This window comes from Cupriavidus sp. H18C1, assembly GCF_049311595.1.
GTDB lineage: Bacteria > Pseudomonadota > Gammaproteobacteria > Burkholderiales > Burkholderiaceae > Cupriavidus > Cupriavidus cauae.
Map to the genome: position 1 here is coordinate 57,672 of NZ_CP186009.1, position 115,343 is coordinate 173,014.

78 protein-coding genes and 14 pseudogenes (2 of these 92 cut by a window edge) are annotated in these 115,343 nt (G+C 68.1%); 38 read left to right on the top strand and 54 right to left on the bottom strand.

The genetic code is table 11. The annotated features are described in order from the left end of the window. The 7 genes from OJJOAM_RS16135 to OJJOAM_RS16165 form a co-directional block, all read right to left on the bottom strand. Nucleotides 1–22 carry the start of an AAA family ATPase gene (locus tag OJJOAM_RS16135; RefSeq protein ID WP_422650376.1) on the bottom strand. 1,214 nt of this gene lie to the left of the window's left edge, so 22 of the gene's 1,236 nt are visible here — the first part of the coding sequence; its start codon is at nt 20–22; its stop codon lies off the left edge, out of view. A gap of 45 nt (nt 23–67) precedes the next feature. Beyond that, nucleotides 68–1,531 carry a type II and III secretion system protein family protein gene (locus OJJOAM_RS16140; protein WP_422650377.1) on the bottom strand — a complete coding sequence of 488 codons (1,464 nt, stop codon included), beginning with the start codon at nt 1,529–1,531 and terminating at the stop codon, nt 68–70. Nucleotides 1,532–1,607: 76 nt separating this feature from the next. Next, on the bottom strand, nt 1,608–2,552 hold the full coding sequence (cpaB, locus tag OJJOAM_RS16145; protein ID WP_422650378.1) for a Flp pilus assembly protein CpaB: 945 nt from the start codon (nt 2,550–2,552) through the stop codon (nt 1,608–1,610). A gap of 109 nt (nt 2,553–2,661) precedes the next feature. Further along, nucleotides 2,662–3,135 carry a TadE/TadG family type IV pilus assembly protein gene (locus OJJOAM_RS16150; protein WP_422651066.1) on the bottom strand — a complete coding sequence of 158 codons (474 nt, stop codon included), beginning with the start codon at nt 3,133–3,135 and terminating at the stop codon, nt 2,662–2,664. A gap of 53 nt (nt 3,136–3,188) precedes the next feature. Beyond that, a complete protein-coding gene (locus OJJOAM_RS16155; protein WP_422650379.1) occupies nt 3,189–3,689 on the bottom strand; it encodes an A24 family peptidase in 501 nt (166 codons plus the stop codon). 21 nt (nt 3,690–3,710) lie between these two features. Then, nucleotides 3,711–3,908, bottom strand: a complete 198-nt coding sequence (locus OJJOAM_RS16160) for a Flp family type IVb pilin (RefSeq protein WP_023264562.1) — start codon at nt 3,906–3,908, stop codon at nt 3,711–3,713. Between the two features lie 361 nt (nt 3,909–4,269). Then, nucleotides 4,270–5,367, bottom strand: a complete 1,098-nt coding sequence (locus tag OJJOAM_RS16165; RefSeq protein WP_422650380.1) for a collagen-like triple helix repeat-containing protein — start codon at nt 5,365–5,367, stop codon at nt 4,270–4,272. Nucleotides 5,368–5,996: 629 nt separating this feature from the next. Here OJJOAM_RS16165 and OJJOAM_RS16170 point away from each other — a divergent pair. Further along, nucleotides 5,997–7,628 carry a collagen-like triple helix repeat-containing protein gene (locus tag OJJOAM_RS16170; protein ID WP_422650381.1) on the top strand — a complete coding sequence of 544 codons (1,632 nt, stop codon included), beginning with the start codon at nt 5,997–5,999 and terminating at the stop codon, nt 7,626–7,628. A gap of 209 nt (nt 7,629–7,837) precedes the next feature. Further along, nucleotides 7,838–9,519, top strand: a pseudogene (locus OJJOAM_RS16175) (ShlB/FhaC/HecB family hemolysin secretion/activation protein). Nucleotides 9,520–9,622: 103 nt separating this feature from the next. Here the strand turns inward: OJJOAM_RS16175 and OJJOAM_RS16180 are convergent. The 7 genes from OJJOAM_RS16180 to OJJOAM_RS16210 all read right to left on the bottom strand — a co-directional run bounded on the left by OJJOAM_RS16180 (nt 9,623) and on the right by OJJOAM_RS16210 (nt 14,511). After that, entirely contained in the window at nt 9,623–10,057 is a 435-nt protein-coding gene (locus OJJOAM_RS16180; RefSeq protein WP_422650382.1) for a hypothetical protein, read from the bottom strand. Between the two features lie 14 nt (nt 10,058–10,071). Next, the gene (locus tag OJJOAM_RS16185; protein ID WP_422650383.1) at nt 10,072–10,416 is read right to left on the bottom strand and encodes a BON domain-containing protein; all 345 of its coding nucleotides are present in this window, start codon (nt 10,414–10,416) and stop codon (nt 10,072–10,074) included. A 13-nt stretch (nt 10,417–10,429) separates the two neighbouring features. After that, nucleotides 10,430–11,290 carry a hypothetical protein gene (locus OJJOAM_RS16190; protein WP_422650384.1) on the bottom strand — a complete coding sequence of 287 codons (861 nt, stop codon included), beginning with the start codon at nt 11,288–11,290 and terminating at the stop codon, nt 10,430–10,432. Between the two features lie 709 nt (nt 11,291–11,999). After that, nucleotides 12,000–12,629, bottom strand: coding sequence for a class I SAM-dependent methyltransferase (locus OJJOAM_RS16195; protein WP_422651067.1), 630 nt, complete (start codon nt 12,627–12,629; stop codon nt 12,000–12,002). Beyond that, nucleotides 12,511–13,008 carry a hypothetical protein gene (locus tag OJJOAM_RS16200; RefSeq protein WP_422650385.1) on the bottom strand — a complete coding sequence of 166 codons (498 nt, stop codon included), beginning with the start codon at nt 13,006–13,008 and terminating at the stop codon, nt 12,511–12,513. The genes OJJOAM_RS16195 and OJJOAM_RS16200 overlap by 119 nt, the downstream gene beginning before the upstream one ends. Before the next feature lie 577 nt (nt 13,009–13,585). Next, nucleotides 13,586–13,921, bottom strand: coding sequence for a hypothetical protein (locus OJJOAM_RS16205; protein ID WP_422650386.1), 336 nt, complete (start codon nt 13,919–13,921; stop codon nt 13,586–13,588). Between the two features lie 59 nt (nt 13,922–13,980). Then, nucleotides 13,981–14,511, bottom strand: coding sequence for a DUF4142 domain-containing protein (locus tag OJJOAM_RS16210; RefSeq protein ID WP_422651068.1), 531 nt, complete (start codon nt 14,509–14,511; stop codon nt 13,981–13,983). Between the two features lie 338 nt (nt 14,512–14,849). Here OJJOAM_RS16210 and OJJOAM_RS16215 point away from each other — a divergent pair, with 338 nt between their 5' ends. Further along, nucleotides 14,850–15,230, top strand: a complete 381-nt coding sequence (locus OJJOAM_RS16215) for a hypothetical protein (protein WP_422650387.1) — start codon at nt 14,850–14,852, stop codon at nt 15,228–15,230. A 220-nt stretch (nt 15,231–15,450) separates the two neighbouring features. On the opposite strand, the gene OJJOAM_RS16220 is transcribed toward OJJOAM_RS16215, so the two are convergent. The 6 genes from OJJOAM_RS16220 to OJJOAM_RS16245 form a co-directional block, all read right to left on the bottom strand. Then, nucleotides 15,451–16,599: a zinc-dependent alcohol dehydrogenase gene (locus tag OJJOAM_RS16220; RefSeq protein WP_422650388.1), complete on the bottom strand. Its 1,149-nt coding sequence runs from the start codon at nt 16,597–16,599 to the stop codon at nt 15,451–15,453. Between the two features lie 240 nt (nt 16,600–16,839). Continuing rightward, a complete protein-coding gene (locus OJJOAM_RS16225; RefSeq protein WP_149319882.1) occupies nt 16,840–17,400 on the bottom strand; it encodes an RNA polymerase factor sigma-70 in 561 nt (186 codons plus the stop codon). 52 nt (nt 17,401–17,452) lie between these two features. Next, entirely contained in the window at nt 17,453–17,809 is a 357-nt protein-coding gene (locus OJJOAM_RS16230) for a FecR/PupR family sigma factor regulator (RefSeq protein ID WP_422650389.1), read from the bottom strand. A 108-nt stretch (nt 17,810–17,917) separates the two neighbouring features. Continuing rightward, a complete protein-coding gene (locus OJJOAM_RS16235; protein ID WP_422650390.1) occupies nt 17,918–19,669 on the bottom strand; it encodes a cyclic peptide export ABC transporter in 1,752 nt (583 codons plus the stop codon). A 304-nt stretch (nt 19,670–19,973) separates the two neighbouring features. Continuing rightward, entirely contained in the window at nt 19,974–20,417 is a 444-nt protein-coding gene (locus tag OJJOAM_RS16240) for a TonB-dependent receptor domain-containing protein (RefSeq protein WP_422650391.1), read from the bottom strand. Between the two features lie 28 nt (nt 20,418–20,445). Then, nucleotides 20,446–22,185, bottom strand: a complete 1,740-nt coding sequence (locus tag OJJOAM_RS16245; RefSeq protein WP_422650392.1) for a TonB-dependent siderophore receptor — start codon at nt 22,183–22,185, stop codon at nt 20,446–20,448. 259 nt (nt 22,186–22,444) lie between these two features. Between OJJOAM_RS16245 and fhuF the strand changes: the two genes are divergently transcribed. From fhuF to OJJOAM_RS16300, 11 genes and pseudogenes are all read left to right on the top strand, one after another. Next, the gene (gene fhuF, locus OJJOAM_RS16250) at nt 22,445–23,185 is read left to right on the top strand and encodes a siderophore-iron reductase FhuF (protein WP_422650393.1); all 741 of its coding nucleotides are present in this window, start codon (nt 22,445–22,447) and stop codon (nt 23,183–23,185) included. Nucleotides 23,186–23,296: 111 nt separating this feature from the next. Next, nucleotides 23,297–31,753, top strand: a pseudogene (locus OJJOAM_RS16255) (amino acid adenylation domain-containing protein); the annotation flags it as partial. Nucleotides 31,754–31,865: 112 nt separating this feature from the next. Continuing rightward, nucleotides 31,866–32,828, top strand: a pseudogene (locus OJJOAM_RS16260) (AMP-binding protein); the annotation flags it as partial. A gap of 21 nt (nt 32,829–32,849) precedes the next feature. Beyond that, a complete protein-coding gene (locus OJJOAM_RS16265) occupies nt 32,850–32,978 on the top strand; it encodes a hypothetical protein (protein WP_422651092.1) in 129 nt (42 codons plus the stop codon). A 184-nt stretch (nt 32,979–33,162) separates the two neighbouring features. Continuing rightward, nucleotides 33,163–37,791 carry an amino acid adenylation domain-containing protein gene (locus OJJOAM_RS16270; protein ID WP_422651069.1) on the top strand — a complete coding sequence of 1,543 codons (4,629 nt, stop codon included), beginning with the start codon at nt 33,163–33,165 and terminating at the stop codon, nt 37,789–37,791. Continuing rightward, nucleotides 37,691–39,355: pseudogene (locus tag OJJOAM_RS16275) on the top strand (condensation domain-containing protein); the annotation flags it as partial. The gene OJJOAM_RS16270 and the pseudogene OJJOAM_RS16275, both read left to right, overlap by 101 nt. A gap of 112 nt (nt 39,356–39,467) precedes the next feature. Next, nucleotides 39,468–40,748 carry an AMP-binding protein gene (locus OJJOAM_RS16280; RefSeq protein ID WP_422650394.1) on the top strand — a complete coding sequence of 427 codons (1,281 nt, stop codon included), beginning with the start codon at nt 39,468–39,470 and terminating at the stop codon, nt 40,746–40,748. After that, entirely contained in the window at nt 40,745–45,379 is a 4,635-nt protein-coding gene (locus OJJOAM_RS16285) for an amino acid adenylation domain-containing protein (RefSeq protein WP_422650395.1), read from the top strand. The genes OJJOAM_RS16280 and OJJOAM_RS16285 overlap by 4 nt, the downstream gene beginning before the upstream one ends. 38 nt (nt 45,380–45,417) lie before the next feature. After that, the gene (locus tag OJJOAM_RS16290; protein ID WP_422650396.1) at nt 45,418–51,045 is read left to right on the top strand and encodes an amino acid adenylation domain-containing protein; all 5,628 of its coding nucleotides are present in this window, start codon (nt 45,418–45,420) and stop codon (nt 51,043–51,045) included. A gap of 22 nt (nt 51,046–51,067) precedes the next feature. Continuing rightward, nucleotides 51,068–51,589, top strand: a pseudogene (locus OJJOAM_RS16295) (AMP-binding enzyme); the annotation flags it as partial. 157 nt (nt 51,590–51,746) lie between these two features. Further along, nucleotides 51,747–52,481 carry a thioesterase domain-containing protein gene (locus OJJOAM_RS16300; RefSeq protein ID WP_422650397.1) on the top strand — a complete coding sequence of 245 codons (735 nt, stop codon included), beginning with the start codon at nt 51,747–51,749 and terminating at the stop codon, nt 52,479–52,481. On the opposite strand, the gene OJJOAM_RS16305 is transcribed toward OJJOAM_RS16300, so the two are convergent. Both OJJOAM_RS16305 and OJJOAM_RS16310 read right to left on the bottom strand, forming a co-directional pair. Next, the gene (locus OJJOAM_RS16305) at nt 52,432–52,677 is read right to left on the bottom strand and encodes a hypothetical protein (RefSeq protein ID WP_422650398.1); all 246 of its coding nucleotides are present in this window, start codon (nt 52,675–52,677) and stop codon (nt 52,432–52,434) included. The genes OJJOAM_RS16300 and OJJOAM_RS16305 overlap by 50 nt on opposite strands. A gap of 164 nt (nt 52,678–52,841) precedes the next feature. After that, nucleotides 52,842–53,883 (bottom strand): annotated as a pseudogene (locus OJJOAM_RS16310) (PepSY-associated TM helix domain-containing protein); the annotation flags it as partial. Nucleotides 53,884–54,076: 193 nt separating this feature from the next. On the opposite strand from OJJOAM_RS16310, the gene OJJOAM_RS16315 reads away from it, so the two are divergent. Next, on the top strand, nt 54,077–55,183 hold the full coding sequence (locus OJJOAM_RS16315) for a GNAT family N-acetyltransferase (RefSeq protein WP_422650399.1): 1,107 nt from the start codon (nt 54,077–54,079) through the stop codon (nt 55,181–55,183). A gap of 75 nt (nt 55,184–55,258) precedes the next feature. Here the strand turns inward: OJJOAM_RS16315 and OJJOAM_RS16320 are convergent, their stop codons facing one another. Beyond that, nucleotides 55,259–56,224: a SidA/IucD/PvdA family monooxygenase gene (locus tag OJJOAM_RS16320; protein WP_422650400.1), complete on the bottom strand. Its 966-nt coding sequence runs from the start codon at nt 56,222–56,224 to the stop codon at nt 55,259–55,261. Continuing rightward, complete coding sequence (locus tag OJJOAM_RS16325; RefSeq protein ID WP_422650401.1) at nt 56,139–56,606, bottom strand: SidA/IucD/PvdA family monooxygenase; 468 nt, start codon at nt 56,604–56,606, stop codon at nt 56,139–56,141. Before OJJOAM_RS16325 ends, OJJOAM_RS16320 begins: the two co-directional genes overlap by 86 nt. A gap of 262 nt (nt 56,607–56,868) precedes the next feature. Between OJJOAM_RS16325 and OJJOAM_RS16330 the strand changes: the two genes are divergently transcribed. The 4 genes and pseudogenes from OJJOAM_RS16330 to OJJOAM_RS16345 all read left to right on the top strand — a co-directional run bounded on the left by OJJOAM_RS16330 (nt 56,869) and on the right by OJJOAM_RS16345 (nt 59,738). After that, a complete protein-coding gene (locus OJJOAM_RS16330) occupies nt 56,869–57,093 on the top strand; it encodes an MbtH family protein (RefSeq protein WP_149319596.1) in 225 nt (74 codons plus the stop codon). Between the two features lie 36 nt (nt 57,094–57,129). After that, nucleotides 57,130–57,858 carry a thioesterase II family protein gene (locus OJJOAM_RS16335; protein ID WP_422650402.1) on the top strand — a complete coding sequence of 243 codons (729 nt, stop codon included), beginning with the start codon at nt 57,130–57,132 and terminating at the stop codon, nt 57,856–57,858. Continuing rightward, on the top strand, nt 57,852–58,748 hold the full coding sequence (locus OJJOAM_RS16340; protein WP_422650403.1) for a 4'-phosphopantetheinyl transferase family protein: 897 nt from the start codon (nt 57,852–57,854) through the stop codon (nt 58,746–58,748). The genes OJJOAM_RS16335 and OJJOAM_RS16340 overlap by 7 nt, the downstream gene beginning before the upstream one ends. Next, nucleotides 58,745–59,738 (top strand): annotated as a pseudogene (locus tag OJJOAM_RS16345) (TauD/TfdA family dioxygenase). Before OJJOAM_RS16340 ends, OJJOAM_RS16345 begins: the two are co-directional and overlap by 4 nt. Nucleotides 59,739–59,878: 140 nt before the next feature. Here OJJOAM_RS16345 and OJJOAM_RS16350 read toward each other — a convergent pair. The 5 genes from OJJOAM_RS16350 to OJJOAM_RS16370 all read right to left on the bottom strand — a co-directional run bounded on the left by OJJOAM_RS16350 (nt 59,879) and on the right by OJJOAM_RS16370 (nt 66,987). After that, the gene (locus OJJOAM_RS16350; protein WP_422650404.1) at nt 59,879–61,960 is read right to left on the bottom strand and encodes a 3-hydroxyacyl-CoA dehydrogenase NAD-binding domain-containing protein; all 2,082 of its coding nucleotides are present in this window, start codon (nt 61,958–61,960) and stop codon (nt 59,879–59,881) included. Between the two features lie 116 nt (nt 61,961–62,076). Then, a complete protein-coding gene (locus OJJOAM_RS16355) occupies nt 62,077–63,834 on the bottom strand; it encodes a long-chain-fatty-acid--CoA ligase (protein ID WP_422650405.1) in 1,758 nt (585 codons plus the stop codon). 146 nt (nt 63,835–63,980) lie between these two features. After that, complete coding sequence (locus OJJOAM_RS16360; RefSeq protein ID WP_422650406.1) at nt 63,981–65,315, bottom strand: MFS transporter; 1,335 nt, start codon at nt 65,313–65,315, stop codon at nt 63,981–63,983. After that, on the bottom strand, nt 65,312–66,049 hold the full coding sequence (locus OJJOAM_RS16365) for an alpha/beta fold hydrolase (RefSeq protein WP_422650407.1): 738 nt from the start codon (nt 66,047–66,049) through the stop codon (nt 65,312–65,314). Before OJJOAM_RS16365 ends, OJJOAM_RS16360 begins: the two co-directional genes overlap by 4 nt. 2 nt (nt 66,050–66,051) lie before the next feature. Next, nucleotides 66,052–66,987 (bottom strand): alpha/beta fold hydrolase, encoded by a 936-nt coding sequence (locus tag OJJOAM_RS16370; protein ID WP_422650408.1) that lies wholly within the window; start codon nt 66,985–66,987, stop codon nt 66,052–66,054. 333 nt (nt 66,988–67,320) lie between these two features. On the opposite strand from OJJOAM_RS16370, the gene OJJOAM_RS16375 reads away from it, so the two are divergent. The 9 genes and pseudogenes from OJJOAM_RS16375 (at nt 67,321) to OJJOAM_RS16415 (ending at nt 76,074) form a co-directional block, all read left to right on the top strand. Next, a complete protein-coding gene (locus OJJOAM_RS16375; protein ID WP_422650409.1) occupies nt 67,321–68,502 on the top strand; it encodes an acyl-CoA dehydrogenase family protein in 1,182 nt (393 codons plus the stop codon). A gap of 105 nt (nt 68,503–68,607) precedes the next feature. After that, nucleotides 68,608–68,874: pseudogene (locus OJJOAM_RS16380) on the top strand (acyl-CoA dehydrogenase family protein); the annotation flags it as partial. A 226-nt stretch (nt 68,875–69,100) separates the two neighbouring features. Continuing rightward, a complete protein-coding gene (locus OJJOAM_RS16385; RefSeq protein ID WP_422650410.1) occupies nt 69,101–69,787 on the top strand; it encodes an acyl-CoA dehydrogenase family protein in 687 nt (228 codons plus the stop codon). A gap of 312 nt (nt 69,788–70,099) precedes the next feature. After that, the gene (locus OJJOAM_RS16390) at nt 70,100–71,056 is read left to right on the top strand and encodes an ABC transporter permease (RefSeq protein WP_422650411.1); all 957 of its coding nucleotides are present in this window, start codon (nt 70,100–70,102) and stop codon (nt 71,054–71,056) included. A gap of 38 nt (nt 71,057–71,094) precedes the next feature. Then, the gene (locus OJJOAM_RS16395; protein ID WP_422650412.1) at nt 71,095–72,033 is read left to right on the top strand and encodes an ABC transporter permease; all 939 of its coding nucleotides are present in this window, start codon (nt 71,095–71,097) and stop codon (nt 72,031–72,033) included. 215 nt (nt 72,034–72,248) lie between these two features. Further along, nucleotides 72,249–73,238 (top strand): annotated as a pseudogene (locus OJJOAM_RS16400) (ABC transporter substrate-binding protein); the annotation flags it as partial. A gap of 34 nt (nt 73,239–73,272) precedes the next feature. Further along, entirely contained in the window at nt 73,273–73,899 is a 627-nt protein-coding gene (locus OJJOAM_RS16405; RefSeq protein WP_422651070.1) for an ABC transporter substrate-binding protein, read from the top strand. A gap of 103 nt (nt 73,900–74,002) precedes the next feature. Next, nucleotides 74,003–74,992 carry an ABC transporter ATP-binding protein gene (locus OJJOAM_RS16410; RefSeq protein ID WP_422650413.1) on the top strand — a complete coding sequence of 330 codons (990 nt, stop codon included), beginning with the start codon at nt 74,003–74,005 and terminating at the stop codon, nt 74,990–74,992. Further along, nucleotides 74,989–76,074 (top strand): ABC transporter ATP-binding protein, encoded by a 1,086-nt coding sequence (locus tag OJJOAM_RS16415; RefSeq protein WP_422650414.1) that lies wholly within the window; start codon nt 74,989–74,991, stop codon nt 76,072–76,074. The genes OJJOAM_RS16410 and OJJOAM_RS16415 overlap by 4 nt, the downstream gene beginning before the upstream one ends. 113 nt (nt 76,075–76,187) lie before the next feature. Here the strand turns inward: OJJOAM_RS16415 and OJJOAM_RS16420 are convergent, their stop codons facing one another. The 10 genes and pseudogenes from OJJOAM_RS16420 to cyoA form a co-directional block, all read right to left on the bottom strand. Then, the gene (locus OJJOAM_RS16420) at nt 76,188–77,426 is read right to left on the bottom strand and encodes a TetR/AcrR family transcriptional regulator (protein WP_422650415.1); all 1,239 of its coding nucleotides are present in this window, start codon (nt 77,424–77,426) and stop codon (nt 76,188–76,190) included. Nucleotides 77,427–77,492: 66 nt separating this feature from the next. Then, on the bottom strand, nt 77,493–79,055 hold the full coding sequence (locus OJJOAM_RS16425) for a class I adenylate-forming enzyme family protein (RefSeq protein ID WP_422650416.1): 1,563 nt from the start codon (nt 79,053–79,055) through the stop codon (nt 77,493–77,495). A gap of 246 nt (nt 79,056–79,301) precedes the next feature. Continuing rightward, nucleotides 79,302–79,809 (bottom strand): annotated as a pseudogene (locus tag OJJOAM_RS16430) (VOC family protein). A 227-nt stretch (nt 79,810–80,036) separates the two neighbouring features. Further along, nucleotides 80,037–80,552, bottom strand: a complete 516-nt coding sequence (locus tag OJJOAM_RS16435; protein WP_043440636.1) for a response regulator transcription factor — start codon at nt 80,550–80,552, stop codon at nt 80,037–80,039. A gap of 76 nt (nt 80,553–80,628) precedes the next feature. After that, a complete protein-coding gene (locus OJJOAM_RS16440; RefSeq protein ID WP_265634700.1) occupies nt 80,629–82,005 on the bottom strand; it encodes an ATP-binding protein in 1,377 nt (458 codons plus the stop codon). 143 nt (nt 82,006–82,148) lie between these two features. Further along, nucleotides 82,149–82,914, bottom strand: a pseudogene (locus OJJOAM_RS16445) (SURF1 family protein). A gap of 30 nt (nt 82,915–82,944) precedes the next feature. Further along, nucleotides 82,945–83,391: a cytochrome o ubiquinol oxidase subunit IV gene (gene cyoD, locus OJJOAM_RS16450; RefSeq protein ID WP_422650417.1), complete on the bottom strand. Its 447-nt coding sequence runs from the start codon at nt 83,389–83,391 to the stop codon at nt 82,945–82,947. After that, a complete protein-coding gene (gene cyoC / locus OJJOAM_RS16455; RefSeq protein WP_422650418.1) occupies nt 83,388–84,044 on the bottom strand; it encodes a cytochrome o ubiquinol oxidase subunit III in 657 nt (218 codons plus the stop codon). Before cyoC ends, cyoD begins: the two co-directional genes overlap by 4 nt. Then, the gene (gene cyoB / locus OJJOAM_RS16460; protein ID WP_422650419.1) at nt 84,037–86,040 is read right to left on the bottom strand and encodes a cytochrome o ubiquinol oxidase subunit I; all 2,004 of its coding nucleotides are present in this window, start codon (nt 86,038–86,040) and stop codon (nt 84,037–84,039) included. The genes cyoC and cyoB overlap by 8 nt, the downstream gene beginning before the upstream one ends. Then, nucleotides 86,033–87,190, bottom strand: a complete 1,158-nt coding sequence (cyoA, locus tag OJJOAM_RS16465; RefSeq protein ID WP_422650420.1) for a ubiquinol oxidase subunit II — start codon at nt 87,188–87,190, stop codon at nt 86,033–86,035. The genes cyoB and cyoA overlap by 8 nt, the downstream gene beginning before the upstream one ends. Nucleotides 87,191–87,391: 201 nt before the next feature. Between cyoA and OJJOAM_RS16470 the strand changes: the two genes are divergently transcribed. Both OJJOAM_RS16470 and OJJOAM_RS16475 read left to right on the top strand, forming a co-directional pair. After that, a complete protein-coding gene (locus OJJOAM_RS16470; protein WP_422650421.1) occupies nt 87,392–88,717 on the top strand; it encodes an MFS transporter in 1,326 nt (441 codons plus the stop codon). A gap of 217 nt (nt 88,718–88,934) precedes the next feature. Then, entirely contained in the window at nt 88,935–91,496 is a 2,562-nt protein-coding gene (locus tag OJJOAM_RS16475; RefSeq protein WP_422650422.1) for a response regulator, read from the top strand. 92 nt (nt 91,497–91,588) lie between these two features. On the opposite strand, the gene OJJOAM_RS16480 is transcribed toward OJJOAM_RS16475, so the two are convergent. Continuing rightward, nucleotides 91,589–91,840 (bottom strand): hypothetical protein, encoded by a 252-nt coding sequence (locus OJJOAM_RS16480; protein WP_422650423.1) that lies wholly within the window; start codon nt 91,838–91,840, stop codon nt 91,589–91,591. Between the two features lie 286 nt (nt 91,841–92,126). On the opposite strand from OJJOAM_RS16480, the pseudogene aqpZ reads away from it, so the two are divergent. Next, a pseudogene (gene aqpZ / locus OJJOAM_RS16485) lies at nt 92,127–92,804 on the top strand (aquaporin Z); the annotation flags it as partial. 140 nt (nt 92,805–92,944) lie between these two features. On the opposite strand, the gene OJJOAM_RS16490 reads toward aqpZ, so the two are convergent. Further along, a complete protein-coding gene (locus tag OJJOAM_RS16490; protein ID WP_422650424.1) occupies nt 92,945–93,670 on the bottom strand; it encodes a glutathione S-transferase family protein in 726 nt (241 codons plus the stop codon). Between the two features lie 136 nt (nt 93,671–93,806). Between OJJOAM_RS16490 and OJJOAM_RS16495 the strand changes: the two genes are divergently transcribed. After that, a complete protein-coding gene (locus OJJOAM_RS16495) occupies nt 93,807–94,694 on the top strand; it encodes a LysR substrate-binding domain-containing protein (RefSeq protein ID WP_422651071.1) in 888 nt (295 codons plus the stop codon). Nucleotides 94,695–94,715: 21 nt separating this feature from the next. Here OJJOAM_RS16495 and OJJOAM_RS16500 read toward each other — a convergent pair. Continuing rightward, a pseudogene (locus tag OJJOAM_RS16500) lies at nt 94,716–95,673 on the bottom strand (LysR family transcriptional regulator). A gap of 121 nt (nt 95,674–95,794) precedes the next feature. Between OJJOAM_RS16500 and OJJOAM_RS16505 the strand changes: the two are divergent. The 4 genes from OJJOAM_RS16505 to OJJOAM_RS16520 all read left to right on the top strand — a co-directional run bounded on the left by OJJOAM_RS16505 (nt 95,795) and on the right by OJJOAM_RS16520 (nt 100,576). Next, the gene (locus tag OJJOAM_RS16505) at nt 95,795–96,919 is read left to right on the top strand and encodes a muconate/chloromuconate family cycloisomerase (RefSeq protein WP_422650425.1); all 1,125 of its coding nucleotides are present in this window, start codon (nt 95,795–95,797) and stop codon (nt 96,917–96,919) included. 154 nt (nt 96,920–97,073) lie between these two features. Then, nucleotides 97,074–98,045, top strand: a complete 972-nt coding sequence (locus OJJOAM_RS16510) for a Bug family tripartite tricarboxylate transporter substrate binding protein (RefSeq protein WP_422650426.1) — start codon at nt 97,074–97,076, stop codon at nt 98,043–98,045. A 194-nt stretch (nt 98,046–98,239) separates the two neighbouring features. Continuing rightward, nucleotides 98,240–99,799, top strand: a complete 1,560-nt coding sequence (locus tag OJJOAM_RS16515; RefSeq protein ID WP_422650427.1) for a methyl-accepting chemotaxis protein — start codon at nt 98,240–98,242, stop codon at nt 99,797–99,799. A gap of 435 nt (nt 99,800–100,234) precedes the next feature. Next, nucleotides 100,235–100,576, top strand: coding sequence for a DUF3597 domain-containing protein (locus OJJOAM_RS16520; protein ID WP_422650428.1), 342 nt, complete (start codon nt 100,235–100,237; stop codon nt 100,574–100,576). A gap of 69 nt (nt 100,577–100,645) precedes the next feature. Here OJJOAM_RS16520 and OJJOAM_RS16525 read toward each other — a convergent pair whose 3' ends face one another. From OJJOAM_RS16525 to OJJOAM_RS16555, 7 genes are all read right to left on the bottom strand, one after another. Continuing rightward, complete coding sequence (locus tag OJJOAM_RS16525; protein WP_422651072.1) at nt 100,646–102,124, bottom strand: M81 family metallopeptidase; 1,479 nt, start codon at nt 102,122–102,124, stop codon at nt 100,646–100,648. 107 nt (nt 102,125–102,231) lie between these two features. Further along, the gene (locus tag OJJOAM_RS16530; protein ID WP_422650429.1) at nt 102,232–103,557 is read right to left on the bottom strand and encodes a Zn-dependent hydrolase; all 1,326 of its coding nucleotides are present in this window, start codon (nt 103,555–103,557) and stop codon (nt 102,232–102,234) included. 33 nt (nt 103,558–103,590) lie between these two features. Beyond that, entirely contained in the window at nt 103,591–104,292 is a 702-nt protein-coding gene (locus tag OJJOAM_RS16535; RefSeq protein ID WP_150082280.1) for an ABC transporter ATP-binding protein, read from the bottom strand. A 2-nt stretch (nt 104,293–104,294) separates the two neighbouring features. Next, nucleotides 104,295–105,062: an ABC transporter ATP-binding protein gene (locus OJJOAM_RS16540; RefSeq protein ID WP_422650430.1), complete on the bottom strand. Its 768-nt coding sequence runs from the start codon at nt 105,060–105,062 to the stop codon at nt 104,295–104,297. After that, a complete protein-coding gene (locus OJJOAM_RS16545) occupies nt 105,059–106,072 on the bottom strand; it encodes a branched-chain amino acid ABC transporter permease (RefSeq protein WP_422650431.1) in 1,014 nt (337 codons plus the stop codon). The genes OJJOAM_RS16540 and OJJOAM_RS16545 overlap by 4 nt, the downstream gene beginning before the upstream one ends. Further along, on the bottom strand, nt 106,072–106,929 hold the full coding sequence (locus OJJOAM_RS16550; RefSeq protein WP_006579287.1) for a branched-chain amino acid ABC transporter permease: 858 nt from the start codon (nt 106,927–106,929) through the stop codon (nt 106,072–106,074). The genes OJJOAM_RS16545 and OJJOAM_RS16550 overlap by 1 nt, the downstream gene beginning before the upstream one ends. A gap of 106 nt (nt 106,930–107,035) precedes the next feature. Beyond that, the gene (locus tag OJJOAM_RS16555; RefSeq protein WP_422650432.1) at nt 107,036–108,238 is read right to left on the bottom strand and encodes an ABC transporter substrate-binding protein; all 1,203 of its coding nucleotides are present in this window, start codon (nt 108,236–108,238) and stop codon (nt 107,036–107,038) included. Nucleotides 108,239–108,559: 321 nt separating this feature from the next. On the opposite strand from OJJOAM_RS16555, the gene OJJOAM_RS16560 reads away from it, so the two are divergent. Next, nucleotides 108,560–109,399, top strand: a complete 840-nt coding sequence (locus OJJOAM_RS16560; protein WP_422650433.1) for a FadR/GntR family transcriptional regulator — start codon at nt 108,560–108,562, stop codon at nt 109,397–109,399. 25 nt (nt 109,400–109,424) lie between these two features. Here the strand turns inward: OJJOAM_RS16560 and OJJOAM_RS16565 are convergent. After that, nucleotides 109,425–110,400, bottom strand: a pseudogene (locus OJJOAM_RS16565) (tripartite tricarboxylate transporter substrate binding protein). 61 nt (nt 110,401–110,461) lie between these two features. After that, entirely contained in the window at nt 110,462–111,292 is an 831-nt protein-coding gene (locus tag OJJOAM_RS16570) for an IclR family transcriptional regulator (protein ID WP_422650434.1), read from the bottom strand. 221 nt (nt 111,293–111,513) lie between these two features. On the opposite strand from OJJOAM_RS16570, the gene OJJOAM_RS16575 reads away from it, so the two are divergent. Beyond that, the gene (locus OJJOAM_RS16575; protein WP_422650435.1) at nt 111,514–112,077 is read left to right on the top strand and encodes a MarR family winged helix-turn-helix transcriptional regulator; all 564 of its coding nucleotides are present in this window, start codon (nt 111,514–111,516) and stop codon (nt 112,075–112,077) included. Between the two features lie 98 nt (nt 112,078–112,175). Here OJJOAM_RS16575 and OJJOAM_RS16580 read toward each other — a convergent pair whose 3' ends face one another. The 3 genes from OJJOAM_RS16580 to OJJOAM_RS16590 all read right to left on the bottom strand — a co-directional run. Further along, nucleotides 112,176–113,624: an MFS transporter gene (locus tag OJJOAM_RS16580; protein WP_422650436.1), complete on the bottom strand. Its 1,449-nt coding sequence runs from the start codon at nt 113,622–113,624 to the stop codon at nt 112,176–112,178. Between the two features lie 195 nt (nt 113,625–113,819). Then, the gene (locus OJJOAM_RS16585) at nt 113,820–114,776 is read right to left on the bottom strand and encodes a PDR/VanB family oxidoreductase (RefSeq protein WP_422650437.1); all 957 of its coding nucleotides are present in this window, start codon (nt 114,774–114,776) and stop codon (nt 113,820–113,822) included. Nucleotides 114,777–114,884: 108 nt separating this feature from the next. Next, nucleotides 114,885–115,343: the 3' end of a VOC family protein gene (locus tag OJJOAM_RS16590; RefSeq protein WP_422650438.1), read on the bottom strand. The gene runs 516 nt beyond the window's last position; only the last 459 of its 975 coding nucleotides appear in the window; its start codon lies off the right edge, out of view — the gene reads right to left on this strand; its stop codon occupies nt 114,885–114,887.

A 115,343-nucleotide genomic window follows, 5' to 3' on the forward strand; every position in this document is an offset into this window, starting at 1 on the left:
GGAAGGTCGCATTGCTGGCCACGGGGGCCGCATCGATGGGGGGGCAGCGTCATGTCCATGCCTTCCTCTACCTCGAAAAGCCCGGCAACGCCGGATCGACCAGTTCGCCGCCGAGGAACTTGCCCCAGACCGGTGGATTGGCGGAGGTGCGGCCGTCGGCCCCGACCCTCGCCGCCGCGCTCGAACTCTTCGCCAGCGGACGCACCAGGTGCGGCGTGACGATGATCACCAGTTCGCGGTCTTCCTGGTGGAAGTTCAGGTTCTTGAAGAAGGCGCCGATCAGCGGCAGGTCGCCGAGCACCGGCACCTTGTCGATATTGCTGACCGTATTGCGGCTGACCAGGCCGCCGATCACGAAGCTCTCGCCATCGCCGAGTTCCACCGTCGTATCGGCGCGGCGCGTGACGATGGCCGGAATCGTCGCGCCATTCATCACGATGCCGCGCGAGGGATCGAGATCGCTCGCCTCGGGCGCGACCTTCAGCGCGATGCGGTCCGGCGACAGCACCGTCGGCGTGACGGTCAGCCCGATGCCGAACTGCTTGTAGTGGATCGTGGTGGTGCCGAGCGCCTGCGCCACCGGGATCGGGATCTCGCCGCCGGCCAGGAAGCTGGCGCTCTGGCCGGACAGCGCCACCAGGCTCGGCTCGGCGAGGATGCGCGCCATGCCGTTGCCTTCGAGCAGGCTCAGGTTGGCGAAGATGCCGTGGCTCATCGACGCCGCAACCAGGTTGAAGGCGCTGCTGATGGGCGCGGTGGCTTCGGTTACCAGGCCGCCGCCGGTGCTGCTGCCATCGGGACGCGGCGTGAAGCTGGCCCTGGTCAGCGTGGACGGCGAGAAGCTGCCGAACGCGAAGCCGGAGCGGTTGCGATAGAAATTGAAGCCGGCCTGCTTCAGCACGTTCTTGCTGATCTCCACCACGCGCACGTCGACCTGCACGGTGCCGCTGACCGGCAGGGTCGAGCGGTCGATCACCGGACCGTTGCCCACCGTCGCGCGCGCCGCCTGTTGCGCGCCTGCGGCGACGGCGGCATCGGCGGACTGGCCGCGGATGATGGCGCCCTGCCCCGCGACGTCGATCTGCGCGCCCTGGCCATCGGAGGCCATCGCGTCGACCTGCACCGCGTACCGGATCGGCGCCTCGCCGGACGGCCACACCATCAGATCGGTATTGCCGGGCTTGCGCGCGACCAGCAGCACGGCGGTGCTGGCGCCGCGCGATTTGAGCAGCAGCGCGTCGGCGACGTCGGGGTTGCCGATGGCGATGCGTTCGAGCTGCCGGCCGATACGGATTTCGCGCTGGGCGCCGACGGCGAGGGTCACACGCTGCGACGGCCGTTGCGCGGTGGACTCGGCGCGATCGCTGACTTGATCGCCGGCCTGAGCGCTGCCCTGCGCGCTGCCCGGAGCGCTTGCCTGCGCGCGGGATGGCGCAGGCTGCGCGCCCAGCGGCGCGGTGCCAAGAAAGCTTGCCGCCAGCAGCAGCGCGGTCAGCGCGCGCGGCCGGTGCAGCCGGTGGAATGACTTCATGGGGAAAGACAGAGCGGGAATGGCGTGGAAGCGGGATCGGCGCGCCGTCGGCAGCAGGGAGGTCATCGTCGTGTCCCTATTCGATGGCGCGCTTGCCGGCGCGGATCACTTCGACGCCGGCGGGCGAAGCCGCGGCAGCGGGCCTGGCCTGCGCAATCTGCGGCGGCTCGGGGCGGGCGACGGGCGCACGCGGCTTCGCGGCGCCGCCGGCGAGGCCCGCCAGCGCGACACCGGCGGCGGCGCGGTCGGCCGGCTCGAGCGCATCGGCGCTGGCCAGCCCGCCGCCGCGCGTGGCGACGGCCGGCGCGGGCTCCGCGAACAGCGTCTCGCTCGGCATGCCGTCATCGTGCGGATTGCGCAGCGCCAGCACCAGGCGGCCCGCCTGCTGCGCCATCGTCAGCTTGCTGACCTGCGCCAGCGGCACCGTCAGCACCGCGGTCTTGGCGCCCTCGCGGCGGTTCATCATCTGATCGGGCGCCGCGCCGCGCGTGTCGTTGACCGCCTGCACGCCATAGGCCAGTACGCGCAGCCGGGACAGCAGCAGACGCGCCTGACTGCCTTCGATTTCCTGGCTGTCGCGCCGAAGCACGAGGAACACATCCACCAGATCGCCGGGCCGCACGCGATGCCCCACGCCGATGACCTCGTCGACGGCAATCGCCACCGCGCGCTCGCCTTCGGGCACCTGCGAGGCAAGGCCGCCCGCCAGCTGGCTTTCGAGCACCGGCACATTGGCGCCCAGCGCCACCACGGGAATCTGGCCGACCACCGCATCCAGCGACTCGTAGCCGCCGGTCGGATCGATCGGCAGCATTTCGATCTTCAACGCATCGGCGCTCAGGGGCTTGCCGGCCTCGACCGCCTTGGTGGTGATCACGACCGCATGCATCGCCGATGGCGACGAGGACGGCGGCGCCGGCGGCCTGGCGGTCCTGCGGCCGACCTGCCAGGCCAGCAGCGCCAGCAGCGCGGCCAGGGCCAGCAGCACGATGGCGACGATTCGGATCTGTTTGCTGGTCATGATGATGTCCTGGTGCGCGGCGCGTCGGTGGCGGTGAAAAATCGGCGCGATAAAGGCAGCGATGAGGGGCCCGATGAGGGGCGCGACAGGAGGCGTGGCATGGCGCGGCTCAGATGTCCGGCGCCAGCTGCGCGACGGCGCTGCCCATCAGCGTGTCGGGCATCGGCACGAAGGGCACGCGCGGCAGGATGTTGGTAGCGGGAAGGCGCAGCGTCACGCTGACGCAGACGGTGTCCGCGGGCGCGGCGCAGTCGCTGGCGGACGCGATGTCGTCACGGGAGGCCAGCTTCGATTGGAGGGTCGCTGGCAGCGTGGCCAGGGCGGTATTGGCGGCCGCGGCCACGCGGAGGTCCCGCGTGGCGTCGAGGCTGCCGTCGGGCGCGCCGCTCGGATAGCGCAGGGCCGCGCGCGCACCTTCCGCCGCCGCGAGCGTCAGCATCTGCTCGAGCGCGAGGATCATGCCGTAATAGACGATCCCCAGCAGCAGCGCGAGCAGCACCGGCAACACCACCGCAAATTCGAGCGCAGCAATCCCCCGCTCGCGGCCATGCCGGTGAACGATTCCCCTTCGCCCCTGTTTCATAGACAAACCCGGTTGCTTTTATCTTTGCGCCAACCGGTGGCGCATTCCGCCCTTCAGGAATGGCCCTGACCGACCGATATCCATAGGAGCACACCCACGGCGAGATAAGCGGCATAAGGAATGCCGCGCGACTGGTCGGTCATGGCGGCAAACCAGCGCATACGCCTGGGCCATTGGCCGACCGCGGCCATGACACCACCACGTGCATCGGCATGGCGAAAGGCAAGAACGAGACAGGCATGGACGAATGCCAGCAACGTCCCGGTCAGCCAGACCGGCAGCAGGCCCGACGGCCCGACAAACAGCCCTACCACCGCGAAGAATTTCACGTCGCCCGCCGCCATGCGGCCGAACAGATAAGCGGGCAGCATGACGACGAAACCCAACGCGAAGCCGAGCAGGCGCGCCGCCAGCGGCAACGACGAGTCGTAGCCGAGCGCCGACACGAGAGCTCCCGCAATCAGCGCAAGCGCCAATGCGAGGTTCGGTACTTTGCGGTAGTGAAGATCAGTCCAAAGGGCCGTCGCGCTGAGCAGCGCAACGATGAATGCCATGGAAGGCGGTCGGTATTTCCGTCAGCTGCCAGAGGCCTGAGTCGGTGCAATGATGGTTTGCACCTTCGTTGCGAGTCTGTCGAACGCGTCGTCGAGATTGTCGCCGAGCATCTTGGCTCCCCCGGCAACCGCCAACGCGATAAGACCAGCGATCAGACCATATTCAATGGCCGTCGCACCCCGTTCGTCCCGAATGAAACGCAAGAACCCCTGTTTCATGATGACCGCTCCTTCTTGTATTGCTAGTTATCCCAACACTTTGGATACCGCGTCGATCCGCGCGATCGCCCGGCTCTAATGGCTTGGCTGATCTCGTGCAGCAAGTATCCGTGTTGTTTTTATAAAGGAATTTTTTAATTTCAGCTACATCCGTTTGCGGTCTTGACAAAAGTTTTCAGTTGCCCCGATTGACAGTGCTCCTACTGTCGGCTCATGCATTAGGACTACTACGGATGGCGGACGGTCTTTCCGCTCCCCCTGGATAAAAAAGATGCGCAGCCGCGGGGATCGTCCGGCTGCGCACCGTCAAGCTGCCTGGCATGGCCCCCGGACTGGTGCCATGGCAGCAGTCGACACCGCCTTAGCGCCCAAGCGCTCCGAGCGTGCCGACCAGGCCGGTCACAGGTGCCAATAGCCCGCCGACCGGTGCCAACACACCGCCGGTCTTGCCGCTGCCGGCACCCTTGTCAGAACCACTGCCCGCCTGACCACCCGTTTGGGTGAGAGGCAGACCGCCAAGCAGGCCACCGAGCGGATTGCCCGCACCGCTGCCTGCATTGCCATCACCGTGGACCAGTCCACCCGCTGCGGCCACGGTCCTGCCGACTTCCGTCACGACACCGCCCACCGGGCCGACCACCGGCGCCTTCGTCGCGCTCAGGTGCGTGCCGGTATGCGCGACCACGCCGCCGACCTTGGTCAACAGGTTGTCGACCGGCGCGCCGAGACGCGTGGTGGCACCCAGCGCCTGCGTGGTATCCGTCAGCTTGCTGGTCAGGGGCACGATCACCTTGCTGGCCTGGCCCGTCAGCTGCGCGACCGGGCCGGTCGACAGCTTGTCGCCCAGCTTCTCGCCCAGCTGCTGCACGCCGCCGGCGACGTGATTGACCACCGCGCCCACCGGCGTGGTCACCGGCGACAGCACCTTCAGTTGGTCCTTGCCCAGCGAGGTCACCAGATCGCCCGTGCTCGACAAGGTATGGCCGGCCTGCGTGACGACGTTGCCGGTGCTGGCCACGGTCACGCCGACGGGGTTGTCCACCGCGCCCATCTTGCCCAGGCCATCGCGCACGCCCGCGCCCAGCGCGGCCACCGTGTTGCCGGCATCGACGACCACCTGGCCGGTCGCGTTGCCCGTTGCGTCGCTGACGATCGGCAGATTGGCGCCCTGGATCTGCTTGCCGATTTCGGAGATCGCATTGCCGGTCGCCGTCACCGTATTGCCGGCACCTTCCGCGACCTGGCCCGTCGGCGTGGTCGGCTTGGACGTGGTCGGCGGCGGCGAGCCGCCACCATCGCCACCACCGTCGCCGCCACCGCTCGGAGGCGGCGTCGTCGCAGGCGGCCGTGTGCCGCTACCCGAACCGCTCGACGAACAGCCCGCCATCATCCCCAGTACGCATGCGCACGCCAGCGCCATCATCGCCGGCGCACGTCGTGTCGAATTCGTCCGCTTCATTGTGTTTCTCCTTGTGGATCGGACCGGCGCGGAACCCTGACCTGTCCCGTGGTGCCGGCGGTCCCCGTGCAGCGGGGACTCGACGCCTTGGTCCGCAAGGCGTGTGCCATGGAGAGAAACGATGCGGATCATGCCGGCTGCGCAGCCACGCGCATTACCCGCAAAGCCTTGTGCGGCGCGCCTTTGCGGGTGAGAGCTCTGCTTGGAAATGAGGCGATGCGAGGCCGCTTTGCCTCGCTTCTCGACGTTACGTGCTACGTAACGTGTTACGGCGCCCATCGCCACACGCCGACACTCGCGAACACGGCGCCGGCCCGCGGCGCGCGCCATCGCCAATCCCCTTCGATGTTCCGTTCAGGCCGTAGCGCGTTACGTAACGCGTAACGCCGCCACACGCTGCGCGCATGGCCTTGCCCGCGCTTCGTCCGGCAACCCCTATTTCCCGCAAACCGTTGCTGCACAAGGCTTTCGAGCAAGGCAACGCGCTTCGCCATGCGCCTGGCGCACGAGTGGTCCTTCAGTGGCACACCGCTTGCGCTTGTGACAGCAGCACGGCGGCGCCACGCGCCCCATGCCTTTCAACTCGGGAACGTCAAACACGAGAACACTTGTTGACCAGGGGATCAATGATGAAAAAAACCAAGACAACCTTGACCGCCACGGCGCTGCTCAGCGCATTGCTGCTGCTTGGCGGTTGCGCGAGCGGCAGCGGCTCGACCTCGATGGGGACGGGCAGCAAGGGAGGCGGCACGGTCGGTGACACCAATGGCGGCACCGGCAGCCCGAACGGAGGTGGGACCGGTGGTGGAAGCGGTGGCGGTGGTACTGATGGTGGCGGTAGCGGCGGTGGTGGCACCGGGGGTGGCGGTACCGGTGGCGGCGGTACTGGTGGTGGTGGCAGCGGCGGCGGTGGTACCGGCGGCGGCGATGGTGGCACTGGTGGTGGTGGTGGTGGCGATGGTGGCGGCGGCGGTGGCGGCACGCCGGTACGCAGCCCGACCGGAGAGATCGTCAACCAGACCGGCGGCCTCGTCAGCAAGGTCGGCGACGTCGTCGGCGGCGTCGGCGAGCAACTGCAGAACGCCAACCTGCCCGTGGTCCCCGACCAGACGCAGAACGGTGTCGGCGGCGCGCTCGTGTCGGTCGGCAACGCGGTCGACTCGCTGGGCACCGGACTGAAGGACGGCCTGGGCAACATCCCGAACTCCGCCAATCCGATCGGCACCACCGTGGCCAGCACCGGCAACGTCGTCACCCATGTCGGTACCGCGGTCACGCAGGTCGGCAGCGCGGTCACCGGCCTGGGCACCGGTCCGCTGTCGCCGCTCGGCGCGGTGACGTCGCCGGTCGGCGCGCTGGTCGACAAGGTCGGCACCGGCGTCCAGACGCTGGGCGGCACGGTGGGCACGGTGCTGTCGACCGGCCCGGTCGAGCAGCTGACCAGCGGCGTCAGCCGCGCGATCGTGCCGCTGACCTCGCAGCTGACCAGCACCACGCAATCGCTGGGCGCGACGACCGGACTCGGCCAGCCCGTGAACAACCTGCTGACCGTGGTCGGCGGCACGGTGGCGCAACTGGGCGGCAAGCTGCAGCAGACCAACACGCCGGTCGTCAGCGGCGTGGGCGGCGTGGTGACCGGTGCGGGCAACACGGTTGCCGCGCTGGGCGGCGCGGTGCATGCGCCGGGCACGACCCCGAGCGGTCCGCTGGCACCGGTCGGCAATCTGGTCAGCGGCCTGACCGGTGGACTCGCCGGTGGCGGCAACGGCGGCACGGGTCCGCTGGCGCCGGTGACCAACCTGGTCAGCGGGCTGACCGGCGGCTTGACCGGCGGCAACAACGGCGGCAGCGGCAGCGGCCCGCTGGCTCCGGTCACCAATCTCGTCAGCGGGCTGACCGGTGGTCTCACCGGCGGCCTCACCGGTGGCAACAACGGAGGCAATACCGGCGGCGCCGGCAGCGGTCCGCTGGCTCCGGTCACCAACCTCGTCGGCGGGCTGACCGGTGGCCTCACCGGCGGCAATAGCGGCGGTGCCGGCAGCGGTCCGCTCGCTCCGGTGACCAATCTGGTCGGCGGCGTGGTCGCCGGTGTGACCGGCGGCATCACGGGTGGCGGCACGGCGCCGGCTCCCGCGCCCGCTCCGGCTCCGGCGCCGGGCACTGGCGGCGGCGCGACCACCGGTCCGGTCACGGGCGCAGTCGGCGGCATTGTCGGCGGTGTGCTCGGCACCGTCGGCGGTCTGCTGGGGGGTCGCCGCTGAGGGGGGACTTGATGTCCGCTTGATGCGCAGGGGATACGCCGCAGATCGGCCGCCTCGGTCGATCACGGCAAATCCCGCGCATCGCCTCACTCAGCCTTGCAGTACAGCCGGACTCCACTTCGATAAGCGCGCAGGCAGCGGCAGCCTGCGCGCCGGTGGAGATCCGGCTTCCACAGCCGCATCGGTTTCATTGTGAAAGGGGATTGACCATGTCGCGCACGCACACTCGCGTCGCCATGCTGCTGCTCGGCCTCGGTGCCTGGCATGGCGGCATGCATCCAGTTCTGGCCGCCGATCCGCGCAGCCCGGTCCAGGGGGACCCGACTCAAACGCTGCCGAAGATCGCGCCGCCCAAGCCCACCGGGGGAAGTCAAGGTACAGGTCGAACGTCCCGACCCTGCCCTGCAGAATCTGCTGTCGGCAAGGCTGACGCCGACGCGCTTCCAGATCGAGGGCGCGAAGACGCTGCCCTTCGACCAGATCGCCGACAAGTTCAAGCCGCTGGCCGGCAAGGAAATCACGGTTGCCGAACTGCTGCAGGCCGCCAACGCGGTCACCGAGATGTACCAGCAGCAGGGCTATCCGCTGTCGTTCGCCTTCGTTCCCGCGCAGTCCTTCGAAAACGGCAATGTGCTGATCACCGTCGTCGAAGGCTATGTCGCCCGCGTGACCATTCGCGGCAATCCGGGGCCGCTGGAGAATCGGCTACGCGCGATCGCCGAACGGCTGAAGGAAGAACGGCCGCTGACGCGCGCGAGCTTCGACCGTTATTCCAGCGTGCTGGGCCTGCAGCCGGGCGTGCAGGTCGGCGCGACGGTGCAGCCGCCGACCACCACCGACGGCGCCAGCGAAATGGTGCTCGACGTCAAGCGCAAGCCGATCGCCTTCGGCACCGGCGTCGACTACATGTCGCCCGGCGTGCGGGCGATTGCCACGGCAACGGCCAGCGGCCTGACACCGCTCGGCGAGCAGCTGACGGTATCGGCGCTGTTCCCGAAGGGACGCGACGACGAGGAGTACTACGCGCTCGGCTACGCGCAACCGATCGGCACCGAGGGGCTGGTCGCGCGCGTCAACGCCTCGCACTATCGCGGCGTGCCGCAGAACGCCACGCTCGAGCAGATCGGCTTCAATCGGCGCTACGTCAACGACAACAAGCGGCTCGGCGCGAGCCTGAGCTATCCGCTTCTGCTCAGTGCGCGGCATTCGCTGACGCTGAGCGGCGGCCTCTACGGGACCGACCAGTTCGAGCGCTATACGCAGGCCGGCACCGATCGCTCGGTGGCGATCGGCACCAATGTGCGGGTCGTCAACGCGGAGCTGGCCTATGTCCAGCGCAAGGAAGCGCGTGTCGCGCAGCGCCACGCTCGGCTTGTACAAGGGCGTCGACGCGCTCGGCGCGCGCCGCGAGAACAATGCCAACGACCTGAGCTTCCTGCGCACGCGGCTGCTGCTGTCGCAGGCGACCGACCTGCCCTTCGGCTTCGGCATGGCGGTGTCGGCCGCCGGCCAGTACAGCGGCGATCGCCTGGCCTCGAGCGAGCAGATCAGCTTCGGCGGACGGTTCTTCGGGCTCGGCTATCCCGCCGGCGAAGTGGCGGGCGACAAGGGCTGGGGCGCGTCGGCGGAGATCAGCCGGCTGTTCGGCATGGACATGACCTACCTGAAGACGCTGCAACCGTATGTGCTGGCGGACGTCGCGCGGGTCTATTCGAACAGCTACTCGCTGACGCACCGCTCGCTGTCGTCGGTGGCGCTGGGCGTGCGATTCTCGGACCGGCGTTACTACACGCTGGACCTGTCGCTCGCGCAGCCCGTCGGCGACAAGCCGATCAATGCGGAGCGCCGCTCGCCGCGCATCAACGCGAGCTGGTCATATCAGTTCGATTGAGCCGGCCTCGCCCTCGCCATCGCCGTCGCCAACAAGCGGAGCGACCTCATGCCGAGGCGGCCCAATCGCAAATCATCGGACCGCCTCGGCCAGCGCTCCGGCCTTACTCGGGCTCGTGCCGGGGCGGACGTTCCTCGCGCTGGTCAGTGTGATCGGCGCGGTCCGCGGGCGTATCCGGGGGGATGCCTTCGGCTGCATCGGCGATGCGCTCGCCGATCTGCTCTTCCGGCAGCAACGCCTCGGTCCGATTGTCGTGCGGATAGTCCTGTTCCTGCTCGGGCAGGCCTTCCAGGTTCATGTCCGAATCGATGGGCTCGATGTCCGTATCGGGATCGAGCGAACTCGGAATCGCGCGCGCTTCCTCCCTTACCTCGCGTTCGCGCTGGGCCTCGGCGCTGGAGGTAGTGCTGTCGTTGCCGCTGTCGTTGGCGCTGTCGTTGTCGCTGTCGTTGCTGACATCGTCGCTGGACTCGCGCGCGCGCAGCTTGTCGCGGGCGTCGTCCTGATCCCCGCGCTTGTTGTCGGTGTTCCGGTTCATCGTTTCTCTCCCCATCACGTAGCGTGCTTGCCCGGCGTCGTCGTGCCGCCGTGCGGATCGGTGCCCTTTGGCACTTCGCCCGCGCCGACCTCCATGCCGCCGACATAGCTGCTGGCGGTGCTGCCGGTGGCGCTGCCCGACGCGCTCATGCCGCTGACATGCCGGACTTCCGACGCGGAAGCGGTGGCACGCTGTCCGACCTGCCCACCCTCGCGCTGCACGCGAATCCGGTTGTGGACCTCGCGCACGCCGAAGATGTCGTCGGCGATGTCCTCGACGCAGTATTTCTGGCGGCGGTCGCGCACGGCGCCGGTCAGCGTGACCACGCCCTCGCTGACCTGCACCTCGACGTCATGCACTTCGAGTCGGTCGTCATGCGCCAGGCGTTCGCACAGGTCCTCGCGAATCCGTTCGTCGCTGCGCTGGTAGCCCTTGGGCGAGACGCGGCGGCCGGGACCGCTGCCGCTGCCCGATCCCTGCCCCCCAGTTCACGCGCTGCGGCGCGCCGCTGAAGCGTTCGTAGGCCTCGTCGCGGCCATGCGATTGCCGCTGGCCGCCGGCGCTCCAGTCATCGCCCGGCCAGCCCGACGGACGACCGCCGCGTCCCGGGCGCTCGCTTTCGGGGAAGCGTCCGCCCTCGTCCATCCACCGCGCGCTGGCCTGGCGCCGGCCGGCATTGCCGCTGCCGCGCTCGTCGGGCCAGGACGGCGCATCGAGCCGCTCCGAATCCGAGATGCCATAGGCCTGGGCGAGATTGGCGCGGGTCTGCGGATCGTCGGGTTCATAGCGATCGCGCCAGGGCGTACGCGATTGATCGGGCCACGGGCCGCCGCGCTGTCCGCGCGAGAGCCGGCTGTCGGTCAGATCGCTGCCGCGCCGTTCGCCGCTCCCCGATAGTCCGCGGTTGCCGCGCATCACCTCGCCGGTCGACGGATAGGTGCCGTAGGGATTGTCGCCAACCGGTTCTTCGTAGCTGCGGCCGAAGCGGCCCTCACCGAAGTGGCCGGCGCCATAGCCGTGTTCGGCATGGCGCGGCTGCGCGAACGGATCGTCCCGCCCGCCGCCGTAGCGCGGCATGCCGGGCCGGCCGACACCGCGTCCCTGGCGGATTTCCTCCTCGGCATATTCGGCATAACGGCTGCCCTGGCGCGAGCCGCGCTGGTCGAGCCGATCTTCGGCGCTGTACGGCTGGCGGTAATCCCATACGCGGCGGCTGGTGCTGCGATCGTTCATCTCTGCCTCCGTTGGTAAGAGTTGCAAATGCTGTGGCGGGGGACCGGCGCGAACCGCGCGTCCGGTCCGGCGTGAATCGGGGGTGATGTCCGTGGGGACGCAATTTCCATTCCGTCGTCGAGGGCTGTGTGCGCTAGGCGACTTTCGCGCCGTGTGGCGGCGGATAGCCTGTCGCAACGCGGGATAGACTGACCGCTCGCCCGCGCTTGGCGCCTCTCCCGTCCCCCGGTGGAGAGGCGCCCTTTCTCGTTCGGACTGGCTGGTTGGAACCGGCTCGTTTGAACCTGACTGGTTCGAACCTGGCTCGCTGGAACTGCCTGGATTTGCAATGCGGGACGGCCACGCCCCAGCCACCCCTGCGGGCGGCGCGGAACCGCGGCGCTGACGGGCGCCACAGCCATGCCTGCCGCGCGGCTGCCGTGCAAGGGCAGGCCGGGGCTGACCGCAGCTGCCATCACGCAAATAGCGTTCCCGCGCGGACGTGGCGACGCGCCGCGATCCGGGCATGGCAATGCGCGCCGCGATCGGGCGATGCGCGCTGCGATCAGGACATCAGGAGATAAGGGGATCAGCGAATCACGCAATCAGCGGGATCGAACGCCGGCAGCGCGAACGCGGGACGGCAGGACGGCGGCACGCCGCCACCGAGACCGGCGGCGGCGCGAGGCGATCGGGCGATCGGCGCGGGATGACGACAGCGTCGTGGCGACTACAGCGTGCGCCGTCGCGCGACGACGAACAGGCTCAGCGCGGCGTCCGCCGACCGCGGATCGATGCCGGACAGCCGCTGCGCCAGCCGGATCTTCAACGGCGGGCGGCCCATCGCGCCATCGAGCACGTCCTTGCCGACATAGTGACTGTGCGGATAGATCGCGATATCGAAGCCCAGTGGCCGCAGCGTCGTGTGTACCAGCTCGCGCGTGAGCCCATCGCCCGGCCGGTGATGCAGCTCCGTCGCCAGCGCCCAGATCTGTTCGTCATCGGCCGCGGTATGGCCGCCGCGCCGAAGCCAACGATAGATCGGCAAGCGCATGCGCCAGAGCAGCAGGGCAATCCCGCGGAAATTCCAGGCCGAGCGCTGCGGATCGTGATCGAGGATCAGCAGCCCGCCGGGACGGACCAGCCGCGACGCCTCGACCAGCGCGCGCCGCATGTCGTCCAGATGATGGAGCGACCCGTTGATGGCCACGACGTCGGCGATGCCCGAGCGTAACGGCATGTCATGCGCGTCGGCCCGCAACGGCAGGTAGCCGACCCCTGCCGCTCTCTCCAGGCTGCCCGGCGCGATGTCGACGCCGATCGCGACTCGCGGCTTGCCCCCCCAATGCGGCCAGCAGATTGCCAGGGCCGCAGCCGACATCGACCAGCACCTTGCCATCGAGCGACCCCATTACCGACAGCCACCGCTCTCGCAACTCCGGATAGCGATGCACGCTGGCCAGCCAGTCGTCCATCCACTTGGGATGGCTGAAGTAATGCGCGTTGGCGCGCATGCCGGTGGTGAACGCATCGATGCGCGCCTCGGGGAAGGCCCCGCCGCGCACCACGGCGCCCGGCTTCAGGAAGGGCTGCAATCGCTCCAGATAGCTGTCCTCTCGGCTGGCCGTCTGCATGGCCAGGTTGGCATCGGATCGTTCGATATCGCGCCGCAGGACGGGTGGACCGAGTGGCTCGGGGCGCGTCGGAACGCATGGGTCGGAGAGCAGGGCGTCGTTCATGTTGGATCCCGGGGTAGAAGCGCCGGCGCGGCCGCGACCACGGCCTACACCAGACGAAAGACGCGAAGGGCCGGCCGGCCGCACGCCGTCTCCGGCGCGATGCCGTTCCTTTCCAATGCGCTGCGTATTGGCAGGCCGGACCCGCCCGGTGCATGCCGGTCGGTATCCCTGGCCTCCTGGGTATGACATCGACGTGACCGGCCGCCATCATGCTTCGGCGAGCCAGCCCCAGACCCCGTGGACTGGCGCTGCCTCGCGTCCGCCCTCCCCCACGGCTCGGACGCGATTGCCTTGGCATGCCGGTGTACCGCCACGGTGGGCTGCCGCGGCCGCGACATGCAAAGATCGCCAGCATGTCAGCGTTGACAAACCCACGAAGGCAATCTAGTTAGCGTTTGCTGCGCTCGCAAATAAAAAAATTGTTTGCCTATGTGCGCGAGCCAACAGTTCCGTCCATGCGGCTAATTGCGGTCGCGCGAAAGAAGCGGCGCCCGTATTGGGCGCCGCGCTCGGACAAGGAAAAGGGAAGGAAAAGCGGGAAGAAGCGCTACGGAAATGGCTGGCGCCAGCGGGATCGTCAGCGTGCCTTCGCCGGCGAAGCCGGATAGCCGTAGCTTTCCGCCGCCGAGGCACTGCGGCTGTTGCTCCGATTCGACTGGCTTGCCTCGCCGCGCTTGCTGGTGCCCGTGCCCTTGGTCGCATCGTGCTGGCGAGTGCCGCCATGCGCGCCATGGTCCGAAGTGGAGCCGCCGCTCGGCCCCTGCACCGGGCGGGTCGGCGCGACGTCCGACGCGGCCGTACCGGGCGCCTTGTCCCCGCCCGGGGGCGTGCCGGTGGCGGGCGTGGCCGTGGGTTGCGACATCACGGCGCCGGACATCAGCGCCAGCATGGCGAAGGTGGCGAAACGTTTCATCTCTGTCTCCTGCGTAGTGGTGGCGGCGGGCGGCGCCGGCGCATCGCGGTTCCCGGCGGCTAGCGTTTGGCCGACTTGGCCGGCGACTTTCCCACCTCGTTGGCCATCTTGTTGGCCATCTCGAGGTGGTGTTGCAGCGTCGGCAGCGTCTTGCCGGCAAAGGCCTTGATCTCCGGGTCGCGCGCCTTGGTCGAGGCCTCGCGGAACAGGGACACCGCCTTGTTGTGCGCCTTGACGCCGACCTCCTTCGCATACTCGCGATCGAAGGTGGCGCCTTCCAGCGCCCCCAGCGCCTCCAGCCGCTTCTTGTCCGCCGATGGCAGCTCGGTCGGCAGCTCGACGCCCTTGCTGGACGCCAGCGCCTTCAGCTCGCTGTCCGCGGCCTTGTGGTCCTTGAGCATCTGCGAGGCAAAGGACTTCACCGTCTCGCTTGATGCCTTGCCTTCGGCCAGCGTGCTGGCCTCGATTTCGAGCATGCCGCTCTCGGCCGCCTTCTTCATGAAGTTCGTGTCGGTCTTGCCGACCTCGGCAAACGCCAGGTTCATCGATGCCGCGGCGGCAACCAGCAGCGCGGGACGAATCCATTGCATCGTTTTCAAGATGGCCTCCATCAGCCGGATCAGTGACAACGGCCGCGGCGCAACTTCCGTGCCGAGCGGGCGGGACATGATCGTGTAAGGCCCGACGCATACCGGCGGCCTGCGCGGGTGGACGCCTGCCTTGCCGCCCCGGAATTTCTACATCGGCTCGTAAGGATTGCAGTACGGCGTGCCGAGGCGTCGTCCAATTCCTACAGTCAATTCAGGCATAGCCTTCCTGAGCGGGCATAACGCGGCACGTATCGTTAGGTAACGGGCATCGTGTGCCACCAGCCGGTGTCTGTCCGGACGGGCCCGCCCGTTCTCACGTTCAATCGATGGAGCCTACGATGAAGCGAATCGTTACCACTACCGCGCTTGCGCTGTGCGCGGCGCTGAGCCTGCCCGTGGTCGCCCAGCAGGCGCCCCCCAGCAACAACGCGCCGAATCCGAGCGCACCGCCGACCGAAGGCAACCCGCCCGCGAGCCGCAGCACGACGCCGTCGGCTACCGGCGGCAGCATGAGCGGCAGCAGCGACACCACGATGCAAAGCGGGTCGACCAGCTCGACCGGTTCGACCATGACCGGTACCGAGAAACGCGACAAGAAGAAGAGCGGCACCACGCATCGCAGCAAGAAGCCGCGCCAGCAGGGCATGCCCGACGCGGTAACGCCGGACTCGCCGTCTGCGCCGAAGGGCGATTCCCCCAGCCCCGCGCCGAAGCAGTAAGTCTGGCGCTCACCGGGCGCTGGCTGGCCCGGCAAGTCGGCACGTCCGGATACGGCGTGCCGGCTTTTTTCGTCCGGGCTTCGTCCTGGTTTCGACCGGATTTCGTCCTGGTTCGACCGGGGCGACCGCTCGCCCCTCGGTATCGCTGCGCTTGCCTGATGCCCTTGCTTGGCGCCGTTGCTTGGTGCCGTTGCTTGGTGTCCTTGCTCAGGGCGCTTGCTTACGGCTCCAACTTGACCTTCATCCAGCCGGGCTGGCGCTGGTCGAATGCCTCATACGCCTGCAGTGCACCGGTCAACGGCTCGGTCTGCGTCAACACCTCGGCGGGATCGATCACGCCGGCGCGCACCAGGTCCACCAGCTCGGGCAGGATCGCGCGGTGATTGCAGTTGCCCATCTTCAGCGTCAGGTTCTTGTTCATCGCCTTGCCGATCGGAAAGGTCTCGTGCGCCTCGGGATAGACGCCGATGATCGACAGCGTGCCGGCCTTGGCCAGCGCCTCGACGGACCACTTCAGCACCTCCGACGGACCATCGCCGGGTTGCCATAGCGACGGCTGGCCGGCGGAACCGTCTCCATCCGCATGGCGGCGCTGCGCATCGATCCCGACCGCATCGATGGCGCGGTCGGCGCCGATGCCGCCGGTCAGGCGCAGGATCGCCTGCACCGGATCTTCACGGTTGAAGTCGATCGCTTCGGCGCCCTGCGCCTGCGCCGCTTCGAGCCGCGAAGGCACATGGTCGACCGCGAGAATGCGCGACGCACCGAGCAGATGCGCCGACACGATCGCGAACTGGCCGACCGGTCCACAGCCGAACACGACCACCGTATCGCCGCGCCGGATCTCGGCGAGCTGGGCGCCGAAATAGCCGGTCGGAAAGATGTCCGACATCAGGATGGCCTGGTCGTCGCTGATCTCGTCCGGCAGCTTGATCGCGCCGATATTGGCAAAGGGAATCCGCGCGTACTCGGCCTGCAGGCCATGGAAGGGACCGGAGTTCTGCGGTCCGCCGAAGAAGGCCGTGCCCGCGCGCATGCCGTTGGGATTGGCGTTATCGCACTGCGCGTGATAGCCGCTGCGGCAGTAGCTGCAGTAGCCACAGGCGATCGTGGAAGGAATCACGACCCGATCGCCGGGCCGCAGATTGTTGACGTCCTGTCCGACCTCGGTCACCACGCCGACGCCCTCGTGGCCGAGGATGGTGCCCGGACGCATGCCGGGCATGGTGCCGCGGACCATATGCAGGTCGGTGCCGCATATGGCGCTGGCGGTCAATTCGATCAATGCGTCCGTCGGCGCCTGCAGCACCGGATCGGACACATCGTCCAAGCGTATATCGCCGACTCCGTGGAATACGACAGCTTTCATCGCGCAACTCCGCAAGACTGGGTTGACGCGGTCCGACCCACCGGACCGCAATGTCACGGCAGGACGCAAATTGCATTCCGGGGAAGGCGCGCGATGGCGGGATGAACTCGGTCGAAGCGGTGCTGCAGAACGCGATCCTGCCGATGACGCGGTACCGGAACAAGCGGCACCGGATTGCGCGGATTGCATGGTGCGGAATGACGCGGCGCCGGATTAGTGCGCCGGATTAGGTGCGCCGGATTATGCGGCCCCGAACAACGCGTCGCGGCAATGGGTCATCGCATCGCGGATCATGAAATTGACCAGGGTCGGAGACACGCCGAGGATCACCGCGATCTCCTTCTGCGTCATCCCCCGAATCCGATACATCTCAAAGGCTTTCTGGGTACGCTCTGGAAGTTCTGCCAGCGCGCCGGCCACGGTGCCGAGCGCTTCGCGGCCGAGCGTGATGGACTCGGGCGACAAGGCATCGCTGGCCACCAGCAGGCCATCTTCCTCGCAGGCCGCGTGCCGTTGTTCGAGCGCCGCGCGCCGGTGCCTGTCGATGGCGAGATTGCGAACGGTCTGGAACAGGTAGCCGACGGGTTGCCGGACCACGATGGCGCTCTCCTGGTCCATCAGCTTCAGGAAGGTGTCCTGCACCACGTCCTCCGCGCCGGCACGGCAGCCCAGGATGCGCGCCGCGGCGTCGATCAGGGCTCGGCGATAGCTGAGGAAGGTACCGAACAGTTCCTGATTCATATGGCGCGGCTGGTGCGCCTCGACAGGCGTCCGGACCTCGTTGATCGGTTGCTCGGTCATTTCGTGCCCCCCTCCCAGAAGAAACCGACGGACATGTTAACGCAAATGCGACTCATTCGCAATTATAGCGACATGCCCGTGCGATTCGAAGAGGCAATGTGTAAAGGTTGGTGGCCGAATGCGACCGAAGTGTGACAGCGAAGGTCAGCCGTGGCGTGTGGGCCGCTGCCCTGCCGTGGGCGGCATGCGGGCTTCGAGGGCGGCCTGGATCGAGGGGGGTCACCGCACCGGTCGCCTGCCACACCGCGCAGGCCTGGCGAAACGATTCGATGTGATCGGGCGACTGGTCGAGCCAATCAAGCAGGCGTTGTTCGGCGCTGGCGTCGAGCATGCCGTCCCGCATCAGCATCACCCAATCGAGCGCTTGTTGCCAGGCGATGTCGTTGCCCGGCGATCGGTTCTGGACCACGTACAGCTCCCCTTGATGCGTTCTTGTGCGCCGATGTCATGCACCGGCGTCGTGTGACGCGATTGTAGCGGAGTCGCTGCCTCGACACCGGCGCAAGGGGCCGGTGCTTCATGCCGCGCACTGCCGCTCGCTGTCGATCGCCACGCCTGCCGGCTCTGCGGCCGGTTGGTATTCGGGCTGGTGTTCGCGCTCTTGTTCGCGCTGGTGTTCAATGCCCTGCTCGCGGATGCGGCCCTGTTCGAGCAGCACGATGCGATCCCCCGCATCGAAGTAGCGATCGTCGTGCGAGATCACCAGCACCGCCTTGCCCTGCGCGCGCAGGGCCGGGACGATCTCGCGATAGAACACCGCCTTGAAGGCCGGGTCCTGATCGGCAGCCCATTCGTCGAGCACGATAACGGGCCGGTCCTCGAGGCAGGCGGCGACCAGCGCCAGGCGCTTGCGCTGGCCCTGCGACAGCGCGCGCGTCGAAAACGCGCCGTCGCGCACGGTCACCTTGTGCTGCAACTGCAGACGGGCGAGCAATTCGTTGGCGCGCGCATCGAGCGCCGCGTGCCTTCCTGCGTGAATCCCCTCCTGCCCCTCCTGCCCTTCCTCGCTCTCCGAGGCCGCGCCGAGCAGGCTGTCGAACAGATGAAAGTCGGAGAACACCGCGGTGCACTGCTGCCGGTGTCGCTCACGGTCGGACGCATCGGCGATCGCCTGGCCATTGAGCACCACGCTCCCGCTCTCCGGCGCATACAGGCCCACCAGCAGCTTGGCCAGCGTGGTCTTGCCGCTGCCATTGCCGCCGACCAGGAACACCACCTCGCCGGCGCGCAGCGACAGATCGATCGGCCCCAGCGTGAAGGCGCCGTCCTCACCATCGCGGAAGTAGCGATGCGTGACGCCGTGCAGGGCAAGCTCGACGAAGGGCCGCCGATCGCCCGCAGCATCGGCCTGGCCCTGCTCCACCGCCAGCGGCCCGGTGGTATCGGCGATGCGCTGATAGGCGATGCGCGCAAGGTTGAACTGCGGCAGGCTGTTCAGCAGGCCCTCCAGCGGCGCCATCATGTAGAGGAAGACCAGCGTATAGCCGCTCGCGACGGCGGCATCCGCGCCCAGCGGCCGCTGCACGACGAACAGGATGATGCCGATCACCGCGAAGAACAGCGTGCTGCCGATCGTCAGCGACAGATACAGCAGCGACAGTCCCTGCGTGCGGTTGGTCCTGACCGCATCGATCGCTTCGGCCAGCGGCCCGCTGGCGAACGCCTCCCGGCGTTGGCGATGCAGCTTCAGTTCCTTGGCGCCCGCGAAGATCGCGCCGAAGCGTTCGATCAACACGTCGTGCCACTTGCCGGCATCGCGCAGATAGCGCTGCGAACGCTTGCGGCTGAGCCGGTAGCAGATCGAGCCGGTCAGCACGGCAACCAGCGCGAACAGGAAAGCCTGCCACGACAGATAGGCCAGATAGGCCAGGCAGCCGAGCACGATGGTGCCGTTCATCACCACGAACGGCAGCGCCACCAGCAGCGTCGCCACCTGGTTGGTGTCCTCGCCCAGCAGCGCGAGCCCGCGGCCCGGTCCGACCCGTTCGAGCTCGGCATAGGGCGAGGCAAGCAGCCGACCGGCGATATGCTCGCGCAGGCTGGCCAGCACCGTCTGGTTCAGCCGCACGAACAGCATCAGCGCGGCGGTACGGCACAGCAGCACCGCCACCGCCAGGGCCGCGAAGCGAAGCCCCAGCGCCGTCAGTTGATCGGCCGGCGTCGACAACGCGCGATTGATGGTGGCGATCAGCCCCACCGACGCCGCGCCGCCGGCCAGGCTGGCCACGATGGCAAACGCCAGCAGATGGCCCGAGGCCCGGAACAACACATTGCGCAGCGAGGGGGAAGGCGGACACGGTCGGTGGCTCCACGAGGAAGAGGTCTTCTTCCTGTGACGAACGACGGTGCCCGCGAATTAGGCGGGAAGGGACGCCGCCAGTGCCGGCGGCGTCCGCAGGGCAGGAATTGCCGGCGCCTAGGCCGGCCTCTGGCCTCTGGCCTCTGGCCTCTGGCCGCTGGCTCCGGGCCTCCGGGCCTCCGGGCCTCCGGGCCTCCGGGCCTCCGAGCCTCGGTGCCTCGGTGCCTCGAGGCGCGGGGCCCAGGCCGGGGACCAGGGCCTCGGCCTCAGGCCTTTACCAACGATAAGTCGCCGTGGCCAGGATGTTGCGGCGATAACCGTAGTAGCAGGTCGTCGCGCTGCCGCACTGCCCGACGTACTCCTTGTCGAGCAGATTGGTCGCGGTCAGAGCAAAGCGCCAATGCTGGTCCAGCGTGTAGTGGATCGCCGCATCGGCCAGCCACACCGACGACACCTTGAAGGTATTGGCCGCATCGCCCCACGTCGAGCCGATATAGCGCGCGCCGGCCCCCATGCCGAGGCCGCGCAGCATGCCGCCGCGCATCGTGTAGTCGACCCACAGCGCGGCCGTATGGCGCGGCCGGTTGGTCGGCGTCTTGCCGAGGTCGGTCCCGTTGCTTTTGGTGATCTCCAGATTCATCAAGGTGTACGAGCCGATCGCCTTGAAGCCGTTCTGGAAGTCCATCGTGCCTTCCAGCTCCAAGCCACGCGAGCGCACCTCGCCCGTCTGGACCTGGAAATTGGTGTTAGGGGGGACGGTTCGGATCCGGCGTTAGCACGTCCTGCTGCCGCAAGTCGTAGACCGCCGCGGTGATGAAGCTGTTGCTGCCCGGCGGCTGGAACTTGACGCCCAGCTCGGTCTGCTTGCCGGTGGTCGGCTTGAACGGCGAGCCCCGGAGGTCGGTTCCGGCCTGCGGCTGGAACGAGGTCGAGTAGCTGACGTACGGCGTGATGCCGTACGGCGCCTGGTACAGCAGGCCCAGACGATAGGTGAAGTCGTCCTGGTCGATCGGCGTCGTGGTCACGGCCCGTGCGTTGTTCGCCGTGCCGATTCGCGTCGAGGTCGTATCGGAACTCGCCCAATCCTTGCGCCCGCCGGCAACGAACGTCAGCCGCTCGGTCAGCTTCATCTGGTCCTGGAAGTAGACGCCGAGCTGACGCTGGGTCTGTTCCACGTTGGTGTACGAGGCGATCGGGTTGATCCTCGCACCGTAGACCGGATTCCAGGGATCGATCAGGCCCAGCGGCGGCGTGCCGACCGTGCCGAGGCCCTGCTTGTCGTCGAACTTGCCGTGCTGGTAGTCCACGCCAACCAGCATCTTGTGCCGGACCGGCCCGGTGCTGAAGTCCGCCTGCAGCTGGGTATCGACGCCGATCGTATCGAGCTTGCCGCCCGCATCGAGCGAGCCGCGCCGCAGTTGCTGCTGGGCCGCCGAGTTCCAGCCCACCGCGTAGACCCCCGTATAGGTCAGGTCGCTGTGCATGTAGCGCACGTTCTGCCGCACGCGGAAGGTATCGTTGAAGCGATGCTCGAAGGCGTAGCCGATCGCGTATTCCTCGCGATCGAAGGTATTGAAGCCGGGTTCGCCGGTGAAGAACGAGCTCGAGATCCTGCGGCCGTTGACCGTCGGAATGACCGTGCCCTCGCGCGGCAGGAAGTTGATCGCGGTGCCCTGCTTGTCGCGCTGATAGTGGGTCAGCAGCGTGAAGGTGGTATCGGCGGACGGACGGAACGTCAGCGCCGGCGCGATGAAGATGCGGTCGTCCTTGGCGTGGTCGGTCTGCGTATCGCTCTTGCGGAACAGGCCGGTCAGCCGATAGAGCACGGTCTGGTTGCTGTCCACCGCGCCGGACAGATCGAAGCTGGCCTGCTTGCGATTGTGCGAGCCGTATTGCACGTTGACCTCGCGCAACGTCTCGGCGGTCGGCCGCTTGCTGACCAGGTTGATCAGGCCGCCCGGCGCATTGGCGCCATACAGCACCGAACTGGGGCCGCGCAGCAACTCGACACGCTCGAGCCCGTACGCATCCACGCGCGGCATCAGGTAGCCGCTCGTGTAGTAGTTGATGTACAGGCCGTCGAGATACTGCCGTGCCGGGAAGCCGCGGATCACCGGCTTGTCGTAGCGCGACTCGACCACGTTGTCGCCGACCACGCCTGCCGAATAGGCAAAGGCCTCGGACACGGTCTGCACGCCGCGGTCTTCCATCTGCTCGCGGGTGATCACCGAAATCGACTGCGGCGTCTCCGACAGCGGCGTGTCGGTCTTGGTCGCGGTGACGCTGCGGCGGGCGACATAGCCGCCGACCGGCCCGATCCCGGTTTCCGACCCCGCTGCCCGGACCGTGACTTCCGGCAACTGCCCCGCCACCGGCTGGCCCGCCGGTGCCGCCTGCTCCTGCGCATGCGCGCTGCCCGCCAGCGCAAACAACATCACTACCGCCCGCCGGACCTCCGTCCGCCGGCAATCGAACACCCGTTGCATGAGACTCCCCCTTCTTATTGGATCGCGCCGGCCCGGTACGCAAAAGGCCTACCGTAATGCGTTTGCGAATGATAATGATTCGTAATTATTACGTGAGTGACGGGAAAACGGCAATAGGGCGCGTGAAAAGGGGAATTGGCGGCTGATCGGCACAAGAACGGCGCGCCGCCTAATTTCCTGCGGCGCCGGTCCGTCTCTCGTGGAAGGCGGCGCCCACCGCGGAGCCCCGATACGGCCCTGCCCGGCCTGGAGATTCCCGTTGATTGCCGAACTCACGCCCTTCTTTCCCGGCCCGCTGCGGCGCTTCGGCGAAGGGGTCACCACGGCGCCGGCCGGCGCGCAAGCGTTGCCCGGAAACCGGTTTGCCGAGCCGGCGGCCTTGCGGCAACGGCTGGACGAATACCGCGACACCATCGGCGCCGAGCACGAACGCGCCCCGCCGGCGCTTGCGTCGTGGTGGGCTCGGCACTATTGCGTGGTGCTGGTGCCGCCCGTGCTGGTCGCCGCGGCTGTGTTGGGCCGGACGGTGCCGGTATCGCTGGACGAGGTCGATATCGCCTTCGGCCCGGATGGGCTCGTATCGCGCATTCACTTGCGGTCATCGGCGCTGGGCCAGGGCGCGGCGACACTGGACGACATGCTGGCCGCCATGACGCGACGGCATCTGGCACCCGTGTTCGCCACGCTGTCGGAGCTGACCCGTGCCTCGCCGCGCGTGCTGTGGAGCCACGCCGCCGAGTTCGTGCAATACGTCGGCATGAACCTGCTCGCCCATCCGGCGCTCGATCCTCGGCGTCGCGACGCGCTGGCGCAGTGGCTGCGCACCGACAGGGACGCGGATGGCCGGCCGCATCCCTATCGCGCCGCCTATCTCGACCGCCCGCAGCCGGACGGCGGCGAACGGCGCGTGCGCCGCGTCTGCTGCCTGAAGTACCGGCTCGACGGCGACGACTACTGCGGCACCTGTCCGCTGCGCGCCGAGTGCGCGGCCCTGTGCTGATCTCAGCCTGATGCCCGCCCCGCCGCGCTAAATTCCCCGCCTCTCCCTTCGTCTTCCTTCTGTCGGACGTGCTGGTGCAGCACCGGTCCATCGATTCGCAAAAGGACAGCAATGCAAGGCGAGACGCTGCTCGACTATTTGATCCATCACGCGACAAGCCGCGCCGATGCGACGGCACTGACGGTGCTGGACGAGGACCACCCGGAAGGCACGCCCTACCGCTATCGCGACCTGCTCGCACGCGCCGCCGTCTACGCCGCGCGCCTGAGCGAGGTCGCCCAGCCCGGCGAGCGCGCGATGATCGTGCTCGATACCGGCATCGACTACGTCAGCGCGTTTCTGGGCTGCCTGCTGGCACGCGTGATCGCGGTGCCGGCCTTTCCGCCGGAATCGATGCGGCCCCAGCATCTGGCCAGGCTCAACGCCATCGCGGCCGGTGCGCGGCCCAGCGTCGTGGTGGTCGACGACGGACTCGCCGGCGACTGGGCCAGCGGGCGATCGGACACCCTGCAAGCGCGCATCGTCGCCGTCTCGTCGGTCTCGTCGGTCGGCGAAACGATGCCGGAAGCGACTATCGCCGACGCCAGGGCCTGGGCCGCGGCCGTCCGCCCCGACACCGTGGCCTTCCTGCAGTACACCTCGGGCTCGACCGCGACGCCCAAGGGCGTGATGGTGACGCACGCCAATATCGTCGCCAACGAAGCCGCCATCGCCAGCCAGTTCCGCACCACGGCCGACGACGTGATGGTCAGCTGGCTGCCGCTCTATCACGACATGGGCCTGATCGGCGGACTGCTGCATCCGCTCCATGGCGGCATGCCGCTGGTGCTGATGTCGCCGACCTATTTCCTGCAGCGGCCGCGCCGCTGGCTGGAGGCGATCGACCGCTTCCGCGGCACCGTCAGCGGCGGCCCGGACTTCGCCTATCGCCTGTGCGTGGAGCGCGTGCGTCCCGGGCAGGTTCAGACGCTGTCCCTGCGCAGCTGGCGCGTCGCCTTCTGCGGCGCCGAGCCGATCCGCGCCGAGACACTGGAACGCTTCGCCAGCCACTTCGCCGACGCCGGCCTCGACGCCCGCGCGCTCTATCCCTGCTATGGCCTTGCCGAGGCGACGCTGCTCGCCACCGGCGGTCGCCCCGGCGAGGGCGCCACGCTGATCGGGTTCGACGAGGCGGCGCTGGCGGCCGGGCGCGCGGTTGCATCGACCGATGGCGAGGGCACGCGGCTCGTGGCCTGCGGCGATGCGGCGCCGGACCATCGCATCGACATTCGGGATGTCGAGCATGGCCGGCCGGTTGCAGACGGACAGATTGGGGAGATCTGCATCGGCGGGCCGAGCGTGACGGCGGGCTACTGGCAGCAGCCCGAGGCCACCGCCAGGACGTTCCCTGATCACGACGACGCCGCTTCGCGCTATCTGCGCACGGGCGACCTCGGCTTCCTGCATGACGGCAAGCTCTACGTCGCCGGACGATTGAAGGACTTGATCATTGTCCGCGGGCACAACCTGTATCCGCAGGACATCGAGATCGCGGTCGAAGCCGCGGTCGAGGTCGTGCGCAAGGGGCGCGTCGCGGCCTTTCCGTTCCAATCGGCCGACGGACAGATCGAAACGATCGGCATCGCCGCCGAGATTGCGCGCAGCATCCAGAAGTTCGGCTCGCCCGAAGCGGTGGAAACGGCCATTCGCGAGGCGGTGGCGCAATGCTGCGGCGAGCCGCCGGGACTGGTGCTGCTGCTGCAGCCCGGCGAATTGCCAAAGACCACCAGCGGCAAGCTACAGCGCTCGCGCTGCCTGCCGGCCTGGCGCAGCGGCGAACTGGCGCTGTGGGCGGCTTTCGAATCGGGGCGGCGGCTCGCGTCCGCTACGGCGGCGGACGATGCCGCCTCACCGGCCGCGACCGGCAATGCCATGGCGCTGCAGGGCACCGAAGCGACGCTGGCGGAGCTTTGGCACGAGGTCCTTGGCGTTCGGCCTGCCTCGGCCAACGACAACTTCTTCGCCATCGGCGGCAACTCGGTGCGCGCGACCCAGTTGGTGTCGAGGACGCGGGAACGCCTGCATCGTGGCTACGCGTTGGCGCATCTCTTCGCCGATGGGACTCTGCGGGCCAATGCGGCGGTCATCGATGGATTGCTGGCGCGCGACGACGGTGAGGCTTCCCACGGGGAAGCGGCAATTACGCGCCGAACCGACACCGACCTTGCGCCGTTGTCCCCGGTGCAGCGCGGCTTGTGGGTACTGTGGTCGATGCAGCCGGACAGTGGCGCCTACAACGTCTCCGGCGTGTTGAAGCTCCACGGCCGGTTCGATCGGATCGCACTGCAACGCGCGGTCGATGCGCTGGTCGCGCGGCACGAGGCACTGCGCACGCGCTTCGAACTGGATCAACACGAGGAACCGAGGCAACGGGTGTTGCCCGCTGGCTCCTGCCCCATCGCCGTGCTGGACCTGCGCGAGCACGGCTGCGACGCGGCCGCCGAGGCGCAGGCAACGGCCAGAGCGCTCAGCGCCGAGCCCTTCGACCTGCTGGCCGCGGCGCCCTTGCGCGTCGCGCAAATGCGGGTGGCGGACGATCAGGAATGGCTGTCCATCACGGTCCACCATATCGTGTCGGACGGCTGGTCGATGAATGTCGTGATCGACGAGTTTTGCCGGCTGTACGAGGGCTTCATCGCGGATCACCCCGTCGACCTGACGCCGCTTGCGATCCGCTACGCGGACTACGCCTCGTGGCATGCGGATCGCCTTACGGCGGGCGAGCGCGACCGCCAGCTCGCCTACTGGAAGGATCGTCTTGGCGACGAGTCCCTGGTCCTGGAGCTGCCGAGCGATCGCCCCCGCCCCGCGGTGCAAAGCCATCGCGGCGGCGCGGTGCCGTTCATGCTCGACGACGCGCTGGCGACAAGGTTGCGCGGCATCGCACTGGCCGCACAAACCACGATGTTCGCGGTGCTGCTCGCCGGCTTCCAGACGCTGTTGTACCGCTACACGGGGCAGCAAGATATCCGCGTCGGCGTGCCGGTCGCCAATCGCGGCAGGGTCGAAACCGAGGGCCTGGTCGGCTGTTTCGTCAATACGCTGGTCGTGCGCACGGATGTCGACGGCAGCATGCCGTGGGACGCCCTGCTCCGCCGGCTGCACGAGACGGTGCTCGAGTCGCAGCAATACCAGGATCTACCGTTCGAGCAGCTGGTCGAGGCCTTGCAGCCCGAGCGCAGCCTCGCCCATAACCCGCTGTTCCAGGTCAAATTCAACCTGGCGCTGCCGATCGCCGTCCCGAAACAACTGGCGGGCCACGCTGTCACCGCCGAACAGATCGAAGGCGATGTCACTCGCTTCGATATCGCGCTGGATCTGGTGGAGAGCGAGGACGGCATTGCCGGCCGATTTGGCTACGCCACCGACCTGTTCGACGCCGACACCATCGAGCGGATGCGGCGGCACTATGTCGGCATCCTCGAACAGATCGCGTCGACACCGACGATTCGCGTTGGCGAGCTGGCGTTGGGTAATGAGGACGGGCGGCTTGTGGGCGAGACCATGGAGTCGGCTCCCGTCGATGTGCTGACGGCATGGCGGCGTAGCGTCGTGGCGGATGCTTCGGCTGTCGCGCTGCGATATGAGGAGCAAACGCTGACGCGCGGCGAGGCCGATCGGGTCGCCAATGGCATCGCGGCGGCGCTGGCCGAACGCGGCATTGGGCGCGAGACGCGGGTTGGGCTTTGTGTCGAACGCTCTCCTGCATTCGTCACCGGACTGCTTGGCATCCTGAAGGCCGGGGCGGTCTGCGTGCCGCTCGATCCGGCGCAGCCCGTCGAGCGCTTGCGCCAGCTGCTAGGTGACGCTGGTGCGGGCGTTGTGGTCGGCTCGGTGCCGGGCTTCGATCCCATCGATGGAACGTCGGTGCCCGGCTTCGATTGCATCGATCCGACGTCGGTGGCGCCGGTCGACGATGCGCCTTCCGTCTCGCTGCTTCCGGGCCAAGCCGCTTACCTGATCTATACCTCCGGCTCCACCGGCACCCCCAAGGGCGTGGTGGTCAGTCATGACGCATTGGCCCACTACGTCTCCGGCGTGCTGCACCGGCTACAACTGCCTGCCAATGCCTCGATGGCAATGGTCTCCACCACCGCCGCCGACCTCGGCCATACCGTGCTGTTCGGCGCCCTCTGCAGCGGCCGGACCTTGCACCTGATCTCCCGGGAGCGCGGGTTCGATCCGGATCGGTTTGCCGACTACATGGCGCAGCACCGCGTTGGCGTGCTCAAGATCGTCCCGAGCCATCTACGTGGATTGCTGCAGGCCCGCCAACCCGCCGACGTGCTGCCCGAGCAGGCGCTGATCCTCGGCGGCGAAGCGACCTCGGCCGAACTGGCTCGGACGATCCGCGATCTGAAGCCGCATTGCCGGCTGTTCAATCACTATGGCCCGACGGAAACGACGGTCGGCGTGCTGACGCATGAAGCGGTGACCTTGCCCGAGCGGCAGCTGCCGACCGGCACGCCGCTGCCCGGCTCGCGTGTCTATGTACTGGACGCCGACCTGAACCCGGTGCCCGCCGGCATCGTCGGCGAACTCTATATCGCCGGGCCGCAACTGGCGCGCGGCTACCTCGGTCGCCCGGGGCTGACCGCCGAGCGCTTCGTGCCCGATCCCTTCACCGAGGGCACGCGGATGTACCGCACCGGCGACCGCGTCAGGCAGGATGCGGCAGGCCGCATCGAATACCTCGGCCGCCAGGACGAACAGGTCAAGATCCGCGGCTATCGGGTCGAACTCGGCGAGATCGCGCATCTGCTGCGGTCGCAGGCGGGCGTCAAGGACGCCGCCCTGATCGTCCATGAAGACCGCCTGGTCGCCTACTGCGTGCTGCACGGCACGGATACCGCCACGCTAAAGACCGAACTGAAGGCGCAACTGCCCGACCACATGGTCCCGGCGCAGCTCATCGCGCTCGACCGCCTCCCGGTCACGCCAAACGGCAAGCTGGACCGCCGCGCGCTGCCCGCCCCCGTGTGGGAGGCCGAAGGCTACATCGCCCCTGCCAACGAAACCGAAGCGCTGCTGGCCCAAATCTGGCAGGACGTCCTGGGCGTCGAACGCGTCGGCGCCACCGACAACTTCTTCGAACTTGGCGGCGACTCCATCCTGTCGATCCAGTCGGTCAGCCGCGCCCGCCGCCTCGGCCTGCGCTTCACGCCCAAGGACCTGTTCCTGCATCAGACCGTGCGGGCGCTGGCGCAGGTGGCCAAGCGCGATGAGGCCAATCGCCGCGTCGACGACAAGCCCGCCGGCGAGGTGCCGCTGCTGCCGATTCAGCGGGCCTTCTTCGAGACGCCGATGCCGAACCGCGACCATTGGAACCAGTCGGTACTGCTGCGTCCCGTGGAGCGCCTCGATCCGGACGCGCTGCGCAGCGCGCTGAAGGCGCTGGTGGACCATCACGACGCATTGCGGCTGCGCTACCGCCAGCAGGACGGCCAATGGCGGCAACACTACGCGGCGCCCGGCGACAGCGAGCCGCTATGGCAGGAGCGAGCGGACGACGCCGGTTCCATCGAAGCGCACTGCGATCGTGCCCAGCGCAGCCTTGACCTCGAACAGGGGACATTGCTGCGCGCACTGCATCTGCCATTGCCGGATGGCAGCGAGCGCCTGTTGCTCGCCGTCCACCACCTTGCCGTCGACGGCGTCTCGTGGCGCATCCTGCTGGAAGACCTGCAACTGGCATACCGGCTCGCCCAGCAACGCCAGCCCATCGCCCTCCCGCCCAAGACGGCGTCGTACAAGACTTGGGCACAGGCATTGGTTCAACAGGCGAACTCCGACGAGCTCACCGGGCAAGCGGACTACTGGTGCGGCCAGCACGGCCCCGAGATGCCTTGCGACCACGCCGTAGCGGAAGACCGCATCGCACAGGCCGCCACGCTGACCTTGCAGCTGTCCGCGGAGCAGACGCAACGCCTGCTCAAGCAGGCGCCCGCGGCCTACCGAACGCAGATCAACGACTTGCTGCTCAGCGCGCTCGCGCAGGCAGTGGGCCAATGGGCCGGCGTCGATCGCGCTGCCGTGCTGCTCGAAGGGCATGGCCGGGAAGCCTTGCGCGCTACGCCGGATATCGGCCGCACCGTCGGCTGGTTCACGACGACGTTCCCCGTCGTGCTGCCGGTGGCCGCCGACACCGCGGCCAGCATCAAGTCGGTCAAGGAAACGCTGCGCGGTGTTCCCGACCATGGCATCGGCTACGGTCTGCTGCGGCATCTCGGGCCGCAGGCCATTCGCGACCAACTCGCGGCGCGCCCATTGCCCCGCATCACGTTCAACTATCTGGGCCAGTTCGACCAGAGCGTGGGCGGCGACGCGCTGTTCGATTTTGCCGACGAGTCCTGCGGAGCCAGCCGCGATCCGGAGGCCCCGCTTGGCAACTGGATCACGATCAACGGCCAGGTCAGCGGCGGCGTGCTGTCGCTGGGCGTCACGTTCAGCACCGCCCGCTACCGCCACGAGACCATCGCCTCGCTGGTGGTCGCCTACCGGCAGGCGTTGGAGACCACCATCGACCATTGCATCGGCGTGCCGCCGGGCGCGCTGACGCCGTCCGATGTGCCGCTCGCGGGCTTGACCCAGGACCAGCTCGATCGCCTCGACGGCGGCCAGATCGAGGACCTGTATCCGCTCACGCCGATGCAGCATGGCATGCTGTTCCACTCGCTCTACGCGCCGGAGGCCGGGCTGTACGTCAACCAGCTCGCCATCACGCTCGATGGCCTCGATGCCGATCGCTTCCGCTCGGCCTGGGACGAGACGGTGGCGCGGCATGAGATCCTGCGGACCGGCTTTGTCTGGATCGACGGGCAGGCGATGCAGGCGGTCTATCGGCAGGTGCCTTCGCCGGTTCGCATCGATGCCGAACGCGACTGGAACGAATCGGCGTGCGAGAACGTTGCGCTCGAAGAACGCAAGCTGGCCTTCGCGCTGGACACCGCCCCGCTGATGCGCGTGCGCTTGCTCCGCCTGGGTGCGAACCGCTACCGCATGATCTGGACCAGCCACCATCTGCTGCTCGATGGCTGGAGCACGGCCCGCCTGATCGGCGAGGTCCTGCAGCGCTACCACGGCCAGCCGGTCGAGGCGCCCGCCTCGCGCTATCGCGACCACATCGCCTGGCTGCAGACCCACGATGTCGCCGCCAGCGAGTCGTTCTGGCGCGAGCGGCTGCACGCGCTCGACGAGCCAACCCGGCTGGCCTCGGCCCTTCCCGCACCGGATGCCGGCACAGGCCACGCCACCTGCCGCACCAGCCTCGATGCCGACGCCCTCGCCCGCCTCCAGCGCAGCGCCGCCAGCCAGCATCTGACGCTGAACACGCTGTTGCAGGCGGCCTGGGTCATCGTGCTGCAGCGCTATACCGGACGGCGTGCCGTCGCCTTCGGCGCCACGGTCGCCGGTCGGCCGGCGGCCTTGCCGGGTGCCGAGGCGATGCTCGGCCTGTTCATCAATACCTTGCCGGTGATCCAGGCCCCGTCGCCGGACCAGGCCGTGGCCGACTGGTTGCAGGCGCTGCAAGCCGAGAACCTGTCGCTGCGCGAGCACGAACATGTGCCGCTGTACGAGATCCAGCGCTGGGCCGGCCAAGGCGGACAGGCGCTGTTCGACTCGATCCTGGTGTTCGAGAACTATCCCGTCGATGCGGCACTGCGACAGCGTGAGCAGAACGGCCTGAAGCTCGGCGAGGTCAGCCATGCGGCCACCACCAACTATCCGCTGACGCTGGTGGTCTCCGCTGGCGCCACGCTGGATATCGTCTGCAGCTATCAGTGCGAAGCGTTCTCGCACGCTGCCGTCGAGCAATTGCAGCGGCAATACCGTGGGGTGCTCGACCAACTTGCCGCTGCCCCGACGGCACGTATCGCCGACTTGAAGTTGCTCGATACGGACCATGACGCGCCTTCGCGCGACCCGGATACGCCGGACCGCCGCTTCTCGGCGACCGAGGCTGTCCACGTCGCCATCGCGCGCCAGGCGGCGCAGCGCCCCGATGCCATTGCGGTGCGTTGCGGGCAGCGTGCCGTCAGCTACGGCGAACTGGATGCCGCCGCCACGCGTCTTGCCTACGCCCTGCACGCAGCCGGTGTCGGCCCGGAAACCGTCGTCGGCGTCGTGCTCGACCGCAGCCCCGACCTGATCGTACGGCTGATGGCCACGCTGAAGGCCGGCGCCGCCTACCTGCCGTTGGACCCCGAACTGCCGGCTGCGCGTATCGAGCAATTGCTGCAGGACGCCGGCGTCAAGCTCGTCCTGACCTCCCGAGTCTTGACCGGCCGGATCGATACCACCCTGCCGGTCATCGTCATGGAGGACATTGGCGAGCCGGCACCGGTGCAACTGCCCGCGGTCGACCTCCGCCAACTGGCCTATCTGATCTACACGTCAGGCTCCACCGGCACGCCCAAGGGCGTCGCCGTCGAGCACGGACCGCTGGCGATGCACTGCCACGCCACCGTCGAGCAGTACGGCATGGGACCGGATGACCGGGAGTTGCACTTCCTGTCGTTCAATTTCGATGGGGCCCACGAACGCTGGCTGGTACCGCTGATCGCCGGCGCCCAGCTGGTGCTGCGCGACGACTCCCTGTGGAGCGCCGAGCAGACCCCTCGAAGCGATCGCGCGCGAAGGCGTGACCAATGCCGGTTTCCCGCCGGCCTATCTGCTGCGGCTTGCCGAAGCCGCCACCGAACCGGTGCCGCTGCGGCTGCTCTCCTTCGGCGGCGAAGCGATGTCGCGCGAGGCCTTCGCGCGCATCAAGCAGAAGTTCCAGGCCCGCACGCTGATCAACGGCTATGGCCCGACCGAGGCCGTGGTCACGCCGCTGGCCTGGGTCGGGCAGCACGACACCGATTGCCCGAGCGCATACGTGCCGATCGGCCGACCGGTGGGCGACCGCACCGCCTACGTGCTCGACGCGGACCTGAACCCGGTGCCGGTAGGCGTAGCAGGCGAGCTGTATATCGGTGGCCTGGGTCTCGCGCGCGGCTACGTCGGCAAACCGGGACTGACCGCCGAACGCTTTGTCCCCGACCCCTTCACCGCTGGCGCCCGCATGTACCGCACCGGCGATCTGGTACGGCGTTGCCGCGACGGCAGCATCGAATACGTCGGCCGGCTGGACCATCAGGTCAAGATCCGCGGCTATCGCATCGAACTGGGCGAGATCGAGGCGCGGCTGCGCGCACACGAAACCGTGCGGGAAGCGGTGGTCGTCGCCCACGATGGTCCGGGCGGAAAGCAGTTGGTCGCCTATGCCGTTCCCGCCGAAGACCAGCCCGGCGTCGGCGCGAAGCTGAAAACCTATCTGGAAGGTTGCCTGCCTCCCTATATGGTGCCCGCGCAGATCGTGCCGCTGACCCAGTTGCCGGTCACCTCCAACGGCAAGCTCGATCGCCGCGCCCTGCCCGAGCCGGTATGGGAAACCCACGCCTACGTGGCACCGCGCAACGACATCGAGGCATTGCTGGCGGCGATCTGGCAGGAGATGCTGGGCGTCGAACGGGTCGGCATTCACGACGACTTCTTCGAGCTTGGCGGCCATTCCCTGCTGCTGACGCAACTCGTTTCCCGGCTGCACCGCGAGTTCGGCAACACGCTGACGCTGCGTCAAGCGATGTCGCTGCCCACCGTGGCTGAGCTTGCCGACTACATCGCGCAGCAACAAGCGACCGGCGCCACGGTCAACGTCGCCAGCCAATTGCAGACCATCGACGACCTGATGGCCGATCTCGAGACTTCCTGATCCAATGAACGAACAGCAAGCAAGCCGGGAACTGATCCGGCGTTTCGTCGAGCTTCCGCCGGAGAAGCGGAAGATCCTGCTGGAGCGGCTGGGCCAGCAGGGTATTTCTCTGTCGGTACTGCCGATCACGCCGGACTGGCGGCCAGCCACCGGCGATCTTCCGCTGTCCGCCGCACAACAACGAATGTGGTTCCTGTGGAAGCTGGAGCCTGCCGGCAGCGCCTATCACCTCGCCGGCATGCTGCGCCTGCGCGGCTCGGTGGACGATGGCGCCTTGCAGCGGACCTTCGATGCGCTGGTGGAGCGGCACGAAAGCCTGCGCACCACCTTCGATCAGGAGGGCGAGCAGGCGGTGCAACGGATTCACGCGCCTCAGCCCCTGCCGATTGCCATCACCGATCTGCGCGACACCGATCCGGCGCAGCGCGACGCTGCCGTGCAATCGCTGGTCGACGCCGAGGCCCAGGCGCCGTTCGACCTGGAGCAAGGACCGCTGCTGCGCGTGCGCCTGCTGCGCCTGGCCGACGACGACCACATCCTCTTGGTCACCATGCACCATATCGTCTCCGACGGCTGGTCCATGAACGTGGTGATCGACGAGTTCGCGCGGCTTTATGCGGGCTTCGTCAGCGGCAAGCCGGCGCAGTTGGCCCCGCTGCCGATCCAGTACGCCGACTACGCGGCGTGGCAGAAGCAGTGGCTCGAGGCCGGCGAACTGGAGCGGCAACTAAGCTACTGGAAGTCGCATCTGGCCGACGATGGCACCGTCGTGCTGGAACTGCCGACCGACCGGCCGCGTCCTGCGGTGCCAAGCCATCGCGGCGCCGCGGTTTCGTTCTCGCTCGACGCGGACCTCTCCGCCAAGCTCAGGACGTTGGCGCGTCGTGCCGACACCACGCTGTTTGCCGTGCTGCTGGCCGCATTCCAGGTCCTGCTCTACCGCTACACGGGCCAACGCGACCTGCGCATCGGCGTGCCGGTGGCCAACCGCAACCGGGTCGAGACCGAAGGTGTGGTCGGATTCTTCGTCAACACGCAGGTCCTTCGCACCGAAATCGACGGCAGCATGGCGTTTGACGCAGTACTGTCCCGCGCCCGCGAGTCCGTGCTGCAAGCCCAGGCACATCAGGAATTGCCATTCGAGCAGTTGGTCGAGGCGCTGCAGCCCGAGCGCAACCTGTCGCACAACCCCTTGTTCCAGGTGATGCTGAACCACCAGCGGCGCGACCTGCGCGCGCTGGATCGGCTGCCCGGGCTGGTGCTGGAGAAGATCGAGCGCACGGGCAGCGCCGCCAAGGTCGATCTGGCACTCGATACGCAGGAGGACGAACAGGGCGTTCTCAGCGGCGTATTTGGCTATGCCGCCGATCTGTTCGAGCACGACACCATCGAGCGCTTGCAGCGGCATTTCGTCGGTCTATTGCAGCAGGTCGTCGCACGGCCCGAGGTTCGTATCGGAGAGTTGAACCTTCTCGATACCGACGAGCAAGGTCAATGGCGTGACTGGAACACGCCGAACAGGCGGTTCTCCGCCATGGAGCCGGTACACGTCGCCATCGCTCGCCAAGCCGCACAGCGCCCCGATGCCATTGCGGTGCGTTGCGGGCAGCGCGCCGTCAGCTACGGCGAACTCGATGCCGCCGCCACGCGCTTGGCCTACGCATTGCATGCAGTTGGCGCCGGCCCGGAAACCGTCATCGGCGTCGTGCTCGACCGCAGCCCGGACCTGATCGTACGGTTGCTTGCCACGCTGAAGGCCGGCGCCGCCTACCTGCCGCTGGACCCGGAACTGCCGCCCGCCCGTATCGAGCAGTTGCTGCAGGACGCCGGGGTCAAGCTCGTCCTGACGTCCCAGGCGCTGGCCGGCCGCATCGATACCACCCTGCCGGTCATCGTCATGGAAGACGTTGGCGAACCGGAGGCGGTGCAACTGCCGACCGTCGATCCTCGCCAGCTCGCCTACCTGATCTACACCTCCGGTTCCACCGGCACGCCCAAGGGCGTCGCCGTCGAACACGGCCCCTTGGCGATGCACTGCCACGCCACCGTCGAGCAGTACGGCATGGGGCCGGACGATCGCGAGCTGCACTTCCTGTCGTTCAACTTCGACGGCGCCCACGAACGCTGGCTGGTGCCGTTGATCGCCGGCGCCCAGCTGGTGCTGCGCGACGACGCTCTGTGGAGCGCCGAGCAGACCCTCGAAGCGATCGCGCGCGAAGGCGTCACCAATGCCGGCTTCCCGCCTGCGTACCTGCTGCGACTGGCCGAGGCGGCCACCGAACCGGTGCCGCTGCGCCTGCTGTCCTTCGGCGGCGAAGCGATGTCGCGCGAGGCCTTCGCGCGCATCAAGCAGAAGTTCCAGGCCCGCACGCTGATCAACGGCTATGGACCGACCGAGGCCGTGGTCACGCCGCTGGCTTGGGTCGGGCAGCACGACACCGACTGCCCGAGCGCGTACGTGCCGATCGGCACACCGGTGGGCGAGCGCACCGCCTACGTGCTCGACGCGGACCTGAATCCGGTGCCGGTAGGCGTGGCCGGCGAGTTGTATATCGGCGGCCTGGGCCTCGCGCGTGGCTACGTCGGCCGACCGGGACTGACCGCGGAGCGTTTTGTCCCCGACCCCTTCACCCCCGGCGCCCGCATGTACCGCACCGGCGATCTGGTCCGGCGCTGCCGCGACGGCAGCATCGAATACGTGGGGCGCCTGGACCATCAGGTCAAGATCCGCGGCTATCGCATCGAACTCGGCGAGATCGAAGCGCGCCTGCGCGCGCATGCCGCGGTCCGGGAGGCCGTCGTCCTTGCGCACGATGGTCAAGGCGGGAAACAGCTGGTCGCGTATATCGTCGCGCGCCAGAACGCCTCCGATCTCTCCGCCGAGCTTCGCGCCTATCTCGAAGGCTGCCTGCCGGCCTATATGGTCCCGGCGCACATCATCGTGCTGGATCGGCTGCCGGTCACGACGAACGGCAAGCTGGATCGTCGCGCGCTGCCCGAACCGGTGTGGGAAGCGAAGGGCTACGTCGCGCCGCGCAACGACATCGAAACGCGGCTCGCCCAGGTCTGGCAGGAGGTTCTTGGTGTCGAGCGAGTCGGCATCGCGGACAACTTCTTCGAGCTCGGCGGCGACTCGATCCTGTCGATCCAGGCGGTCAGCCGGGCGCGTCGCGTCGGCCTGCGCTTTACACCGAAGGACCTGTTCCTGCATCAGACCGTGCAGGCCCTGGCCCAGGTCGCCAGGCGCGACGAAGGCCGCCATGCCGTCGAGGACACACCAACCGGCGAGGTGCCGCTGCTGCCGATCCAACAGGCGTTCTTCGAGACGCCGATGCCCCGGCGCCACCATTGGAACCAATCGGTGCTGCTGCGTCCGAGGTCGCCGCTCGACCACGACGCACTGCGGCATGCGCTGCTGGCGGTGGTCCACCATCACGACGCCCTGCGGCTACGGTTCCGGCAGACCGAGGGCGAATGGCGCCAGCACTACGCCGAGCCGGCAGAAGACGAGTTGCTGTGGCAAGCAGATGTCGCTGGTCTGGAGGCCATGGACGAACACTACACCCGCGCCCAACAAAGCCTCGATCTACAACACGGTCCGTTGCTTCGTGCGCTGCATCTGCGGCTGCCGGACGGCAGTGAGCGCCTTCTGCTCGCGGTACACCATCTGGTGATCGACGGCGTGTCATGGCGCGTCCTGCTGGAAGACCTGCAGCAGGCGTATCGCCTTGCGCGGGACGGCCGGTCGATCGCCCTTCCGCCCAAGACGGCGTCGTACAAGGCCTGGTCGCAGGCATTGGTCCAGCACGCGAACTCGGACGATCTGATCCGGCAGGCGGACTACTGGCGCACCCAACAAGGGCCGGAACTGCCTTGCGATCGCGCCGTGGAGAACGATCGCATCGCCGACGCCGCCACGCTGTCCCTGCAGCTGTCGCCGGCGCAGACGCAGCGGCTGCTCAAGCAAGCGCCTGTGGCGTATCGCACGCAGATCAACGACCTGCTGCTCAGCGCGCTCGCACGAGCCGTCGGCGATTGGGCCGGCGTGGACCGAGCAGCCATCTTCCTGGAAGGGCACGGCCGCGAGGCGTTGTTCGAGAACGTGGATATCAGCCGCACCGTCGGCTGGTTCACCAGCCTGTTCCCCGTCGTCCTGCCAGTGCTCGGCGACACCGGCAGCAGCATCAAGGCCGTCAAGGAGACGTTGCGCGGCATCCCGCATCACGGCATCGGCCATGGCTTGCTGCGGCATCTCGGACCGCAGGCGATCCGAGACGAACTTGCCGCGCTCCGCTCACCTCGCATTACGTTCAACTATCTCGGCCAGCTTGACGCCAATATCGACGAAGCGGCCCTGTTCGATCGCGCCACAGAGTCTCCGGGGCAGCCCGTCTCCCCCCGACGCGCCGCTTGGCAACTGGATCACGATCAACGGCCAGGTCAGCGGCGGCGTGCTGTCGTTGGGCGTCACGTTCAGCACCGCCCGCTACCGCCACGACACCATCGCCTCGCTGGTGGACGCCTACCGGCAGGCGTTGGAGACCACCATCGACCATTGCATCGGCGTGCCGCCGGGCGCGCTGACGCCGTCCGATGTGCCGCTCGCGGGCTTGACCCAGGACCAGCTCGATCGCCTCGACGGCGGCCAGATCGAGGACCTGTATCCGCTCACGCCGATGCAGCATGGCATGCTGTTCCACTCGCTCTACGCGCCGGAGGCCGGGCTGTACGTCAACCAGCTCGCCATCACGCTCGATGGCCTCGATGCCGACCGCTTCCGCTCGGCCTGGGACGAGACAGTGGCGCGCCATGAAATCCTGCGGACCGGCTTTGTCTGGATCGACGGGCAGGCGATGCAGGCGGTCTATCGGCAGGTGCCTTCGCCGGTTCGCATCGATGCGGAAGGCGACTGGAACGAATCGACGTGCGAGAACGTTGCGCTCGATGAACGCAAGCTGGCCTTCGCGCTCGACACCGCCCCGCTGATGCGCGTGCGCCTGCTCCGCCTGGGTGCGAACCGCTACCGCATGATCTGGACCAGCCACCATCTGCTGCTCGATGGCTGGAGCACCGCCCGCCTGATCGGCGAGGTCCTGCAGCGCTACCACGGCCAGCCGGTCGAGGTGCCCGCCTCGCGCTATCGCGACCACATCGCCTGGCTGCAGACGCACGATGTCGCCGCCAGCGAGTCGTTCTGGCGCGAGCGGCTGCACGCGCTCGACGAGCCGACCCGGCTGGCCTCGGCCCTTCCGGCTCCGGATACCGGCACCGGTCACGCGACCTGCCGCACCAGCCTCGATGCCGACGCCCTCGCGCGCCTTCAACGCAGCGCCGCCAGCCAGCATCTGACGCTGAACACGCTGTTGCAGGCGGCCTGGGTCATCGTGCTGCAGCGCTATACCGGTCGGCGTGCCGTCGCCTTCGGCGCCACGGTCGCCGGTCGGCCGGCGGCCTTGCCGGGTGCCGAGGCGATGCTCGGCCTGTTCATCAATACGCTGCCGGTGATCCAGGCACCGTCGCCGGACCAGGCCGTCGCCGACTGGCTGCAAGCGCTGCAAGCGGAGAATCTGGCGCTGCGCGAGCACGAACACGTGCCGCTGTACGAGATCCAGCGCTGGGCCGGCCAAGGCGGGCAGGCGCTGTTCGACTCGATCCTGGTGTTCGAGAACTACCCGGTCGATGCCGCGCTGCGCCAGCGCGAGCAAAACGGCCTGAAGCTCGGCGAGGTCAGCCATGCGGCAACTACCAACTATCCGCTGACGCTGGTCGTGTCGGCCGGCGCCACGCTGGATATCGGTTGCAGCTACCAGCGCGATCTCTTTTCGCAGGCGACCGTCCGGCAATTGCAGCGGCACTATGTGGCCGTGCTCGAGCAGATCGCCGCGGCGCCGGACGCTCGTGTTGGCGAATTGCAGTTTGCCAGCGCAGAGGACGGAAAGCTGGTGGGCAACGCGCAGGACACCGGAGCAGCCGATGTGTTGGCCGCCTGGGAGCGCAATGTCGCCGCCGATCCTTCCGCGATGGCGTTGCGATATGAGGAGCAAACGCTGACGCGCGGCGAGACCGATCGGATCGCCAATGGCATCGCGGCGGCGCTGGCCGAACGCGGCATTGGGCGCGAGACGCGGGTTGGGCTTTGTGTCGAGCGCTCTCCTGCATTCGTCACCGGACTGCTTGGCATCCTGAAGGCCGGGGCGGTCTGCGTGCCGCTCGATCCGGCGCAGCCGGCGGAACGCTTGCGCCAGCTATTGGACGATGCCGGGGCCGGTGTTGTCGTTGGCTCGGGGACGGGCTTGGAATTGGTTGATGGGACGTCTGTACCCGGCTTCGATTGCATCGATCCGGCCTCGGTGGTGCCGATCGATGATGCGCCTTCCGTCTCGCTGCTTCCGGGCCAAGCCGCTTACCTGATCTATACCTCGGGCTCCACCGGCACCCCCCAAGGGCGTGGTGGTCAGCCACGATGCGCTCGCGCACTACGTCTCCAGCGTGCTGCACCGGCTACAACTGCCTGCCGATGCCTCGATGGCAATGGTCTCCACCACCGCCGCCGATCTCGGCCATACCGTGCTGTTCGGCGCCCTCTGCAGCGGCCGGACCTTGCATCTGATCTCCCGGGAGCGCGGGTTCGATCCGGACCGCTTTGCCGACTACATGGCCCGGCACCGCGTCGGTGTGCTCAAGATCGTCCCGAGCCATCTACGCGGATTGCTGCAGGCCCGCCAACCCGCCGACGTGCTGCCCGAGCAGGCGCTGATCCTCGGCGGCGAAGCGACCTCGGCCGAACTGGCTCGCACGATCCGCGACCTGAAGCCGCACTGCCGGCTGTTCAATCACTACGGCCCGACGGAAACGACGGTCGGCGTCCTGACGCATGAAGCGGTGACCTTGCCCGAGCGGCAGCTGCCGACCGGCACGCCGCTGCCCGGTTCTCGCGTCTATGTACTCGACGCCGACCTGAACCCGGTGCCGGCCGGCATCGTCGGCGAGCTCTATATCGCCGGGCCGCAGCTGGCCCGCGGCTATCTCGGCCGTCCGGGGCTGACCGCCGAGCGGTTCGTGCCCGATCCCTTCACCGAGGGCACGCGGATGTACCGCACCGGCGACCGCGTCAGGCAGGACGCCGACGGCCGGATCGAATACCTCGGCCGCCAGGACGAACAGGTCAAGATCCGCGGCTACCGCGTTGAACTCGGCGAAATCGCGCATCTGCTGCGATCGCAGGCGGGCGTCAAGGACGCCGCCGTGATCGTCCATGAGGACCGTCTGGTCGCCTACTGCGTGCTGGACGGCACGGATACCGTAGCGCTAAAGACCACACTCAAGGCGCAACTGCCCGACCACATGGTCCCGGCCCAACTGATCGCGCTGGACCGCCTGCCGGTCACGCCCAACGGCAAGCTCGATCGTCGCGCCCTGCCCGCACCGGTCTGGGAAACCCAGGGCTACGTCGCCCCGCGCAACGACATCGAAACCCTGCTGGCGCAGGTCTGGCAAGAGGTGCTCGGCATCGAGCAGATCGGCATTCACGACAACTTCTTCGAGCTCGGCGGCCATTCGCTGCTGGTCACGCGGCTGGCGGCGTTGGTCAACGCACGACTGTCGGCGCCGGTCCCGCTACGCGTCTACTTCGAATCGTCGACGCTCGCCGAAATGGCAGCCAGCATCGAATCGACGAATGGCCTTCAGAACAAGCAAGAGAAGGCGGCCGAAGCCGAAGGCTGGGCCGACATGGATGCGTGGCTGGACACGCTGGAGACAGAAGCATGAGCGTTGACAAACTCCGCCTCGCACAACGGTTCGCCAGCCTGTCGCGCGAGGGCCAGCAGCGATTCATCGCCGAACTGAAGGCCCGCGGCATGGATTTCGGTCGACTGCCCATCGCGGCGCGCGGACGCAGCGAGGCCGCGTTGTCGTATGCGCAGCAGCGGCTATGGTTCCTGTGGCAGCTGGAGCGGGACAGCGGCCTGTACAACATTCCGCGTGCTGTGCGGCTACGCGGCGCGCTCGATCGGTCGTCACTGCAGCGGACCTTCGATGCGCTGGTGGAGCGGCACGAAAGCCTGCGCACCACCTTCCATCAGGAGGGCGAGCAGGCGGTGCAGCGCATCCATCCGCCCTTTTCGCTGCCGATCAACGTCAGCGATCTGACAGACAACGATCCGGCACAGCGCGACGCTGCCGTGCAATCGCTGGTCGACGCCGAGGCCCAGGCCCCGTTCGACCTGGAGCAAGGACCGCTGCTGCGCGTGCGCCTGCTGCGCCTGGCCGACGACGACCACATCCTCTTGGTCACCATGCACCATATCGTCTCCGACGGCTGGTCCATGAACGTGGTGATCGACGAGTTCGCGCGGCTTTATGCGGGCTTCGTCAGCGGCAAGCCGGCGCAGTTGACGCCGCTGCCGATTCAGTACGCCGACTACGCGGCGTGGCAGAAGCAATGGCTCGAAGCCGGCGAACTGGAGCGGCAACTGGGCTACTGGAAGTCGCATCTGGCCGACGATGGCACCGTCGTGCTGGAACTGCCGACGGATCGGCCGCGTCCTGCGGCGCCAAGCCATCGCGGCGGCGCGGTTTCGTTCTCGCTCGACGCGGACCTCTCGGCCAAGCTCAGGACGTTGGCGCGTCGTGCCGACACCACGCTGTTTACCGTGCTGCTGGCCGCCTTCCAGGTCCTGCTCTACCGCTACACCGGCCAGCGCGACCTGCGCGTCGGCGTGCCGGTGGCCAACCGCAACCGGGTCGAGACCGAAGGTGTGGTCGGCTTCTTCGTCAACACGCAGGTCCTGCGTACCGAGATCGACGGCAGCATGGCGTTTGACGCAGTACTGTCCCGCGCCCGCGAGTCCGTGCTGCAAGCCCAGGCACATCAGGAATTGCCATTCGAGCAGTTGGTCGAGGCGCTGCAGCCCGAGCGCAACCTGTCGCACAACCCCTTGTTCCAGGTGATGCTGAACCATCAGCGCCGCGACCTGCGCGCGCTCGATCGGCTGCCCGGTCTGGTGCTGGAGAAGGTCGAACGTACCGCCAACGCGGCCAAGGTCGATCTGGCACTCGATACGCAGGAGGACGAGCATGGCGCCCTCAGCGGCGTGTTCGGCTATGCCGCCGATCTGTTCGAGCAAGACACGATCGTGCGTTTGCAGCAGCACTATGTCGGCGTGTTGCGCGCCGTGGCGGAGGAACCGGCGATCGCCATCGCCGCGATCCCGCTGCTGCTTGCGGACGAGCGACAGCAGCTGGCCGCTTGGAATGTCGCCGATCGCCGTTACTCGGCTGCGGATGCCGTCCACGTCGCTATCGCGCGCCAAGCCGCACAGCGCCCCGATGCCATTGCGGTGCGTTGCGGCGAACGCGCGGTCAGCTACGGCGAGCTTGATGGCGCTGCTACGCGCTTGGCCTACGCATTGCATGCAGCTGGCGCCGGCCCGGAAACCGTCATCGGCGTCGTGCTCGACCGCAGCCCGGACCTGATCGTACGGCTGCTCGCCACGCTGAAGGCCGGCGCCGCCTACCTGCCGTTGGACCCGGAACTGCCGCCCGCCCGTATCGAGCAGTTGCTGCAGGACGCCGGGGTCAAGCTCGTCCTGACCTCCCGAGTCCTGGCCGGCCGCATCGATACCACCCTGCCGGTCATCGTCATGGAAGACGTTGGCGAACCGGAAGCGGTGCAGTTGCCCGCCGTCGATCCCCGGCAGCTCGCCTACCTGATCTACACCTCCGGCTCCACCGGCACGCCCAAGGGCGTCGCCGTCGAACACGGCCCCCTGGCAATGCACTGCCACGCCACCGTGGAGCAATACGGCATGGGACCGGACGACCGCGAGTTGCACTTCCTGTCCTTCAACTTCGACGGCGCGCACGAACGCTGGCTGGTGCCGTTGATCGCCGGCGCCCAGCTGGTGCTGCGCGACGACACCCTGTGGAGCGCCGAGCAGACCCTCGAAGCGATCGCTCGCGAAGGCGTGACCAATGCCGGCTTCCCGCCGGCCTATCTTCTGCGACTGGCCGAGGCGGCAACCGAACCGGTGCCGCTGCGGCTGCTCTCATTCGGCGGCGAAGCGATGTCGCGCGAAGCCTTTGCCCGCATCAAGCAGAAATTCCAGGCCGGCACGCTGATCAACGGCTATGGACCGACCGAGGCCGTGGTCACGCCGCTGGCCTGGGTCGGACAGCACGACACCGATTGCCCGAGCGCGTACGTGCCCATCGGCACACCGGTGGGCGACCGCACCGCCCATGTGCTCGACGCCGACCTGAACCCGGTCCCGGTTGGCGTGGCCGGCGAGCTGTATATCGGCGGGCTCGGCCTGGCACGCGGCTATGTCGGCCGCCCCGCTCTGACTGCCGATCGCTTCGTGCCGGACCCCTTCACCGCCGGCGCCCGCATGTACCGCACCGGCGATCTGGTGCGGCGCTGCCGCGACGGCAGCATCGAATACGTCGGCCGGCTCGACCATCAGGTCAAGATCCGCGGCTATCGCATCGAACTCGGCGAGATCGAAGCGCGCCTGCGCGCGCATGCCACCGTGCGGGAAGCGGTGGTTGTGGCCCACGATGGTCCGGGCGGAAAGCAGTTGGTCGCCTATGCCGTTCCCGCCGAAGACCAGCCCGGCGTCGGCGCGAAGCTGAAAGCCTATCTCGAAGGCTGCCTCCCGCCCTACATGGTGCCGGCGCAGATCGTGCCGCTGACCCAGCTGCCGGTCACCCCGAACGGCAAGCTCGACCGCCGGGCGCTTCCGGAGCCCGTGTGGCAGGTCCAGGGCTACGTCGCCGCGAGCAACGAGGTCGAGGCCAAGCTGGCCCAGGTCTGGCAGGAGGTCCTGGGCGTCGAGCGGGTCGGCATCACCGACAACTTCTTCGAGCTCGGTGGCGACTCGATCCTGTCGATCCAGGCGGTCAGCCGCGCGCGTCGCCTTGGCCTGCGCTTCACGCCCAAGGACCTGTTCCTGCATCAGACCGTTCAGGCCCTGGCCCGGGCTGCGACCCGCGAGGACATGGAACGGCCCATCGAAGACACACCCACGGGCGAAGTGCCGCTGCTGCCGATTCAACGATGGTTCTTCGAGACGCCGATACCGAATCGCCATCATTGGAACCAGTCGGTACTGCTGAAGCCTCTTGCGCCGATCGATCAGGCAGCGCTACGCCAGGCGCTTCAAGCCCTCGTCGCCCATCACGATGCATTGCGCCTGCGCTATCGGCAGTCCGAAGGGCAATGGCAACAGCATTACGCCGAGCACGACCATCATGACGTGCTGTGGCACGAGGAGGTGGCCGACATCGCCACCATCACGGACCGTTGCAGCGATGCGCAACGAAGCCTGGACCTCGAACGGGGCCCGTTGCTGCGCGCGCTGCACCTGCGACTGGCCGACGGCAGCGAGCGGCTGCTGCTCGCCGTGCACCACCTGGTGGTCGATGGGGTGTCATGGCGGATCCTGATGGAAGACCTGCAGCAGGCGTATCGCCTCGCACGGCAAGGTGAAGCCATCGTCCTTGCGCCCAAGACCGCGTCGTACAAGACCTGGGCGCAGAGCTTGGCGGCGCACGCCAATGGCGACGCCATGCGGCAGCAGGCCGACTACTGGCTATCGCAGCCCGACGTGCCGGCGCTGGAACCCGATCACGACGAACCGGCGCTCGCCATCGACGGGCGCCAGCACACGATCCGCTTGGACGCGGCGCGAACCACGCAACTGTTGCAGCAAGCGCACGGTGCCTACCGCACCCGGATCAACGACCTGCTGCTGACCGCCGTCGCGCGTGCCGTTGGCACATGGACGCAACGGCCGCGGGTCGCGATCCAGCTGGAAGGACATGGGCGGGAAGCGCTTTCCGATTCGGTCGACATCAGCCGCACGGTGGGCTGGTTCACCACGGTGTTCCCCGTGGTGCTGCCCGTCGCGCCGGATATCGGCGACACCATCAAGCAGGTCAAGGAGACCTTGCGCGCGATCCCCGACAACGGCATCGGCTATGGCCTGCTGCGTCATCTGGGGCCCGCCGAGATCCGGTCGGAGCTGGCCCGCCGCACCGCGCCGCGCATCACGTTCAACTATCTGGGGCAATTCGACCAGACCGCGGGCGAGGACGCCGACTTTGCCTTGGCCGACGAACCGAGCGGGGCCAGCCGCGATGCCGAGGCCCCGCTCGGCAACGCGCTGACCATCAATGGCCAGGTATTTGGCGCCGAGCTGGTGCTGAAACTCGGCTATAGCTGCAAACAGTTCGAGCCCGCGACCATCGAGCGCCTGGGCGATGCGCTCCATCGCGAACTGGAAGCCGTCATCGAGCACTGCCTCTGTCACGACAACCACGGCATGACGCCATCCGACCTGGTCAATGTCCAGATCGACCAGGACGCGCTCGACGCGCTGCTCGATAACGTGCTCTGAAACGAGCTCCATACCGCTTGCTGCCCTTGAATCCAACCATGACGACTGCCACCGAACGACGCAAACAGGACATCGAGAGCATTGCGGCACTGACCGCCTTGCAGCAGGGCGTCCTGTTCCACGCACTGGAACGCGGCGACGGCGACCCCTATCACTATCAGCGCGTCTTCGACATTCGCGGCGAGCTGGCGATCGATGACTTCGTGCGCGCCTGGCAATGGACCGCCGACCGTCACCAGGCGCTGCGCAGCGACTTTATCTGGGGCGAGAGCGACGTGCCGCTGCAGATCGCGTACAAGCGGCGGCCCGTTCAACTGGAACAGATCGATTGGCGCGGCATGCCGCCGGACGAACAGCGCCGGCAACTGGAAGCCAGGCTCAAGGCGCAGCGGCAAGAAGGTTTCCCCTTCCGCCGGGCAGCCGACCTTCGGCTCTGCCTGCTCCAGGTGGAGGCGCGGCGCTGGTGGCTGGCCTGGTCCTTCCATCATGTCGCGATGGATGGCTGGAGCGTTGGCATGGTGCTGAGCGATGTCCTGCAGTCGTATCTGGCGCTGCGCCGCGGCCAGCCGCTGCCCGCCACGGCGCCGCGTCCCTTCAGCGCCTATCTGCAGTGGCTGGGCCAGCGCGACAAGGCGGCGTCGGCCAGCTACTGGCAGCAGGCACTGGCGGACGTGGAAGTGCCAACGCCGCTGCCGGCCAGCGCGCCGGAGGTCGGCCGATCGGGCTATGCGGAGCAAAGGCTGACGCTGTCGCCCGCCCTCAGCGACACCGCGCGCACGCTGGCGCGGCAGGCAGGCGTCACCGTCAATACGCTGGTGCAGGGGCTGTGGGCCTGGACGCTGGCACGGCACGGCGGCGGCGACGACGTGGTGTTCGGCACCACGGTGTCGGGCCGCTCCGGCGATTTCCCCGGCATCGAATCGATGGTCGGCCTGTTCATCAATACGATTCCGCTGCGTGTGCGACTGCCGAGCGACCTGCCGGTCCGGCAATGGTGGCGCGCCATCCAGCAACAGGCCGTGGAGAACCAGCAGCACGAACATATGCCGCTGCCGGACATCCAGCGGCTGGCACGGCCGGGCGAAGGCGGCACGTTGTTCGACAGCATCGTGGTGTTCGAGAACTACCCCGTCGACGCCGCGCTGAAACAGCGGCAGGGCGAGATCGATATCCGCCTGCTGGGCGCCGCCGCCAAGGAGGACGCTGCCGAATTCGTCATCAGCGGCCGCAACAACTATCCGCTGAGCCTGATCGCCGCGATGGAAGAGCGTCTGCATCTGACGCTCGCCTACCAGCGCGATCGCTTCGCGGACCGGGACATCACGGCGTTGCTGGGCCGGATGGAACAGGCGCTGCAACGTATGCTGGCCGATCCCGATCAATGCCTTGGACAGATCGGCATCGCCGGAGATGGGGGCGTGCTGGTCGCCAAACCCGTCGACGGAGCGCTGTCGGATGTCCTGACTGCCTGGCGGCGCGGCGTTGAGGCGGATCCTTCCGCGATGGCGTTGCGATATGAGGAGCAAACGCTGACTCGGGGCGAGACCGATCGGATCGCCAATGGGATCGCGGCCGCGCTGGTGGAGCGCGGTATTGGGCGCGAGACGCGGGTTGGACTTTGTGTCGAGCGATCGCCGGGGTTCGTGACCGGACTGCTTGGCATCCTGAAGGCCGGCGCGGTTTGCGTGCCGCTCGATCCGGCGCAGCCAGTCGAACGCTTGCGGCAGTTGTTGGACGACGCCGGCGCCGGTGTTGTCGTCGGCTCGGTGCCAGGCTTCCTGCCGGGCTTCGATTGCATCGATCCGGCCTCGGTGGTGCCGGTTGCCGATGCGCCTTCCGTCTCGCTGCTTCCTGGCCAAGCCGCTTACCTGATCTATACCTCCGGCTCCACCGGCACCCCCAAGGGCGTGGTGGTCAGTCATGACGCATTGGCCCACTACGTCTCCGGCGTGCTGCATCGGCTGCAGTTGCCTGCCGATGCCTCGATGGCGATGGTCTCCACCACCGCCGCCGACCTCGGCCATACCGTGCTGTTCGGCGCCCTCTGCAGCGGCCGGACCTTGCATTTGATCTCGCGCGAGCGTGGCTTCGATCCGGACCGATTTGCCGACTACATGGTCCGGCACCGCGTCGGTGTGCTCAAGATCGTCCCGAGCCATCTGCGCGGATTGCTCCAAGCGCGGCAACCCGCCGACGTGCTGCCCGAGCAGGCGCTGATCCTCGGCGGCGAAGCGACCTCGGCCGAACTGGCTCGGACGATCCGCGACCTGAAGCCGCACTGCCGGCTGTTCAATCACTATGGCCCGACGGAAACGACGGTCGGCGTGCTGACGCATGAAGCGGTGACCTTGCCCGAGCGGCAGCTGCCGACCGGCACGCCGCTGCCCGGCTCGCGTGTCTATGTGCTCGACGCCGACCTGAACCCGGTTCCCGCCGGCATCGTCGGCGAGCTCTATATCGCCGGGCCGCAACTGGCCCGCGGCTACCTCGGCCGCCCAGGGCTGACTGCCGAGCGCTTCGTGCCGGATCCCTTTACGGACGGCGCGCGGATGTACCGCACCGGCGACCGCGTCAGGCAGGACGCAGCAGGCCGCATCGAATACCTCGGCCGCCAGGACGAACAGGTCAAGATCCGCGGCTACCGCGTTGAACTCGGCGAAATCGCGCATCTGCTGCGATCGCAGGCGGGCGTCAAGGACGCCGCCGTGATCGTCCATGAGGACCGTCTGGTCGCCTACTGCGTGCTGGACGGCACGGATACCGTAGCGCTAAAGACCACACTCAAGGCGCAACTGCCCGACCACATGGTCCCGGCCCAACTGATCGCGCTGGACCGCCTGCCGGTCACGCCCAACGGCAAGCTCGATCGTCGCGCCCTGCCCGCACCGGTCTGGGAAACCCAGGGCTACGTCGCCCCGCGCAACGGCATCGAAACCCTGCTGGCGCACGTCTGGCAGGAGGTCCTCGGCGTCGAGCGCGTCGGCGCCACCGACAACTTCTTCGAGCTTGGTGGCGATTCAATCCTGTCGCTGAAGCTGATCGCCCGCCTGAAGAAGGCCGGTCACAAGCTGTTGCCCAAGCAGGTATTTGCCAACCCCGTACTGGGCGACCTTGCGCAGGCGATCGCGACGAATCAGAACGGCGCCTCGTCTTCGTCAGCGACGGCGGATCGCACTCCCGCCCGGGCCGATCGCAGCGCCCCGATCCCGTTGTCCTGGGCCCAGCAACGGCTATGGTTCCTGTGGCAATGGAACCGCAACAGCGCCGCGTACAACATCCCAAGAGCGGTCCGTCTGCGCGGCAACCTCGATCGGTCGGCACTGCAGCGGACCTTCGATGCGCTGGTGGAGCGGCACGAAAGCCTGCGCACCACCTTCGATCAGGAGGGCGAGCAGGCGGTGCAACGGATTCACGCGCCTCAGCCCCTGCCGATTGCCATCACCGATCTGCGCGACACCGATCCGGCGCAGCGCGACGCTGCCGTGCAATCGCTGGTCGACGCCGAGGCCCAGGCGCCGTTCGACCTGGAGCAAGGACCGCTGCTGCGCGTGCGCCTGCTGCGCCTGGCCGACGACGACCACATCCTCTTGGTCACCATGCACCATATCGTCTCCGACGGCTGGTCGATGAACGTGGTGATCGACGAGTTCGCCCGGCTCTATGGGGGCTTCGTCAGTAGCCAGCCGGCGCAGCTGGCGCCACTGCCGATTCAGTACGCCGACTACGCGGCGTGGCAGAAGCAGTGGCTCGAAGCCGGTGAACTCGAGCGGCAACTGGGCTACTGGAAGTCGCATCTGGCCAACGATGGCACCGTGGTGCTCGAACTGCCGACCGACCGGCCGCGCCCTGCGGTGCCAAGCCATCGCGGCGGCGCGGTTTCGTTCTCGCTCGATGCCGACCTGTCGTCGAAGCTGCGTACGCTGGCCCGCAATGCCGACACCACCCTCTTTACCGTGCTACTGGCCGCCTTCCAGGTGCTGCTCTACCGCTACACCGGCCAGCGCGACCTGCGCGTCGGCGTGCCGGTGGCCAACCGCAATCGGGTGGAAACCGAGGGTGTGGTCGGCTTCTTCGTCAACACGCAGGTGTTGCGGACCGAGATCGACGGCAGCATGGCGTTTGACGCTGTGCTCGCCCGCGCTCGCGAGTCCGTGCTGCAAGCCCAGGCACATCAGGAATTGCCCTTCGAGCAGTTGGTCGAGGCATTGCAGCCCGAACGCGACCCGTCGCGCAACCCGCTGTTCCAGGTGATGCTGAACCATCAGCGGCGCGACCGCAGCATCGCGCAACGGCTTCCGGGATTGCAGCTGGAACCGGTGGAGCGATCGGTTCGATCGACCAAGGTGGACCTGTCCCTCGATACGCAGGAGGACCAGACCGGCGCAGTGTTCGTGGCCATGGGATATGCGTGCGATCTATTCGACCATCGTACGGTTGAACGGATGCTGGCGCACTACCTTGGCGTCCTCGAGCAGATGGCGGCGGGGTCGGGGCTTCGTGTTGGCGAGTTCGTGCTGAATGGCGGGGACGAAGGATCGCTGATCGGTGAGGCGGTGGCTGCCAGGCCAACCGATGTGCTGGCGGCATGGCGGCGCAATGTCGAGGTCGATCCATCCGCGATGGCGTTGCGATATGAGGAGCAGACGCTGACGCGCGGCGAGGCCGACCGGCTTGCCAACGGCATCGCGGCGGCGCTGGCCGAACGCGGCATTGGGCGCGAGACGCGGGTTGGGCTTTGTGTCGAACGCTCTCCTGCATTCGTCACCGGACTGCTTGGCATCCTGAAGGCTGGGGCGGTTTGCGTGCCGCTTGATCCGGCGCAGCCGGTCGAACGCTTGCGGCAGCTGCTAGGTGACGCTGGTGCGGGCGTTGTGGTCGGCTCGGTGCCGCGCTTCGATCCCATCGAAGGAACGTCGGTGCCCGGCTTCGATTGCATCGATCCGGCCTCGGTGGCGCCGGTCGACGATGCGCCTTCTGTCTCGCTGCTTCCGGGCCAAGCCGCTTACCTGATCTATACCTCGGGCTCCACCGGCACCCCGAAGGGCGTGGTGGTCAGCCACGATGCGCTCGCGCACTACGTCTCCGGCGTGCTGCACCGGCTACAACTGCCTGCCGATGCCTCGATGGCAATGGTCTCCACCACCGCCGCCGATCTCGGCCATACCGTGCTGTTCGGCGCCCTCTGCAGCGGCCGAACCTTGCATCTGATCTCCCGGGAGCGCAGGTTCGATCCGGACCGCTTTGCCGACTACATGGCCCGGCACCGCGTGGGCGTGCTCAAGATCGTTCCCAGCCATCTGCGCGGATTGCTGCAGGCGCGGCAGTCTGCCGACGTCCTGCCAGAGCAGGCGCTGATTCTTGGCGGCGAGGCCACCTCCGCCGAACTGGCCCGCACGATCCGCGACTTGAAGCGGCACTGCCGGCTGTTCAATCACTACGGTCCGACGGAAACGACCGTCGGCGTACTGACGCATGAAGCGGTAACCTTGCCCGAGCGGCAGTTGCCCACCGGCACGCCGCTGCCCGGCTCGCGTGTCTATGTACTGGACGCCGACCTGAACCCGGTGCCGGCAGGCATCGTCGGCGAGCTCTATATCGCCGGACCGCAGCTGGCCCGGGGGCTACCTCGGTCGCCCGGGACTGACCGCCGAGCGCTTCGTGCCTGATCCCTTCACCGAGGGCGAGCGGATGTACCGCACTGGCGACCGCGTCAGGCAAGACGCCGACGGCCGGATCGAATACCTCGGCCGCCAGGACGAACAGGTCAAGATCCGCGGCTATCGGGTCGAACTCGGCGAAATCGCGCATCTGCTGCGATCGCAGGCGGGCGTCAAGGACGCGGCTGTGCTGGTCCATGAGGACCGGCTGGTCGCCTACTGCGTGCTGCACGGCACGGATACCGCCACGCTAAAGACCGAACTGAAGGCGCAACTGCCCGACCACATGGTCCCGGCGCAGCTGATCGCGCTCGACCGCCTCCCGGTCACGCCAAACGGCAAGCTGGACCGCCGCGCGCTGCCCGCACCGGTATGGGAAACCCAGGGTTACGTCGCCCCGCGCAACGAGATCGAAACCGTGCTCGCGCAGGTCTGGCAAGACGTGCTCGGCGTCGAGCAGGTCGGCATCCACGACAACTTCTTCGAGCTCGGCGGCCATTCGCTGCTGTGCCTGCAAGTGCTGACGCGCCTGCGCGCCGCGACCGGCGCCGGTCTGGCGATCGAGCTGCGCCATCTGATGGAACACCAGACCATCGCGTCGCTCTGCCAGGTGCTCGGCGGCGCGGGCTCGGCGCAGCACCGGCCTGTGCCCTTGAATCGGCCCGCCGGCGAGACGCCACCGCTGTTCTGCCTGCACGCATCCTTCGGCAATGTGTTCGACTACACGCCGCTCGCGCGAGCACTTGAGGGGAGCCTGCACGGTCCACGGGCTGGCCTGCCCGCCGCTGGACACGTTCGACTCGCTCGAACATCTTGCCCATCTGCACGTGATGGCGATCCGGGCGGTGCAGCCCACGGGGCCCTATCGGCTGCTGGGATGGTCGCTCGGTGGCGCACTGGCGGCACGGATGGCTGCGATCCTGGAGGACGCCGGCGAAACTGTAAGCTTCCTCGGCCTCGTGGACAGTTTGGTGCCACGCCAGGGCACAGCCCCGGTCAGGCAGCGTGGCTCGATCGACGAACTCTACGCGTATCTGTTGCAGCTGTTCCCGCAGTTGGCGGACAGCGGCTTTGCGGAGGAACTGACGAGGGCGCAGGCGCAGCTGCAAGGTGCCGCGCTGGTCGAGCATCTGATCCGGCGCGCCTTCGCGCTGGCCGGCGGTGCGGAGCACGCGGGCCCGGACGAGCTGTCACGGATGTTCGCCACCGCCGAACGGCTGCGCGAACTCGGCCACGACATGGCGCTGCAGGCGGTGCAGGTGGCGCCGACGTGCTGGTGGGCAGGCGATCGCGCCGACGACGATATCGAACGGCTGGTCGCCCTGCTGGAACGGCAGCCCGCCTATTCGCAGCGCGTGGCCGCCACGCACCTGGGCATCGTGCGGGCGCCGGCCTTTATCGACGGGCTGCGCGATCGACTGGAGGCCGTGCCGGCGAACGGTTGACGCCGCGCTCGGTGGAAGAGGCGGCCGGGATCAGCGCATACCAGAGCCCGGCCGCCGTCATCGCGCCCAAGGCCAGCCACGACACCCAGTCCCAAACCCCGTCCGCGAACAGCGCGGCGGCCAGGCCGACGCAGCCGGCCACGGCCAGGACGATCGGCATGCCGTAGATCCACAGGAAAGTCCCCGGCGTTTTCATCGGCTGGCTCCGGTTTGAGTCACCGCGGCGACCGCGGGGGCGGCGCGCTCGGCGCTGCGCTGTTCGTCTTCCATCTTGCGCAGCCGCGCATTGGTGGTGCGCGTGCGGCCGACCCACAGATAGATGCCGCTGCCGAGCAGGACGATCGTGATGACATCGAGGATGGCCCACAGGATCTTCAGCGGCATCGCGCCGTAGTCGCCGAAATGCAGCGGGCCGGAGATCCGCAGCGCGGCGACGTACCAGGGCATCTCGCGCTTGGCCGCGAAGGCTCCGGTCTGCGCGTCGATCAGCACCGGCTTGATCAGCCGCGAGGTGATATGGGCGTCGCCGCGCATGAAGACCGCGTAGTGATGGTTGCCGGCCAGCGGCGTGCCGGGGAAGGCGACAAAGGCGGTGGTCATGTCCGGTTCCTCGGCCTTGGCCAGCGCGATCGCGGCGTCGAGCGAGGCCAGCTTGTCCGGCGGCGCCGCCACGGCAGCTGATGACCCGTCCCTGACCGCGAACGGCGCGACCATCGCCTTCAGCTCGGTGGCCTGCCAGAAGCTGTACGTCGGCTTGGCCAGCGTCAGCAGCACGCCGGTCAGCCCGACCACGAAGGCCCACGACAGCGTGGCCATGCCCAGCACGTTATGCAGGTCCAGCCATTTGAGCCGGGTCGACCGTTCGCGGCGCACCGTGCCGAAGGGCAGCTTCTTCATCAGCGGGCCATAGACGACGATGCCCGAGACGATCGAGATCACGAACAGCAGGCCCATGAAGCCCAGGAACAGCGTGCCCGCCAGCCCGGCGAACAGGTCCGTATGCAGCTTCACCATGATCAGCATGAAGCCGGACCGCAGCGGCGTATCGCGCAGCAGGTCGCCAGTCCGCGCATCGTGGGTCAGCAGCGCCCCGCCCTGGCGAGGCGCGTCGCGGGAGGACAGCGAGACGAACCAGACCGGCTCCTCGTCGTCGGCGGTGACGAAGCGGACCGCCGTGCCCGGGCGCCGCTCCAGTGCGTCGGCGACGATGCGATCGACCGGGACCCGCCCCCGCATCGGCCGGCAGTTCCGGCGCCTCTACCCCATTGCCGAGCCAGTGGTCGATCTCATGCCCGAAGATCAGCGGCAGGCCGGTCAGGCACAGCAGCAGCAGGAAGACGGTGCAGATCAGGCTGGTCCATTTGTGGATCAGGTACCAGATGCGGAACGTTCGGATATGCATGGTGGCTGGCGCCCGGCGGCGGTCGATCCCTATTTGCGAATGATTCGCATTCTATATGGGTCTGGCGGCCCCCGGATAGCCTACGGGCGCAGGCCCCGGCACAGCGTGCCCCACGCGCTAAATTTCCCGCCTCGCCCACCGTCTCTCCAGCACCGGTCGAACGCCTTTGCCGGCCATCACCATGGAGAACATCATGCCGATCGAACAGTCGGGCAGCGCGGCCGCCGCCTTCCAGGGGTTCCGTTCCTTCGAGGCGCGCGGCGACGCCCTGGAATCGTCGTGGGAAGCCGGGCGGCTCGAGGTACGTGACGCCCGCCGCAACGAACCGCTCGCCGCCTTCGCCGTTGCCCCGGGACCGCGCCCGGTGCTGCGCCTCGCGGAATCCTTTGCCGATACCGACGCGTCCGCCGATGCCGCGATCGCGGCGCTCGAGGCGATCACGACGCAATGGGGCGTCACCGAAGTCCATGTCGATATCGAACACCAGCCGACGCGGGCGTTGCTGCATCGGCGCGGTGTCGTGCGTCCGCACATCGACGGCGACCGCTGCGAGGCCGCGATGCTGTGGCAATACGCGCCGCTATGGCTAGGCAGCCGCGCCGAGGCACCCTATCCGCTGCGCTATGCGATGACCGGCGAGAAGCGTCATCCGCTGCGGCCACCGAAGCCGGCGGGCACCGTCTACGCGCGTTATATCCCCTGGCTGCGCCGCACCTTGACGCTGCACGCCGCCACGGTCGAGCACGACCTTGCCAGCCTGCACCGCTGGATGAACGATCCCGACGTCGCGCACTTCTGGCAGGAGGAAGGCGACGAGGAAAAGCACCGGCGCTATCTGCAAGGGCTGATCGACGATCCGCACATGCTGCCGCTGATCGCGTCGATCGACGGCACGCCGTTCGGCTACTTCGAGGTCTATTGGGCCAAGGAAAACCGCATCGCGCCGTTCTATGACGCCAACGACTACGACCGCGGCTGGCACGTGCTGATCGGCGAGCCGGCATTCCGTGGCAAGGCCTTCCTGACCGCCTGGTTCCCCCGCCATCCAGCATTTCCAGTTCCTGGACGATCCGCGCACGCAGCGCATCGTCGGCGAGCCGCGCTCGGACCACCATCGCCAGATCGCCAACCTCGATCGGGCCGGCTTCTCGAAGGTCAAGCTGTTCGATTTCCCGCACAAGCAGGCCATGCTGGTGATGCTGCTGCGCGAACGCTTCTTCGGCGAGCATCTGTACCTGCCCGCGGACCGGGACGGACTGGAAACGGCGTCCTCAGCGTCCTCAGCGTCCTGAACGGCTGACGGCCGGAACGCGCCGGCCGCCTTGCCGATATCGGCGAGAAAGGCGCCGGCGCGAACCGGCAACCGCCCACCTGGCTATGCCGTGCCAACCAGCGGCCGCGACTCGATCGGCTGCGCCGTGACAAGCATCGCCTCGCGGCCGGCCTGCATCTCCTTCTCCAGCACCGCCTCGGCGATCTCGTGCGAGCGCACGGCGAGCACCGACAGCAAGGTATCGCTGAGGCCGTGGCTGTCCTCGCAGCATCCCTGCAGGAAAATCTGCGGCAGGCAGCGCGCCGAGGTCTGCAGCCGATAGTGGCGATCGACGCGGAAGCCCTCGCCGATCAGCGCGGCCAGCGGCGCCAGCATGCGTTCGTGGGCCTGGCGCCGATAGCCGGTGGCCAGCACCACCAGATCGAACTGCTGGCGCTGCACGGCGCCATTGGCACGGTCGCGCAGCACGCAGGCGATGCCGTCCGGCTGCGGCGCGGCCGCTTCGATGTCCTTCCCGGTCAGCAGCTGGTGCTGCGGATTGCCGACCACCTTCTGCTGATAGAGCAACTGATAGATGCGCTCGATCAGGTCGAGATCGACCACCGAATAGTTGGTGTTGCGATATTCCTGCAGCATCTGCTGCCGGCGCTCGCCGGGTTGCCGATAGATGAAGTCGGTAAAGCCCGGGCTGAAGATCTCGTTGACGAAGGGGCTATCGTCCGACGGCTTGAGGGCGCCACCGCGCATCACCATCGCGACCTCGGAGGCGGGGAAGCGCTTGACCAGGTCCATGAAGACCTCGGCGGCGCTCTGGCCGCCGCCGACCACCGCGATCCGCCGTGGCGCCGTGTCGTCGCGATACTGGGCGATCCGGTCCAGGTAGCCGGACGAATGCACCACGCGCGCATCGCGCCAGCCACGGAAGGCCGCGGGCACCTGCGGCTCGCCGCCGACGCCCAGTACCAGATTGCGCGTCAGGCGCTCAAGGACGCGCCCGTCCGCGGCGCGCGAGCGGACGCGCAGGCGTTGCACCACGCCGTCGGCCGGCTCCGGCAGCACGTCGATCACCTCTTCCCCCATAGTGGCAGCGCTCGCCGAAGTGCGAGGCGACCCACGCCAGATAGTCGTTGAACTCGATCCGGCTCGGGAAGAAGGTCTTCAGGTTGATGAACGCTTCGAGCCGCCCGCGGCTGTGCAGATAGTTGATGAAGGTATAAGGGCTGCGCGGATTGCGCAGCGTCGCCAGATCCTTCAGGAAGGAAATCTGCATGTCGGTATCGTCGAGCAGCATGCCGCCGTGCCAGACGAAATCGGGCTTGCGCTCGATGAAGGCATAGCGCGGTGGCCGTGCCATGCGGGCGGCTGCGGCGGCACCGGCGCGCTCTTCCATCGCAATGGCCAGCGCCAGATTCGATGGCCCGAAGCCGATGCCGAGTAGGTCGTATTCCAAAGCACTGCTTGTCATCTGATGCCCCTTGCGGTGGGAGTTCGGCGACCGACGCAGCGGCCGACCCCGCGTCTCGTGCGGGGATATCCGATGTGACGATCCGGGGCGGGCGATATTTAGATTTTGGATTCGATCCGGCGATCGGCGACGCGAGCCCGCCGGGTTCCTGTCGACTAAATTCGCACCCTCGCGGTCCGTCTAGTTGTCACGGGCGTTCGCTTGGGCGCCGCCACTGCCACGCATCCAGTCAGACGAGGGACACACCATGAGCTTCGACAGCGACACCCTGCTCTTCCAGGTCGTCATCAATCCGGAAGAGCAGTATTCGATCTGGCCCGATTACCGTCCGATCCCGGCGGGCTGGCGCGCCGTCGGCTTCAGCGGCCAGCGGCAGCAATGCCTGGAGTACATCGAGACACACTGGACCGATATGCGGCCCGCGAGCCTGCGTGCGGCGATGCAAGCGCAGGGCGAGCCCGCGGCGCGATGACCGCCACCGGCCCGGTCACGCTGTGGTGCCTGCCCAATGCGGGCGCGGGGGGCGGCGGCCTATGCCGGATGGCGCCGCGCGGCGCCGGCCGGGCTGACGATCCGGCCGGTCGAACTGCCCGGCCGCGGCACCCGCATCGGGCAGCCGCTGTGCGAATCGTTCGATGCGCTGTGCGACCAGCTGGCGCTTGAACTGCGCCAGCAGCGGCTGCTGGCCGCATCGCCGCGCGGCCGCCATGCGCTGTTCGGCCACAGCATGGGCGCGCTGATCGCCTACGAGCTGGCGCACCGTTGGCAGGCCGACGGCGAGCCCGCTTGCGCCTTGCTGGTCTCCGGTTGCCCGGCCCCACGACTGCGCGACCCCGGCCGTTTCGCCGGGCCGCTGGACGATGCCGCCCTGATGGATCATCTGCGGGCGCTCGACGGCACGCCGCCGGAATTGCTGGAACACGAGGAAATGATGGCGCTGACGTTGCCGGTGCTGCGTGCCGACTTCCGGGTCTGCGCGAGCTATCGGCATCGCGAGCGGCCGTTGCTGCGCTGTCCGCTGCATGCCTTCGGTGGGCGCGGCGACCGCAGCGTGGGCGGTGCGATCGCCGGCTGGGGCCACGAAACGGAGGGCGCCTTCACGCTGGACTGGTACGACGGCGGCCACTTCTTCCTGCGCGAGCACACCGCATCGATGCTGGCGCGGATCGGCACGCAGCTTGGCGTGTCGGCGTCGGCCGCGGCGGGGACCGAAGCCGTGGAGGTCAGCGCATGCTAGCGCCGCTGCGATCGATGGAGCCGACGCCCGTGCCGCTGCCGGCGCCGCTCGATCCTTACGACGTGCGCGTCTGGCGGATCGATATCGACGTCAGGGCCGAGCCCGCGCCCGGCGACCTGGCAATCCTGTCGCCACAGGAAACGGCACGGCTGCGCGGCTATCGGCGCGGTGCCGATCGGGCTCGCTTTGCCGCGGTACGCGCCGCGTTGCGGCGCCTGCTTGGCGCGATTGTCGAACTGACGCCGCAGGCGGTGCCGCTGGAGGCCGATCCGCAGGGCAAACCGATCTTGCCGCCGGCAATCCACGACGCGCCACGCTTCAACGTCTCGCACAGCGGCGGCATCGGATTGATCGCCATCGCCACCGATCCCGCGGTCGCGGCGACCGGTGTCGACATCGAACAATGCCGCCCGGTGGAGCCGCTGGCGCTGGCCGCATCGGCGTTTGCGCCCGACGAGCAGGCCATGCTGCGCGGCTGCCATCCCGCCCTGCGGCTGGATCGCTTCTATGCGCTGTGGACCGCGCGCGAAGCCTTGACCAAGGCTGCCGGCACCGGCATCGCGGATCCCCGTTGGCAGCAGGTCGCGCTGCAGGGGTCGGGCGATGGACGCTGGCGGCCGCACGGTCCAGGGGCGTCGCTACCGACCGCCGCGGGGGCGTGGCATCCGGCGCAGGCCTGCGCGGTTGTTTCGCTGCCGTTCCAAGCGAACGCCGGCGACGCGCCATATCGTGCCGCCTTGGCGCTGCTCACCGGGGCTGCTGGTACTTCCCTCTGCCGCGCCCCTCTCCCGCAGGCGGGAGAGGGGCTAAACACCGCTTCCGCGCTTCCCGCCGAAGCCCTTCTCGCCGAAGGCATTCCCGCCGAGACCCTTCCGATGAGGACCGCATGACCGATCTGTCCACGCCTACCGTCGAGTCGCTGACCGCCGCGTCGTTGCCGCGCGCGGTGGAGCTGCCCTTCACCATCGAGGCCGCCAGCGCGGGCGAGCCGCTGATCGAAGCGCTGCCACGGCTGCGCGCCCAGATCGAGGAACAGCTCCGTACCACCGGCGGCGTGCTGTTCCGCTCGTTCGCCGTCGACGGCGCCGAGGGCTTCCGCGCCTTCGCCGCCGCCTTCGGCCACCCGCTGCTCAGCTATGAGTTCGGCTCCACGCCGCGCAGCAAGGTGACCGGCGGCGTCTATACCTCGACCGAATACCCCGCGCACCAGTCGATCCCGCTGCACAACGAGCAGGCCTATACGCGCGAATGGCCGATGAAGATCTGGTTCTATTGCGAACGCGCGGCGCCGCAGGGTGGCGAAACGCCGATCGCCGACAGCCGCGCGATCTACCGCGCCGTCGATGCCGGCACACGGGAGCGCTTTGCCACGCGCGGGCTTTGCTATGTGCGCAACTTCGGCAACGGCATGGACGTGCCCTGGCAGCAGGTGTTCAACACCCAGGACCGTGTCCAGGTCGAGGCCTACTGCGCGCGGCATGGCATCGTCTGCGAATGGAAGGACGACGGCGAACTGCGTACGCGCCAGCGGGGTGCAGGGCATCGCCCATCATCCGCATACCGGCGATCCGGTGTGGTTCAACCAGGCGCACCTGTTCCATCTGTCGGCGCTGGCGCCCGAGATGCGCGAGGTGCTGCTCGATACGGTCGGCGAAGAGGACCTGCCGCGCAACGTGTATTACGGCGACGGCGCGCCGATTCCCGACGCCGAACTGGACGCGGTCCGCGCGGTGCTCGACGCGCACAAGATCGTGTTCCCGTGGCGCCAGGGCGATGTGCTGATGCTGGACAACATGCTGACCGCGCACGCCCGCGAGCCGTTCAGCGGGCCGCGCAAGGTGGTGGTGGCGATGGCCGAGCCGCACGGCGCCCAGGCCTAGCCCGACCGAAGTCGCACGGCCCCTCTCGTCATTTCCGCCAATGCGGGAATCCGGCGTCATACGAGGCGCTGGGTCCCCGCTTTCGCGGGACGACGGCATTGCGGCCCCGGAATGGCGGCCACAATGCGCGCCTGACGAGCCTACTTCAGGTCGCCAAACTTGCGCCCCTGCGCCACCAGGTCTTCGAGCAGCCTGGCCGGCCTGAAGTCGGCACCGAAGCTTTCCTCGTAGCGCCGCAGCGTCTCCAGCACCTTGTCGAGGCCGATGGTGTCCGCATAGAACATCGGGCCGCCACGGTAGACCGGCCAGCCATAGCCGTTGACCCAGATCACGTCGATGTCCGACGCGCGGATCGCCTTGCCCTCCTCCAGGATCTTCGCGCCCTCGTTGATCATCGGATAGATGCAGCGCTCCAGGATCTCCTGCTCGGAGACGACGCGGCTGGTTCGGCCCTGCTTCGCTGCAAAATCGCGGATCACCTGCTCGACCACCGGCGACGGCCTGGCGTTGCGCTTCTCGTCGTAGTCGTAGTACCCCGCGCCGGTCTTCTGACCGCGGCGGTCCATTTCGCAGAGGATCTCGCGCAGCGTCGAGCTGCTCGATTTCTCCCGCACCCAGCCGAGGTCGAGGCCGGCGAGGTCGCTCATTGCGAACGGTCCCATCGGGAAGCCGAAGTCGTACAGCACGCGGTCGACGTCCCACGGCAGCGCGCCTTCCAGCACCAGCTTCTGTGCCTCGCGCTGGCGCTGCGCCAGCATCCGGTTGCCGACGAAGCCCGGGCAGACGCCCACCAGCGCCGCGATCTTGCCGATCTTGCGGGCCAGTTCCATCGACGTGCGGATCACCGGCTTGGCGGTCTTCGCGCCGCGCACGACCTCCAACAGCTTCATCACATTGGCCGGCGAGAAAAAATGCAGGCCGATCACCGCCTCCGGCCGCGAAGTGGCCGCGGCGATCTCGTCGACGTCCAGCGCCGAGGTATTGGTCGCCAGGATCGCACCGGGCTTGGCGATGCGGTCGAGCCGCCCGAACACGTCCTTCTTGACGTCCATGTTCTCGAACACGGCCTCGATCACCAGATCGGCGTCGGCAAGTTGCTCCATCTCCAGCGTCGGGGTCAGCAACCCCATGCGGCGCTCGATGTCGGCGGCCGTGATGCGGCCTTTCTTTGCCGTGTTCTCGTAGTTGGTGCGGATGGTCCGCACCCCACGGTCCAGCGCCTGCTGCGAGGTCTCGACAATGGTGACCGGATAGCCCGCATTGAGGAAGTTCATCGCAATGCCGCCGCCCATGGTGCCTGCCCCGATGATGCCGACCTGCTTGACCGGAAGCAGCGGCGTATCCGCGCCGATATCGGGCAACTGCCAGACCTGGCGCGAGGCGAAGAAGTAGTAGCGCTGCGCCGCCGACTGCGTGCCGTTCAGCAGCTCGACGAACATCGCGCGCTCGCGCTTGAGCCCTTCGTCGAACGGCAGTTCGACCGCCGCCTCGATGCAGCGGATGTTGTATTCGGGCGCATCGAAGCCGCGAAAGCGCCGGGCGTTCGCGCGGCGGAACTCGGCGAAGATCTCTGGCTTGCCGCGCGCGGCGGCGATCTTGTCGTCGAGATCGCGGACCTTGCGCAGCGGCCGGGCTTCCGCCACTACCTGGCGGGCGAAGGCAACGGCATCGGAGCGCAGGCTCGCGTCGTCGGTCAGCAGATCGACCAGGCCCATCTCGGCCGCGGCCGGCGCCGGCACGTGCGTGCCCGAGGTGACCATCTCCAGCGCCTTCTCGACGCCGACGATGCGCGGCAGCCGCTGGGTGCCGCCCGCGCCGGGCAGCAGGCCCAGATTGACCTCGGGCAGGCCGCATTTGGCCGAGCGCGCCGCGACACGATAGTGGCAGACCAGCGCGACCTCGAGCCCGCCGCCGAGCGCGGTGCCGTGGATGGCGGCGATCACCGGCTTGGGCGCGTCCTCGATGGCGGCCTGCACCTCGGGCAGCGACGGGCCGGTCGGCGGCTTGCCGAACTCGGTGATATCGGCGCCCGCGATAAACGTCTTGCCGGCGCAGATCAGCACGATGGCCTTGACCGCGTCGTCGGCGACGGCCTGCCGGACGCCCGCCAGGATGCCGGCGCGAACATTGGCCGACAGCGCGTTGACCGGCGGCGAGTCGATCGTCAGCACGGCAATGCCGGCGTCCACGGTGAGGTCGGTGACCGGGTTGATGGTCGTCATCGAGATGTCTCCATTGGAATTGGAAATGAAATCGGCATTGGATTCGGGCTCAGGCTCGGGATTGGGCGGGGAATCCGGATGGGACGCGGATCGACATTACGCGGCCCACTCCTAACTCAGCCCGCGCGATCGCTGACATCCCGCGCGATCGCCAGAAAACGCTCCAGCTCGTCCCGGATGCGTTTCTTGTTGTATTTGCCGACGCTGGTCTTCGGGATGTCGCGGGTGATCGCCACCAGCTTGGGCAGCATCCATTTGGTGATGCGGCCGGTGTCGACGCCATGGGTCTTCAGGAAATCGATGACCGCGTATTCGTCGGCCTCGAAGCCGGTGCGCACGCTGACCAGCGCCATCGGCCGCTCGCCCCAGACCGGATCGGGCACGCCGACCACGGTCGCCTCCTGCACGAAGTCGGCCATCGCGATCAGGTTTTCCAGCAGCACGGTCGGCACCATCTCGGCGCCGCTGCGGATCACGTCCTTGATGCGGTCCGCGATCGTGATGTAGCCGTGCGCATCGACCTTGGCAAGGTCGCCGGTATGCAGCCAGCCGCCGCGCCACAGCTCGGCGCTCTTCTCGGGATCGCGGAAATAGCGTTCGGTGGTCCACGGCGCGCGCACGACGATCTCGCCGACGGTCTGGTCGTCCTTCGGCACCGGCTTGCCGTCATCGTCCACCACCTCGACGTCGACGCCGAGGATCGGCAGACCCGCCTTGACCAGCAGCGCATCAGTCTGCTCGCGGTCCAGGTCGACCAGGTCCTTCTTGATGAAGGAGGTGACGATGGTCGGGGCGGTTTCCGTCATGCCATAGCCCGAACTCATCCGGAACGACGGGATCAGCGCTTCGAGCTTCTTCTTCAGGCCCAGCGGCAGCGCGCCGCCGCCGACGCTGACGCGCACCAGGCTGCTGAGGTCGTACTTGTGGAGGTCCGGGTATTCGAGCAGCATCGCCGCGATGGTGGCGACGATGCCGACCGAGGTCACCTTCTCGCGCTCGACCAGCTCGCAGAACCCCTGCACGGTGAAGGTGCCGTGCAGCACGATCTTCTGCGCGCTGTAGACCGCGATGAAGGGCGCGCCCCGGGCGTGGATATGGAACATCGGCGTGTTCAGCAGCGGCACCGCCGCCTCGCCAAGCCGCACGCCCAGGCCATCCTCGATGTCGAGCGACGGCGTGTTGGCGATCGCCATCTGCGCCATCACGTGCACCGTCATCAGGTACAGCTGGCGGTGCGTGAAGGTCGCGCCCTTGGGCTGTCCGGTGGTGCCGGTGGTGTAGCACAGCGTCGCGTTGACGTCCTCGTGCAGGGCCGGCCAGTCGAACTTCTCCGGCTGCCGCGCCAGCAGATCCTCGTAGTGGATCAGGTTGGCGATACGCGTCTCGGGCAGTCCGGGCTTGTCCGACAGATAGACGAAGCGCTGCACCACATCCTTGATATGGTCGTAGATGCCCTCGACCAGCGGCAGCAGCGCGTCGTCGAAGAACAGCACGCGGTCCTGCGCATGGCGGATCGTGTAGACGATATGCTCGGGCGACAGCCGGACGTTGACCGGATGCAGCGTCGCGCCGACGCCGGGCACGCCGAAGTACAGCTCCAGGTGGCGGTGCGTGTTCAGCGCCATGGTGGCGATGCGATCGCCCGGTTCGCCCGGCGTTCCGGCCACGACATCGAGCTCGGACGACAGCGCGTTGGCCAGCTGGCAGACGCGCCGATACCACTGGTCCCAGGTAAAGCGGAAATACTCCCCGCTGAGGTGATTGCGGTAGACGACGCCGATCTGGTCGGGATACATCCGCACCGGCCGCCGCATGATGGTGGTCAACAGCAGCGGATAGTGGGTGCTGAACTCGGGATAGGTTCTGGCTTCCATCTCGTCTCCTGGTGTTTGTCTTTTGCCCTCTGCCCCAGCCCTTTCCCGCAGGCGGGAGAAGGGAAGCAGACCGTGCGCAAAGCGTCGGCGTCCGGGCATCGGCGTACCCACGCGTCAGTGCGTCAGTGCGTCAGTGCGTCAGTGCGTCACGACGTCATGGGATCGCCCTGGTTCGGCGGCAACGGCCCGGGCCGCCGTCGCGGGTCCTTCATCGCCAGCGCCATCGCGAACGCCAGGCACTTGACCGCGATGGCCAGCGCGAACACCAGCCAGAAGCGCACGCCCTGCGCCAGCATGCCGCCGAGCACCGGGCCGATCGCCATCATCGCGTAGGTGCCGGTGCCCGCGACGGCCAGCAGCATCGGCCGGTCCTTGCGTGCGCCGAATTCCATCACCAGGTTGTCGGCCGAAATGAAGAAGCCGCCGAAGCCCGCGCCCAGTCCGCAGAAGGCCAGCACGAACCAGCCCAGCGAGCCGCAGCACAGCAGCAGCGCGGTGGCGGCGATCCATAGCGCGATGCTGGCGAGAAACACGAGCCGATAGCCGTAGCGATCGGCCAGCCGACCCCACAGCAGGTTGCTGGCGGTCTGCGCCAGCAGATAGGCCAGGCTCAGATAGCCCAGCGTCGCGCCGGACAGGTCGATATGCTGGCCGGCATAGATCGCATAGAACGGCATCGCCATCATGCCCAGCGCCACCAGCGCGCGGGCGATGAAGAAGCGCACGAAGTCGGGCTGCGCCCGCAGCAGCGCCGGCACTTCGCGAATGCGGCGCCGAAATCCGACCGGCTGGCGCACGTCCTGCAAGGCGGGCTCGCGCATGCCCACCAGTGCGGAGATACCGAGGCTGGTCAGCACGAACGCGGCCAGGAAGGTCGCCGCATAGCCGTTGCCGAGCACGTCGTTGCCGACCAGATAGCGCCCTCCGAGCCAGGCCACCGCGGCCGCGGTCAGGCCGCCGAAGAAGTTGCGCAGCGCGCTGAGTCCGCCACGGCGATGCAGCGGAATGATCTTCGAGGTCAGGTATTGGAAGGCGACGTTTTGCACGCCGTTCAGCAGCCCGAACAGCAGCAGGAAGACGGCCGCCGCCGTCAGCGCCGCCGTGCCCGACAACCAGAGCGCCGACAGCGCCAGCCCCAGCACCTGCAGCCGTACTAGCCAGCCGACGCGGTACAGCATCGGCATCACCTGCTGCCGATGCTCGATCAGCGTCGCGCCCCACAGCGACGACGCGGCCATGCCGGCGTACTGTGTCGACAGCACCAGGCCGACGGTCAGCTTCGAGCCGGACAGCAGGTAGAGATAGGCCGGCACGAAGGTCGGCGCGGTGACGAGCCGAAAGCCCGTCATGCCCAGCATGCCGTGCGCGAGGAAGGCCATTGCATTGCGGCGGAAATGCCGCGACACATGGTCGCGATAGCCGCGCTCGGCATCGTCGTCCGCGCCGGCGGACTCGCGCGCGGAGGACAAGGCGGGGCTCATGCCGACCCCGGCTCCGAATGCATACCGGTGGCCGGCGCCGCCGCGTATTGCCGCAGCGCCTGATCCAGTGCGACCGGCTCCAGCGACAGCAGCTCCATCACCGCGGCGAGCCACGGCGGGCGCTCGCAGCAGCAGACCGAGATGGGCGTATCGAGGTCGGAATGCTGCGAGGCCAGCATCGCGAAGCTCGACGCATAGCTGGGCGGGCGAACGTCATTGGCCAGTTCCGCAATCGCGAACGGATCGGGCGGCGCCAACTGGGTCATGTCCGGCACCGGAATATAGGGACTGCGCGCCGCGCTGCCGCCGCCGGACAGCCCCGGTCCGTCGCGCACGATGGCGCCACGGACCTCGCCCGGACGAGCCCCGGCCAGCAGCAGCGCGACATAGCCGCCGATGCCGCGGCCGGCGACCGTGCAGGGGCCCAGATGCGCCAGCGCGATGTCCGCGTCGGCCATCAGGAACTCGCAGCTGTAGCCGCCGCCGCGCGGCAGGTCCGATACGCCATGGCCGGTGAAGTCCAGCGCATGGACCGGGCCGGGCCAGCTCGCGTATTCGGCCGGCAGCGCGGCCGGCGAGCGCTCGCCGAGCCCGTGCAGCAACAGCAGCGGATGGCCGCCGCCATCCTTGAGCCGATGCAGCGCAAGCCGCAGGCGATGGTGGCGAAGGTATTGGGGCAGGGATTGGCGCGGGGACTGGCCAGAGGACTGGCGCGGGGACGGGATCATGGACATGGTCATGCGCCGAAGAACTGCAGGATGCGGCGCGCCGTCTCCTGCGGCCGTTCGATATGGATGAAATGGCCGACGTCCTGCATGCGATGGACCTCGGTGGTCGCGGGGAAGAACGGCATCAGGTCGTCGGCGGTCGCGTCCCAGCCCATCGGTTCCTTCTCGGAGCCGAAGATGGCCAGCATCGGGATCGGAAAACCCGGCAGCCTGTCGGTCATCCAGCGCACCCGCATCGGTCCGAAGCCGCCCACGCCGATCGCGGGGTCCAGCTTCCAGCGCCAGCCCTGCTCGTCGCGACGCGCGCCGTGCGAGGCGATGTAGCACAGCCATTCGTGGCTCAGGCGCGGGTTCATCCTGGCGCGGCGCTGCGCCAGTTCCTCGAGCGTGCCGGGCCGCCGTTCGAGTTCGCCGCTGCGGCGGCGCGCATCGAGCCAGCGGGCGATGACGGGCCCGGTCAGCGAGGACTTGCGTTCGCGCACGGCGCTGTCGGCATGCGGGCTGCGGAACGGCAGGCCGTCGATCGAAGCAAAACGGATGAACCGGTGCGGCAGCGCCTGGATCGCCTGCACCAGCAGCGAGCCGCCCTTGCTGTGGCCGACCGCCAGGCAGGGCTCGCGCGTGATCGAATCCGCCACCGCCAGCATGTCGCGCACATCGGCGACCCAGTTGTAGAGATCGGCGTGATCGGAATCGCCGTGGCCGCGATGGTCATACGAGACCACGCGGTAGCCCGCATCGGCCAGCAGCGGCGCGAAGCCATCGAAGGTGCGGGCAAAATCGAGCGCGCCATGGACGAGGAGCAGCGGCGTGGCATCCGGCTCGCCCCATTCGTAGACGGCCAGCCGCAGGCCGCTGGCGTCGACCCAGCGGCGGCGGTCGGGCGCCCGCGCGCCGGGGAAGGTCCACACCGCTTCGTCGGTCGAAGCCTCGCTGGTCTCCATGTCTCCACCTCGGCCGCTCCGGCGCGTCGCCGTCGGCCTGTTTCGTAATTCTGGTATGTTTCCGGCGATGCTAACACAGCGATCGCGCTCCGCCATATTGCCGTGGATTCCGCGCCGCGTGCGACATATTCGATATGCGCGCTCTGCATGGCCGATACCGTTTTCGTAAATAGCGTATTGACGGTGGCGAGCGCCCGCTTGTATAACGGCCCTGCAGCCCCGGATCGGCGCAGTCCGTATTCGGCGGCGCACGGTTCGAGCAAGGGGTTCAAGCAACGGGTTCAAGCAACGACCACGGCCCGCAGAGGCCGGCCACCGCGACAGGAGACCACCGTGGAAGACCTGGAGACGTTCCGGCAGCAGACGCACGCCTGGCTGCAGGACAATTGCCCGCCCGAGATGCGGCAGCCGGTGCAGGACGACGAGGACATCTGCTGGGGCGGACGCAAGTTCCGCTTCCGCTCCGAGGCCCAGCGCCAATGGCTCGAACGGATGGCCGAGCGCGGCTGGACCGTGCCCGAATGGCCACGCGAATACGGTGGGGGCGGCCTGAGCCGCGAACAGGCCAAGATCCTGCGCGAGGAAATGCAGCGGCTCGGCTGCCGGGTGCCGCTGCAGAGCTTCGGCATCTCGATGCTCGGGCCGGCGCTGCTCAAGTACGGCAGCGAGGCGCAGAAGCGCGAGCACCTGCCGAAGATCGCGCGCGGCGAGATCCGCTGGTGCCAGGGCTATTCCGAGCCGAACGCCGGCTCCGACCTGGCGGCGCTGCAGACCCGCGCCGAGGACCGCGGCGACCACTTCGTCGTCAACGGCCAGAAGATCTGGACCTCGTATGCCGACAAGGCCGACTGGATCTTCTGCCTGGTGCGCACCGACTTCTCGGCGCAGAAGCACACCGGCATCAGCTTCCTGCTGTTCGACATGGAGACGCCGGGCGTGACGACCCGCCCGATCGTGCTGATCTCCGGCAAGTCGCCGTTCTGCGAGACCTTCTTCGACGATGTCGTGGTGCCGCGCGACCAGCTGGTCGGCGAGCTCAACGGCGGCTGGGAGATCGCCAAGTATCTGCTGACCCATGAGCGCGACATGATCAGCGCGATCGGCAGCCGGGGCTTCCGGCAGCCGCTGGGGCGCCACGCCGCCAAGGCGATCGGCACCGATGCGGCCGGCCGGCTTGACGAGCCGATGCTGCGCGCGCAACTGGCCCGCTTCGAGATCGACGAGGCCGCGTTCGGCTTCGCGGGCGAACGGGTGCGCGACCTGGCCAGGCAAGGCGAAGGCATCGCCGCCTTCTCGTCGGTGCTCAAGTACTACGGCGCCGAGCTGAACAAGCGCCGCTACGAGCTGCTGATGTCGATCGGCGGCAGCGATGCGCTCGAATGGGAAAGCGAGCGCAGCCACCAGGGCGCCACCGCGCGCGCCTGGCTGCGCACCAAGGCCAATTCGATCGAGGGCGGCACCAGCGAGGTCCAGCTGAACATCGTCGCCAAGCGCATCCTCGGCCTGCCCGGCTGACGCCCCTTCCCCTCCCTTCACCGTGCCGGGGCCGCGCGATCGCACGGCGCCCCGGCGACTTTCGCGGACATCGACATGGCCATCGTACTGAACGACACCCAGGACATGCTGCGCGACAGCGCGCTGACCTTCCTGCGCGAGAATGCACCGATCTCCGCGCTGCGCGCGATGCGCGACAGCGGCGATCCGGTCGGCTTCTCGCGCGAGCTGTGGCAACGCTTTGCCGACCTCGGCCTGGCCGGCGTGCTGGTGCCCGAGGCCTACGGCGGCAGCGGGCTCGGCGTGGTGGAAGCCGGCGTCATCACGGAGGCGATCGGCCGCACGCTGGCGCCCTCGCCCTTCCTCTCCACCGCGGTACTCGGCGCCTCCCTGCTGACGCACTACGGCAACGACGCGCAACGCGACGCGCTGCTGCCCGCCATCGCATCCGGCCGGCACCTGACCGCGCTGGCGCTCGACGAAGCCGGCAAGCATCGCCCGTTCCGACTGGCCACGCGCGCGACGCCGCATGCCGGCGGCTATCGCATCGACGGCACCAAGCAGCTGGTCGTCGACGGCCACGTCGCCGACACGCTGATCGTCGCGGCGCGCACCGCGGATGCCCGGCCAGCGCAAGCCCCCCAATGCCAGCAATGCCAGCAATGCCACCGATGCCTTCAATGCCGCCGGAACCGACGACCCGCAAGGCATCACGCTGCTGCTGGTGCCCCGCACCAGCCCCGGCGTGCGGATCGAACGCGTGGTATTGGCCGACGCCACGCAGGCCGCGCGCATCGTCTTCGAAGGCGTGCAGGTGCCGGCGGACGCCGTGCTCGGCGAAGTCGACGGCGGCGGCGCGCTCCTCGAACGCGCGCTCGACATCGGCCGCGCGGTGCTGTCCTCGGAACTGCTCGGCATCGCGGACGAGGCCTTCGCCCGCACGCTGGCGTATCTGAAGGAGCGCCGCCAGTTCGGCAAGATCATCGGCGAATTCCAGGCGCTGCAGCATCGCGCCGCGCATTTGTTCACCGAGCTCGAACTGACGCGGGCCATCGTGCTGCGCTGCCAGCAACGGCTCGATGAATCGGCACCGGATGGCCCCGAGCCGCTGGTGTCGGCCGCCAAGGCCCGCGCCGGCGAGACCGCGACGCTGGCGGTGCAGGAAGGCGTGCAGATGCACGGCGGCATCGGCATGACCGACGAGTTCGAAATCGGCTTCTTCATGAAGCGCGCACGCACCGCGCAGGAGTGGCTCGGTGACGCGAACTTCCACGCCGACCGCTGGGCGCGGCTGCGCGGCTACTAGCCGCAGCGGCGAGACAGCACGGGGCCGCGCCGCGGCCCGCCCCCGGGAAATTCACTAGAGCGCCGGGGGCGCTTCCGGGTTGTCATCGCTTCGAACGATGAGTATGCTGGGATCGCGATCCGCGCAAAGCCGGTCGCTGCATTGGCCCGCACAAAAACTGCATTCCGCGTGCCGAAATACCGCCACAGGCAATGACCTGTGGACGGAAACAGGAGACAGCATGGCCGGAGCATCAGCAGAAATCGTGTTGCCGGTATCCCCGCCGGCGTCGGCGCGCGCTACCGGCCGCGCCACCCGCCACGCGAGGCGCCCATGAGCGCCTACCTGATGCGCCGGCTGCTGGCGCTGCTGCCTACGCTGCTGTTCGCCAGCATCATCGTGTTCTCGATCGTGCGGCTGGTGCCGGGCGACGTGGTCGACCTGATGCTGAGCCAGAACGACATCAACGCCGATGTGCGCAGCCGCGAGGAACTGATGCAGCTGCTCGGCCTCGACCGGCCGATGTGGGAGCAATACCTGCACTGGATCGGCAATATCGTGCTGCACGGCGATCTCGGCGTGTCGCTGTGGCAGGGCGAGCCGGTGCTGAAGATGGTGATGGCGCGCATTCCCGTGACACTGTCGCTTGGCGCCATCGCACTGGTGGTGGCGCTGTCGGTGGCGCTGCCGATCGGCGTGCTGTCGGCGATCCGGCAGGACAGCGCGGCCGACTACGTGGCGCGCTCGTTCTCGATCCTGATGCTGGCGGTGCCGAGCTTCTGGCTGGGCACGATGGTGATGGTGTTTCCGTCGGTCTGGTGGGGCTGGTCGCCCGAGGTTCGCTACGTGCCGTTCCGCGAAAACCCGCTGCAGCACATCGAGCAGATGCTGGTGCCGGCGATCGTGCTGGGCATGGCGCTGTCGGCGATCACGATGCGGATGACGCGCACGATGATGCTGGAGGTGCTGCGCCAGGACTATATCCGCACCGCCTGGGCCAAGGGGCTGAACGAACGGATGGTGATCCTGCGGCATGCGCTGCGCAACGCGCTGATTCCCGTGGTGACGCTGGTAGGCCTGCAGGCGCCGCTGCTGATCGGCGGCGCCGTCATCATCGAGCAGATCTTCGCGCTGCCCGGCATGGGCCTGCTGCTGCTCGACGCGGTGCATCAACGCGACTATCCGGTGATCACCGGCGTCTTCCTGGTGGTCGGCGTGGCGGTGATGCTGATCAATCTGCTGGTCGATCTGAGCTACGGCCTGTTCGATCCGAAAGTGAGGCATCGCTGATGGCACGTTCCGCGACTCCCCTGACTCCCGTCCCGCCGGTGGCCGCCGACGCCGCCGCGGCGACCGCGGCGGCTTCCGGAGCAACGGCGGCAGCAACCGTAGCAACGGCATCCGCCGCGCCCCGCCACTGGCCCGGCTTCGGCCTGCTGCGCCGGCTGTTCCGCGACAAGCCGCTCGGCGCGGCCGGCGCGGTGATCTGCGCGATCTTCCTGTTCTGCGGCGTCTTCGCCGACGTGCTGGCGCCCTACGGCGTCAACGAGATCAACATGCTGCACCGCCTGCAGCCGCCGTCGTGGGCGCATCCCTTCGGCACCGACAATCTCGGCCGCGACATGCTGTCGCGTTGCCTGTACGGCGCGCAGCTGTCGGTGGTAATCGGCCTGTCGGCCGCGACGCTGGCCACCGCGGTATCGGTGCTGCTCGGCATCCTGACCGGCTATCTCGGCGGCAAGTTCGACCTGGTGGCGCAGCGCTTCGTCGATGCGTGGATGAGCTTTCCGGACCTGGTGATCCTGATCGTGGTGGTGTCGGTGCTCGGTCCGGGCAGCTGGCAGATCGTGGTGACGCTCGGGCTGCTGCTCGGCATCGGCGGCTCGCGCATCGTGCGCAGTGCGGTCGTGTCGGTGCGCGAGAACATGTATGTGCACGCCGCGCAGTCGATGGGCGCGTCCACGCCGCGCATCCTGTGGCGCCACATCCTGCCCAACGTGCTGCCGCCGGTGATCGTGCTGTTCACCACCCGCGTCGGCACCGCGATCCTCGCCGAGTCGGGACTGTCCTTCCTCGGCCTGGGCGTGCCGCCGCCGGCGCCGACCTGGGGCGGCATGCTGTCCGGCGACGGCCGCACCTTCATGTTCCAGGGCCCGTGGCTGGCGCTGGCACCCGGCGCCTGCCTGACCGTGGTCGTCTACGCGATCAACGTCTACGGCGACGCGCTGCGCGACCTGCTCGATCCGCGCATGCGGGGCACGCGGTAGCGAACTTACCCGGTACCACGGCAGCCGGCACCGCGGCACCCGCTGCCACGGCAGCCGCTGGCGCGGTGCCCTACTGCACGACACGGCACGGCACGGCACGGAACCATCCCCTACAAGAACAGAGACAGGAGACAGCGATGATCGACAACGACAAGGCGGTCCACCGCACGGCGAAACGGGGAGCGGCCATCGCCGCTGCTGTCGCGCTGGCCGGGATGGCCGTGACCGCGGGCAGCGCCATCGCGCAGGCCGAGGCGCCGAAGTACGGCGGCACCGTGGAGATCGGCTCGGTCTATCCGACCATCTCCGCCCTGTCGTGGGATCTCGCCGACTGGAACTGGAAGCAGAACTACGACACGGGCCAGGTCTACGAGCATTTGTTCGCCGCCGACCTGAGCAAGGCCAAGCGCAACGGCGGCAAATACGCCTTCCAGGCCGATGCCTGGCTGCCCGAGGACGCGATCCGCGGCGAGCTGGCCGAGTCGTGGAAATGGACCGATCCGCTGACGCTCGAGGTCAAGCTGCGCAAGGGCGTCAAGTTCCCGGCCAAGCCGGGCGTGATGGAAGAGCGCGAGCTGGTCGCCGAGGACGTGGTGTTCAGCTACAGCCGCCAGGAGGCCAGTGCAAAGAAGATCCCGACCTACTTCGATCACCTGAGCAAGGTCGAGGCGCGCGACAAGCACACGGTGCTGTTCCGCTTCAAGGAATTCAACGCCGAATGGGACTACCGCTTCGGCTGGGGCTATTACTCCGGGATCATGCCGAAGGAAGTGGCCACTGCGGGCGCCGCCAACTGGAAGAACGTCAACGGCACGGGGCCGTTCACGCTGACGCAGTTCGTGCAGGGCAACGCCAGCACCTACACGAAGAATCCGCAGTACTGGGACAGCGAGCGCATCGGCAACAAGGACTACAAGCTGCCCTTCGTCGACAAGGTGGTGCTGCGCACGATCAAGGACGAGGCCACGCGCAACACGATGCTGCGCACCGGCAAGCTCGACATCATGGAGGGCCTGCGCTGGACCGCGGTGGACGAACTCAAGCGCAGCGCGCCGCAGTTGCAGTGGTCGCGTTGGCTGTCGTACACGGGCCAGTATCTGGCGCTGCGCGTCGACACCAAGCCGTTCAACGATATCCGCGTCCGGCGGGCGCTGAACATGGCGATCAACAAGCAGGAGATCGTCAAGCAGTACTACGGCGGCAACGCCGAGCTGTTTGCCTATCCGCAGCATCCCGACTATGTCGGCTACTACGAACCGCTCAGCGCGATGCCGGACAACGTCAAGGGAGCTGTTCACCTACAACCCGGACAAGGCACGCAAGCTGCTGGCCGAGGCCGGCTATCCGAAGGGCTTCACCTTCAAGGTGCAGGTGTGCGCCTGCAGCCCGGACCATATGGAGCTGCTGCCGCTGATCGCCGCCTATCTCGAACAGATCGGCGTGCGCATCCAGATCCAGCCGATGGAGTACGGCGCCTTCCTGTCGGCGATGACGACCAAGACCAATGCGCCCGGCTACATGATGAACAATGGCCATACCAACCCGACCACGACGATCCGCAAGAGCTTCGTCAGCGGCCAGGTGTGGAACGCCTCGCAGTGGAACGATCCGAAGTTCGACAAGCGCGTCGAGGAAGCCTTCGAGCTGCGCGACGTGGGCAAGCGGCAGGAGGCGGTGCGCGCGCTGACGCGCGAGATCGTCGCGCAGGCGCCGTATATCTGGCTGCCGACGCAGTACGTCTATACGGCCTGGTGGCCATGGGTCAAGAACTACGGCGGCGAGCTGCGTGCCGGCGCGGTGCGGCCCGGACCGATCTACGCGCGGCTGTGGATCGATCAGGAGATGAAGAAGAAGATGGGCTTCTGAGCCCCACGGCGCTCCCACGCCCGCCGACGTCCGCCGACGCTCGCCGGCATCTTTCCCCGATGCCGCGATGCCGGCGCCAAACCCGCCCCACCAGGAGCAAGCGATGACGCAGCCGATCCTGCAGGTCCGCGACTTGACCACGCGCTTTCGCACCGATCGCGGCGTGGTCACCGCGGTCGATCAGGTCTCCTTCGACGTGGCGCCCGGAGAGACGCTCGCCATCGTCGGCGAATCCGGCTCCGGCAAGAGCGTGACCGCGCTGTCGATCCTCGGCCTGATCCCGCGTCCGGCCGGTTCGATCGACGGCGGCGAGATCCTGTTCGATGGCCAGGACCTGCTCAAGCTCGACGCCGAGGCGATGCGCGCGATCCGCGGCAATCGCATCGCGATGATCTTCCAGGAGCCGATGTCGTCGATGAATCCGGCGCTGACGATCGGCAAGCAGATCGCCGAGCCGATCCAGCTGCATCAGAAGCTGCCGTGGAAGACCGCGCTCGGCATGGCCGCCGAGCTGCTCGGGCAGGTGCAGATCCCCGAGCCGGCCAGCCGCCTCAATGCCTATCCGCACCAGTTCTCCGGCGGCATGCGGCAGCGCGCGATGATCGCGATGGCGCTGGCCTGCAAGCCGCAGCTGATCATCGCCGACGAGCCGACCACCGCGCTCGACGTCACGGTGCAGGCGCAGATCCTCGATCTATTGAAGGACCTGGCGCAGCGGCTCGGCACCGCGCTGATCCTGATCACGCACGACCTCGGCGTGGTGGCGCGCTACGCCGATCGCGTCGCGGTGATGTACGGCGGGCGCCTGGTCGAGATGGCCTCGGCCGACGACCTGTACCGCGAGCCGCGCCATCCGTACACGCGCGGGCTGATGGCCTGCGTGCCGCGGCTCGATGGCGATACCAGCCAGGCGCTGGTGCCGATCGAGGGCCAACCGCCCGACCTGACCGCGCTCGGTCCCGGCTGCGCCTTCCAGCCGCGCTGCGCGCTGGCCCAGGCGCAATGCCGCGTCACGCGCCCGATGCTGCGGACCACCGGCGGCCGCGGCCTGTCCGTTCACCTGAACGCGTGCCACCTGCAGGAGACGCCATGACCGCCACCGCCGCGCTCGACACGCCCGCCATGAAGGACGCCGCCCTGGCTGCGAATGGACGGCCATTGGCGGCGCCTGCCCCGGCGCCCCGCCCGCACACCATCGGCCGCGAGATCCTGCGTGTGCAGGACCTGAAGGTGCATTTCCCCGTCACGCGCGGCGTGGTGTTCAAGCGCCAGGTCGGCTCGGTCAAGGCCGTCGACGGCGTCTCGTTCACGCTGCGCCAGGGCGAAACGCTGGGCCTGGTCGGCGAAAGCGGCTGCGGCAAGTCGACCACCGGCCTGGCGATCCTGAAGATGCTGGCCGCCAGCGGCGGGCGCATCGACTACGACGGTACCGATCTGGCCCGGATGACGCGCGCGCAGGAGAAGCATTTCCGCCGCAGCGTGCAGATGGTCTACCAGGACCCGTTCGGCTCGCTGAACCCGCGCATGAAGGTGCGCGACATCGTGGCCGAGCCGCTGGAGATCCATGGCATGGCCGGCGATCGCGCGGCCGTGCGGGCGCGGGTCGGTGAGCTGCTGGAGATGGTCGGGCTGCTGCCGTATATGGCGGACCGCTATCCGCACGAGTTCTCCGGCGGGCAACGCCAGCGCATCGGCATCGCCCGTGCGCTGGCGCTCAAGCCCGGCGTGATCGTCTGCGACGAGCCGGTGTCGGCGCTGGACGTCTCGATCCAGGCGCAGGTGGTCAATGTCTTCATGGACCTGCAGCGGCGGCTCGGGCTGTCGTATCTGTTCATCGCGCACGACCTGGCGGTGGTGCGCCATATCAGCGACCGCATCGCGGTGATGTACCTGGGCCGCATCGTCGAGATCGCCGATCGCGACGCGCTCTATGCGCAGCCGCGCCACCCCTATACGCAGGCGCTGCTGTCGGCGGTGCCGGTGGCCAATGTCCAGGCGGAACGGCAGCGCAAACGCATCGTACTGCGTGGCGAGGTCCCCAGCCCGATGCATCCGCCGTCGGGCTGCCGCTTTCATACGCGTTGTCCGGTGGCGATGGAGCGCTGCAAGTCGCAGGAGCCGGTGCTGCGCGACAGCGGCGACGGGCAGATGGTGGCCTGCCATCTGTATGACTGATCTTGACGGCTGACCTTGAAGGCTGATCTTTACGGCTCGTCTTGACGGCTGGTCGGCTCGGTCGACCGAGCCGGCGGCGCCGAACTCCGCAGCACCGCCACGCCGCTACGCCGCTACGCCGGCGACAGGATGCCCATCAGCAGCGGCCGCACGAACAGGTCCGCCGCGTTGTCGGCCGAGGCATCGCGCACCCAGCGGCGCAGCTCGACGGCGGCATTGATCATGCCGTTGATCTGCAGCGCGGCGATCGACTGGTCCAGCGGGCGGATCGAACCATCCTGCATGCCCTGCACCAGGAATCGCACGAAGCGCGCCGACAGCCGGTTCATCGTCAGCATCTTCTCCTTGCGCATTTCCTCGGGCAAGGCGCCATAGATCGTCAGCCGCAGCAGCGGTCCCTGGCTGGAGAACTGGTAGTGCACCAGCGCGCGCGTGGCCGCGCACAGCTTGTCCCATCCGGTGCCCGGGCCGTTTTCGACCAGCGTCTGCGTGCTGCGTATCACGTCGAACATCCGATCGAAGCAGGCGCCGATCAGGTCGTCCTTGTTCTCGTTGTGGTGATAGAACGAGCCCTTGGTCAGATTGAGCCGGGCGGAGATGCGGTCGGCCGACGCGCCCCGATAGCCCTGCTCGTTCAGCAGTTCGGTGGCGGCGCGCAGGAAGGCCTGCTGCGTGGTCTCGGGCTGGTCCAGGCAAGGCAGCAGCGCGGCGGTATCGAGCGCCGGCTGCCAGCGCGCCGCGCGCGAGCCGATGCCGTGCAGCAGCAGATCGATCACCGACTCGGCGACCTTCGGATAATCCTCGGGCTCGTAGCGCTCGATCCAGACCATCGCGCCCGTCGCCAGCGACAGCAGCAGGTGGGCGCGCGCGCTGAGCACGCTGCGCTCGGCCGCGTCGACCGGCGTGCGCTCGCGCAGCAGCTGGCGGATGCGGCGGAACATGTCGTTGTACGCGCTGAACGCGACCTCGGCATGGCTGTCGGGCAGCGTGCGGATCTCGCGGAAGCTCATCAGCTCCGGACGTTCGCCGGTGGCCGTCAGCGCGAGCCGCGCGAAGAACAAACGGATGAACCCGGCCACCCGCTCGCCCGGGGTAGGCAGCTCGCCGGCCTGCGCCGCGATGCCGACCATCTCGTCGATGGTCCGCAACAGGCAGGCGACGACCAGGTCTTCCTTCTTGCGGTAGTAGTAGGTGATGCTGTTGGTGCTCAGGCCCACGTCCTGCGCGACATCCGACAGCGTGGTGCCGCGCACGCCCTTGCGATTGAAGCGCATCGCGGCCGCATCGAGAATGGTTTCGCGCTTCTCGACATAGCGGCGCGTGGGGCGGGCTTCGACAGGGTCCTTGAGCATGGAGGGGTGCGTGGGCGGTCGATCGGTCGGCGGATTATAGCGGGCGGCCCGGCCACCCGAACGGCCTCATGCCAGCGCCCTGCCCCCACGAAATCCATCCCGCAGCTCGCGCTTGAGCACCTTGCCGATCGCGCTGCGCGGCAGTTGCGCGCACAGCTCCAGCGCGGCGAGCCGCTGGGTCTTGCCGACCTGCGCATTGACCCATTCGCGAAGCGCCTCGGCATCGACTGCCGCGCCCTCGCGCAACACCACGAAGGCCACCGGCGTCTCGCCCCAGCTTTGCGAAGGCACGCCGACCACCGCGCATTCGACCACGTCCGCATGCTGCTGCAGCACCGCTTCGAGGTCGCTCGGATAGATGTTGAAGCCGCCGCTGATGATCATGTCCTTCTTGCGGTCCATCAGCGTCAGGAAGCCGTCCTCGTCGAAGCGGCCGACGTCGCCCGTGCGGATGAAGCGCTTGCCGGTGGCGTCATACCATTCGGCGGCGGCGGTCTTGTCGGGCTGCTTGTGATAGCCCGCCATGATGGTGTTCGAATGCCCGACCACCTCGCCGATCTGGCCGACCGGGACCTCGTTGCCGTCGTCGTCGATCAGCCGGATGTCGTGCCCTTCCATCGGCTTGCCGACGGTATGGAGCTTGTCCGGAAACTCGTGCGCGGCCAGCACGCAGCTGCCGCCGCCTTCGGTCATGCCGTAGTACTCGACAAGCCCACCCGGCCAGCGGCGCAGGATGTCGGCCTTCAGCGCCGCGCTGAGCGGCGCGCTGGTCGAGAACTTCATGCGGAACGACGACAGGTCGTAGCGATCGAAATCCTCCCTGGCCAGCAGCCGCTGGTATTGCACCGGGACCAGCATCGCGTGCGTGACGCGGTGACGCTCGGCCAGTTCGAGGTAGCGCTGCGCGTCGAACTTGGGCATCAGCACCACGGTACCGCCGAGCGCCAGCGTCGGGATGAAGCTGACCAGCGTGGTGTTCGAATACAGCGGCGTGGCGATCAGCGTCACCGCGTCGGGCCCGTAGCCGCCGCTCTCGTGCGTGCGGCGGATCTGGTTCCAGCGCAGCGCGTGGTCGTGCACGATGCCCTTGGGCGCGCCCGTGGTGCCGGACGAATAGATGATGTTGAAGACCTGGCCCTCGCGCAGCGGCGTCTCGCGCGGCCGGCTGCCGGCCGGCGCTAGCCAGTCGGCGAAGGCCTTGCCGGTCTGCGCGCCGACCAGTCCGATGCGTGGCACGTTGGCCTCGATGCCGGCGCCCTGCAGGGCGTCGAGCACCGGCGCGTCGACGAACAGCAGGCTCGCATCCGAATCGGCAATCATGCCGGCCAGCGCCTGCGGCGTCGATGACGGCGCCAGCGGCGCGATGGCGATGCCGGCCCGCAGCCCGCCGAGGAACACCGCCGCGTACTCGATCGACGCGGCGGCGCAGATCGCCAGCGCATCGCCCGGCTGCAGGCCATCGCCCTGCAGGGCCGCCGCGACGCGGTCGACCAGTTCGTCGAACTCGCGATACGACAGGCTGGCGCGATCGTCGATGACGGCGGGATGCGCGGGACGGGCGTTGGCGTGGGCACGGACGCAGTCGGCGAGATTACCGAGCGGCTGGTCCAGCAGGGACGCGATCTGCATGGCGGAAAGTCTCCGTGATGGGGCCGGCCCGATGCATGCGCCGTGGCGAGGCGCAACCACGCAAGGCACGCGAATCTGGCCGACCTCTTTTTCTAATTCGGTCAGCGCTCATTGTAAGCGCTACGTCTATGCCGTGCAGTTATCGGTTCCACGAGTATACGCGCCCATACCGTAAGAACGAATTGGCGTATGAAGAGCCGATCGGCGTGGTCAGCTCCATCAGCTCGGTCAGCTCGGTCAGGTCGCTCAGGTTGCCTGGCTCGACGATGCCGACTCGCCGCGCCGTGCCGCCTCGATCGTGGCGACGTCGATCTTCTTCATCGTCATCATCGCGTCGAAGGCGCGCTTGGCCGCCGCGCGATCGGAGCCGGTCACCGCGTCGAGCAGCGCGCGCGGGGTGATCTGCCATGACAGGCCCCACCGGTCCTTGCACCAGCCGCATTCGCTTTCCTGGCCGCCATTGGAGACGATCGCGTTCCACAGGCGGTCGGTCTCGGCCTGGTCCTCGGTCCTGACCAGGAAGGAGAAGGATTCGTTGTGCTTGAAATGCGGGCCACCGTTCAGCCCGAGGCAAGGGATGCCGATCACGGTGAACTCGACCATCAGGGGGATCGCCCTGCTTGCCGTCGGGATAGTCGCCCGGCGCACGGTGGACGGCGCCGACGGCGCTGTCGGGAAAGGTCTGGGCATAGAAGTTGGCGGCGTCGAGCGCGTCGCCGTCGTACCACAGGCAGATGGTGTTCTTGCTGGTCATTTCGCGTCTCCTGGAGAAATGGGCGCCGGCATCGGGCCCGACATCGGCACGAATTAGCCTATACCCATTTCCGCCGATCGGAGACGCCGGACGGAAGATGTCCGCGCGGAGGTGTCCGCCCGGAGGTGTCCGCCCGGAGGTGTCCGCCCGGAGATGTTCGCCCGGAGATGTCCGCCGGGAGACGTACGGCGGCAGACGTACGGCGGGGGGATGTCCGCCGCCCGGCCCTACTTGATCCTCTGCTTCTCCAGCTTGCGCGCCAGTGTGCGGCGGTGCATGCCGAGCCGGCGCGCCGCCTCGGAGATATTGAAGCCGGTGGCGGCCAGCGTCTCGTGGATGTGCTCCCACTCCAGCGTCTTGATCGACGTCGGACGGCCGGTGACCTCGACGTCCACATCGCCGGTGGCGCGCTCGAAGGCGGCCTCGATGTCGTCGGTGGTCGAGGGCTTGGCCAGATAGTGGCAGGCGCCGAGCTTGACCGCCTCGACCGCGGTGGCGATGCTGGCGTACCCCGTCAGCACCACGATCAGCATGTCGGCATCGTGCGCGTGCAGCGCCTGCACGCAGGCCAGGCCCGAGGCCTCGCCCTTGAGCTTCAGGTCCACCACCGCATAGCCCGGCGAATGTTCCTTCAGCAGTTCGTTCATCCCCTCGAGGCTGGTCGCATGCAGGACCTGATAGCCGCGCCGCTCGAACGAGCGGCGCAGCGTGCGGGCGAAGGCCGCGTCGTCCTCGACGATCATCAGCACGCGACCGGCCTCGGCCTGCGGCTGGGTCGTCTGGGTCGATTGATCGGCCGCAGCGGCGTCGCGCTCGGGATCATTGGGCTGCATCTTCGGCCTCCTCTTCCAGCGTGATTGCCGCCAGCGGCAGCTTCATCGTCACCATCGCGCCGCCTTGTGGACGGTTGTGCGCGGCCACGCTGCCACCCAGCGTGCGGGCGACATTGACGACCAAGAACAGCCCCAGTCCGCCGCCCGGCCGGCCCTTGCTCGACTGATAGGGCTTGCCCAGCCGCTCGAGCATCTGCGGCGCGAAACCGGGGCCTTCGTCGAGCACCGACAGCACCAGCGTATCATCCTCGCGCCGTACGTCGAGGCCGACCCAGCGCGGCGAGGCCTCCAGCGCGTTGTCGAGCACGTTGCAGACCATCTGCTTGATGGCCGAGTCCGACAGGATCGGCAGGTCCTGGCCGAAGCGGTATTCGTAGGAGAATTCGCCGACCGGTCGGGTCGCGCGCCACTCCGCGACCAGATCGTCGACGAAGCGGCGCACCGTGGTTTCGGTCAGCGCCTCGCCGCGGGCCTCGCCCGCCGACAGCAGGATGCCGCTGACGATGGACTTGCAGCGCTGCACCTGGGTCTGCATCTCGCCGAGTTCCTGCAGCAGCTCCGGGTCCTTCGAGAACGGTTCCATGCGGCGCCAGTCGGACAGGATCACCGCCAGCGTGGCCAGCGGCGTGCCCAGTTCATGCGCGGCGCCCGAGGCCAGCAGGCCCATGCGGACGATGTGTTCCTCCTCGGCGGCGCGCTGGCGCAGGTCGGCCAGATGCTCGTCGCGGGCGCGCAGATTGCGCATGATCCGCGTGATGAACACCACCAGCAGGGCCGCGTTCAGCACGAAGCAGATCAGCATGCCCTGGATATAGAGGCTGGCGAGCCCCTGCTCGTGGTCCGGCGGCAGCGCCAGCGGCTTGCCGACCAGCGCCAGGCCCGCGAAGCACGAGGCGGTGACGACCACGATCACCCAGATCGACCACGCCTGCAGCAGCACCGCGCCGAGGATCACCTGCAGCAGGTAGAGGAAGACGAAGGGATTGGAGGCGCCGCCGCTCAGATACAGCAGCGCGGTCAGCATGCCGATATCGACCAGCAGCGAGACGAACAGCTGCGTCTGCGAGACCTCGGCGACGAAGCGCAGCCGCAGCAGGCTCAGCGCGTTGAAGGCGATCAGGCCGAGCAGCACCGCCAGCATCTGGTTGACCGGCAGCGGCACGTCGAGGCCGAAATGCACCACGCTGATGGTGGCGACCTGGCCGAGCACCGCGATCCAGCGCAGCTCGATCAGCTGCTCCATGTTCTTGCGGGCGGTCGCGTCGAGCGCGCGCTCGCCCCGCCGCTCGGGGGCCGGGGCGCCCTTGGCGGCTGACAGCGCAGCGCCCGCGGGCTTCGGAGGGGAATCGGTGGAAAGAGGCATCAATCAGGGTCGAAGCAGGATGGCGCCGGCGCTCGAAGCGAGCCGCCGCGGCGCGGGCCGGGGCATGCGGAACATGCCAGACATGCCGGGCGTGCCGGACGTGCGTGGCAGGCCGGGCGGACCGGCATGCCACGCATTGTCCCTCATCGGCCGCGGCGCAGCCGAAGTTCCTCGCGGCCGACGTACCAGGCGGCGCCCAGCACCATCAGCGCCAGCCCGTACCAGGTCAGCGCATAGACCAGATGGCTGTTGTGGAAGGTCACCACGGTCAGCCCGCCGACCGGCCAGCGGCGCGGCGCGCCCGACGCGCCGAACGCCTCCTGCGGGCCGGCGTCGGCATCGATGAAGTAGGGCGCGACCCGTTCGAGCCCGCGGGCGGCGGCGATCGCCTGCACATCGCGGGAATACCACCGATCGGCGGCGGGGTCGTTGCGGCGCAGGAAGCCGCCGCCGGTCTGGCTGATGCGCAGCAGGCCGGTGACCGTGGTCTCGCCCGACGGCTCGTCCTTGGCGCGGCTCTCGCGCGAGCGGGAATTCGGGCGGCACGAAGCCGCGGTTGATCAGCACCACGGTGCCGTCGCGCATGCGCATCGGCGTCATCACCCAGAAGCCGCCGCCGAACGCGGTGGTGGCCTGCACCAGCGTCTCGCGATCGTGCAGGAAGGTGCCGGTCACGCGCACATGCCGGTATTCGTCGGCTGCGGCGCTGACCAGCGGCCAGCGCTCGGGCGCCGGCGCATCGACCGGCGGCGCATGCACGCGCGACTCGACGCGTTCGATTAGGTCGAGCTTCCAGGCGCGGCGCTCGACCTGCCAAGTGCCCAATGCAAACAGCCCGGCGAAAGCCAGTACCGCCAGCAGCGCCAGCGCCGCGAGGGCGGCCGGGCTGCGGGGGAACGGGCTTGCGATCCGGGCTGTGGTTTGCGGGACGAGGCGTGGTCAAGGCATCGATTTCATGTCGTGCGTCATCACCGGCATCATATTCGTGTTCATGTGATACATGACCCAAAGCGAGCCGGCCAGCGTGATGACGACCAGCACGATCGTGAAGATCAGCGCCAGCATGTTCCAGCCGCCTTCCGACTTGGTGTTCATGTGCAGGAAGTAGATCATGTGGACCACGATCTGCACGGCGGCGAAGCCGAGAATCACCAGCGCGGTGGTGTTCTGGTTGTCGATGACCTTGCCCATCACCAGCCAGAACGGGATCGCCGTCAGGATCACCGACAGCACGAAGCCGATCACATAGCTCTTCAGGGTGCCATGCGCGGCGCCATCGTCGTGATCGTGGTGATCGTCGTGGCCATGACCGTGGCCGTGATCGCCGTGATGGCCGTGGCCGCCCTGGTCGGCCAGGTTCGAGAACGAATAGTCGTGGGCGCTCATACCATCACTCCCATCAGATAGACGAAGGTAAACACGCCGATCCAGACCACATCCAGAAAGTGCCAGAACAGCGACAGGCACATCAGGCGGCGCTTGTTGGCCGTGATCAGGCCGTGCTTGTTCAGCTGGAACATCAGCGTGATCAGCCAGATGATGCCGAAGGTCACGTGCAGGCCGTGGGTGCCGACCAGCGTGAAGAACGAGGACAGGAACGCGCTGCGCTGCGGCACCGCACCCTCGTGGATCAGGTGCGAGAACTCGTACAGTTCCAGGCCGACGAAGGCCGCGCCCAGCAGGCCGGTGATGGCCAGCCACACCATCGTGCCCTTTAGCTTGTTGCGCTGCATCTCCAGCATCGCGAAGCCGTAGGTGATCGACGAGAGCAGCAGCATCGACGTGTTCAGCGCCACCAGCGGCAGGTCGAACAGGTCGGCGCCCGACGGGCCGGCCGCATAGCTGCGGCCCAGCACGCCGTGCACGGCGAACAGGCAGGCGAAGATGAGGCAGTCGCTCATCAGGTACAGCCAGAAGCCCAGCATCGTCCCGTTCTGCGGGTGATGCTCGGTCGGCAGGTAGAAGCGCAGCTCGTTGGAGCCGCCGCGGACCGGCGCGCCGCTGGCGCCGGCCGGTTGGGTTGCGATGGTGTCAAGCATGTTGTGCAAGCAGGCGGGTGCGTTCTTCCTCGGTGCGGACGACGTGCTCCGCCGGGATGTAGTAATCACGCTGGTAGTTGAAGGTGTGGCCGATCGCGACCGCCAGCAGGGCGACGAACGCCGCGGCGGCCGGCAGCCACATATGCCAGATCAGCGCGAAGCCCAGCACCGTCGACAGGCCGGCGAGGATGATGCCCGCACCGGTGTTCTTCGGCATGTGGATCGGCAGGAAGCCCTTCTGCGGACGCTCGTAGCCGCGGTCCTTCATCTGCCACCAGGCGTCGTTGTCGTGCACCACGGGCGTGAACGCGAAGTTGTACGCGGGCGGCGGCGACGAGGTCGACCATTCCAGCGTGCGGCCATCCCACGGATCGCCGGTCACGTCGCGCAGTTGGGCACGGCGCTTGAAGCTGACCACCAGCTGGATCACGAAGGCGGCGATGCCGATCGCGATCAGGAACGCACCGACGGCGGCGACCTGGAACCAGATCTGCAGCGACGGATCGGTGAAGTGGCTGACGCGGCGGGTCACGCCCATCAGGCCCAGCACGTACAGCGGCATGAACGCGGCATAGAAGCCGATCAGCCAGAACCAGAACGAGACCTTGCCCCAGAAATCGTCGAGCTTGAAGCCGAACGCCTTCGGGAACCAGTAGTTGATGCCGGCGAACAGGCCGAACAGCACGCCACCGATGATCACGTTGTGGAAGTGGGCGATCAGGAACAGGCTGTTATGCAGCACGAAGTCGGCGGGCGGCACGGCGAGCAGCACGCCGGTCATGCCGCCGATCACGAAGGTGACCATGAAGCCCACGGTCCACAGCATCGGCACTTCGAAGCGGATGCGGCCGCGGTACATCGTGAACAGCCAGTTGAAGATCTTCGCCCCGGTCGGGATCGAGATGATCATCGTCGTGATGCCGAAGAACGAGTTGACGCTGGCACCCGAACCCATCGTGAAGAAGTGGTGCAGCCAGACCAGGTACGACAGCACCGTGATCACGACCGTCGCGTAGACCATCGATGCATAGCCGAACAGGCGCTTGCGGCAGAAGGTCGACACCACTTCCGAGAAGATACCGAACGCCGGCAGGATCAGGATGTACACCTCGGGGTGGCCCCAGATCCAGATCAGGTTCACGTACATCATCGGGTTGCCGCCGAAGTCGTTCGTGAAGAAGTTGGTGCCGATGTAGCGATCCAGCGACAGCAGCGCGAGCACGGCCGTCAGCACCGGGAAGGCGGCGACGATCAGCACGTTGGTGCACAGCGAGGTCCAGGTGAAGACCGGCATCTTCATCATGGTCATGCCCGGGGCGCGCATCTTGACGATGGTCACCAGCAGGTTGACGCCTGACAGCAAGGTACCGATCCCCGCTATCTGCAAGGCCCAGATGTAGTAATCCACCCCCACGTCCGGACTCTGCAGGATGCCCGACAGCGGCGGATAGGCCAGCCAGCCCGTCTTGGCGAATTCGCCGACGAACAGCGACACCATCACCAGCACGGCGCCGGCGGTGGTCATCCAGAAGCTGAAGTTGTTCAGGAACGGGAAGGCCACGTCGCGCGCGCCGATCTGCAGCGGCACCACGTAGTTCATCAGGCCCGTGACCAGCGGCATCGCCACGAAGAAGATCATGATCACGCCGTGGGCGGTGAAGATCTGGTCGTAGTGATGCGGCGGCAGATAGCCCATGTTGTCGCCGAAGGCGATGGCCTGCTGCAGACGCATCATGATCGCGTCGGCGAAGCCGCGCAGCAGCATCACCAGGCCGAGCACCATGTACATGATGCCGATCTTCTTGTGATCGATGCTGGTGAACCACTCGTGCCACAGGTAGCCCCAGGCGCGGAAGTAGGTCAGCGCGCCGACGAGCGTCAGCCCGCCGAGCACGACCGCCGCGAAGGTGGCGATCAGGATGGGCTCGTGAAGCGGGATCGCCTCCCAGGAGAGACGGCCGAAAATGAGCTTGGTGAGGTCGAAACTGTCAAGCATGCTGGTCAACGCCGGCTACAGCGCGTTGTGAGAGGGGTAGCTGGGGAAGCGTCACGGCGGCGGATTCGCCGGCCGGCGCAAAGGTGGACGCCGCCGGGCCGAAGGCACCGGAGCCGTCCGGATCGGCGACCGTGCACATGCCGCCGACATAGCTGCGCACCGGCGCATCCTGCAGGCCAAGGCGCGCGCGCGTGGCGGGGTCGAGCGTGGCGACGTTGAAGGCGCCGGGCTTGCCCTGGCCGCCCTGCTCGTCGATCGCCATCATTTCGTTCATGCACATCCGGTTCGCTTCGACGCAGCGGTTCAGGATCTTGTCGTACAGGCCCTTGTCGACGCTGGCGTAGTAGCGCACCGGCTCGCGTTCGCTCGGCTGCTCCAGCTTCAGGTAGTCCTCGCGCGTGAGCGTCTGGCCGCTGGCCTTGGCCTTGGCGATCCACTGCTCGAAGCCTTGCTCGTCCAGGCCGTGGAACTTGAAGCGCATGCCCGAGAAGCCCGCGCCGCTGTAGTTGGCCGACAGGCCCTCGTATTCGCCCGGCTTGTTGATGACCGCATGCAGCTTGGTCTCCATGCCCGGCATGGCATAGATCTGCCCTGCCAGCGCCGGCACGAAGAACGAGTTCATCACGGTCGAGGCGGTGATCTTGAACTGGATCGGACGGTCGACCGGCGCCGCCATTTCATTGACGGTGGCGATGCCGTGCTCCGGATAGAAGAACAGCCACTTCCAGTCCAGCGCCACGACTTCCACCGTCAACGGCTTGACGTTGGTCGGCAGCGAGCGCTGGGCATCGATCCGCTCCAGCGGCCGGTACGGGTCCAGCGCATGGGTGCTGACCCAGGTGATCGCGCCCAGCGCGATGATGATCAGCAGCGGCGCCGACCAGATCACCAGTTCCAGCACCGTGGAATGGTCCCAGTCGGGCGAGTAGGGGGCGTCCTTGTTCGACGCCCGATACCGCCAGGCGAAGAACAGCGTCAGCGCGATCACCGGGACGATGATCAGCAGCATCAGCGCCGTGGAGATGTATATTAGGTTACGTTGCTGTACCGCAATGTCACCCGAAGGAGACAACAACACAGCATTACAACCTGTCAATAGGGTAATGGCGGGCAGCAAAATCAACCCGCGAATGGTATTAATGAGGGGCATTGCCGGCAGAGGAAATAGCGTAGCCGTCTTGGGGGAGACTGGTACTACGAATGCTTCGGGTGCGACGGACGCAGCTGTTACAACCGGAGCGAAATGTACTCTATTCGGCAAGCGCGGAGAATTGGACATTTTGTCCCAATGGTCGCGGCGCCTGGCGGGCGCGTCCGTCCGGCGTAGCGCTATCTGATTTAGCGAGGAAGCATGTCGAGTATCACGCACGATTCGCAAGCGCCTTTCCCTTCACTTCCCGCCAGCGACGACCGATCGCATTCGCCGGTCGCGCCGGGCGAGATCGCCACCGGCGTCGTCATTGGCCGGGCCTCCGAGTACTTCGACTTCTTCGTCTACGGCATCGCCTCGGTGCTGGTCTTCCCGTCGGTGTTCTTCCCGTTCGTCGGGCGGCTGGAAGGGACGCTCTACGCCTTCACCATCTTTGCGATCGCCTTCTTCGGGCGCCCGCTGGGCACCGCGCTGTTCATGGCGATCCAGCGGCGCTGGGGCCGCGGCGTCAAGCTGACCGCCGCGCTGTTCCTGCTGGGCTGCTCGACGGTCGGCATCGCCTTCCTGCCCGGTTACGCCTCGCTGGGCCAGAACGCGATCGTGATGCTGGCGGTGTTCCGCTTCCTGCAGGGCGTGGCCTTCGGCGGCTCCTGGGACGGCCTGCCGTCGCTGCTGGCGCTGAACGCGCCGCCCGACCGGCGCGGGTGGTACGCGATGCTGGGCCAGCTCGGCGCGCCGATCGGCTTCCTGGTCGCCAGCGGGCTGTTCCTGTACCTGCACGCCAACCTGGCGGCGGACGACTTCCTGGATTGGGGCTGGCGCTACCCGTTCTACGTGGCCTTCGCCATCAACGTGGTCGCGCTGTTCGCCCGGCTGCGGCTGGTGGTGACCGAGGAATACACCCGGCTGCTGGAGGAAGGCGAGCTCGAGCCGATCAGCACCCGTGAAATGGTGCGCGGCCAGGGCTACAACATCTTCATCGGCGCCTTCGCCGCGCTGGCCAGCTACGCGCTGTTCCACCTGGTGACGGTGTTCCCGCTGTCCTGGCTGGCGCTGCAGGCCACGCAAGGGGTCAACAGCGTGCTGAAGGTGCAGATCGCCGGCGCGCTGGTCGGCATCGTCGGCACCATCCTGTCGGGCTGGATCGCCGACCGCATCGGCCGGCGCACCACGCTGGGCCTGCTGGCCACGCTGATCGGCGTGTTCAGCCTGTTCACGCCGATGCTGCTCGGCGGCGGCGAGGCGGCGCAGGACCTGTTCATCCTGATCGGCTTCCTGCTGCTCGGCCTGTCGTATGGCCAGGCTTCCGGCACCGTGACCTCGAACTTCGAACGGCGCTTCCGCTATACCGGCGCGGCGCTGACCTCGGACTTCGCCTGGCTGTTCGGCGCGGCCTTCGCCCCGCTGGTCGCGCTCGGACTGTCGGTCAAGTTCGGCCTGGTCGCGGTCAGCATCTACCTGCTGTCCGGCGTCGCATGCACGATGCTGGCGCTGCGCATCAACCGCGCGCTGGAAACGCGCGACTGAAGCTCGGCCACCGAGACCGGCGCGGCGGCTCCCTGCCGCCGCGCCCATCCCCGCCCCTTGTGGCCGGACTGCCGTGACGGGGCGCCCCTGTCCGCCTCCGCAGCGCTGGCCTCTCATATATAGCGACGAGTCCGCGGAGCCGGCCTTCCCGGCGCCGGCATTGGCAAACGCCCTCTGCGCCAGCACAATCTCCCTGTCGCCACTCCCGCTTCACACCATGCCATTCCTGGCAGAACATCACGACTGTTCCGGCTGGCACGGCGAAATGGCCGAGCGCATCCGCGCGTTCGACTGGTCCACCACCGAGCTGGGTCCGATCGACCGCTGGCAGCCGAGCCTGGCCGCCGCGGTGCGGCTGCTGCTGGCCTCGCCGGTGCCGATGGTGATGTTGTGGGGCCGGCTGGGCTACATGATCTACAACGATGCCTACGCCGTCTTCGCGGGCGGGCGGCATCCGTATCTGCTGGGCTGCCCGGTCGAGCTGGGATGGCCCGAGGTGGCCGACTTCAACCGGCACGTGATGCAGACCTGCCTGGCCGGCGGCACGCTGTCCTTCCGCGACAAGGAACTGGTGCTGCTGCGCAACGGGCGTCCCGAAGACGTCTGGATGGATCTCTACTACAGCCCGGTGGCCAACGACGACGGCGCCCCGACCGGCGTGCTGGCGGTCGTGGTCGAAACCACCGAGCGGGTGCTGACCGAGCGCTGGCGGCAGGAAGCCGAGACCGCGCTGCAGCAGGCCAACGAACGGCTGCAGCTCGCGCTCAATACCGGGGCGGTGCTGGGCACCTGGGTCTGGGACATCGCCTCCGATACCCTGACCGGCGACGAGCGCTTCGCCCGCACCTTCTCGGTCGGACTGGCGCAGGCGGTGCAGGGCGTGCCGCGCACGATCATCAACGCGGTGATCCACCCTGACGACATCGAGGAACTGGCCCGGCTGACCGACGAGGCAATCCGCACCGGCGCGCCCTTCCGCGCCGAATACCGGATCCGGCGCGCGCACGACAGCTATCTGTGGGTCCAGGCCAACGGCCAGTGCGAGTTCGACTCGCATGGCGAGCCCTACCGCTTTCCCGGCGTGCTGATCGACATCGACGAGCGCAAGTTGGCCGAGCAGGCGCTGCGGCAGCTGACCGAGACGCTGGAAAAGCGCGTCGCCGATGCGATCGCGGCGCGCGCGCTGGCCGAGGGCCAGTTGCGGCAGGCGCAGAAGATGGAGGCGATCGGCAACCTGACCGGCGGCATCGCGCATGACTTCAACAATGTGCTGCAGGTCATCAGCGGCAACCTGCAGATGCTCGCCGCCGAAGCCGGCGACAACCCGATCGCGCAGGGCCGCATCGCCACGGCCGCCAACGCGGTGCGCCGCGGCGCCAAGCTGGCCTCGCACCTGCTGGCCTTCGCGCGCCGCCAGCCGCTGTCGCCGGCGGTGGTCAACCCCGGCCGGCTGATCGGCGGCATGGCCGAGATCCTGCATCGCGCGCTGGGCGAGGCGATCAAGGTCGAGACGCGGACGCCGGACGACCTGTGGAACATCAAGGCGGACCGCAACCAGCTCGAGAACGCACTGCTGAACCTGGCCATCAACGGGCGCGACGCGATGCGAGGCGGCGGCACGCTGACCATCTCGGCGGCCAATATCGTGCTCGACGGCATGCCATCGTCCGACGCCGACACCTGGACCGCCAACGCGCCCGAACGGCCGGACGGCGACTACGTGGTCTTCCGCGTGGCCGACACCGGCACCGGCATGACAGCCGACGTGCTGGAACACGCCTTCGAGCCGTTCTTCACCACCAAGGCCGACGGTCACGGCACCGGCCTGGGCCTGAGCATGGTGTTCGGCTTCGTCAAGCAGAGCGGCGGCCATATCGCGATCCAGAGCACGGTCGGCCGCGGCACCACAGTGCAGATGTTCTTCCCCCGCTGCGTCGAGGCCGAAACGCCCGAGACCGCGGAGCAGGAGCCGGCGCCGGTCGGCGGCGGCGAAACCATCCTGGTGGTCGAGGACGATCCCGACGTGCGCATCACCGCGGTGGAGATGCTGGCGCAGCTCGGCTATCGCGTGCGCATCGCGCCGAACGGCGACGCCGCCTGGTCGCTGATCGACAGCGGCATCGGCATCGACCTGCTGTTCACCGATGTGATCATGCCCGGCACAATCAAGGGCGGCGAACTGGCGCGCCGCGCCGCGCAGCGCCAGCCGCCGATCCCGGTGCTGTTCGCCTCCGGCTACACGCGCGACGAGATCTTCCACCTGGGCAGGCTCGACCACGGCGTGACGCTGCTGAACAAACCCTATCGGCGTGACGATCTGGCCCGGGCGGTACGGGCCGTGCTGGACGCGCACCGGCGCAAGAGCGATCCGGCCCCAGCGCAGTTGCCGCAGGCCCCGCGCGACGGCGTGGCCGCCGCCGTCTTGCTGGTCGAGGACGACGTTCCCTCGCGCGAGGCGATGCAGGAAGTGCTGCTGGGCTTCGGCCTGGATTGCGCCGCGGCGGGCTCGGCGGAGGAAGCGCTGCAACTGGCCGACGCCCGGCGCTTCGACGTGCTGCTGACCGATATCACGCTGCCAGGCATGGCCGGCGATGCGCTGGCGGTGGCGCTGCGCGCGCAGCAGCCGCATATCGATGTGGTGCTGATGACCGGCTATGGCGCCGGCGCGGACCTGCAGGAGCCGATCGCCGGGGCGCGCGTGCTCGGCAAGCCGATCGATTTATCGACCCTGCGGCGTGAGCTCGGTCCGTGGATGGGTGATATCGAGGCGATGCAGTAGGGCCGGCTTTCCGGCGGCATTGTCCTGCCGACTTCCTGGCTTCCCGCCCCGCCTTCCCGCCTTCCCGCCTTTCCGACTTGCCGCCGCCCCGACTATCGGCGCGGAGGCGGCCGCCGCTTGTACCAGGCATACCCCGGCTGGACATCGGCCGCGCCGGGATGCCCGACGTGGAATGGATTCTCCGACACCATCGTGACGAACCCGACCGGCTCGCCGGCGCGCTGCCTGGTGCGCAGCGCCTCGCAACGTGCGAGCACGGCGGCCAGCTGATCCGAACCGTAGTCCTCCCCGTGCGCCGTGGGGACACCCTGCTCGTCGTAGGTGGTCCAATAGACTTTGTACATATGCAGACCCATGGTGGACAGAAGCGGCGCCGTTACCGGTCGCCTTGACTGCCGCCATGTTGGCCGCCGACACCACGTCTGTCATCTTGCGACGCGTCGCGTGCCCGCCGAAAAACAAAGGAATTGTGAACGACTGCAAAGAGTGCGCCTTGAGTCATGACATTGCCGTTAGCGGCACCTAGAATCCTCCCGCACGCTGCGACCTATCGGACGTCGCCTCTCGCGTGTCCGTGCGGCGCGCCATTCAAATCGGGAGAAGGATCCATGCACTTCAAGCGCCCCCCTTGCCGAGGCTTTCGGCACGTTCTGGCTCGTATTCGGCGGCTGCGGCTCGGCCGTGCTCGCGGCCGCATTTCCGCACCTGGGCATCGGCTTCGCCGGCGTCTCGCTGGCCTTCGGCCTGACCGTGCTGACGATGGCCTATGCGGTGGGTCCGGTGTCGGGGTGCCATCTGAACCCGGCCGTGACGGTGGGCCTCGCCACCGCGGGCCGCTTCCCGTGGAAGGAAGCGCCGGTCTATATCGTGGCACAGGTGATCGGCGGCGCGCTGGCCGCGCTGGTGCTGCTGCAGCTGATGGACGCCAAGCCGGGCTTCGACGTGACCGTCAGCGGCCTGGCCGCCAACGGCTTCGACGCCGGCTCGCCGTCGGGCTTCGGCATGATGCCGGTGTTCGCCACCGAGGTACTGGCCACCTTCTTCTTCGTGCTGATCATCCTGGGCGCGACCGCGAAGCGCGCGCATGGCGCGCTGGCACCGCTGGCGATCGGCCTGTGCCTGACGCTGATCCACCTGGTCACGATTCCGGTGTCGAACACCTCGGTCAACCCGGCCCGCTCGACGGGACCGGCGCTGATGGTGGGCGGCATGGCGCTGCACCAGCTGTGGCTGTTCTGGCTGGCGCCGATCGTCGGGGCGATCGCCGCCGGCGTGGTCGGCCGCGTGCTGTACAGCGACGACGAGTAAGCGAACACCAAGGTGCTGCGGCGATGGCCGGCGACATCCTCGCCGGCCGCGCCACAAGCCTCGGCTCAGCCTCACCCTCACCCTCACCCCTCAGCCTCACCCTCAGCCTCAGCCTCAAGCCTCAAGCCTCAGCCCCAGCCTCAAGCCGCCAGCCGCTGCTCTCGCGCGGCCAGGGTTTCGGCCCAGGCCTGCTCCAGTTCCACATGGCCGGCGAAGCCGCCGGCCGACTTCACCTCCGCCTGCGCCTCGATCCCATGCGCGAAGCGTACCGCGGGGTCGTCCTGCAGCTGCCGATAAAGCCGATCCAGGTTCGGATAGTCCGCGCGGTTCACCACCCCGTGGTAATCGGTCCAGCGCGCAATCCCCGCGAAGTAGGCGTCGGCCACCGTGCGCCGCTCGCCCAGCAGCCAGCGGCGATCGCCCAGCATCGCGTCCAGCTGCGCATGCGCCTTCTCCACCTTCACCCGCCCGAACTCGCGCAGCACCGCCTTGGTGGTGTCGTCGCTGGCGTGCTCGTATAGATGCCACAGCGGCACGAAGGCATTGAAAAAGGTCGTGTTCAGGTAGGCCAGCATCTGGTTGAGCCGGTCGAATTCCGGCGTGCCCTGGGCAAAGCCGAGCGCGCCCTCGATGCCGCGCGCGCCGATCCAGTTCATGATCGCCATGCTTTCGGTCACGATCGCGCCGCCATCGGTCGCCAACGCCGGCGTTTCGCCCACCGGGTTGATGCGGCGGAACGCTTCGCTGGTCACCACCTCCGGCATCTCGATGCGCGACAGCCGATACGGCTGGCCGAGCCATTCGAGCGCCACGATGGAACCGAACGAGCATCCCGACGGCACGCCATAGAAGAGGATGGGGGTCATGTTGTTTCTCCGAGTGAAGGACCCGGGCATCGGGTCGATGGAGAGACTATAGATTTGTGGACATTGAAGCGGTAGTCGGCAAAAATTCAACGCAACGTCCATACCCGTGGACTTTGATGCGTTGCTGCGGACTGCCATGCTGAACCTGAACGACCTCTCGCTGTTCGCCGCCGCCGTCGAGCACGGCGGCTTTGCCGCGGCCTCGCGCCAGCTCGGCATCCCGAAATCGACGCTGAGCAAGCGCGTCGCCGAGCTCGAGCAGCGGCTCGGCGCCCGGCTGATCCACCGCAGCTCGCGCAGCTTCGCGCTGACCGACGTCGGCCGCGCCTTCCACGAGCACGCCCGCGCCGCGCTGATCGAGGCCGAGGCCGCGCACGACGTGGTGCGCCAGCGCGCCGCCGAGCCGAGCGGCACGGTGCGGCTGACCACCTCGGTGCCGGTCGCGCAACAAACGCTTGCGCCGCGCCTGCCGGACCTCGCCGTCGCCTACCCGAAGCTGCATCTCCAGCTGGACGTATCGGACCGCTTCGTCGATGTCGCCCAGGAGGGCTACGACCTCGCTATCCGCAGCCATTTCGCGCCGCTGCCCGATTCCGAGCTGGTGCAGCGGCTGCTGTCGACCGAGCCGATCATCCTGGTGGCCGCGCCGCGCTATCTGGTCGCCGCCGATCCGCTGGAGACGCCTGAGGCGCTGGCCCGCCATGACGGGCTGCTGACCCGCCCGCTGGCAACCAGTTGGCGACTGAGCCGCGACGGCGAGACGGTCACCGCGACCCCGCGCCCGCGCATGACCGCCAACGAATCGACCGCGTTGCTGAGCGCGGTCGCGGCCGGCCTCGGCATTGCCTGCCTGCCCTTGTCGGTCTGCCGCGCGGCCCTGCAGCGCGGCGACATCGTGCGCGTGCTGCCGGACTGGACCGCCGGCCACGTGATGACGTCGGTGGTGATGCCGCATCGCCGGGGACAGTTGCCGGCGGTACGGGCGGTGGTCGAATTCCTGGCGCGGTGTTTTGCCGACGAATGAGCGTTCGGTGAAGGCCCCGTATCAGCCCGGGACCTCCGCCTGCCGGCGCACCCACGCCACCGCCCTGCCCAGGAACGGCGACGCATCGCCTGCCCGATAGCTCATGATCACCGGCGACACGAAGCCCGGCGCGTCGATCGGGCAATAGCGGACATCGTCACGATGCAGCCGCTGCACCGAGGCCGGCACCAGCGTGATGCCGAGCCCCGCGGCGACCAGGCCCAGCGCGGTCTGCAGCTCGTTCGCCTCCTGCACCACGCGCGGCTGCAACCCCTGGACGCGGAACAGCGACAGCACGTGGTCCGCATAGCTGGGCCGCGGACGCGCGGGATAAAGAATCAGCCCGCGCCTCGCCAGCTCGGCCGGCGCCATCGGGCCATCGCCATCGCCACCCCCACGGCCATCGCCACCGACGCGGCCACGGCCACCGCCATCGCCGCCTTCACCTTCACGCGGGGCGGCCCGCGCCGGCAGCGCCGCCACCAGCGGCTCGGCCATCACCACCTGCTGCACGATGGCAGGATCGCTCAGCGCCAGCCGGCCGAATCCAAGATCGATGCGGCCGGACTTCAACGCCTCCAGCTGCTGCACCGAGATCATTTCCGTCAGGCCGACCTCGACCTCGCTCTGGTCGGCGCGCAACTCGCGGATCAGGTCCGGCAGCACGCCATAGAGCACCGACGGCACGAAGCCGATGCCGAACCAGCGCTTCTCGTTGCGGCCGATGCGCCGCGTGCCTTCGATCATCTCGTCGAGCCGCTGCGTCAGCTGCAGCGATTGTTCGAGCAGAAAGCGCCCCGCCTCGGTCAGCCGCAGCCCCCCGCCCGACGCGCTCGAACAGCGGCACGCCCAGTTCGTCCTCGAACTGGCGGATCTGGCGCGACAGCGGCGGCTGGGCGATATGCAGCAGCGCGGCCGCGCGGGTCACGTTCAGCTCGCGCGCGACGGTCTGGAAATAGCGCAGATGGCGCAGTTCCATGGTGGCCTCCTTGACCTTGCATCCATACCTTACGGGTATGGAATCAGACATCTTCGGTCTTGGACAGGCCTCCGGTCAAGCCGCATACTCGACCGCAAACCCTCAATCCAATCCTTCAGGTATGGCAACCACCATCACATCCGTCGACGCGATCCTGGTCGACCTGCCCACCATCCGCGCGCATCAGCTGGCCATGGCGACCATGCAGCAGCAGACGCTGGTCATCGTGCGGCTGCGCGCCAGCGACGGCGTCGAAGGCATCGGCGAGGCCACCACGATCGGCGGCCTGTCCTACGGCGAGGAAAGCCCGGAAGGCATCAAGCTGGCCATCGACACCTATCTGGCCCCGGCCTTGATCGGCCAGGACGCCACCAATATCCACGGCGCGATGGCGCGGCTGAACAAGGTCGCGCGCGGCAACCGCTTCGCCAAGTCCGCGCTGGAAACCGCGCTGCTCGACGCGCAGGGCAAGCGGCTTGGCGTGCCGCTCGCCACGCTGCTCGGCGGCGCGGTGCGCGACGCGCTGCCGGTGCTGTGGACGCTGGCCAGCGGCGATACCGCGCGCGATATCGAGGAGGCCGAGCGCCTGCTGGCCGAGCGCCGCCACGACACCTTCAAGCTCAAGATCGGCCGCCGCGCCGTGCGCGACGACGTCGCCCATGTCGCCGCGATCAAGCGCGCGCTGGGCGACCGTGCGCGCGTGACGGTCGACGTCAACCAGGCCTGGAACGAGGCCGACGCGGCCATCGGCATCGCGATGCTGGAGGCCGCCGGCATCGACCTGATCGAGCAGCCGATCGCCCGCGAGAATCGGGTCGGACTGGCGCGGCTGGCGGCGCGATTCGTGGTGCCGATCATGGCCGACGAAGCGGTGACCGGACCGGAGGACGCGATGGAACTGGCGCGCCTGGGCGCCGCCGATGTGTTCGCGTTGAAGATCGCCAAGTCCGGCGGCATCTTCGGCATGCTGCGCACCGCCGCGGTCGGCGATGCGGCCGGCATCGCGCTCTATGGCGGCACCATGCTCGAAGGCAGCGTCGGCACCATCGCCGCGGCGCACGGCTTCTGCACGCTGCCGCAACTGGCCTGGGGCACCGAGCTGTTCGGGCCGCTGCTGCTCAAGGACGACGTGGTGCGCGAACGTCCCGCCTATCGGGACTTCGCGCTGCGCCTGCCGGACGGTCCGGGGCTGGGTCTGGCGCTGGACGAGGACAAGCTGGCGCATTACCGGCGCGATCGCGCATGACACGCCCATAACAACCACATGACGGCCGCATAGCAGCCGCATCACGCCCGTGCAAGCGCCGCATCGCCGCCGCATCACGGCTGGATAACGCCATCGCGCGTGCCCAACGCGCGCCAGGCACCCCAATTTCGAACTTCACGAAGGAACGGAGACAATGAAGTCGCTCACTCTCGCCACCGTGGTCCTCGGCCTTGCCGCGGCCCTCGTCACGCCGGCCGCGCAGGCGGCGTACCCCGAACGACCGATCCGCTGGATCGTCCCCTTCCCCGCCGCCGGCGCGATGGACAATATCGCCCGCACGCTCGGCGAGGAGATGTCGCAAACGCTGGGCCAGTCGATCGTCGTCGAGAACCGCCCGGGGGCCGGCGGCAATATCGGCGCCGAACTGGTCGGGCGCTCGCCCGCCGACGGCTACACGATGCTGATCGGCGCCAACGGCATGGCGGTCAATCCGGCGCTGTACCGCAAGCTGAGCTACGACCCGATCAAGGATTTCGCGCCGGTATCGCTGCTGGCCGTCGTGCCCAACGTCCTGGTCGCCAACAAGGCGAAGACCAGCGCGAAGACCGTGCCGGAGGTGATCGCCAGCGCGAAGAGCCAGCCGGGCAAGTACACCTATGCGTCCGCGGGCAACGGCACTTCGATCCACCTGGCGGGCGAGCTGTTCACGTCGATGGCCGGCGTCGAGCTGCTGCACGTGCCCTACAAGGGCAGCGGTCCCGCGGTCACCGATCTGCTCGGCGGCCAGGTCGACTACATGTTCGACAGCATCACGTCCGCCAAGCCGCATATCGATGCCGGCAAGCTGACCGCCATCGCGGTGACCACCAGCAAGCGCTCGGCCACGCTGCCCAACGTGCCGACGGTGGCAGAGGCCGGCCTGCCGGGCTACGAGCTGTCGCCGTGGTTCGCCGCCTTCGTGCCGGCCGGCACGCCCCCAGCCGTGGTGGAGACGCTGCACCGCGCGATGGTCGACGCGCTGCGCACGCCCGCGGTGCAAAAGCGCCTGGCCGCGATCGGCGCCGAGCCGATCGGCAGCACGCCCGCCGAGCTGAAGCAGCATCTGGCCAAGGAAACCGACAAGTGGGGCAAGCTGATCCGCGCGCGAGGCATCCGCGCGGATTAAGCGAGGGGGCCCTTCGATTCCTCCCCTCTCCTCAAGTTTTTCTACCAACTGCCGTTGTTTGACATCGACCCCCGAAGCAATCGTCAGCGAACGGGCGGCAACACAAGAGCGAAGAGCGAATGCGCATCACGCGCGCGGGACTTCCGCGGGCGTGGCGTTGTTCGCCGCGATTCAATGTCCATCAGGTAGAAGAAATGAAAAACTTGGGAATAGGTGCGCGCCTTGGCATCGGCTTTGGCGTGGTATTGCTGCTGTCCACGCTGATGACCGGACTTGGCATCCTTCGGTTGCAGCAGGTCGCGGAGCGCACGCATGACATGATGCAGCAGCCGCTGGCCAAGGAACGGCTGGTCAGCGACTGGTACCGCTACATGCATACCAGCGTGCGCCGCACCACCGCGGTGGCCAAGAGCTCGGACCCGACGCTCGGCGCGTTCTTCGCGAACGAGACCAAGGCCTCGGTCAAGGCGATCGCCGATCTGCGCGACAAGATCGAGCCGCTGCTGAGCACCGACGCCGAGAAGCAGGCGTTCCAGACCATCCTGCGCGTGCGCGAGCCCTACAACGCCTCGCGCGACAAGATCACCAAGCTCAAGCAGGAAGGGCTGACCGACGAAGCGAACACCGTGCTGGAGAAGGAATTCGTGCCGGCCGGCGACGCCTATCTTGCCGAGATCCAGAAGCTGCTCGACATCCAGCGCGCCAGCATCGACGCCACCGCGCGCGATATCAACGCCGTCTACCAGACCGCGCGCAACCGGCTGATCGGCCTGGGCGTGCTGGTGCTCGCCATCGGCATCGCCTTCGCGGTGTGGCTGACGCGCGGCATCACGCGTCCGCTGCATCGCGCGGTCCATATCGCGCGCACCGTCGCCGCCGGCGACCTCAGCGCCCGCATCGACGTCGACAGCAAGGACGAGACCGGCCAGCTGCTGCAGGCGCTTGCCGAGATGAACGGCAACCTGCTGCGCATCGTCAACGAGGTGCGCCTCGGCACCGAGGCCATCGCCACCGGCACCAGCCAGATCTCCGTGGGCAATACCGACCTGTCGCAGCGCACCGAGGAACAGGCCGCCTCGCTGCAGGAAACCGCCTCGAGCATGGAGCAGCTGACCAGCATCGTCCGGCAGAACGCCGACAACGCCAAGCAGGCCAGCCGCCTCGCGGTCGATGCCTCGGACATCGCCGTCAAGGGCGGCACCGTGGTCGGCCAGGTGGTCGACACGATGGACGAGATCCACGGCGCGTCGAAGAAGGTCACCGACATCATCGCGGTGATCGAGAGCATCGCCTTCCAGACCAATATCCTGGCGCTGAATGCCGCGGTGGAAGCCGCGCGCGCCGGCGAACAGGGCCGCGGCTTCGCGGTGGTCGCCGGCGAGGTGCGCAGCCTCGCGCAGCGCAGCGCCACCGCGGCAAAGGAGATCAAGTCGCTGATCGACGATTCGGCCGAGCGCGTCGAAAAGGGCTCGCAGCTGGTGTCGGAAGCCGGTCAGACCATGGAAGAGATCGTTGGCGCGGTCAAGCGCGTCACCGACATCATGGGGGAGATCAGCGCGGCCTCGGCCGAGCAAAGCGCCGGCATCGAGCAGGTGAACCAGGCCGTCACGCAGATGGACACCGTGACGCAGCAGAACGCCGCGCTGGTCGAGCAGGCCGCCGCCGCGGCCGGCTCGCTGGAAGAGCAGGCGCAGCGCCTGAAGCAGGCCGTGTCGACGTTCCGCCTCGGCGCGGCGCAGATGACGCTCGCCTGATCGGGGCAGTGACAAACTCGGAACGGGCCGCGATGCGGCCCGTTTTGCTTTGGCGCGCGGCTTTGGCGTCCTCAAAAAGCGGCAATCCTTGTCAAAACTACCAGCCTCGCCGGGACCGCCTCACGGCGGCATCGGCCACGGTGCCGTGGCGCGGATCCTGCGTGGTGGCGTGGCGCAGCCCGGCGTCCGGGCTGCCCCTGCACAGCCCAGCACATCCCAGTACTTGGCGGCACATCGCAACCGGAGGATCTGCAATGAGCATCTTTGGCGAAATCCTGAACAGGCTGCGCGGCAAGGCGCGGCCGGAGCCTTCCACGCAGGCGTCCCCCGCAGGCATCCACACAGGCCCAGCAGCCGCAGACCGGCACCGCGGGCCAGCCGCAGACCGGCGCTGCCGGTCAGGCGCCGGGCGGCGCGCCGCCGGCCACGGCACCGGTGACGGCCGGCACCGGCGGCGGCAGCACGGCGGGCGGCACTGCGGCGGGAACCGCGACCGGCGCCGCCAGCGCGCCGCTGTCGGAGGTCGATGTGGAGAAGATCCTCGACGACCTGGCGCAGCAGAGCGGCCAGAAGCTGAACTGGCGCACGTCCATCGTCGACACCATGAAGGCGCTGGGCATCGACAGCAGCCTGGAGCACCGCAAGGAGCTGGCGCGCGAACTGCAATACAGCGGCGACTTGAACGACTCGGCCGCCATGAACGTATGGCTGCACAAGCGCGTGATGAAGGAGCTGGCGGCCAACGGCGGCAAGCTGCCGCCGGAATTGCGCGATTGAAGCTTGCCGCGGCAGATTGAGCGACATGCGGGCCGATGGATCGGCCCGTTCTCCTTTACCGCGAGCGATTTACGGCCAGCGCGTGTCCGGGTCGAGCGGATAGACCGGCCGCGCCACGCGCTGGAACGGGAAGCGCTCGTAGCGCGAGCTGGTCACGCCCTCGCCGTCGCACTCCACCACCGCACGCGCGATCGGCACGAACACCGGCCGGCAGTACATCCGCGACTTCAGCAGCAGGAAACGCGCGCGATGCGGGTCCACGCCGATATGCGTGAAGATGCCCAGGTCCCAATGCTCCTGCGGCGTCTCGACGATCACGATCTGCGCCGCGCCGATATCGAGCAGCGCGCTGCGCCCCATGCGGATGCGCTGGCCGGTATAGGTGGGTCCGCTGATCACGTATTCGCCATCGCCGAGTGCGGCGACCTTGCCGGTCAGCGGCTTCGATTGGGGATAGACGCCGAGCTGGGTCAGGGCCACCTTGTCGCCGACCGGCAGCGTCACCGTGGCGCCGACGCCGGCCGCGACCAGCGCGGCCACCGCCTCCGGGTCGCACACCGGCCCGACCGCGATGCCGCTCAAGCCCTGCGCCAGCGCTTCGTGCAGCACGGCCATGTTGTCGCAGGTGCCGCCTGACATGCAGTTGTCGCCGTGGTCGAGCAACAGCACCGGGCCTTCCCCCGGCGCGTCGGCAAGTTTGGCCGCGTGCGCGATCGACTGCGCCAGCGGCTCGCTGCGATAGACGAAGCCGGCGCGGTCGTCCCAGATCTGCTGGGCAATGCGCTGCGCCACCGCTTCGGCGGCGGCCGCATCGCCGTCACCGACCACGATCACGCTGAGGCAAGGGGCCGCGATATCGGCGAGGCCAAAGCCGGCCAGCACCGAGACTCCCAGCATGCCTTGCGCTTCCGCTTCCCTGGCGGCCGCCACCGCGCGCTGCATCGCGCCCTGGTCGGTGCGGCTGCACAGCGTATGTGTCAGCAGCGGCAGGCGGCGCCAGGCCACCACCGGCCTGGTGCGGCCCGCGATATGGTCCAGCAGCAGCCGGCCCGCGTGCTCGCCGGTCTCGTACATGTCGACGTGCGGATAGGTCTTGAAGCTGACCGCCACGTCGACATGGTCGATCAGCTTCTGCGTGATATTGCCGTGCAGGTCCAGCGCGACCGCGATCGGCGCGTCGGGCAGCACCGCGCGCAGCCGTTCGAGCAGGTCGCCCTCGCCGTCGTCGCTGTTCTCGGCCACCATCGCGCCGTGCAGGTCCAGCATCACCGCATCGCAGCCCGGCGCGGCCGCGACGATCGCGTCGCACAGCGCGGTATAGGCCTGCGCCGCGACGCGCCCGCTGGGATTGGCGCCGGCGATCACCGGCACCACGATCTCGGCGCCGGCCGCTTCGGCCAGGTCGATGAAGGCGCCGGCCGCGGTGCGCGTGCCGCGCGCGGCGCGGTAGCCGCCCTCGCCATAGCGCGGATCGAACGACGCCAGCGGCGTGGGCACCGGCGAGAAGGTATTGGTCTCGTGATTGAGGCGGGCGATCAGGATTTTCATCGCGTGGGTCCGGTCGGTGCGGTGTGGGTCGGAGGCCGTGTCAGGCGACGCGATGAGCGCCGTCAGCGTCGTCAGCGTCGTCAGCGTCGGCGGCGGGGTCAGCGGCATCAGCGCCGGCGCGCGGCGTCGAGCATGGCGTGCAGCAACACGTTGGCGCCCGCCTCCAGATGCTCGGGGCGCGCGTCCTCGATCTCGTTATGGCTGATGCCGTCCTTGCAGGGCACGAAGATCATCGCGGTCGGCGCGACGCGCGCCAGGTACACGGCATCGTGGCCGGCGCCGCTGACCACGTCCATCGCCGACAGCCCCTGCTGCGCGGCGCCGTCGCGCACGGCCTGCACCAGGCTCGGCTCGAACGGCTGCGGCGGGAAGTAGACCACCTGCCTGACGTCGATATCGATGCCCGAGCGTTCGGACAACGCGGCGCAGGCCCGATGCAGGGCCGCGTCCATCGCGGACAGCACGGTGTCGTCGGCCGCGCGCAGGTCCACCGTCATCGTCACGCGGCCGGGAATCACGTTGCGCGAGTCGGGATGGACCGACAGGCAACCGACCGTGCCGCGCCCGTGCGGCGGGTGGTCCAGCGCGATGCGGTTGACGATGCCGACCAGTTCGGACGCGGCCAGCAGCGCGTCGCGCCGCAGCGCCATCGGCGTCGGCCCGGCGTGCGCCTCCATGCCGGTCAGCACCACGTCGTACCAGCGTTGTCCCAGCGCGCCGGTGACCACGCCGATCACGGTGTCGTTCGCCTCCAGCACCGGCCCCTGCTCGATATGGGCCTCGAAATAGGCCCCGACGGCGCGGCCGCCGACCGGTTCCGAGCCGGCATAGCCGATCTCGCGCAGCGCATCGCCGACGCGGACGCCATCGCGGTCCGTCTGCGCCAGCACATGATCGAGCGCGAATTCGCCGATGAAGGCGCCCGAGCCCATCATCACCGGCACGAAGCGCGAGCCTTCCTCGTTGGTCCACACCGCGACCTCGAGTGGCGCATCGGTGACGATGCCCGCGTCGGCCAGCGTGCGCAACACTTCGAGGCCGGCCAGCACGCCATAGTTGCCGTCGAACTTGCCGCCGGTCGGCTGCGTATCGATATGGCTGCCGGTCATCACCGGCGGCAGCGAGTCGTCGCGGCCCGGCCGGCGGGCAAAGATGTTGCCGATCGCATCGACGCGGATCGTGCAGCCGATCGCCTTTGCCTCGGCGACGAAGAAGTCGCGGCCCTGCCGGTCGAGATCGGTCAGTGCAAGGCGGCAGACGCCGCCCCTGGGCGTCGCGCCGATCCGCGCCAGCCGCATCAGCGCGTCCCACAGCCTGGCGCCGTCGACGCGCAGCGCCGCGGTGCCGGCCTGCGTGGCTGCCTGCGTGCCTGCCTGCGCGGCGCCTGCCTGCGGGTTGCCGGCCTTGGTGTTGGTGGTGGTGTCTTCTGCCATGTCCGTCGACTCGCGTCCGCTACGTCGTTCCATTCAGGCCGCCAGGCCGACGCCGAGGTAGCGGTCCTTGACCGCCTCGTCGGCGATGAATTGCGCATTGGTGCCGGTATAGACCACCGCGCCCTGCTCGATGATCACGTGCCGGTCGGCCAGCTGCGTGCAGACCTCCAGGTTCTGCTCGACCAGCAGGATGGGCACGCCGGCCGCCTTGATCATCTTCAGCTGCGCGACGATCTCCTCGACGATCACCGGCGCCAGCCCTTCCACCGGCTCGTCGAGCATCAGCAGGCGCGGATGGTTCATCAGCGCCCGCGCGATCGCCAGCATCTGCTGCTCGCCGCCGGACAGCTGCGCGCCGCCATTGCGGCGCCGCTCGCGCAGCCGCGGGAAGATCTTGTAGACGTCGTCGAGCTGCCACGGCGAATCGCGCCGGGCGCCCAGCTTCAGGTTCTCCTCGACGGTCAGCAGCTTGAAGACGCCGCGATGCTCGGGCACGAAGCACAGCCCCTGCGCGGCGATGCGATGCGGCGGCATTCCGCCGATCTCGTTGCCGCGAAACAGCACGCGGCCGCCGCGCGGCGGCACCACGCCGGCGATCGCCTTCAGCGTGGTCGACTTGCCGGCGCCGTTGCGGCCGAGCAGCGTGACCAGTTCGCCCTCGCCCACCGCGAGCGACACGCCCTGCAGCACGTGGCTCTTGCCGTAGTAGGCATGGATGGCTTGCACATCGAGCATCGTCATCGCTGGCCTCCGGTGATCATGTTGCCCAGATAGGCGGCCCGTACGCGCGGGTCGCCACGCACGCTGTCGGGCGGGCCTTCCATCAGCACCTTGCCCTGCTGCATCACGGTGATGGTGTCGGAGATGTCCATCACGATGTCCATGTTGTGCTCGATCAGCACGACGGTATGGTCCTCGGCCAGTCCGCGGATCAGCCGCTTCATCGCGCCGAGATCGTCGACGCCCATGCCCGAGGTGGGCTCGTCCAGGAAGATCGCGCGCGGCCGCGCGGCCAGCGCCATGCCCACTTCCAGCCGGCGCTGCTGGCCGTGCGACAGCGCACCGGCCACGGCATCGGCGACGCGGGTCAGCTCCAGCCGCTCCAGCACGCGTTCCACGGTGTCCGTGCAGGCCAGCTCGCCGACCGGCCGCCGCCAGCAGTTCATCGCGCGCCGCGGCTGCGTGCCGAGCGCGGCGAGCCGCAGGTTCTCGCGCACCGGCAGGCTGGGGAAGAGACTGGTGACCTGGAACGAGCGCGCGATGCCGCGCTGCACGCGCTGGTAGTCGGTCTCGCCGGTGACGTCGTGGCCGTCGAAGACGATGCGCCCGCCGGTGACGCTGCGCGTGCCGGTCAGCATATGGAACAGCGTGGTCTTGCCGGCGCCGTTCGGCCCGATCACCGAATGCACGGTGCCCGGCATCACGCGCAGGTCCACGCCGCCGAGCGCCATGAACTTGCCGTACTGCTTGACCACGCCGGTGGCCTCGAGGATCGGGGCGGTCATGCGCGTTCCTCCCCCGTGGTGACGATTTTCGTGGCGGCTTCCGTGTCGGGGCCGATCGCGGCCGGCTCGCGGCGGATGCCGCGCAGCCGCAGCCATATCGTCGTGCCCAAGCCCCACAGGCCGCGCTGCATGAAGAGGCTCACCGCGATCAGCAGGAAGCCCAGCAGCATCAGCCAGCGCGGCCACAGCGTCGACAGCCAGTCGGCCAGCAGCACGTAGAACGCCGCGCCCAGCACCGAGGCGAACACGTTGGCGGTGCCGCCGATCACCGTCATGATCAGGATCATCTCGCTGACGTGGTAGTCGATATTGGCCAGCGGCGCGATGCCGGTCAGCATCGCGTGCAGGCCGCCGGCCAGGCCGGTCACCGCGCCCGAGATCACGAAGGCCAGCAGCTTGAACGCCTTGATGTTGTAGCCGACCGCCAGCGCGCGCTCCTCGTTGTCGCGGATCGCCAGCAGCGTGCGGCCGAACACCGAATCGGTGACGCGCAGCACCAGGAAGAACACCAGCAGGAACAGCACCGCGACGAAGCCGTAGAACTGCCACGGCGAGGCCAGGGGGACCAGCTCGCGGCCGGCGATCGACAGCGCGGGCCGCGGGATGTCGAGCAGGCCGTTGTCGCCGCCGGTCAGCGACGGCACCGAATAGGCCAGGAAATAGAACATCTGCGAGAACGCCAGCGTCAGCATCACGAAGTAGGTGCCGCGCTGCCGGATCGAAAACCAGCCGACCAGCGCCGCCGCGGCCGCGCCGATGGCAATCGCCAACGCGAGCGACAGCGGCACCGGCAGCGCGATGCGGGTCAGCGCCAGCCCGAGCGAATAGCTGCCCAGGCCGAAGAAGATGCCCTGGCCGAACGACAGCAGGCCGGTATAGCCGAGCAGCAGATTGCACGCCATCACCGCCATCGCGTAGATCAGCACCTCGGTCGCCAGCGTGCCGGAGCGCAGCGTCAGCGGCAGCAGCAGCGTGACGGCCAGCGCGAGCCACCAGAATCGATACGCCATCATCCCCTCCCCAGCAGGCCGTGCGGGCGCAGCAGCAGCACCGCGGCCATCGCGACATAGATCATCAGCCGCGCGCCCTCGGGCCACAGCGTGCTCATCAGGCTTTGCACCACGCCGACCAGCAGGCCGCCGATCAGCGCGCCGGTGAAGCTGCCCATGCCGCCGACCACCACCACGATGAAGGCGACGCCCAGCGCCTCGACGCCCATGAACGGTTCGGCGCCCCGGATCGGCGCGGCCAGCACGCCGGCGATCGCCGCCGTCGCCGCGCCCAGCGCGAACATCAGGCTGAACAGCCGGAACACGTTGATGCCGAGCAGCGACACCATCTCGGTCGACTCGCTGCCGGCCCGCACCGCGCTGCCCAGCCGCGTGCCCTCGAGCAGCCACCACAGCGCCACCGCCAGCAGCGCGGTGAAGGCGATCACGAACAGCCGGTACTTCGGATAAATGAAGTCGCCCCACATCACCACGCCCTGCAGCGCGTCGGGCGGCGGCACGTCGACGCCGAGCGGGCCCCAGCCGACGATGATCAGCTCCTGCACCGCGAGCGCGAGGCCGACCGTCACCAGGATATGGAACTCATGGGGCTGGGCGTAGACGTGGCGCAGCATCACGCGCTCGACCAGCCAGGCAAGCGCGCCGATCACCAGCGGCGCCAGCACCAGCGCGGCCCAGAAGTTCATGCCCAGCTGCAGCGCCTGGAAGCACAGATAGGCGCCCAGCGCATAGAAGGCGCCGTGCGCGAAATTGACGAAACGCAGCAGGCCGAAGACGATCGACAGGCCGACGGCCAGCAGGAAATACAGCATGCCGATGCCGATGCCGTTGATGACCTGCAACAGGTAGACGTTCATGAAGCGCTTTTCGCTTTGGCTATCGCGTTGGCGGGCGCCCTCTCCCGATCAAGGGGGAGAGGGTTGGGGAGCGGTCGTCGAGAGGAGACAACCCGGCGGCAGAGGCTTACGCCATCTTGCACTGGGTCTGCTCGGGCGGCAGGAAGGCCTTGCCGACGCTGATCACGTCGGCGTAGTCGTCCTTGTCCTTCATCTTGCCCTTGGCCTTGCCCTTGAGCAGGTAGTAGTTCTTCAGCACCTGGTGGTCGGCCGCGCGGATTTCCTCGGGACCGGTCAGGCCCTCGTACTTGAGCCCTTCCATCGCCGCGATCACGGCCTTCGGGTCGGCGCTGCCGGCCTTGACCATCGCGTCGAGCATCAGCTTGGTACAGATGTAGGAGCCGGCCAGGCTGTAGTTCGGATTGGACTTGAACGTGGCCTTGCAGCGCTGCACCAGGTCTCGGTTCAGCGGCGTATCGACACCGTGCCAGTACTGCGCGCCGAAATAGACGCCGTCGCACAGGTCCGCGCCAAGCGATTCGAACTGCTCGAGCCCGGAGGCCCAGGCCAGCAGGATCGTCGTGTTCTTCTTCATGCCGAAGCTGACCGCCTGGCGCAGCGTGTCGGCCGATTGCGAGCCGAAGTTCAGGATCAGCAGCACGTCTGGCTTGGCCGCGATCGCGTTGGTCAGATAGCCGCTGAATTCCTTCTCGTTGAGCGCGTGGTAGCTGTTGCCCACGTGCTCGATGCCCTTCTCCTTGAAGATGTTCTTCGCGGCGGACAGCAGGCCCTCGCCGAACACGTATTGCGGCGTGATCGTGTACCAGCGCTTTGCCTTGGGCATCGACTCGATCAGCGGCCGCACGGTGCGCTCGATCGCGCCGTAGGTCGGCACCGACCAGCGGAAGGTCGCGCGGTTGCAGTCCTTGCCGGTGATCTCGTCCGCGCCGGCGGTGGTGACGAAGACCCCGCCGAATTTCTCGGCCTCCTTGCCCATCGCCAGCGATTCCGACGACAGGATGCCGCCGGCGAAATAGCGCGCGTTCTTCTGCTGCGCCAGCTCCTGCACCTTGCGCACGGCGGTGGCCGGTTTGCCTTCGGTATCGAGCACGCTGTAGCGCAACGGCTTGCCGAGCACCTTGCCGTACTGCTCGACGATCAGCTTCATGCCGAGGTCGGCGAACTTGCCGTTGGCGGCGAACGGGCCGGACATCGGCACCGGGCAACCGAGTTCGATCGCATCGTCGGCGGCCAGCACGGCACCGGCGCGCAGCAGGGAGGCGGGGACGGCGGCCAGCGCGCCGAGTTTGAGCACGTCACGACGATTCAAAGCTCACTCCTTGGATCTGTGGGGTCCATCGAAAGGGAAGGTCCGGCACGCGACAGGATCGCAACAGCGCTACAGCAAGAATCGAACCCGTTTATTCTATTTATACGTATAAACTGGTTGAAGGCATCATAGGAGCCGGTTTGCGCGACTGTCAATGAAGCGCCGGTCAGGGTTTACCTGCGCCCGCGGACGCGCGCCGCATGCGCGATGGCGGTGCCGCGCGCACCGCGATGGACCGCGGCAGGACCGCGGCGGGGCGCCGTGGGCCGGCAAGGCGCATGCCGCACCGGCATGGCGATCAAACGAAAGGAAGGACAATCCATGGTGACGTTCCGCGGCGCGAAGGCGCCGGCTCTGGCGATCCGCAAGCAGAAGCGCGCCGACCTGGTGGCGGAGGAACTGAAGCGCCTGATCACCGAGCGCGACCTGAAGCCCGGCGACAAGCTGCCGCAGGAGATCAAGCTGCAGCAGACCTTCGGCGTCAGCAAGAGCACGATCCGCGAAGCGCTGAAGTCGCTCGAGGTGCAGGGGCTGATCAGCGTCAGCACCGGCCCGGCCGGCGGCGGCACCATCGTCGAGGTGCCGCTGGACCGCACCTTCCAGCTGATGCAGAACTATCTGTTCTTCAAGGACGTCGGCATCGCGGACGTCTATACGGTGCGCCGGCTGCTGGAGCCGGAGCTGGCCGCCGGCGCGGTACCGCATCTGACCGAGGACGACTTCCGCGCGCTCGAACACACGATCGACCTGTGCGACCCCACCTCGGCGTCGGCGGCGGCGCCGCTGGACCAGCGCCAGGAGGACCTGAGCTTCCACGACATCCTGGCCGCGGCCAATCCGAATCCAATGCTGCGTTTCTGCTGCGAGCTGATCAACGAGATGCTGCGGCAACTGGTGGTGTTCGGCAACGACACGCCCGCCTGCGAGCACGAGAAGTTCGGCGCGTCCAATGTCCGCTTCCACAAGAAGATCGTCGCCGCGGCCCGCGCGCGCGATGCCGAGCAGGTGCGCAAGCTGATGGCCGCGCATATGCAGGACTGCACGCGCCATGTCACGCGGATGAACGGGCGCGTGCACGGGCGGCTGGTGCTCGATTCGGAGTTGCCGCGCCGGTCGCTGGTGGTGCGCCCGCGCGACCGCGAGCCCGAGCAGGCCGGTTGAAGGCGCCGGCCGCCGCGCCGAAGCGCTATTCGGCCTTGATGCCGTTCGCGCGGATCAGCTCGGCCCAGCTCGCGGTTTCTTCGCGGATACGCGTGGCCAGCGCCTCCGGCGTGCTGGCCTGGGGCTCCATGCCCTGACGCTGCAGGTCGGCTCGGACCGCCGGCGTCGCCAGCACGGCGCGCACTGCCTCGTGCAACTGCGCGACCGTCTCGTCCGGCGTCGCGCGCGGTGCCAGCATCGCGTACCACGAGCTGACCTCGATGCCGGCGATGCCCTGCTCCGCCATCGACGGGATATTCGGCGCGGCCGGCGAGCGCCTGGCCTGCGTCACCGCGATCGCGCGCAGCGCCCCGGACTGGATGAACGGCGCCAGCGTCGGCAACGTGCCGAGCAGGATCGGCACCTGGCCGCCGACCACGTCGTTCAGCGCCTGCGTCGTGCCCTTGTACGGAACATGCAGCAGCGCCACGCCGGCCTTCTGGCGGAACAGCTCGCCGGCCAGATGCAGGCCGCTGCCGACGCCGGGGCTGGCATAGCCGAGCGGGTTGCCCGCGCGCTCGGCGGTGCGCGCCAGCGCGACCAGTTCGGCCACCGACTTCGCCTTGACCGACGGGTGGACCGCCAGCACATTGGGCGAGCCGGCCAGCAGCGACACCGGCCGGAAATCGCGCTCGACGCGATAGGGCAGCTGCGGCATCAGCGTCGGATAGATCGTCAGATTGCCGGCCGGCGCGATCAGCACCGTGCAGCCGTCGCCCGCCGCGCGCCGCACCGCGTCGATGCCGATATTGCCGTTCGCGCCGGGCTTGTTGTCGACGATCACGGTGCGGCCCTGCCCGCGCTGCATGCCGTGGGCCAGCGTGCGGGCCAGCAGATCGGCCGGACCGCCGGCGGGGGAACGGCACCACGATGCGGGTGGTCGCGCAGGCCGTGGCGGCATGGGCCGATGGCGCGCCGGCCGCGATGGCGGCCGCCAGGGCAAGGGTTGCGGCAAAGGGCATGCGCCGTTTCATCGTGCTCTCCCGTGTCCGCGGCCGACCGGCCGCCCTTTCCGGTTGGCGGCTAGCCGCGATGCAGCGGCACCACCTTGCCCTCGTCCTGGGGCCGATAGTCGAGCAGGCGCGACAGGTCGAGCGCCGCGCCACGGACCTTCTCGACCAGCGTATCGAGCCTGGACGGATCGATCTTCGCCGCCGGGATGGTCACGCCCATCGCCGCGACCACCTTGCCGCTGCGATCGCGCACCGGCGCGGCGATGCTCGAAATGCTGGCCTCGAAGAAGCCTTCCTGCAGCACATAGCCGCGCTCGCGGTCGCGCTGCACCATGTCGAACAGTTCCTCGACCGTCCTCGGCGTGCTGTCGGAGAACACTTCGAGCTGCGGCTCCGGATAGAGCTGCCGCAACTCGGCCATCGTCAGGTCCTCGAGCAGCACGCGCCCCAGCACGGTGGCATGCGCCGGCAGCCGCGTGCCGACGTTGACGGTGCTGGCGAACGGCGTCGGCGCCACCGACTTGGCCACATAGACGATCGAGCGGCCGTCGCGCACCACCAGATTGCAGGGCAGCTGGATGTCGTCGCGCAACCGCTCCAGCAGCGGCCGGCCCAGTTCGGTCAGCTCCAGCGAGGCCAGGTATTCGAAGCCCAGCCGCAACACGGCCATGCCGAGCTTGAATTCGCGCCCGCCGTCGGTGCGCTCGACGAAGCCCATCATCTCCAGCGTGGCCAGCAGGCGGAACACGGTCGAGCGCGGAATCTGCAGGCGCCGCGCCAGTTCGGCCGCCGACAGCGTGCGGTCGGTGCGGCTGAACTCGCCGAGCAGCCGCAGGCCGCGCTCCAGGCCGGGCACGATGTACCGTTCCTGGGAATCGTCGGGCAGGGAAGCGTTGTTCATGATCGGTTCTCGGGTTCTCGGAATTGCTTTCCATCCAGATAATCGACACTCATATAACACGCCGGCGCCGGGAACGGAAAGCACCGTCCGGCTCCGTCTTCCTTTATGGAATGGCGCGCGACTTCAGAATCGCTGCCTTCGCCGCGCCGCACCCGATCTGCCGCCGCCGATCCCTGTGCGACAATCGCCGCCCATCTCCCCCTTGGATCCAGGCCGATACGATGAAGACATCTGCAGAGGTCAGCCGCCAGGGCGCCGCCGGAACACGCGAGGCGCGCACGCCCTGGACCAGGCTCGATGAACAGGGAACCGGCCTGACGGTCGACGATTTCCTGACCACGATGCTGAGCCAGCTGGTCAATGCGCTGCGGCGGACCGTGACCCAGCCCTACGCCGAGCGGTTCGACCTGACCGTGCCGGAATGGCGGCTGCTGGCGCTGCTGGCGCATGCGGGGGAACTGACGTTCGCCGACCTGGTGGTGCAGTCGACCTCCGACAAGGCCCTGGTCAGCCGCACGCTGCGCCTGCTGGAACAGCGCGGGCTGGTGAGGCTGAGCAACGCGGGCAATTCGCCGCGCAAGAAGCTGTTCTGCAACATCACCAGCGCGGGCATGGCGCTGCACGACCAGGTCATCCCGCTGGCGCGGCGCCATCAGGCCGCGGTGCTGCGCCTTCTCGACACCGGCGAGCGCGAGGCCCTGTATCGGGCGCTGCGGAAATTGCACGCGCAATGCGTGATGGGGCCCGGGGTGGATCCCACCGCCCGGCCGAGGAAGGCCGGCTGAGGAAACCGGGGGGACCAGCGGGGCCGCGATCGCGGCCTCGTGTCTTTCGGTCACAGCTCCCGCGCACGCCCCAAGCCTCCAGCCTCAAGCCTCAAGCCTCAAGCCTCGAGCTGCTCCAGCACCTTGCCCTTGGTCTCGATGCCCAGCCAGTGCACGGTCAGCGCCGCCGCGAACGGCACCAGCGCCAGCGCATAGAAGGCGATGCTCAGATCGCCGCTGCCGATGGTGCTGGCGATCAGCGTCGGCGCGAAGATCGCCGCGATCTTCAGCCAGGCGCCGCCGAACCCGCAGCCCATCGCCCGCACGCTGGTCGGATACAGCTCCGGCGTATAGACATAGGCAGTGATGAACCCGCTGGCGAGGAACCCCATCGCGAACGCGCACAGGGTCGCCACCACATAGACCGACTGCGCGTGCAGCAGCCCCGCCAGCGCCAGCGACAGCGCGCACAGCACGAACGACACGTTGATCACGGGCTTGCGGCCAACCTTGTCGACCACCATCGCGCAGACCAGCGAACCGACCACGCCCAGCACCGAGGCCCCTGCCGCCAGGTTCAGCGCCAGCTGCAGCGGCGCGTGGTAGACCGTCTTGTAGATCGTCGGCAGCCAGGTCGACAGGCCGTACTGGATGAAGCCGCAGGTCGCCCACAGCATCCACACCGCCAGCGTGCGGCCCCGGTAGGCACCGCTGAGCAGATCGCGCACGCGCCGCTTCGGGTGCCGGTCCGTCATCGCATCGAACGCCGCGACATCGCCCACCGGCGGGAGCGGCGTGCGCGCATGCGATTCGAAGGCGCGCACCGCGCGATCCGCCTCGGCCATGCGGTTCTTTTCGGCCAGCCAGCGCGGCGACTCCGGAATGATCTTGCGCAGCACGAAGAACAGCACGATCGGCACGCCGCCGATGAAGTACATCACCTCCCAGCCGTAGCGCGGCACCAGCCAGGCGCCGGCCCCGTTCGACACCAGCAGGCCGATCGGGAACACCACCTCGTACAGCAGCACGAAGCGGCCGCGGCCGTGCGCGCGCGTGACCTCGTTGATGTAGGTGGCCGCGACCGGCAGCTCGCCGCCCAGGCCCAGGCCCTGCACGATCCGCAGCAGCGCGAACAGCTCGAACGACGGCGCGAAGCCGCAGGCGATGCTCATCAGGCCGATGATGCCGGCGCTCCAGGCGATCGAGTGCAGCCGGCCGTAGCGCTCGGCCAGCCACGGGAAGAACAGCGCGCCGACCAGCTGCCCGACCGAGGGCGCGGCGATCAGGAAACCGATCTGCCCCGGCGTCAGCGACCACTGCGCGATCAGCAGCGGCAGCGTGGCCGCGATCGCGATCACGTCGAAGCCGTCGAAGAAGGTCGCCAGCCCGATCAGCAGCCGCGCCTTCACGTGCATCAGGTTGTTGGGCAGCCGCTCGATGCGGGCGACGATCTGGCCGCGGGTCACGCCGCCCGCGGCATCGGCGGCCGTGGCGTTCGTGGCGAAGGCACCGGCACCGGCGCCGGTGCCGGTGCCGATGGCCTCACCGTCCGCGCCGCCGCGAAACATGGCCGTGGCCGGCCCCGGAACACTGGCGGGCGCCAGCTCTTGTCTTTCTGTCAACACGATGCTTGCTTCCTGATATTGCCGTGGCCGGTCCGCGGTGGGGGAGGCGGACCTGTCGTGGGAACGGACGGTGAGGGGACGAAACCGGCGGCGCCGCGCGACACGGCGCGCCAAAGGGGGGAGGCGCTACCGAGCCCGCTACAGGTCCAGCACCAGCCGCTTGCCCTTGCAGCCCGATACGCAGACCATCATCGACTGGTTGGCGGCGCGCTCGGCCTTGCTGAGCACGCCGTCGCGATGGTCGGGCTCGCCCTCCAGCACGCGCGTCTCGCAGGACCCGCAGACGCCTTCGCGGCAGCTGTAGTCGACGGCGATGCCCGCTTCGAGCAGCGCGTCGAGCAGCGACTTGCCGGCCGGCACCTTGACCTCCATGCCCGATTGCGCCAGCGACACCGCGTATTCGCCTTCCTGCACCGACTCCACCGACGGGTCGGCGGCGAAGCGCTCGATATGGACGTTCGGATAGCCGTGCGCCTCGCAGGCGGACTCGAAGGCCTGCAGCATCGGGCCCGGTCCGCAGCAATAGAAGTGGGTGTCCGGGTCCTGTCCGGCCAGCATGCCGGCCAGATCGGGCGGGCCGCCGGCGTCGGCGTCGAAATGCATGCGCACCGCGTCGCCATAGGCCTGCAGTTCGGCGACGAAGGCGGCCTCCTCGCGGGAACGCGCGCAGTAGAGCAGCGTGAACGCGCGGCCCAGCTGATGCAGGCGGCGGGCCATGCAGACGATCGGCGTCACGCCGATGCCGCCGGCGACCAGCACCGTGTGTGAGGCGCTCTCGTCCAGCTCAAAGTTGTTGCGCGGCGCGCCGACCGGCAGCGTCGCGCCGACGCGCAACTGCTCGTGGATATAGCGCGAGCCGCCCCGGCTGCCGCGATCGAGCAGCACGCCCACGGTGTAGCTGTGCCGGGCTTCGGGCGCGCCGCACAGCGAATAGCTGCGCACCAGGCCGTTGCCCAGATGCAGATCGATATGGGCGCCGGGGCTGAATTCCGGCAAGGCGGCCCCCGCGGGGTCCTGCAGTTCGATGCTGACGACGCCGCGGGCTTCGTAGCGCATGGCCTGCACGCGCATCGTCAGGGTGGGGCTGGCACTCATCACACTTCCTTCTGATTCCATTCGCGCCGGGGCGCGATACGGCAACGATGCCTGCGAAAGCCTCGACTGCCGCCATGGCGTTCCCGCGCAGGCGGGACGCCAAGGTTGTCAACGTTTCTCGGTCAGGAACTTCCCTTCCGGGCCGCCGGCGTTCTTCTGGCGGCGGGTATTGCCGTCGATGCCGCCTTCGATGGCCCATTCGGCGAACATCGTCGGGCCCGGCTCGAACTCGCGCGGCTCCCAGTGGGCGTCGAGGTGGTCCTCGTCGGCGTAGTACTCGATCAGGCCGCCGGCCGGGTTCCTGAAGTACCAGAAGTAGGCCGACGAAATCGGATGGCGGCCCGGGCCGAGCTGCGTCTCCCAGCCGGTGCGCGACATGTGCATGCCGCCGCCGAACACCTCGTGGATATCGCGCACGGTGAACGCGACATGGTTCAGCCCGCTCTTGGGCTGCGGCAGCTGCAGCAGGAACAGGTCGTGGTGGCCGCCCTCGTCGGCGCAGCGCAGGAAGGCGCCGCGGCCCGGATAGCGGTCCGACGCGACGAAGCCGAATTTCTCGGTGTAGAA

Coding starts and splice junctions, on each gene's coding strand:
- OJJOAM_RS16140 (WP_422650377.1), bottom strand. CDS start 1,531: ATGAAGTCATTCCACCGGCTGCACCGGCCGCGCGCGCTGACCGCGCTG.
- cpaB (WP_422650378.1), bottom strand. CDS start 2,552: ATGACCAGCAAACAGATCCGAATCGTCGCCATCGTGCTGCTGGCCCTG.
- OJJOAM_RS16150 (WP_422651066.1), bottom strand. CDS start 3,135: ATGAAACAGGGGCGAAGGGGAATCGTTCACCGGCATGGCCGCGAGCGG.
- OJJOAM_RS16155 (WP_422650379.1), bottom strand. CDS start 3,689: ATGGCATTCATCGTTGCGCTGCTCAGCGCGACGGCCCTTTGGACTGAT.
- OJJOAM_RS16160 (WP_023264562.1), bottom strand. CDS start 3,908: ATGAAACAGGGGTTCTTGCGTTTCATTCGGGACGAACGGGGTGCGACG.
- OJJOAM_RS16165 (WP_422650380.1), bottom strand. CDS start 5,367: ATGAAGCGGACGAATTCGACACGACGTGCGCCGGCGATGATGGCGCTG.
- OJJOAM_RS16170 (WP_422650381.1), top strand. CDS start 5,997: ATGAAAAAAACCAAGACAACCTTGACCGCCACGGCGCTGCTCAGCGCA.
- OJJOAM_RS16180 (WP_422650382.1), bottom strand. CDS start 10,057: ATGAACCGGAACACCGACAACAAGCGCGGGGATCAGGACGACGCCCGC.
- OJJOAM_RS16190 (WP_422650384.1), bottom strand. CDS start 11,290: ATGAACGATCGCAGCACCAGCCGCCGCGTATGGGATTACCGCCAGCCG.
- OJJOAM_RS16200 (WP_422650385.1), bottom strand. CDS start 13,008: ATGAACGACGCCCTGCTCTCCGACCCATGCGTTCCGACGCGCCCCGAG.
- OJJOAM_RS16205 (WP_422650386.1), bottom strand. CDS start 13,921: ATGAAACGTTTCGCCACCTTCGCCATGCTGGCGCTGATGTCCGGCGCC.
- OJJOAM_RS16210 (WP_422651068.1), bottom strand. CDS start 14,511: ATGCAATGGATTCGTCCCGCGCTGCTGGTTGCCGCCGCGGCATCGATG.
- OJJOAM_RS16215 (WP_422650387.1), top strand. CDS start 14,850: ATGAAGCGAATCGTTACCACTACCGCGCTTGCGCTGTGCGCGGCGCTG.
- OJJOAM_RS16220 (WP_422650388.1), bottom strand. CDS start 16,599: ATGAAAGCTGTCGTATTCCACGGAGTCGGCGATATACGCTTGGACGAT.
- OJJOAM_RS16225 (WP_149319882.1), bottom strand. CDS start 17,400: ATGACCGAGCAACCGATCAACGAGGTCCGGACGCCTGTCGAGGCGCAC.
- OJJOAM_RS16245 (WP_422650392.1), bottom strand. CDS start 22,185: ATGCAACGGGTGTTCGATTGCCGGCGGACGGAGGTCCGGCGGGCGGTA.
- OJJOAM_RS16265 (WP_422651092.1), top strand. CDS start 32,850: ATGTCGCTGCCCACCGTGGCTGAGCTTGCCGACTACATCGCGCAGCAA.
- OJJOAM_RS16270 (WP_422651069.1), top strand. CDS start 33,163: ATGTGGTTCCTGTGGAAGCTGGAGCCTGCCGGCAGCGCCTATCACCTC.
- OJJOAM_RS16285 (WP_422650395.1), top strand. CDS start 40,745: ATGAGCGTTGACAAACTCCGCCTCGCACAACGGTTCGCCAGCCTGTCG.
- OJJOAM_RS16290 (WP_422650396.1), top strand. CDS start 45,418: ATGACGACTGCCACCGAACGACGCAAACAGGACATCGAGAGCATTGCG.
- OJJOAM_RS16300 (WP_422650397.1), top strand. CDS start 51,747: ATGTGTTCGACTACACGCCGCTCGCGCGAGCACTTGAGGGGAGCCTGC.
- OJJOAM_RS16305 (WP_422650398.1), bottom strand. CDS start 52,677: ATGAAAACGCCGGGGACTTTCCTGTGGATCTACGGCATGCCGATCGTC.
- OJJOAM_RS16315 (WP_422650399.1), top strand. CDS start 54,077: ATGCCGATCGAACAGTCGGGCAGCGCGGCCGCCGCCTTCCAGGGGTTC.
- OJJOAM_RS16330 (WP_149319596.1), top strand. CDS start 56,869: ATGAGCTTCGACAGCGACACCCTGCTCTTCCAGGTCGTCATCAATCCG.
- OJJOAM_RS16335 (WP_422650402.1), top strand. CDS start 57,130: ATGCGGGCGCGGGGGGCGGCGGCCTATGCCGGATGGCGCCGCGCGGCG.
- OJJOAM_RS16340 (WP_422650403.1), top strand. CDS start 57,852: ATGCTAGCGCCGCTGCGATCGATGGAGCCGACGCCCGTGCCGCTGCCG.
- OJJOAM_RS16350 (WP_422650404.1), bottom strand. CDS start 61,960: ATGACGACCATCAACCCGGTCACCGACCTCACCGTGGACGCCGGCATT.
- OJJOAM_RS16355 (WP_422650405.1), bottom strand. CDS start 63,834: ATGGAAGCCAGAACCTATCCCGAGTTCAGCACCCACTATCCGCTGCTG.
- OJJOAM_RS16360 (WP_422650406.1), bottom strand. CDS start 65,315: ATGAGCCCCGCCTTGTCCTCCGCGCGCGAGTCCGCCGGCGCGGACGAC.
- OJJOAM_RS16365 (WP_422650407.1), bottom strand. CDS start 66,049: ATGTCCATGATCCCGTCCCCGCGCCAGTCCTCTGGCCAGTCCCCGCGC.
- OJJOAM_RS16370 (WP_422650408.1), bottom strand. CDS start 66,987: ATGGAGACCAGCGAGGCTTCGACCGACGAAGCGGTGTGGACCTTCCCC.
- OJJOAM_RS16385 (WP_422650410.1), top strand. CDS start 69,101: ATGCCCGGCCAGCGCAAGCCCCCCAATGCCAGCAATGCCAGCAATGCC.
- OJJOAM_RS16390 (WP_422650411.1), top strand. CDS start 70,100: ATGAGCGCCTACCTGATGCGCCGGCTGCTGGCGCTGCTGCCTACGCTG.
- OJJOAM_RS16405 (WP_422651070.1), top strand. CDS start 73,273: ATGTCGGCTACTACGAACCGCTCAGCGCGATGCCGGACAACGTCAAGG.
- OJJOAM_RS16410 (WP_422650413.1), top strand. CDS start 74,003: ATGACGCAGCCGATCCTGCAGGTCCGCGACTTGACCACGCGCTTTCGC.
- OJJOAM_RS16415 (WP_422650414.1), top strand. CDS start 74,989: ATGACCGCCACCGCCGCGCTCGACACGCCCGCCATGAAGGACGCCGCC.
- OJJOAM_RS16420 (WP_422650415.1), bottom strand. CDS start 77,426: ATGCTCAAGGACCCTGTCGAAGCCCGCCCCACGCGCCGCTATGTCGAG.
- OJJOAM_RS16425 (WP_422650416.1), bottom strand. CDS start 79,055: ATGCAGATCGCGTCCCTGCTGGACCAGCCGCTCGGTAATCTCGCCGAC.
- OJJOAM_RS16435 (WP_043440636.1), bottom strand. CDS start 80,552: ATGATCGTCGAGGACGACGCGGCCTTCGCCCGCACGCTGCGCCGCTCG.
- OJJOAM_RS16440 (WP_265634700.1), bottom strand. CDS start 82,005: ATGCCTCTTTCCACCGATTCCCCTCCGAAGCCCGCGGGCGCTGCGCTG.
- cyoD (WP_422650417.1), bottom strand. CDS start 83,391: ATGAGCGCCCACGACTATTCGTTCTCGAACCTGGCCGACCAGGGCGGC.
- cyoC (WP_422650418.1), bottom strand. CDS start 84,044: ATGCTTGACACCATCGCAACCCAACCGGCCGGCGCCAGCGGCGCGCCG.
- cyoB (WP_422650419.1), bottom strand. CDS start 86,040: ATGCTTGACAGTTTCGACCTCACCAAGCTCATTTTCGGCCGTCTCTCC.
- cyoA (WP_422650420.1), bottom strand. CDS start 87,190: ATGCCCCTCATTAATACCATTCGCGGGTTGATTTTGCTGCCCGCCATT.
- OJJOAM_RS16470 (WP_422650421.1), top strand. CDS start 87,392: ATGTCGAGTATCACGCACGATTCGCAAGCGCCTTTCCCTTCACTTCCC.
- OJJOAM_RS16475 (WP_422650422.1), top strand. CDS start 88,935: ATGCCATTCCTGGCAGAACATCACGACTGTTCCGGCTGGCACGGCGAA.
- OJJOAM_RS16480 (WP_422650423.1), bottom strand. CDS start 91,840: ATGTACAAAGTCTATTGGACCACCTACGACGAGCAGGGTGTCCCCACG.
- OJJOAM_RS16490 (WP_422650424.1), bottom strand. CDS start 93,670: ATGACCCCCATCCTCTTCTATGGCGTGCCGTCGGGATGCTCGTTCGGT.
- OJJOAM_RS16495 (WP_422651071.1), top strand. CDS start 93,807: ATGCTGAACCTGAACGACCTCTCGCTGTTCGCCGCCGCCGTCGAGCAC.
- OJJOAM_RS16505 (WP_422650425.1), top strand. CDS start 95,795: ATGGCAACCACCATCACATCCGTCGACGCGATCCTGGTCGACCTGCCC.
- OJJOAM_RS16510 (WP_422650426.1), top strand. CDS start 97,074: ATGAAGTCGCTCACTCTCGCCACCGTGGTCCTCGGCCTTGCCGCGGCC.
- OJJOAM_RS16515 (WP_422650427.1), top strand. CDS start 98,240: ATGAAAAACTTGGGAATAGGTGCGCGCCTTGGCATCGGCTTTGGCGTG.
- OJJOAM_RS16525 (WP_422651072.1), bottom strand. CDS start 102,124: ATGAAAATCCTGATCGCCCGCCTCAATCACGAGACCAATACCTTCTCG.
- OJJOAM_RS16530 (WP_422650429.1), bottom strand. CDS start 103,557: ATGGCAGAAGACACCACCACCAACACCAAGGCCGGCAACCCGCAGGCA.
- OJJOAM_RS16535 (WP_150082280.1), bottom strand. CDS start 104,292: ATGCTCGATGTGCAAGCCATCCATGCCTACTACGGCAAGAGCCACGTG.
- OJJOAM_RS16540 (WP_422650430.1), bottom strand. CDS start 105,062: ATGACCGCCCCGATCCTCGAGGCCACCGGCGTGGTCAAGCAGTACGGC.
- OJJOAM_RS16545 (WP_422650431.1), bottom strand. CDS start 106,072: ATGGCGTATCGATTCTGGTGGCTCGCGCTGGCCGTCACGCTGCTGCTG.
- OJJOAM_RS16550 (WP_006579287.1), bottom strand. CDS start 106,929: ATGAACGTCTACCTGTTGCAGGTCATCAACGGCATCGGCATCGGCATG.
- OJJOAM_RS16560 (WP_422650433.1), top strand. CDS start 108,560: ATGGTGACGTTCCGCGGCGCGAAGGCGCCGGCTCTGGCGATCCGCAAG.
- OJJOAM_RS16570 (WP_422650434.1), bottom strand. CDS start 111,292: ATGAACAACGCTTCCCTGCCCGACGATTCCCAGGAACGGTACATCGTG.
- OJJOAM_RS16575 (WP_422650435.1), top strand. CDS start 111,514: ATGAAGACATCTGCAGAGGTCAGCCGCCAGGGCGCCGCCGGAACACGC.
- OJJOAM_RS16580 (WP_422650436.1), bottom strand. CDS start 113,624: ATGTTTCGCGGCGGCGCGGACGGTGAGGCCATCGGCACCGGCACCGGC.
- OJJOAM_RS16585 (WP_422650437.1), bottom strand. CDS start 114,776: ATGAGTGCCAGCCCCACCCTGACGATGCGCGTGCAGGCCATGCGCTAC.